Origin of the sequence: Arthrobacter sp. 2762 (assembly GCF_040548745.1) — a bacterium.
GTDB lineage: Bacteria > Actinomycetota > Actinomycetes > Actinomycetales > Micrococcaceae > Arthrobacter.
In genome coordinates this window covers 227,794-342,027 of the sequence record NZ_JBEPSI010000001.1, presented here as the reverse complement: position 1 = coordinate 342,027, position 114,234 = coordinate 227,794, and the positions used below count along the sequence as shown (strand labels likewise).

Annotated in this window: 107 protein-coding genes, 1 tRNA gene and 1 other RNA gene (1 of these 109 only partly in view); 40 read left to right on the top strand and 69 right to left on the bottom strand. The window is 62.5% G+C overall.

Translation table 11 applies throughout. The features are described 5' to 3' along the window. Together ABIE18_RS01665 and ABIE18_RS01660 are read left to right on the top strand one after the other, a co-directional pair. Positions 1-730: the 3' portion of a hypothetical protein gene (locus tag ABIE18_RS01665; protein WP_499720885.1), read on the top strand. 59 nt of this gene lie to the left of the window's left edge; 730 of the gene's 789 nt are visible here — the last part of the coding sequence; its start codon lies off the left edge, out of view; its stop codon occupies positions 728-730. Between the two features lie 186 nt (positions 731-916). After that, positions 917-4,084 carry a S8 family serine peptidase gene (locus tag ABIE18_RS01660; protein WP_499720884.1) on the top strand — a complete coding sequence of 1,056 codons (3,168 nt, stop codon included), beginning with the start codon at positions 917-919 and terminating at the stop codon, positions 4,082-4,084. Positions 4,085-4,146: 62 nt separating this feature from the next. Here the strand turns inward: ABIE18_RS01660 and ABIE18_RS01655 are convergent, their stop codons facing one another. From ABIE18_RS01655 to ABIE18_RS01640, 4 genes are all read right to left on the bottom strand, one after another. After that, positions 4,147-4,536 (bottom strand): serine protease inhibitor, encoded by a 390-nt coding sequence (locus tag ABIE18_RS01655; RefSeq protein ID WP_499720883.1) that lies wholly within the window; start codon positions 4,534-4,536, stop codon positions 4,147-4,149. 65 nt (positions 4,537-4,601) lie between these two features. Then, entirely contained in the window at positions 4,602-5,468 is an 867-nt protein-coding gene (locus ABIE18_RS01650) for a 3-methyladenine DNA glycosylase (protein ID WP_499721366.1), read from the bottom strand. A 34-nt stretch (positions 5,469-5,502) separates the two neighbouring features. Continuing rightward, on the bottom strand, positions 5,503-6,150 hold the full coding sequence (locus ABIE18_RS01645) for a serine protease inhibitor (RefSeq protein ID WP_499720882.1): 648 nt from the start codon (positions 6,148-6,150) through the stop codon (positions 5,503-5,505). A gap of 24 nt (positions 6,151-6,174) precedes the next feature. Next, complete coding sequence (locus ABIE18_RS01640) at positions 6,175-6,441, bottom strand: helix-turn-helix domain-containing protein (RefSeq protein WP_499720881.1); 267 nt, start codon at positions 6,439-6,441, stop codon at positions 6,175-6,177. 66 nt (positions 6,442-6,507) lie between these two features. On the opposite strand from ABIE18_RS01640, the gene map reads away from it, so the two are divergent. Then, complete coding sequence (gene map / locus ABIE18_RS01635) at positions 6,508-7,278, top strand: type I methionyl aminopeptidase (protein ID WP_499720880.1); 771 nt, start codon at positions 6,508-6,510, stop codon at positions 7,276-7,278. Between the two features lie 47 nt (positions 7,279-7,325). On the opposite strand, the gene ABIE18_RS01630 is transcribed toward map, so the two are convergent. Beyond that, on the bottom strand, positions 7,326-7,814 hold the full coding sequence (locus ABIE18_RS01630; RefSeq protein ID WP_499720879.1) for a MarR family winged helix-turn-helix transcriptional regulator: 489 nt from the start codon (positions 7,812-7,814) through the stop codon (positions 7,326-7,328). Between the two features lie 86 nt (positions 7,815-7,900). Here ABIE18_RS01630 and ABIE18_RS01625 point away from each other — a divergent pair, with 86 nt between their 5' ends. The 4 genes from ABIE18_RS01625 to ABIE18_RS01610 all read left to right on the top strand — a co-directional run bounded on the left by ABIE18_RS01625 (position 7,901) and on the right by ABIE18_RS01610 (position 9,217). Beyond that, positions 7,901-8,125: a hypothetical protein gene (locus ABIE18_RS01625; protein ID WP_224094137.1), complete on the top strand. Its 225-nt coding sequence runs from the start codon at positions 7,901-7,903 to the stop codon at positions 8,123-8,125. 120 nt (positions 8,126-8,245) lie between these two features. After that, on the top strand, positions 8,246-8,476 hold the full coding sequence (locus ABIE18_RS01620) for a hypothetical protein (protein WP_477514488.1): 231 nt from the start codon (positions 8,246-8,248) through the stop codon (positions 8,474-8,476). Positions 8,477-8,666: 190 nt separating this feature from the next. Then, positions 8,667-9,026 carry a LapA family protein gene (locus tag ABIE18_RS01615; RefSeq protein WP_499720878.1) on the top strand — a complete coding sequence of 120 codons (360 nt, stop codon included), beginning with the start codon at positions 8,667-8,669 and terminating at the stop codon, positions 9,024-9,026. After that, positions 9,023-9,217: a hypothetical protein gene (locus tag ABIE18_RS01610; RefSeq protein WP_499720877.1), complete on the top strand. Its 195-nt coding sequence runs from the start codon at positions 9,023-9,025 to the stop codon at positions 9,215-9,217. Before ABIE18_RS01615 ends, ABIE18_RS01610 begins: the two co-directional genes overlap by 4 nt. A gap of 102 nt (positions 9,218-9,319) precedes the next feature. Here the strand turns inward: ABIE18_RS01610 and ABIE18_RS01605 are convergent, their stop codons facing one another. The 3 genes from ABIE18_RS01605 to ABIE18_RS01595 form a co-directional block, all read right to left on the bottom strand. Then, positions 9,320-9,619 carry a DUF4193 domain-containing protein gene (locus tag ABIE18_RS01605; RefSeq protein WP_216921958.1) on the bottom strand — a complete coding sequence of 100 codons (300 nt, stop codon included), beginning with the start codon at positions 9,617-9,619 and terminating at the stop codon, positions 9,320-9,322. Between the two features lie 157 nt (positions 9,620-9,776). Further along, entirely contained in the window at positions 9,777-12,269 is a 2,493-nt protein-coding gene (locus ABIE18_RS01600) for a beta-glucosidase family protein (protein ID WP_499720876.1), read from the bottom strand. Continuing rightward, positions 12,270-13,553: an MFS transporter gene (locus ABIE18_RS01595; protein WP_499720875.1), complete on the bottom strand. Its 1,284-nt coding sequence runs from the start codon at positions 13,551-13,553 to the stop codon at positions 12,270-12,272. Positions 13,554-13,690: 137 nt separating this feature from the next. Here ABIE18_RS01595 and ABIE18_RS01590 point away from each other — a divergent pair, with 137 nt between their 5' ends. Further along, a complete protein-coding gene (locus tag ABIE18_RS01590; RefSeq protein ID WP_499720874.1) occupies positions 13,691-14,290 on the top strand; it encodes a TetR/AcrR family transcriptional regulator in 600 nt (199 codons plus the stop codon). Positions 14,291-14,360: 70 nt separating this feature from the next. Here ABIE18_RS01590 and ABIE18_RS01585 read toward each other — a convergent pair whose 3' ends face one another. Beyond that, positions 14,361-15,707: an aspartate kinase gene (locus ABIE18_RS01585; protein ID WP_442018668.1), complete on the bottom strand. Its 1,347-nt coding sequence runs from the start codon at positions 15,705-15,707 to the stop codon at positions 14,361-14,363. Positions 15,708-15,912: 205 nt separating this feature from the next. Here ABIE18_RS01585 and ABIE18_RS01580 point away from each other — a divergent pair, with 205 nt between their 5' ends. Beyond that, entirely contained in the window at positions 15,913-17,001 is a 1,089-nt protein-coding gene (locus ABIE18_RS01580) for a hypothetical protein (protein ID WP_499720873.1), read from the top strand. 43 nt (positions 17,002-17,044) lie between these two features. Here ABIE18_RS01580 and ABIE18_RS01575 read toward each other — a convergent pair whose 3' ends face one another. The 19 genes from ABIE18_RS01575 to ABIE18_RS01485 all read right to left on the bottom strand — a co-directional run bounded on the left by ABIE18_RS01575 (position 17,045) and on the right by ABIE18_RS01485 (position 34,804). Next, a complete protein-coding gene (locus tag ABIE18_RS01575; RefSeq protein WP_499720872.1) occupies positions 17,045-17,203 on the bottom strand; it encodes a hypothetical protein in 159 nt (52 codons plus the stop codon). A 40-nt stretch (positions 17,204-17,243) separates the two neighbouring features. Continuing rightward, entirely contained in the window at positions 17,244-18,728 is a 1,485-nt protein-coding gene (locus tag ABIE18_RS01570) for an aldehyde dehydrogenase (NADP(+)) (RefSeq protein WP_499720871.1), read from the bottom strand. Positions 18,729-18,767: 39 nt separating this feature from the next. Further along, positions 18,768-20,249 (bottom strand): FAD/NAD(P)-dependent oxidoreductase, encoded by a 1,482-nt coding sequence (locus ABIE18_RS01565; RefSeq protein WP_499720870.1) that lies wholly within the window; start codon positions 20,247-20,249, stop codon positions 18,768-18,770. Then, positions 20,246-20,596 (bottom strand): (2Fe-2S)-binding protein, encoded by a 351-nt coding sequence (locus ABIE18_RS01560; protein ID WP_499720869.1) that lies wholly within the window; start codon positions 20,594-20,596, stop codon positions 20,246-20,248. The genes ABIE18_RS01565 and ABIE18_RS01560 overlap by 4 nt, the downstream gene beginning before the upstream one ends. Further along, positions 20,593-21,774 (bottom strand): NAD(P)/FAD-dependent oxidoreductase, encoded by a 1,182-nt coding sequence (locus ABIE18_RS01555; RefSeq protein WP_499720868.1) that lies wholly within the window; start codon positions 21,772-21,774, stop codon positions 20,593-20,595. Before ABIE18_RS01555 ends, ABIE18_RS01560 begins: the two co-directional genes overlap by 4 nt. Then, a complete protein-coding gene (locus tag ABIE18_RS01550) occupies positions 21,771-22,469 on the bottom strand; it encodes a GntR family transcriptional regulator (protein WP_499720867.1) in 699 nt (232 codons plus the stop codon). Before ABIE18_RS01550 ends, ABIE18_RS01555 begins: the two co-directional genes overlap by 4 nt. Before the next feature lie 23 nt (positions 22,470-22,492). Further along, the gene (locus tag ABIE18_RS01545) at positions 22,493-23,446 is read right to left on the bottom strand and encodes an ornithine cyclodeaminase family protein (protein ID WP_499720866.1); all 954 of its coding nucleotides are present in this window, start codon (positions 23,444-23,446) and stop codon (positions 22,493-22,495) included. Continuing rightward, positions 23,443-24,444, bottom strand: a complete 1,002-nt coding sequence (locus ABIE18_RS01540; protein ID WP_499720865.1) for a proline racemase family protein — start codon at positions 24,442-24,444, stop codon at positions 23,443-23,445. The genes ABIE18_RS01545 and ABIE18_RS01540 overlap by 4 nt, the downstream gene beginning before the upstream one ends. Before the next feature lie 84 nt (positions 24,445-24,528). Further along, positions 24,529-25,434 carry a dihydrodipicolinate synthase family protein gene (locus tag ABIE18_RS01535; RefSeq protein WP_499720864.1) on the bottom strand — a complete coding sequence of 302 codons (906 nt, stop codon included), beginning with the start codon at positions 25,432-25,434 and terminating at the stop codon, positions 24,529-24,531. Positions 25,435-25,574: 140 nt separating this feature from the next. Continuing rightward, positions 25,575-26,447, bottom strand: coding sequence for a substrate-binding periplasmic protein (locus ABIE18_RS01530; RefSeq protein ID WP_499720863.1), 873 nt, complete (start codon positions 26,445-26,447; stop codon positions 25,575-25,577). 54 nt (positions 26,448-26,501) lie between these two features. After that, positions 26,502-27,155: an amino acid ABC transporter permease gene (locus ABIE18_RS01525; protein ID WP_499720862.1), complete on the bottom strand. Its 654-nt coding sequence runs from the start codon at positions 27,153-27,155 to the stop codon at positions 26,502-26,504. After that, positions 27,152-27,796 carry an amino acid ABC transporter permease gene (locus ABIE18_RS01520; RefSeq protein WP_499720861.1) on the bottom strand — a complete coding sequence of 215 codons (645 nt, stop codon included), beginning with the start codon at positions 27,794-27,796 and terminating at the stop codon, positions 27,152-27,154. The genes ABIE18_RS01525 and ABIE18_RS01520 overlap by 4 nt, the downstream gene beginning before the upstream one ends. Before the next feature lies 1 nt (position 27,797). Next, positions 27,798-28,583: an amino acid ABC transporter ATP-binding protein gene (locus ABIE18_RS01515; protein ID WP_499720860.1), complete on the bottom strand. Its 786-nt coding sequence runs from the start codon at positions 28,581-28,583 to the stop codon at positions 27,798-27,800. A gap of 208 nt (positions 28,584-28,791) precedes the next feature. Then, the gene (gene recR / locus ABIE18_RS01510) at positions 28,792-29,391 is read right to left on the bottom strand and encodes a recombination mediator RecR (protein WP_499720859.1); all 600 of its coding nucleotides are present in this window, start codon (positions 29,389-29,391) and stop codon (positions 28,792-28,794) included. A gap of 33 nt (positions 29,392-29,424) precedes the next feature. Further along, the gene (locus ABIE18_RS01505; protein ID WP_499720858.1) at positions 29,425-32,514 is read right to left on the bottom strand and encodes a DNA polymerase III subunit gamma and tau; all 3,090 of its coding nucleotides are present in this window, start codon (positions 32,512-32,514) and stop codon (positions 29,425-29,427) included. 33 nt (positions 32,515-32,547) lie between these two features. Further along, an RNA gene (gene ffs / locus ABIE18_RS01500) (signal recognition particle sRNA small type) lies at positions 32,548-32,644 on the bottom strand. Between the two features lie 97 nt (positions 32,645-32,741). Further along, on the bottom strand, positions 32,742-33,407 hold the full coding sequence (locus tag ABIE18_RS01495) for a M15 family metallopeptidase (RefSeq protein WP_499720857.1): 666 nt from the start codon (positions 33,405-33,407) through the stop codon (positions 32,742-32,744). Positions 33,408-33,532: 125 nt separating this feature from the next. Next, a complete protein-coding gene (locus tag ABIE18_RS01490; protein WP_499720856.1) occupies positions 33,533-34,447 on the bottom strand; it encodes a hypothetical protein in 915 nt (304 codons plus the stop codon). A gap of 9 nt (positions 34,448-34,456) precedes the next feature. Beyond that, the gene (locus ABIE18_RS01485) at positions 34,457-34,804 is read right to left on the bottom strand and encodes a hypothetical protein (protein ID WP_499720855.1); all 348 of its coding nucleotides are present in this window, start codon (positions 34,802-34,804) and stop codon (positions 34,457-34,459) included. Positions 34,805-35,110: 306 nt separating this feature from the next. On the opposite strand from ABIE18_RS01485, the gene ABIE18_RS01480 reads away from it, so the two are divergent. After that, positions 35,111-35,195 (top strand) — tRNA-Ser (locus tag ABIE18_RS01480). A gap of 71 nt (positions 35,196-35,266) precedes the next feature. Here ABIE18_RS01480 and ABIE18_RS01475 read toward each other — a convergent pair. Then, a complete protein-coding gene (locus ABIE18_RS01475) occupies positions 35,267-36,166 on the bottom strand; it encodes a LysR substrate-binding domain-containing protein (protein ID WP_499721364.1) in 900 nt (299 codons plus the stop codon). Between the two features lie 124 nt (positions 36,167-36,290). On the opposite strand from ABIE18_RS01475, the gene ABIE18_RS01470 reads away from it, so the two are divergent. Next, the gene (locus ABIE18_RS01470) at positions 36,291-39,749 is read left to right on the top strand and encodes a bifunctional proline dehydrogenase/L-glutamate gamma-semialdehyde dehydrogenase (protein WP_499720854.1); all 3,459 of its coding nucleotides are present in this window, start codon (positions 36,291-36,293) and stop codon (positions 39,747-39,749) included. Positions 39,750-39,832: 83 nt separating this feature from the next. On the opposite strand, the gene ABIE18_RS01465 is transcribed toward ABIE18_RS01470, so the two are convergent. From ABIE18_RS01465 to ABIE18_RS01440, 6 genes are all read right to left on the bottom strand, one after another. Then, a complete protein-coding gene (locus tag ABIE18_RS01465) occupies positions 39,833-40,951 on the bottom strand; it encodes an ABC transporter ATP-binding protein (RefSeq protein WP_499720853.1) in 1,119 nt (372 codons plus the stop codon). A gap of 12 nt (positions 40,952-40,963) precedes the next feature. Beyond that, on the bottom strand, positions 40,964-41,791 hold the full coding sequence (locus tag ABIE18_RS01460; protein WP_499720852.1) for an ABC transporter permease: 828 nt from the start codon (positions 41,789-41,791) through the stop codon (positions 40,964-40,966). Further along, complete coding sequence (locus ABIE18_RS01455) at positions 41,778-42,665, bottom strand: ABC transporter permease (protein WP_499720851.1); 888 nt, start codon at positions 42,663-42,665, stop codon at positions 41,778-41,780. The genes ABIE18_RS01460 and ABIE18_RS01455 overlap by 14 nt, the downstream gene beginning before the upstream one ends. A gap of 1 nt (position 42,666) precedes the next feature. Then, complete coding sequence (locus ABIE18_RS01450; RefSeq protein ID WP_499720850.1) at positions 42,667-43,761, bottom strand: extracellular solute-binding protein; 1,095 nt, start codon at positions 43,759-43,761, stop codon at positions 42,667-42,669. A gap of 316 nt (positions 43,762-44,077) precedes the next feature. Then, positions 44,078-44,998 carry an oxygenase MpaB family protein gene (locus tag ABIE18_RS01445; RefSeq protein ID WP_499720849.1) on the bottom strand — a complete coding sequence of 307 codons (921 nt, stop codon included), beginning with the start codon at positions 44,996-44,998 and terminating at the stop codon, positions 44,078-44,080. 90 nt (positions 44,999-45,088) lie between these two features. Further along, positions 45,089-46,528, bottom strand: a complete 1,440-nt coding sequence (locus ABIE18_RS01440) for an MFS transporter (protein ID WP_499720848.1) — start codon at positions 46,526-46,528, stop codon at positions 45,089-45,091. 96 nt (positions 46,529-46,624) lie between these two features. Here ABIE18_RS01440 and ABIE18_RS01435 point away from each other — a divergent pair, with 96 nt between their 5' ends. From ABIE18_RS01435 to ABIE18_RS01420, 4 genes are all read left to right on the top strand, one after another. After that, positions 46,625-47,002, top strand: coding sequence for a MarR family transcriptional regulator (locus ABIE18_RS01435; protein ID WP_216921859.1), 378 nt, complete (start codon positions 46,625-46,627; stop codon positions 47,000-47,002). A gap of 197 nt (positions 47,003-47,199) precedes the next feature. Then, positions 47,200-48,801 (top strand): M23 family metallopeptidase, encoded by a 1,602-nt coding sequence (locus tag ABIE18_RS01430; RefSeq protein ID WP_499720847.1) that lies wholly within the window; start codon positions 47,200-47,202, stop codon positions 48,799-48,801. Positions 48,802-48,899: 98 nt separating this feature from the next. Further along, the gene (locus ABIE18_RS01425) at positions 48,900-49,382 is read left to right on the top strand and encodes a glutathione peroxidase (RefSeq protein ID WP_499720846.1); all 483 of its coding nucleotides are present in this window, start codon (positions 48,900-48,902) and stop codon (positions 49,380-49,382) included. A gap of 140 nt (positions 49,383-49,522) precedes the next feature. Then, positions 49,523-50,506: a phosphodiesterase gene (locus ABIE18_RS01420; protein WP_499720845.1), complete on the top strand. Its 984-nt coding sequence runs from the start codon at positions 49,523-49,525 to the stop codon at positions 50,504-50,506. Here ABIE18_RS01420 and ABIE18_RS01415 read toward each other — a convergent pair. Together ABIE18_RS01415 and ABIE18_RS01410 are read right to left on the bottom strand one after the other, a co-directional pair. After that, entirely contained in the window at positions 50,484-52,073 is a 1,590-nt protein-coding gene (locus tag ABIE18_RS01415; protein WP_499721363.1) for a stealth family protein, read from the bottom strand. The genes ABIE18_RS01420 and ABIE18_RS01415 overlap by 23 nt on opposite strands. A gap of 47 nt (positions 52,074-52,120) precedes the next feature. Then, positions 52,121-53,041, bottom strand: coding sequence for a Cof-type HAD-IIB family hydrolase (locus ABIE18_RS01410; RefSeq protein ID WP_499720844.1), 921 nt, complete (start codon positions 53,039-53,041; stop codon positions 52,121-52,123). 136 nt (positions 53,042-53,177) lie between these two features. On the opposite strand from ABIE18_RS01410, the gene ABIE18_RS01405 reads away from it, so the two are divergent. Both ABIE18_RS01405 and ABIE18_RS01400 read left to right on the top strand, forming a co-directional pair. Further along, positions 53,178-53,477 (top strand): type II toxin-antitoxin system VapB family antitoxin, encoded by a 300-nt coding sequence (locus ABIE18_RS01405; RefSeq protein WP_062069994.1) that lies wholly within the window; start codon positions 53,178-53,180, stop codon positions 53,475-53,477. After that, a complete protein-coding gene (locus ABIE18_RS01400; protein WP_499720843.1) occupies positions 53,470-54,144 on the top strand; it encodes a LytR C-terminal domain-containing protein in 675 nt (224 codons plus the stop codon). Before ABIE18_RS01405 ends, ABIE18_RS01400 begins: the two co-directional genes overlap by 8 nt. A 103-nt stretch (positions 54,145-54,247) precedes the next feature. On the opposite strand, the gene ABIE18_RS01395 is transcribed toward ABIE18_RS01400, so the two are convergent. Beyond that, a complete protein-coding gene (locus tag ABIE18_RS01395; RefSeq protein WP_499720842.1) occupies positions 54,248-54,934 on the bottom strand; it encodes a TetR/AcrR family transcriptional regulator in 687 nt (228 codons plus the stop codon). Between the two features lie 176 nt (positions 54,935-55,110). Here ABIE18_RS01395 and ABIE18_RS01390 point away from each other — a divergent pair, with 176 nt between their 5' ends. The 5 genes from ABIE18_RS01390 (at position 55,111) to arfA (ending at position 61,096) form a co-directional block, all read left to right on the top strand. Then, positions 55,111-56,109 carry a LacI family DNA-binding transcriptional regulator gene (locus ABIE18_RS01390; protein ID WP_499720841.1) on the top strand — a complete coding sequence of 333 codons (999 nt, stop codon included), beginning with the start codon at positions 55,111-55,113 and terminating at the stop codon, positions 56,107-56,109. Positions 56,110-56,290: 181 nt separating this feature from the next. Further along, a complete protein-coding gene (locus tag ABIE18_RS01385; protein ID WP_499720840.1) occupies positions 56,291-57,625 on the top strand; it encodes an extracellular solute-binding protein in 1,335 nt (444 codons plus the stop codon). Positions 57,626-57,661: 36 nt separating this feature from the next. Next, on the top strand, positions 57,662-58,609 hold the full coding sequence (locus ABIE18_RS01380) for a carbohydrate ABC transporter permease (protein ID WP_499720839.1): 948 nt from the start codon (positions 57,662-57,664) through the stop codon (positions 58,607-58,609). Positions 58,610-58,611: 2 nt separating this feature from the next. Further along, on the top strand, positions 58,612-59,508 hold the full coding sequence (locus ABIE18_RS01375; protein ID WP_499720838.1) for a carbohydrate ABC transporter permease: 897 nt from the start codon (positions 58,612-58,614) through the stop codon (positions 59,506-59,508). Between the two features lie 49 nt (positions 59,509-59,557). Next, entirely contained in the window at positions 59,558-61,096 is a 1,539-nt protein-coding gene (gene arfA, locus ABIE18_RS01370) for an arabinosylfuranosidase ArfA (protein WP_499720837.1), read from the top strand. A gap of 80 nt (positions 61,097-61,176) precedes the next feature. Here arfA and ABIE18_RS01365 read toward each other — a convergent pair whose 3' ends face one another. Then, entirely contained in the window at positions 61,177-61,875 is a 699-nt protein-coding gene (locus ABIE18_RS01365; RefSeq protein ID WP_499720836.1) for a DsbA family oxidoreductase, read from the bottom strand. A 219-nt stretch (positions 61,876-62,094) separates the two neighbouring features. Between ABIE18_RS01365 and ABIE18_RS01360 the strand changes: the two genes are divergently transcribed. After that, a complete protein-coding gene (locus tag ABIE18_RS01360) occupies positions 62,095-63,177 on the top strand; it encodes a glycosyltransferase family 4 protein (RefSeq protein WP_499720835.1) in 1,083 nt (360 codons plus the stop codon). A gap of 40 nt (positions 63,178-63,217) precedes the next feature. Beyond that, positions 63,218-65,353, top strand: coding sequence for an amylo-alpha-1,6-glucosidase (locus ABIE18_RS01355; RefSeq protein ID WP_499720834.1), 2,136 nt, complete (start codon positions 63,218-63,220; stop codon positions 65,351-65,353). Between the two features lie 4 nt (positions 65,354-65,357). Here the strand turns inward: ABIE18_RS01355 and ABIE18_RS01350 are convergent, their stop codons facing one another. The 5 genes from ABIE18_RS01350 to ABIE18_RS01330 all read right to left on the bottom strand — a co-directional run bounded on the left by ABIE18_RS01350 (position 65,358) and on the right by ABIE18_RS01330 (position 69,486). Further along, positions 65,358-65,888, bottom strand: coding sequence for a GNAT family N-acetyltransferase (locus ABIE18_RS01350; RefSeq protein ID WP_499720833.1), 531 nt, complete (start codon positions 65,886-65,888; stop codon positions 65,358-65,360). Positions 65,889-65,976: 88 nt separating this feature from the next. Beyond that, positions 65,977-66,369: a universal stress protein gene (locus ABIE18_RS01345; protein WP_431118153.1), complete on the bottom strand. Its 393-nt coding sequence runs from the start codon at positions 66,367-66,369 to the stop codon at positions 65,977-65,979. Next, positions 66,366-67,976, bottom strand: coding sequence for a tripartite tricarboxylate transporter permease (locus tag ABIE18_RS01340; RefSeq protein WP_499720832.1), 1,611 nt, complete (start codon positions 67,974-67,976; stop codon positions 66,366-66,368). Before ABIE18_RS01340 ends, ABIE18_RS01345 begins: the two co-directional genes overlap by 4 nt. Next, complete coding sequence (locus ABIE18_RS01335) at positions 67,976-68,479, bottom strand: tripartite tricarboxylate transporter TctB family protein (protein WP_499720831.1); 504 nt, start codon at positions 68,477-68,479, stop codon at positions 67,976-67,978. Before ABIE18_RS01335 ends, ABIE18_RS01340 begins: the two co-directional genes overlap by 1 nt. Continuing rightward, positions 68,476-69,486, bottom strand: coding sequence for a Bug family tripartite tricarboxylate transporter substrate binding protein (locus ABIE18_RS01330; RefSeq protein WP_499720830.1), 1,011 nt, complete (start codon positions 69,484-69,486; stop codon positions 68,476-68,478). The genes ABIE18_RS01335 and ABIE18_RS01330 overlap by 4 nt, the downstream gene beginning before the upstream one ends. Before the next feature lie 284 nt (positions 69,487-69,770). Here ABIE18_RS01330 and ABIE18_RS01325 point away from each other — a divergent pair, with 284 nt between their 5' ends. The 3 genes from ABIE18_RS01325 to ABIE18_RS01315 all read left to right on the top strand — a co-directional run bounded on the left by ABIE18_RS01325 (position 69,771) and on the right by ABIE18_RS01315 (position 72,546). Beyond that, positions 69,771-71,342 (top strand): sensor histidine kinase, encoded by a 1,572-nt coding sequence (locus tag ABIE18_RS01325; protein WP_499721362.1) that lies wholly within the window; start codon positions 69,771-69,773, stop codon positions 71,340-71,342. Between the two features lie 2 nt (positions 71,343-71,344). Next, entirely contained in the window at positions 71,345-72,013 is a 669-nt protein-coding gene (locus ABIE18_RS01320) for a response regulator (protein ID WP_499720829.1), read from the top strand. A 107-nt stretch (positions 72,014-72,120) separates the two neighbouring features. Further along, on the top strand, positions 72,121-72,546 hold the full coding sequence (locus tag ABIE18_RS01315) for a ChaB family protein (RefSeq protein WP_499721361.1): 426 nt from the start codon (positions 72,121-72,123) through the stop codon (positions 72,544-72,546). Between the two features lie 80 nt (positions 72,547-72,626). Here the strand turns inward: ABIE18_RS01315 and ABIE18_RS01310 are convergent, their stop codons facing one another. After that, positions 72,627-73,658 carry an LLM class flavin-dependent oxidoreductase gene (locus ABIE18_RS01310; protein ID WP_499720828.1) on the bottom strand — a complete coding sequence of 344 codons (1,032 nt, stop codon included), beginning with the start codon at positions 73,656-73,658 and terminating at the stop codon, positions 72,627-72,629. 278 nt (positions 73,659-73,936) lie between these two features. Continuing rightward, entirely contained in the window at positions 73,937-75,127 is a 1,191-nt protein-coding gene (locus tag ABIE18_RS01305; RefSeq protein WP_431118164.1) for an ROK family protein, read from the bottom strand. A gap of 100 nt (positions 75,128-75,227) precedes the next feature. Between ABIE18_RS01305 and ABIE18_RS01300 the strand changes: the two genes are divergently transcribed. The 7 genes from ABIE18_RS01300 (at position 75,228) to ABIE18_RS01270 (ending at position 81,258) form a co-directional block, all read left to right on the top strand. Then, the gene (locus ABIE18_RS01300) at positions 75,228-76,004 is read left to right on the top strand and encodes an amino acid ABC transporter ATP-binding protein (protein ID WP_499720827.1); all 777 of its coding nucleotides are present in this window, start codon (positions 75,228-75,230) and stop codon (positions 76,002-76,004) included. Between the two features lie 73 nt (positions 76,005-76,077). Next, on the top strand, positions 76,078-77,028 hold the full coding sequence (locus ABIE18_RS01295; protein WP_499720826.1) for a glutamate ABC transporter substrate-binding protein: 951 nt from the start codon (positions 76,078-76,080) through the stop codon (positions 77,026-77,028). A 36-nt stretch (positions 77,029-77,064) separates the two neighbouring features. Then, a complete protein-coding gene (locus ABIE18_RS01290) occupies positions 77,065-77,709 on the top strand; it encodes an amino acid ABC transporter permease (RefSeq protein ID WP_499720825.1) in 645 nt (214 codons plus the stop codon). Then, complete coding sequence (locus ABIE18_RS01285; protein WP_499720824.1) at positions 77,706-78,569, top strand: amino acid ABC transporter permease; 864 nt, start codon at positions 77,706-77,708, stop codon at positions 78,567-78,569. Before ABIE18_RS01290 ends, ABIE18_RS01285 begins: the two co-directional genes overlap by 4 nt. A gap of 11 nt (positions 78,570-78,580) precedes the next feature. Further along, the gene (locus ABIE18_RS01280; RefSeq protein WP_499720823.1) at positions 78,581-79,573 is read left to right on the top strand and encodes an asparaginase; all 993 of its coding nucleotides are present in this window, start codon (positions 78,581-78,583) and stop codon (positions 79,571-79,573) included. Position 79,574: 1 nt separating this feature from the next. Further along, positions 79,575-80,330 (top strand): copper homeostasis protein CutC, encoded by a 756-nt coding sequence (locus tag ABIE18_RS01275; RefSeq protein WP_499720822.1) that lies wholly within the window; start codon positions 79,575-79,577, stop codon positions 80,328-80,330. Beyond that, positions 80,323-81,258: an ROK family protein gene (locus ABIE18_RS01270; RefSeq protein WP_499720821.1), complete on the top strand. Its 936-nt coding sequence runs from the start codon at positions 80,323-80,325 to the stop codon at positions 81,256-81,258. Before ABIE18_RS01275 ends, ABIE18_RS01270 begins: the two co-directional genes overlap by 8 nt. Positions 81,259-81,548: 290 nt before the next feature. Here the strand turns inward: ABIE18_RS01270 and ABIE18_RS01265 are convergent, their stop codons facing one another. The 3 genes from ABIE18_RS01265 to ABIE18_RS01255 are packed head-to-tail and all read right to left on the bottom strand — an operon-like array spanning position 81,549 to position 84,150. Next, entirely contained in the window at positions 81,549-81,974 is a 426-nt protein-coding gene (locus tag ABIE18_RS01265) for an RbsD/FucU domain-containing protein (RefSeq protein WP_431118176.1), read from the bottom strand. Continuing rightward, on the bottom strand, positions 81,971-82,732 hold the full coding sequence (locus tag ABIE18_RS01260; RefSeq protein WP_499720820.1) for an SDR family NAD(P)-dependent oxidoreductase: 762 nt from the start codon (positions 82,730-82,732) through the stop codon (positions 81,971-81,973). Before ABIE18_RS01260 ends, ABIE18_RS01265 begins: the two co-directional genes overlap by 4 nt. A 44-nt stretch (positions 82,733-82,776) precedes the next feature. After that, positions 82,777-84,150 carry an MFS transporter gene (locus ABIE18_RS01255; protein WP_499720819.1) on the bottom strand — a complete coding sequence of 458 codons (1,374 nt, stop codon included), beginning with the start codon at positions 84,148-84,150 and terminating at the stop codon, positions 82,777-82,779. 402 nt (positions 84,151-84,552) lie between these two features. On the opposite strand from ABIE18_RS01255, the gene ABIE18_RS01250 reads away from it, so the two are divergent. Then, positions 84,553-85,335: an IclR family transcriptional regulator gene (locus tag ABIE18_RS01250; protein ID WP_499720818.1), complete on the top strand. Its 783-nt coding sequence runs from the start codon at positions 84,553-84,555 to the stop codon at positions 85,333-85,335. 184 nt (positions 85,336-85,519) lie between these two features. Here the strand turns inward: ABIE18_RS01250 and ABIE18_RS01245 are convergent, their stop codons facing one another. The 12 genes from ABIE18_RS01245 to ABIE18_RS01190 all read right to left on the bottom strand — a co-directional run bounded on the left by ABIE18_RS01245 (position 85,520) and on the right by ABIE18_RS01190 (position 97,329). Continuing rightward, positions 85,520-85,996: a heme-degrading domain-containing protein gene (locus tag ABIE18_RS01245; RefSeq protein ID WP_499720817.1), complete on the bottom strand. Its 477-nt coding sequence runs from the start codon at positions 85,994-85,996 to the stop codon at positions 85,520-85,522. Beyond that, a complete protein-coding gene (locus ABIE18_RS01240; RefSeq protein ID WP_499720816.1) occupies positions 85,993-87,027 on the bottom strand; it encodes a Gfo/Idh/MocA family protein in 1,035 nt (344 codons plus the stop codon). Before ABIE18_RS01240 ends, ABIE18_RS01245 begins: the two co-directional genes overlap by 4 nt. A gap of 15 nt (positions 87,028-87,042) precedes the next feature. Further along, the gene (locus ABIE18_RS01235; RefSeq protein WP_499720815.1) at positions 87,043-87,930 is read right to left on the bottom strand and encodes a TolB family protein; all 888 of its coding nucleotides are present in this window, start codon (positions 87,928-87,930) and stop codon (positions 87,043-87,045) included. 12 nt (positions 87,931-87,942) lie between these two features. Next, positions 87,943-88,944 (bottom strand): sugar phosphate isomerase/epimerase family protein, encoded by a 1,002-nt coding sequence (locus tag ABIE18_RS01230; protein WP_499720814.1) that lies wholly within the window; start codon positions 88,942-88,944, stop codon positions 87,943-87,945. Position 88,945: 1 nt separating this feature from the next. Beyond that, on the bottom strand, positions 88,946-90,157 hold the full coding sequence (locus ABIE18_RS01225; protein WP_499720813.1) for a Gfo/Idh/MocA family protein: 1,212 nt from the start codon (positions 90,155-90,157) through the stop codon (positions 88,946-88,948). Positions 90,158-90,193: 36 nt separating this feature from the next. Then, entirely contained in the window at positions 90,194-91,315 is a 1,122-nt protein-coding gene (locus ABIE18_RS01220) for a Gfo/Idh/MocA family protein (protein WP_499720812.1), read from the bottom strand. Further along, entirely contained in the window at positions 91,312-92,088 is a 777-nt protein-coding gene (locus tag ABIE18_RS01215; RefSeq protein ID WP_499720811.1) for a sugar phosphate isomerase/epimerase family protein, read from the bottom strand. Before ABIE18_RS01215 ends, ABIE18_RS01220 begins: the two co-directional genes overlap by 4 nt. Before the next feature lie 66 nt (positions 92,089-92,154). After that, positions 92,155-92,994, bottom strand: coding sequence for a carbohydrate ABC transporter permease (locus tag ABIE18_RS01210; protein ID WP_431118191.1), 840 nt, complete (start codon positions 92,992-92,994; stop codon positions 92,155-92,157). After that, positions 92,987-94,000, bottom strand: a complete 1,014-nt coding sequence (locus tag ABIE18_RS01205) for a carbohydrate ABC transporter permease (RefSeq protein ID WP_499720810.1) — start codon at positions 93,998-94,000, stop codon at positions 92,987-92,989. Before ABIE18_RS01205 ends, ABIE18_RS01210 begins: the two co-directional genes overlap by 8 nt. Before the next feature lie 63 nt (positions 94,001-94,063). Beyond that, positions 94,064-95,392, bottom strand: coding sequence for an ABC transporter substrate-binding protein (locus tag ABIE18_RS01200; protein ID WP_499720809.1), 1,329 nt, complete (start codon positions 95,390-95,392; stop codon positions 94,064-94,066). A 42-nt stretch (positions 95,393-95,434) separates the two neighbouring features. Further along, the gene (locus ABIE18_RS01195; RefSeq protein ID WP_499720808.1) at positions 95,435-96,592 is read right to left on the bottom strand and encodes a Gfo/Idh/MocA family protein; all 1,158 of its coding nucleotides are present in this window, start codon (positions 96,590-96,592) and stop codon (positions 95,435-95,437) included. Further along, positions 96,589-97,329, bottom strand: coding sequence for a sugar phosphate isomerase/epimerase family protein (locus ABIE18_RS01190; RefSeq protein ID WP_499720807.1), 741 nt, complete (start codon positions 97,327-97,329; stop codon positions 96,589-96,591). The genes ABIE18_RS01195 and ABIE18_RS01190 overlap by 4 nt, the downstream gene beginning before the upstream one ends. A 182-nt stretch (positions 97,330-97,511) precedes the next feature. Between ABIE18_RS01190 and ABIE18_RS01185 the strand changes: the two genes are divergently transcribed. Then, the gene (locus ABIE18_RS01185; RefSeq protein WP_499720806.1) at positions 97,512-98,732 is read left to right on the top strand and encodes an ROK family protein; all 1,221 of its coding nucleotides are present in this window, start codon (positions 97,512-97,514) and stop codon (positions 98,730-98,732) included. Between the two features lie 85 nt (positions 98,733-98,817). Next, entirely contained in the window at positions 98,818-100,011 is a 1,194-nt protein-coding gene (locus ABIE18_RS01180) for an MFS transporter (RefSeq protein WP_499720805.1), read from the top strand. A gap of 195 nt (positions 100,012-100,206) precedes the next feature. On the opposite strand, the gene aceB is transcribed toward ABIE18_RS01180, so the two are convergent. Further along, positions 100,207-101,859, bottom strand: coding sequence for a malate synthase A (gene aceB / locus ABIE18_RS01175; RefSeq protein ID WP_499720804.1), 1,653 nt, complete (start codon positions 101,857-101,859; stop codon positions 100,207-100,209). Between the two features lie 236 nt (positions 101,860-102,095). After that, on the bottom strand, positions 102,096-103,418 hold the full coding sequence (gene aceA, locus ABIE18_RS01170) for an isocitrate lyase (protein ID WP_224094253.1): 1,323 nt from the start codon (positions 103,416-103,418) through the stop codon (positions 102,096-102,098). A gap of 155 nt (positions 103,419-103,573) precedes the next feature. On the opposite strand from aceA, the gene ABIE18_RS01165 reads away from it, so the two are divergent. Continuing rightward, a complete protein-coding gene (locus ABIE18_RS01165) occupies positions 103,574-105,088 on the top strand; it encodes a helix-turn-helix domain-containing protein (RefSeq protein ID WP_499720803.1) in 1,515 nt (504 codons plus the stop codon). Positions 105,089-105,236: 148 nt separating this feature from the next. Beyond that, entirely contained in the window at positions 105,237-106,538 is a 1,302-nt protein-coding gene (locus ABIE18_RS01160; RefSeq protein ID WP_499720802.1) for a serpin family protein, read from the top strand. A gap of 87 nt (positions 106,539-106,625) precedes the next feature. Here ABIE18_RS01160 and ABIE18_RS01155 read toward each other — a convergent pair whose 3' ends face one another. Further along, positions 106,626-107,240, bottom strand: a complete 615-nt coding sequence (locus tag ABIE18_RS01155; protein WP_499720801.1) for a TetR/AcrR family transcriptional regulator — start codon at positions 107,238-107,240, stop codon at positions 106,626-106,628. Positions 107,241-107,547: 307 nt separating this feature from the next. Here ABIE18_RS01155 and ABIE18_RS01150 point away from each other — a divergent pair, with 307 nt between their 5' ends. Beyond that, a complete protein-coding gene (locus ABIE18_RS01150; RefSeq protein WP_499720800.1) occupies positions 107,548-108,477 on the top strand; it encodes a cytochrome b/b6 domain-containing protein in 930 nt (309 codons plus the stop codon). Here the strand turns inward: ABIE18_RS01150 and ABIE18_RS01145 are convergent. The 5 genes from ABIE18_RS01145 to ABIE18_RS01125 form a co-directional block, all read right to left on the bottom strand. Continuing rightward, positions 108,474-109,307, bottom strand: a complete 834-nt coding sequence (locus tag ABIE18_RS01145) for a hydroxymethylpyrimidine/phosphomethylpyrimidine kinase (protein WP_499720799.1) — start codon at positions 109,305-109,307, stop codon at positions 108,474-108,476. The two genes, ABIE18_RS01150 and ABIE18_RS01145, sit on opposite strands and share 4 nt — an antisense overlap. Before the next feature lie 93 nt (positions 109,308-109,400). Next, positions 109,401-110,366, bottom strand: a complete 966-nt coding sequence (locus ABIE18_RS01140; RefSeq protein WP_499720798.1) for a TAXI family TRAP transporter solute-binding subunit — start codon at positions 110,364-110,366, stop codon at positions 109,401-109,403. Next, on the bottom strand, positions 110,359-111,774 hold the full coding sequence (locus ABIE18_RS01135; protein WP_499720797.1) for a sensor histidine kinase: 1,416 nt from the start codon (positions 111,772-111,774) through the stop codon (positions 110,359-110,361). The genes ABIE18_RS01140 and ABIE18_RS01135 overlap by 8 nt, the downstream gene beginning before the upstream one ends. Next, a complete protein-coding gene (locus tag ABIE18_RS01130) occupies positions 111,771-112,433 on the bottom strand; it encodes a response regulator transcription factor (RefSeq protein WP_499720796.1) in 663 nt (220 codons plus the stop codon). Before ABIE18_RS01130 ends, ABIE18_RS01135 begins: the two co-directional genes overlap by 4 nt. 344 nt (positions 112,434-112,777) lie before the next feature. Beyond that, the gene (locus tag ABIE18_RS01125; RefSeq protein WP_499720795.1) at positions 112,778-114,181 is read right to left on the bottom strand and encodes an MFS transporter; all 1,404 of its coding nucleotides are present in this window, start codon (positions 114,179-114,181) and stop codon (positions 112,778-112,780) included. Positions 114,182-114,234 lie beyond the last annotated feature (53 nt).

The following is a 114,234-nucleotide window of genomic DNA, read 5'->3' as shown; positions in this document are numbered from 1 at the left end:
CTCATGTGCCCCGGAACCAACCAAACCTCTTGCTTCAGAATCAAGTCAGCAAGTGGAACAGTCGGCACCTCCGAATTCGAACGATGCCTATGCCAACATCCCGATAGACCAAATACAGCAGGCTGGTACCGACGTTGAGTTTCTTTGGGAAGCAAATGATCCATTCTATGGATTCAATAAGTACCCTCTCGTTGCCCGCGTGCACATCGACTCAATCGATGGAGGACGATCGTTCAGCCCGATTTCCAATCAATATGTCTTACCGCAGACCTTCGGGAAGATGTCGGTCCGCGAGGCCTGCAAGGGGGACATTGAAGCTGGTACCCAGCTGAATTATTCGCGTGTTGGCGGGATCGTAAGCTACGACGACTACTGGAACACTCTTAATCCCGCTCAGCAGCAGAAGATTCTGAATCTGAATGGGGGTCAGAAGCCTAACGACGCTATGTACATCCAGGCAAAGATCACCGACGACGTCGACGTCGAGGTTGGCAAGGACTACATTGTCTTCCTCCAACCGCAAGCGGCCAAAGACGGAAACCTCCACGAATACTCCATCGCTGGGTACCAGTACGGACTGAGGGAGGCGAAGGGCGATGGCGCCGAAACGACCGTTCTCAACAATGAGACCCAAGCGTGGGAGAGTCTTGGAAGCTTGGTAACACTTCCCTGGGGCAGGACTGGCAGCGGACCGCGGGGGTGTCATGCGGGTCGTCGTCATGTGACGTGAATTTGGCGCGGAGACAAGACAAATTTCCTGAAGTGTGCTGTATGTCATATTTTGCTCTCAGTCTGTACTCTGTGACTCGACTGGTTGCGCATTTTTGACAAGAACTGTCACGAACGCAGCCATTCGCATGTTGACAGGCCTTGGCGATGGAGCCCGGGCCTCACTCAGTGAAAGGTGCTATCACTCGTGAAATCACAAGGAAAGAGCTTCGTCAGAAGCGGGGGGCTTCGAAAGGCAGCGGCTCTCGCCGTGGGCTTGCCGTTGCTGCTCTCTTCCGTGGCGTTGCCGGCCCAGGCGGCTCCCTCGCCGGAGGCTGTGGCTGGACATCTGGCAGGCGTGGCCAAGAAGAACCTTGACCCCAGCGCCTACAAGGACGGCCGATACATGGTTGTCCTGACAGAAAAGCCTGCGGCTACATACGACGGCGGTACGCCGGGTCTTGCGCCCACCAAGCCGGAAGAGGGCAAGAAGCTCGAATCCGGCAGCGTGGAGGTGAAGGAATACCAGGAACACCTGCAACAGGCGCAGCAGGAAGTCGCGCAGCAGGAAAACGTCACCATTGAACGTGACTTCACCACTGCCGTTAACGGCTTCAGTGCCAACCTGACGGCAGAGCAGGCCATCAACCTGGCCAAGGACCCCAAGGTCCTGATGGTCGCACCGGACACACAGTACGCACCTGACTACTCCACCACTGATTTCCTGAAACTTAGCGGCCCCAACGGCACCTGGGCAACGCAATACGGAGGCCAGGAGAACGCCGGCAAGGGCACCGTTGTTGGTGTCATCGACACCGGATACACACCCTCCAATCCCTTTTTCGCAGGCGAGCCCGTCGGCCCGCTGGTCGGAGACCCGCAGGTAGGCGTCCCTTACCGGACCGCTGACGGCAAGATCGCCATGCTGAAGGCAGACGGCGACACCTTCGTTGGCGAATGCCAGCCCGGGACGGACACAGGCGCCAGCTATGACGGCAGTGCCTGCAACTCCAAGGTTCTCAGCACCCATTACTTCGCGGATGGCTTCCTGGGAAGTGTCCCCCCGGAAAACCGTGCCCCCGAGGAAGTCATCTCGCCCGTAGACGTGGACAGCCACGGCACCCACACCGCAAGCACTGCCGCGGGCAACGGCAACGTCGACGCCGTAGTGGACGGCCGCAGCTTCGGCATCACCAGCGGCATCGCTCCTGCCGCCAAGCTCTCCATCTACAAGGTCTGCTGGGAAGACACAGATCCCACGACGGGCGGCTGCTACGGCTCCGCTTCGGTGGATGCCATTGAACAGGCCATCCTGGACGGCGTGGATGTGCTGAACTACTCCATCTCCGGTTCCACCACATCCACCACCGATCCCGTATCACTGGCTTTCCTTTCCGCTGCATCGGCGGGGATCTTCGTGGCAACCTCCGCCGGAAACTCCGGACCAACCGCCAGCACCGTGAACCACGGAGCACCCTGGTTGACCACTGTGGCTGCCACCTCCTTCTCGCAGGAACTGCAGGGCACCATCGAATTCTCCGATGGCAGCAAATTCCGCGGAGCGAGCATCATGAACCACGAGGTGAGCGGGGCCGGCGTCGTGCTTTCCACCAACGCGGCAAGCGGTGAAGGCAACGCAGCGCTGTGTGCTCCCGGTTCGCTGGATCCGGCCAAGGTTTCCGGCAAGGTTGTTGTCTGTGACCGTGGCGTGGTTGACCGCACCGCGAAGAGCGCGGAGGTCCTTCGAGCCGGTGGGGTCGGAATGATTCTGGTGAACCTGACGGAATCGTCGCTGGACACGGACAAGCATGCTGTTCCCACCGTTCATGTGAACCCTCCTGCCACGCAGGCCATCAAGGACAAGGTGACGGCCAACCCGGCGATCACCGTATCCCTGCTGGACCACGACACCACGGGCCTGCCCGCCGAGCCGCAGCCGCAGATCGCCGGATTCTCATCCCGCGGCCCCTTGCTGGCAACGGATTCGGACCTCCTGAAGCCTGACGTATCAGCACCCGGCGTCGCTATCCTGGCTGGTGTTTCGCCCATCGGAACCGGTGGAGACAACTTTGGCTTCCTGTCCGGAACGTCCATGGCTTCCCCGCACGTGGCCGGTTTCGGCGCCCTGATCCTGTCCAAAAACCCACAGTGGTCACCGGCAACCGTGAAATCGGCCATGATGACCACGGCCGGTCTAGTGAAACTGGCCAACGGGGCCCTCAACAAGGATGTCTTCGCCACCGGCGCAGGACAGGTGGATCCCGCAAAGGTCCTCAGCCCCGGTTTGGTTTACGACGCCACCACCGAGGACTACCTCAAATTCGTCCAGGGCACGGGCATGGACCTCGGTATTGAGGGACTGGGCACCACGCAGCCGCGGGACATGAACGTCCCCTCGTTTGCGCTCGGCAACCTGGCGGGCAAGATCGAGGTCACGCGGACCGTTACCGCGCTGACGCCGGGCCTCTACCGCGCCTCCGTCAACGTTCCCGGTGTCAACGTCAAGGTCACCCCGTCCGTGCTGAACTTTGGTGCTGCGGGTGAAAAGAAGACGTTCAAGGTGCAGTTCGAGAACAACAATGCAGCCTTGGGTAAGTTCGCCATGGGTTCACTTAGCTGGCAGGGCGCAAACAAGACCGTCACCTCGCCCATTGCCGTCCGTCCGCAGTCTGTCATCGCGGATAAGGCCATGGCGTTCACGGGAACTGGCCCCAACGGCTCAGCGGCCATCAACATCGTCTCGGGTACCAACGCACCTGTGAAAGTCACGGTTGATGGTCTGTCCAAGGCTGATTCCTCAGCAGTTGAACTGGTTCCGGGCCCCTTTGCCGGCGAGACCAACGCCTCGAACTTCGTCAAGAAGGTGACGGTGGGGGAGAACAGCGCTTTGGCTAAGTTCTCGGTCATATCCTCCGACGAAGCGGCCGACTTCGACATGCTGGTCCTGACTCCAGCGGGGCAGCAGCTCCCGTCCGCAACGGCGTCGGCCAGCGAATCCGTGACGGTGCCCAACCCGGCGCCGGGCGACTACTACGTTTTCGCCAACCTCTATGCAAGCCCCAACAACCAGCCCACCAAGGCAACAGTTGATGCCGCGGTCCTGGGGGCCAACGAGGGCAACGCCACGGTGACGCCCAACCCGATCCGCCTCGCCAACGGCAAGGCGGGCACCATCTCGCTGAATTGGACCAACCTGACGCCAGGCTCCTACATTGGACGCCTGACGTTCGAGGGCACCAGCGAACCAAGCTTCGTCACGGTAGTGGTGAGTCCTGGCGGTGCCGCGGTTGTTCCGGATGACGAAAACCCGACGAAGGAAAAGAAGAGCAACAAGATCCGCGGAGACGAGCCAACGCAAAGCAATAACGCAAGCTAGCTCATTCGTGGAATGTGTGGACAGCTGTCGCTCTCTTAAGGGCGTCAGCTGTCCACACAGACTCAGATGGCGCCGGTGGATCCTCCCGCGCCGCCCAGGAGTGGTGCCATGGCGCGCCAGCGTGCGATCTCGCAACCATCGGTCCGGCTGAGCTTGCTGTGGACCTTCCGCCCACGGAACCAACCTGTCACAAGGGCCACCTGCGGGCCCCCGTACTGTTGCGTGCAGATCCGGTCCGGACGCGGAACCGGGAAGAACACTTCCTCACCAAACTGCTCGACGGCGGCAAGGGCCGCGGTCGCGTCCGGAAGGTTCGAGTCTATCGAGTCCGGCTCCGGAGACAGAATGCCTTTTGCGGACCGCAGGTAGAACTCAGTGGGCGCGGCGCCAGGTGCCTCTGTCAGCGCAACGGTGAGATCGACGTCGTACTCGCTGTTGTCGGGAGAAACCATGGTTACCTTTCGCTGGTGGCGGCGGGTGCTTGCGGCAAGAGTCCCGGGGGGGCCACCCCGCTCCTCTAAAGAAGCGGTTCGATTGCCTGAAGCACGCGGGCCCGCAGCGTCTGGGATTCGGCCGCAAAAGCCCGCTGGTACTCAACGTACTCGGCCTTGCCCTGCGGTGTCTCGATCCTGATGGGCGGGTAGCCCCATTCTTCGAGGTCGTAAGGGGAGGCCTGCATGTCCATGGTCCGGATCCGCCAGGACAGTTCGAAGCAGTCCATCACCAACTCGCTGGGCAGCGCAGGAGTCAGTTTGTAGGCCCACTTGTACAGGTCCATGTTGGCGTGCAGGCAGCCAGGTTGTTCCATGGTGCGCTGGTTCTCACGGGTGGGCGTGAGCTCATTGAGCGGAACGGCGTCCGGCGTGTAGAAGCGGAAGGCATCGAAGTGGGAACAGCGGATACGGTTCTGCTCCACCACCGTGTCAGTGCCGTCCCCGCCAAGCCGCAGTTTCAAGTACTCGTGCCGCAACTCGAATTTCTCCTGCCGGTACACCATGGCCCACTCATGGAGGCCGAAGCAGCCGAACTGACCCGGGCGCTTCGCGGTGCCTTTGAGGATAATGCCGGCGAAACTGACGGCTTCGGCGCGTTGGGACATGAAATTGTCGCGATCGAAGGTGACGGCGGGCGTTCCTGGCGGCAGTCCGACGGCGGCGAGGTCGCCGTCGTCGAGCATGCGGTAGAACTTCCAGTTGGCGCGCTCAAGGGCACGCTCGCCACTTAGCACCACGCCATCGCCGGGATGCCAGCGCAGCAATTGGCCCGGCTTCTGGGTGTAGTACGTGAAGAGGAAATCCTCCACGGGATGTTTCTTTCCTGCCGAGCGGCGGGCCAAATAGGGGTCGGCGTAGCGGGCGACGCGTGCACGATGGGCGGCCTCCATCCCGAGCCAGTGCTCTTGGGGGAGGCGCTTCGGCCTAAGCTGCTCCACCACTGGAACCGATGATGGCGCTGGCCGCGTCCCACAAGGCGATTTGGCAACCGTCCGTGCGGCTGAAGGAAGCGGAGACTTCCATGCCGTCAACGGCGCCGGTCACCTTGGCTGTTTGCGGACCGCCAAACTGTTGGATGCACTCTTGGTCACTCCTAATGGGTGCGTGGCTTAGCAGCGAAGGATTGTTCTTCAGCGCCGTGCAGGCCGCGTTCGCGGTGGGGTGTTTGCTTTCGGCTGCCGGGGCACCGTTTACGCAAACGAGCGTGTAATTCTGCGGTGCTGCGCTGGCGGACTCCAGAACCGTGATGGAGAGTTCAGCGTTTCCTTGTCCCGGCGTGGGCTTTGCTCCCGGGAGGCTGGGGTCCGGTGCTGTGTCTTCGGGGCCGAGGGTTGTGGGCACCTGGGTTGGCGTTGGGCTGGATTGCGTGGGACTGGGGGAGCTGTCGCTGGGACTGACGGACGACGACGGCGCGGAGGCAGCGCTGCTCGACCCACCCGGGGCGGGGATGCCCGAGCAGCCGGCCAGGCCAGTGAGGGCCAGGACGGCTATGAGGGGCCGAACTCCTATGAGGGGCCGAACTCCTATGAGGGGCCGGACTCCTGTGAGGGGCCGGACGAGGCGCGAGCGCATGGAATCTCCTTGGTTGCTGCCATTTTATGCCGGTGCGGCAATGCTTTCGGGCTGCCTGATCCCCGCCCACACCTCATCGAGGGACAGCCCGAGGACATCGGCGATCGCTGCGATGGTCTGGAATGCCGGGGTTGCCACGCGTCCGGACTCAATCTTCCGGAGTGTCTCGGGTGAAACCTGGGCCTCAAGCGCAATTTCCAGCATGGAGCGCCCTCCCCGGGCGCGACGCAACATGGCGCCGAGACGCTGTCCGCGCTCGACCTCTTCAGCTGTGAGTGGCAATCTGACCATGGCTCCAATTCTAATACCGGGATAATATGGCCGGGATAGTTATTGGTTGAATGGGAAAGGCGCCGCATGATCGAGATTCTGAACCGCACCGAACTGCATCGGGCAAGGGAGGCCGGTGCCCTGGTTGCCGACATCCTTCAGGCAATGAAGAGCCGCAGCGCCGTGGGCGTCAACCTCCTGGAGATCGATCAGTGGGCTCAAGCCATGATCACCGATGCCGGGGCCCAATCCTGCTACGTCGACTATTCGCCCTCCTTTGGGCGGGGTCCCTTTGGGCACTACATCTGCACGTCCGTCAACGACGCCGTACTCCACGGACTGCCTCACGACTACTCGCTTGCTGACGGCGACCTGGTGTCCCTGGACCTCGCTGTTTCCAAGAACGGGGTCGCTGCAGACTCTGCCATCAGCTTCACGGTGGGCGATTCAAAGCCCTTGGACAGCCTGGCAATGATCGACGCAACGGAGCGGGCCTTGAGTGCAGGGATAGCCGTCGCCGGACCCGGCGCCCGCATCGGCGATATCTCCCACGCAATAGGCTCGGTCCTCACCGAAGCGGGATACCCGATCAATACCCAGTTCGGCGGTCACGGCATCGGATCGACGATGCACCAGGATCCGCACATCGCCAATACCGGACGGCCGGGCCGTGGATACAAATTGCGCCCGGGACTACTGCTGGCGCTGGAGCCTTGGGTTATGGCGGACACCGCCGAACTCGTTACCGATGACGACGGGTGGACGCTGAGAAGCGCCACAGGCTGCCGTACAGCCCACAGTGAGCACACGATAGCCATCACCGACGACGGGGCTGAGATTCTCACCTTGGCGCACTGAGTGCTGGTGCTCAATGGCCGTCGCGCTGGGTTGCCGTCCGCAGGGCCTCAGGTGGCGCTGCGCTGGGTGGCCGCAATGAGGCCGGTCATGGCCTGGTGGAGTTCGGCCACCTCCTCGCGACTGAGGTGCAGGCGCTCCCGGATTGCACCAGGAACCGCCGTTGCCTGATCCCGAAGCGCTGCTCCCTTTTCCGTCAGCTTGACGGCAAGCGCGCGCTCGTTGCCGGGCACGCGCTCGCGGGTAATGAGCTGCGCTTCCTCAAGCCGGCGCAGGAGTGGGGACAAGGTGGCGGGCTCGTGGAGGAGGCTTTCGCTAATGTCCTTAAGTGTCCTGGGGCTCCGCTCCCAGAGTGCAAGCATCACAAGGTACTGCGGATGGGTCAGCCCGAGCTGTTCGAGGACTGGCTTGTAGATACCCACCACGCTCCGCGAGGCAACGGTCAGCGCGAAGCACAGCTGGCGTTCCAAGAGGAGGTCGTCAGTTTCGCTGACCTGGCTTGTTTCATTGGTCTGGGTTGTCCCGCTGGTCTGGGTCATGGCCGCCTTCCCACCCGATTAGTTAGTGCACTAATAGTTAGCGTACTATGAAGTTGTTGAGCCGTCTAAAAGAGGAGTCGATCCGCGTGGCAAAGGAATCCTTTACCCAGAAGTTCATGCGCGCTACGGGAAAGCTGAGGGTCATCTTTGGCCCGGCACACAGCAGCTCCATCGATCATGAAATGACCGAGGCCAACCGCAGGCTCCTGGCCCAACGCGAAGCGGAGACGCAGCAATGGGAAACCCTTCGCCGCCCGGATGGCAGCACGTACGTGGTTCCCCGTAATCCGGACGATAAGTCCCTGCGCTAAGCCTTTTCGCCGGTTGGGATCCCGCGCCTTTTCCGGCCCGCGGGCGTAAAATATGCGTACTGGTACGGCATGCGCCGTCCTGCCGCTTTTCTCTCTCCCGTTGAAAGGAGGTGGAAGAACATGGGACGCAAGTTGGAAAACTTTCAGCACGTGACCGAGCGGCTGCAGTCCGTCTTCGGACCAGCAACCCATGGGGACACGGATACCCCTGTTGTGCACAAACACGACGACTTCGAAACGGCTTCCGAGGAAGACTTGAAGAATTTCGACGTTGAGACCGATTCGGAAGGTCATCACTACGCTGTCCGGAACAACGATCCCGGGCCAACTTCAACTGACTACAGCGTGTGACCACCAGTAACTGTGACCGTCAGTAACAACGGCATCCATAGACCGAAGGACCGGACCGCGAACTCCGGTCCTTCCTTATTCCGGTCTTTCCTGCCCGCCCACTGTTGAGCCACTTATAAGCATGCTTATTATATGAGTGCACGGACATGTGATGGGCACACATACGTTCTGGGAAATGAGGGGACAGTCAATGAGCGCTCAAGATGATGCCGCAATTGCCCGGGGAGGTTCTGGACGGGCGGATCACACACAGCGGCGGGCAGCACCGGGCAGTTCCCGGCCCACACGAACTGCTGCGATCTGGGTGGCCGTAGCTGTGGGCCTGGTGGTGTTGGTCCTGTTGATCGTGTTCTTCGTTCAGAACCAGGACATGGTCACCGTCCGGTTCTTCGGCTTGGAGGGGGTCCTGGCCCTCGGCACCACGCTGTTCATCGCTGCCGTTGGAGGAGGCGTGCTGGTGGCGCTTGCCGGCGGTGCGCGGATCCTTCAACTCAGAGTGAGCAACCATCGGCGCCAGAAGATGATCGGGGGACAAGGAGGCGGGCTATGACGGACACTCCGCTGGAGGACGACAAGTCGCCGGACCGGCCTGCTCCAGAGGATGGCAGGGAGGCCGCCGGCCTCCTCGGCGACGCTCTTTCCCCGGTGGTTGCACCTGAATACACCGACGAGGAGCGACTGTCCGAGCCCGATAAGTCCGAGCCCGATAAGGAGGGCAGGGAGGAAGCGGGCGACAAGTAGTTAATTGCGGAAGGACCGGAGCGTGCGCTCCGGTCCTTCCGCAATTAATCCCGACGGCGGCACTCCCTGACGATTCATGTTCCGCCGGGGTGGTGGTCGTCTTTAGCCTTCGCAGTCAGTGCAGTAGGCGACGCCATCCTTTTCGCGGGCAATCTGCGAACGGTGGCGGACCAGGAAGCACGAGTTACAAGTGAACTCGTCATTTGCCTGGGGGATGACCTGGATGATGAGTTCTTCAGCGACGATTTCGCCGCCGGGACCGTTGGCGTCCAGGCCGTCAGTTTCGTCGAGTTCAAGAACCACGCTCTTGGCCGTGGGGGCGCTGGCGGACTGGAGCGCCTGGAGGGACTGCTCCTGGTTCTCTTTTACATCGGTACGGAGTTCGTCGTAGTCGGCTGCCACTTTTTGATGCCTCTTCGTGTTAGGGGGTTACCGGGTATGCAACGTACAGCATGCCATGAAAATTCCATACCATACCCCAGATACGGCGCTTGTGGCGAAAACCACGTGCGTGGCGGCCCAAAAAAGGCCGCCACGCCGCGCCAATTGCCCTCTATTATTACCGCACCTCGATGTCCAGAGTCTGGAAGCTGTCCGAAACATGGCGACCCACCAGCAGCCGGAAGGTTCCACGCTCAAACTGCCAGCCGCCGTCGTAGTGCGCAAAAGCCTTTGCCGGGATGCGGACTTCAACGCTGTCAGTCCCCGCGGGAGCAAGGTGGGTTCCGGCGTAGCCTGCCAGCCAACGGACCGGACGTTCCACGGCGGAATCGGTGCGCTCGAGGTAGACCTGAACAACTTCACGTCCCGTACGCGTGCCGGTGTTCTTCACCGGGATGTGCACAACCACATCGTTGCCGGCCGTGACCGACTGTGGCGCGTGGGCAGTGCCGAACTCGAAAGTCGTATACCCGAGTCCGAAGCCGAAAGGCAGCGCCGGAGCAGGGCCGCCGGAGCGTTGCTGCTTGAGCCAAGCGCGGTAGCCCACGTGAATTCCCTCGGAGTAGACCACTTTGCCGTCCACGGGGGTGGTGTTCAGGACCGGGACATCTTCAAGGGCTGCCGGCCACGTTGTAGGGAGCCGGCCGCCGGGTTCCTCGGCGCCAAGCAGGATGTCTGCAATCGCACTGCCGAACTCCTGTCCACCGAACCACCCCAGGAGCACCGCGTTTACCTTCTCGAGCCACGGCATCACCACCGGTGAACCCGAGTTCACAACCACTACCGTGCGTGGGTTGACCGCGGCGACAGCCTCCACGAGTTGGTTCTGGAACCCCGGGAGGTCCAGGTCCTTACGGTCAAAGCCCTCGGATTCGATGGCGGCATTGGTTCCGACCACCACCACAGCTACATCGGAAGCACGGGCGACTTCCACCGCGGCGTCGATCTCCGCCTGAGGATCCGCCACCACAGTTTCTTCGCCCAAAAGGATGGCCGTGAACGGGATGATCTGTTCCTTGGGCAGACGGTATTCGGCCTCGATGCGAACGCTCTGTCCCGCCGCGGTCTCGATTGCGTGAACAGTCTTGGGCGGATCGAACAGCGCGGCACCCAGGACGTCGGTGTCGTCCTGGATCTCGTCGTTGAAGACTTCGGCTCCATCCAATGAGAGACGGATGTGCCCCACTGTGCCCACTCCGAGGTGGTGGACACCTGCCGAATCGGCCGTCCAGTCGGTTTTCATCCGGATGATGGCGGCGCCTTCCGGGATGCCGATGCCGAACCAGATCAAGTGTGACGCCAGGCGGTCTTCGCCCGAGATCTCCGTGCCGTCTTCTGCGAGGAACGTCACGCGGATCCCCGGGACGTTGGAGACAGGATTGTGCAGTGAAGTCCGGGGGAACGCCTGAAGCCCCTCGGCCACTTTGGCGCCACGCGCGTAGGTGACACGGACGCCGTCGGGCAGTGCATTCCGCAGCCCCTCCAGTGGCGAGACGGTGTACCTGGGCATCACCGTAGCGCTTCCGCCGCCCTGCGTTCTGGCCTCTTCAGCATTGTGACCGATCACCGCAACGCTGTTCAGCGTGGCGGCGTCCAGCGGCAGGATGCCGCCTTCGTTGCGAACCAGCACGGCGCCGCGGACGGCAACTTCACGTGCGACGGCGGCCCCGTCCAGTTTGGCGGGGAGCTCAGTGGCCGCGGGCTCGAAGCCTTCGAGGGAGCCCACGCGGGCAGCGAGGCGCAGGATACGGGTGACCTTTTCCAGGATGGCCTCCCGGCTGACGCGGCCATCATTGACGGCGGCCAGAAGCTTGGGTCCCCAATGGCCTACAGGCCCCGGCATTTCCAAGTCCTGGTGGGCGTTTGCAGCATCAACGGAACGCACTCCCGTCCAGTCGGAAACCACCACGCCGTCGAAGCCCCATTCCGTGGAGAGCGGGGTTTCCAGCAGCTTGTTTTCGCTCGCCGTGGTGCCGTTGATGGAGTTGTAGGAGCTCATGACCAGCCAGGCCCGGGCCTCCGTGATGGCGTCTTCGAACGCTGCCAGGTAGAGCTCACGCAGCGGGCGTTCGTCCACTACTGAGTCGGAAGTGAAGCGCTCCGTTTCGGCCTCGTTGGCCAGGTAATGCTTGGGAGTCGCTCCTACGCCCATGGACTGCACTCCGGCAACGTACCCGGCGGCCATGGTTGCTGTGAGCCGCGGATCCTCGCTCATGCATTCGAAATGACGGCCACCCAACGGTGAACGATGGAGGTTGATGGTGGGGCCGAGTACGGCGTGGACGCCCTTGCGGCGGGCCTCCTGGCCGAGAACCTGCCCGTAGCGGCGAGCGGTTTCCACGCTCCACGTTGCAGACAGGGCGGACGACGACGGGAGGGAGATTGAGTCGTGGCGCTCGTCGAAGTCTTCGCCGCGGACGCCTGCAGGCCCGTCGGACAGGACGACGCGACTGAGGCCAATTTCAGGGATGGCGTGGGTGGACCAGACATCCGCTCCCGTCAGTAGTTGGACCTGCTGCTCCAGGGAGAGGCTCTGTGCGAGTTCCCGGATGCGCTCTTCGGCGTCGGGGAGGCCTGTCGCCAGGACTGCTTGCGAGAGTGTGGGGTTCATTTACTTGACTCCTTTGATACGGGTGACCAGTAGGGCGCCGATGATGCCGACGGCAGCGCCACCGAGGAACAATGCGGGATAGCCGCCGAGCGCGATTACGGGGAAGGCGACGGCGGGTACGAGGGACTGCGGGAGGGCCTGGGCGATGTTGAAGACTCCGAAGGTCTTTGCATTCTCGGTTTGGCTCCCTGGCAGGAGGTCGGCGATAAGTGCCACGTCCACTGCCCCAAAGCAGCCCAGGCCGAGCCCTGCTATGGCCTGGCCGAGAAGCACCTGGTCAGTGGTGCTGCTGGTAGCGATGACGATGAGGCCCACCATCATGATGACGGCGGAGATGATCACCAGGCCCTTGCGTTTGCCGATCCGATCACTGATCCAGCCGCCGATGAGGCTGGTAACCACTGTGCCTACAGAGCTGACCAGTGTTGCCTGGAACACCAGGCTGGTGATTTTGTCTTCTCCCACGTGAAGGTGGTCGGCAAAGAAGTACGGAAGGTAGAGCAACCCGGCGCAGTAGCCGATGTACACCATGAACTTGGTGAGCCAGGCCCAGCCCAGCCCCGGGTATGTGCGGGGATTGAAGTAGAAAGAGCCGAGGACTTCCTTCAGGTTCAAGGGTGCGGGCTTCTCGGTCAGCACGCGATCCTTGAACGTGAAAGCGAACGCGATGGCCACCGCCGTACCCACGATGCCGGGGACTACCGCCATTTGCAGGGCGTTATCGAACATTTGGGCGAAGAAGGCGGCCGCTACGAGGCCCACCGGCAAGGTCATACCGATAAGGCCCGACAGGCGTCCGCGTTCCGCCGGAGCTGCCTGGTCAGGCAGGGTTGCTACCAAGGCGGCCAGGGCGGCGTTGAAGCCGAGCTGAGCCACCACCCAGGCAACCAGCACCGCGGAAACGTCCGTAGCGGAGCCCAGGAAGAACAGGGAAACCAGGCCCGCCAGGGATCCTCCAACGATCCAGGGCTTGCGCATGCCGAAACGGGATGTAGTGCGGTCGCTGAGGCGGCCAAAGAGCGGGTTGGCGAGCAGTGCCACCATGGCTCCAACGCCGGCAACCAGGCTCAGGGCGCCCGCCCGCGTCTCAGGGGTGGTGATCTCGGAAATCTTGATGGCGAGGACCACCAAGGCCGGAGCCAGGACAGCCATCCAGAGGCCTGCGCTGGCGATCGGCATGCCGATGACGTAGGCGCGGGGAGCCGGAGCCTGAGCCGGAGTGACGGGAGCAGTGCCGGGCTGGGTGCCGGCAACTGCGGTCTGTTGGGAAGTTTCGAGGGCCACATTGCCTCCTGATGAACTCAATGACCCATCGTTGGGTCTTATCAGGAGACTTTAGCGACAAAAACCGAGTGTGACTAGATTTTTAGACAATAAATCTAGGATGACTCGATTTTTGACCGGTGAAATAGACTGACTCAATGTCTACTTCCAAGGCCCGCGGGCAATACGCGAAGGGTGCGGAACGCCGGGAACAGATCATCCAGACGGCAACGGACGTCTTCGCGACCGAAGGTTTCGAGGGGACCGCACTCAAGCGGGTTGCCGAACTGGTGGGCGTCAAGGAAGCCACTCTCTTCCACTACTTCAAGGGCAAGCAGGAACTCCTCACCGCAGTCCTGGCAGAACGGGATCGGCGTTCGCTCGCTGTTGGCGGTGATGCCGCGGTGGGCCTGAGCCTGATGCCGCCCATCGCGGAACGGAACGTCAGGGAGCCCGGATTGACCACGCTCTACGCGGTGGCCTCAGCTACCGCGAATGACCCCGAGCACGCCTCACACAGCTACTTCAAGGAGCGGTACGAGGCAGTCATCCGGGACATCGCGGACGACATCGCAAAGCGACAGAACGCCGGTGAGGTGCGTACCGACGTCGACGCCGTAACGCTGGCACGGCTGACCGTTGCCGCCTTTGATGGACTCCAGTTGCAGTGGCTGTATGACAAGAACGTAGATATGGCGGACGGGCTCCGGCAGCTTATCGATGTTCTGCTGGCGCCCAGGACCGGGCATAGCGCCTGAACGATAACGACTTAACAGCGGAAGGACCGGAGCGTTGGCTCCGGTCCTTCCCTTCTCGGACGTGGTGACCCTAGCGGCCGGTGCCGCCGTAAACGGTAGCTTCAGCATCGCCGTCGAGCTCGAATGCAGCATGGATGGCGCGGACGGCATCATCCAAGGCATCCGCGCTGGTGACCACCGAGATGCGGATTTCCGAGGTGGAGATCATGTCGATATTGATGCCGGCGTCGGACAGTGCCTTGAAGAACGTTGCCGAAACGCCGGGGTGTGAACGCATTCCAGCGCCGATCAGGGACAGCTTGCCAACGTGCTCGTTGTATTCGATGCTCTCGAAGCCGATCTGGCCTTCAGCTGCACGCAGGGCGGCCAAAGCATCGGCGCCTTCGACGATTGGGAGGGTGAACGAGATGTCAGTGCGGCCTGTGCCGTGGGTGGACACGTTCTGCACGATCATGTCGATGTTCGAGTGGGCGTCGGCGATCACCTGGAAGATCGCAGCGGCCTTGCCCGGAATGTCCGGCACGCCTACAACGGTGACCTTGGCTTCGGACCGGTCGTGTGCAACGCCGGAGATGATTGGCTGCTCCAAGGCAACTCCCTCTTGAATCGTGAACTTTTCATCGGCGCCCGGGATGACCCACGTGCCTTCGTGCTGGCTGAATGACGAACGGACGTGCAGCGGCACGCCGAAACGGCGGGCATACTCCACGCACCTGAGGTGCAGAATCTTGGCGCCGGAAGCAGCGAGTTCCAGCATTTCCTCGCTGGAGATGCGGTCGATCTTCTGGGCCGAAGACACAACACGGGGATCGGCCGTGTAGATACCATCCACGTCGGTGTAAATCTCGCACACATCGGCTTCGAGCGCTGCAGCCAAGGCAACAGCCGTAGTGTCCGAGCCGCCACGGCCCAGCGTGGTGATCTCGTTGGTGCTGCGGCTCATGCCCTGGAAGCCCGCCACGATCGCAATGTGTCCCTTGTCCAGGGCGGTGCGGATGCGGTGGGGGTCGACGTCAATAATCCGGGCCTTGCCATGGATGCCGTCGGTAATCATGCCTGCCTGGGAGCCCGTGAAGGACTGGGCGGAGGCGCCAAACTTGTTGATGGCCATGGCAAGCAGTGCCATGGAAATTCGCTCTCCGGCGGAAAGGAGCATGTCCATTTCGCGGGCAGGAGCGGAGTCCGTGACCTGGCCTGCGAGGTCCAGGAGTTCGTCTGTGGTGTCTCCCATGGCGGAAACAACAACCACAACCTCGTTGCCGGCCTTCTGCGCATCCACAACACGCTGAGCGACCCGCTTGATGCCATCAGCATCGGCAACCGAGGAACCGCCGAACTTCTGGACGATCAGCTGCTTGGTAATGGCAGCTCCGTCGGAGAGCTCTTCGGTCTTCACTTCGGTAGTGGGCATAGTCATGCGTGCACCCTCACTGCATCAATAGGGTTCGAACGCGGCATGCCAAACTCCAAATTCCAAATTTGAGCACGCCTGCGTAGCTTATTCGGCCAGTTTATCGCCGTGTTGTGTCCCCACAGGAATTGTGACCACATGGCGGCCCCACAGGCGTTTCGGCAGCAGGTCCCCGGGCGTACGATCCCTTCTATGAGCATTGCGTGGTGCCATGGCCTGGGTTCCTAAGGACCCGGACGATCCAGGGCCAGCGCGCAGCGATTCGGAATACGAAGTGATCGGCGGCGGCGTGATCGACGACCGGTTTCCGCGGCGTGACGGGACCGCGGGGAGTGAACGCAGGCTGAATCATCAACCTGGGATCGCCGACATTCTTGGAGCCGCTGTGCGGGAGGCTTGGGATGACTGCCGCACGTCCTTGCGATCGTGGTGGTTCTGGTTGACCTGCGCGTCCGCATTGATTCTCGCTTGGGCGATGGCCGCAGCTGTGGTGGCCTTCGGCGAAGCCAATGGATGGTTTGAATCGAGCCTGCCAAGCGCCACGTACATACTGATGGCCGGATTGATGGCAGTCGTTTCTGCTCTTCTCGGGGCAGTGTGGGGCTTCCGTCAATTAGCTCGAACTTTCTTTGGCGTGCTGTTCGCCGGAGTCTTCCGCGGGGCGGTCTTCGCTGTGCCGTCCGGCATCTTGCTGCTCGTGATGGGCGTGGCTGTCGGCGGGCCGATCGCGTTGGCCGGTGCCGGCGTCGTGGTTGTAGTCCTTGAAATTGTGTTATTTGGACTCATAGGCGCCGGTGCCCGCGAATGCTCTGGCCGAAGGGCGGCAGGTGTTGCCCTGGCTGCGGCGCTGGTGGCGTTTCTGTGCTTGGGCAATGTAGCGGCTACCATCGCGCTGCTCCCGGGGACGGCGGTGATGGACCAAGCGTCAGTGCCCATCAACGTGGAACGGGACGACACCGGGCGGATCACAGCATACGAGTGCGTTGGGCGTCTTCGCCCCGTGGAAGTGGCGCATACAGAGCGGGTGGCTTGGCTGGCAGCGTCCAACCCCATCCTGCTCTTCGGCAGCATCGCCGCGGAGGCGCTCCCCAGGGAGCATGAACTGGCATGGGTGTTGTCTGGTTTGCAGTGGGCTGCCGATGGACCCAGCCGGGATGTTCCCTGTATCGGCGGGGAACCAAGTGATCAGCTTGCGCCTTCGGTACCCATCGCCCTCACCGGCCTCGTGATCCAGGCGCTGGTGGCCGCACTGGTGGTTGTTCCCGGGCGTTGGTTGTCCTCCCGGAGAGTCCGCCCCTGACGCTTCTTTCGCCGTCACCGTCGCCGCAGTCGTCGGCTACGGCCTAGGTTTCATCCCTTGGTTCAACGTAGTCTCCGAATCCCGGCACGTGGATCCCGCCGGCGAGGATCCACCAGTAGGAGTCGCTGGCATCCAAACCTTGGCCAAAGCTCAGCCTGCCGGTATCCCGCTGGGGAACAACCAGGCCAACAGCACCGTCCACACGTCGTCTGAGAATCCGCCACACCGAGACCACAGCCAGGCTACTTCTCCCGCTGGCCGTCCACCAGGCGGGGCACCCCACCGGGATTATCCTCACGGAGTGCTTCAGGAAGGAGGTGTTGCGGGAAGCCCTGGTAAGCCACCGGCCGCAGGAAGCGCTCGATCGCGGCGGTGCCAACGGAGGTGCTTCCGATGGCGGTGGTGGCGGGGTACGGTCCGCCATGCTGTTGGGCATAGGTGACCGAGACGCCCGTTGGCCACTGGTTCCAGACCACCCGTCCCGCCTTGCGAGCCAGTACCTCCACCAACGCCGCCACCTGGCAGGAGTCGGTTCCGTGGACGGTGGCCGTAAGTTGCCCCTCGAACGTCTCGGCGAGCCCGGCGAGTTGGGACTCGTCGTCGTAGGTGACAACTACGGCGGTGGGTCCGAAGCATTCGGTCTGGAGGGAGTGCGGATCGGCGAGCATGTCCGCGGCGGTGGTGAGGAGGAGCGTCGGAGCCGGTGGGTTGTCCAGTGGACCTGCACCCTGCGCCAGCGTGGTGAGGCGCGGGTTTGACTGGAGATCCTGCAGGACATCGGTGTAGCCGGACTGGATGCGGTCGTTGAGCAGGGGAACGGCAGGCGGCAGGACCGCGTCGCGGAGGGCTTCCACCAATCCGGACCCGGAAGGGACGAAGAGCGTCCCGGGCTTGGTGCAGAACTGCCCGGCGCCCATGGTGAAGGAGCTCACGAATCCTTGGGCGATCTCCGCGCCCCGTTCGTTGGCTGCAGCTTCGGTGACGAATGCGGGGTTGTTGCTGCCCAATTCTCCGTAGAACGGGATGGGTTCCGGCCGGGAACCCGCGATGTCGAACAATGCGCGCCCACCAGGGATGGATCCTGTGAAGGCGCCGGCTTTGATTCGTGGGTCCCGCAGGGCTGCGGCTCCGGCTGCAGTCCCGACGATGAGCGCAAACGTGCCGTCAGGCGCACCAGCGTTGCGCAGTGCCGAGCTCACCACCTCAGCCGTGAGACTGGACAGCCCCGGGTGGCCGGAGTGGGCTTTGAGCAGAACGGGGTTGCCTGCGGCCAGCGCCGAGGCGGTATCTCCCCCCGCAACGGAGAACGCGAAGGGAAAGTTGCTGGCGGCGAACACCACTACCGGGCCCAGGGGCACCCGCAGGCGCCGGAGATCGGGTCGCGGCGCTCCCATGGGCCACTCGGAATCTGCATGGTCGATCCGGACGTCGAGGTAGCCACCGTCCCGCAATAGTTCGCCGAAAAGGCGCAGCTGGAAGGTGGTGCGTTTGAGTTCGCCACGAAGACGGGCCTCGGGCAAGTTGGTCTCACGCTGAGCCTCGGGAACGAGCCTGTCCGCTGCTGCGTCCATTGCGTCAGCAACGGCGTCGAGCAGTGCGGCACGCTCGCCGGGACGGAGCGCAGCGAGCGGCGCCGCCGCAGTCCGGGCCGCGGTCAGCAATTGTTCCAGTTCGGCGTCTGTGGTGGGTGGGAGTACGACGGCGGAAGCCGAGGCAATCGAGGTCATGCGCAGTCTCCTTCGGGAGGCAATTCAGAGGGGAAAAGGTCAGTGGCCTGTGATGTTGAGGTCGGCCAGTTCGCCGATCCCCACGGGTGCTGCCAGCGGGCGCTTCGCGGCGGCCGAAAGGCTCTCAACGGTTGGAGCGGCGCCCGGCCCGGCGCCCAAGCACGCTGCCGCGAAACCGCAGACCCGGCCCTGGCACCAGCCCATTCCGGCGCGCGTGAAGGACTTGAGCGTCCGGGCGTCGCGGGCCCACAGCTTCTCACGGGCCTCGATGATCTCGCCGGCAGTGACTTCTTCGCAGCGGCACACAGTGGTCTCGGGAGCGAGCCAGTTTTGCCAAGCGGCCGGTACGGGATGGGCACGATGCATAGCCTCGGCGAAACGCCGGTGCCGCGCCATGGCGCGTGATGCACCCTGTTCACCGATCGCCGATGTATCGGCTGCCGCTGCACCTGCCGCGAGGCCCTCGAGCACCGCAAGCGAAGCGCCGCCGACGCCGGTTACCTCACCTGCCAGGAACAGGCCGGGGACGCTGGATTCCTGGCGCTCGCTGACCAGGCCCACAAGGGAGCCATCCGCATCCAGCCGGGTTTCGACTCCGAGGGACAGCGGCAACTCCATCTGCGGGGTGAATCCCCAGCCGAAGCCCACCACGTCCACATCCTCGTAAACGCGCTCAGTACCGGACCGGACCCGGCCGTCGGCATCCACTTTGGCTGTGCGCACTCCGGAGGCGACATCGCGTCCCAGCACCTCGGTGACGATGGTCCGAACGCGGTAGGGGATCCGGTGCCGGGCGAACACCGCTGCGTACTCCACACCCTCGACGGCCTTCTCCGGCACACTCGCGGCTGCCTTGAGGTGCGGCAACCAAGCCATCGGCGACGACGACTCCAGCACCGCGAGCACCTCGCCGCCTGCTTCGGCGATGCCCGCCGCCACCGGCAAGAGGAACGGGCCCGTGCCGGCGATGACGAAACGCTTCCCCGGCAGGACCCCATTGCCCTTGATGAAGGCTTGGATTCCGCCAGCGGCCATCACGCCGGGCAAGTCCCAGCCCGGTACCGGCAACTGCCGGTCGTAGCCTCCTGGGCAGAGAACCAAGCGGGTCGCGACGACGGTGCTGCCGCCGTCGTCGGTCCCGGAAGCCGTGGGGCCGGCCCCCATAGCCTGGCCGCCAGCCACAGTCGGCGTCGTTCGGACAAGGAAGCCCTCGTAGATCTTCTCCGTCATCCAGACCTGTCGTCCGTGCAGGTAATCGATGCTGCCGCTCTGCCGGGCGGCGTCGAAACGGGCGCGGAGGTCACTGTAGGTCTGCCAACCGTGGTGGCCTTTGCCATCAGGATGTGGCTCGACGGTTTCGGGCCGGTGCCGCCAGAACTGGCCGCCGGGCTGCGAACCAGCATCCACAACGGCCACCATAGCTCCGGCCTCGGCGGCACTAACAGCCGCAGCGAGCCCCGCCGGCCCTGCACCAACCACGGCAACGTCGGCTTTTACCGTGCCCGGAATTGTGGCGTTCATTCCCGGCCCCCTTCGGGCTCTGCAGGGACATTGGCAGGCACCGCGGCGGCGCTGGTGCCCTCCCGGTAACCTTCGATTTTCATGCCCTCGCACACTTCTACCAGGCATGCGCGCTGATTCGGTATGCCATCCACACTCACAAGGCAGTCGAAGCAAACCCCGATCCCGCAGAACAGCCCGCGGGGCCGCGCTTGCTTGCGGGTATCGCGCCAGGCGGTGATCCCGTTGGTGACCAACGCGGATCCAACGCTTTGGCCCGCGGACGTTGTGATCGGACGGCCGTCAAAGCTGACAGTGACCTCGCCGGGCGCGCCAGCCGGCTTGTTTCCTGGTGAGTATTTGCTCATGCTTTGACGTCCTCTCGGTGAGAGCTGTTGGGGGCTTGTGTGCCGAACCGGGCCGGGGCGAAAGGGGCCAGGTCCATGTCAGGTGTCTTGCCGGCAAGGGCTTGCGCCAAGAGCTTGCCTGTTCCCGCGGAAAGACCGATGCCGGCACCCTCGTGGCCAGCCGCATGCCATAGGCCAGGTGCGCGTTCGTCGTGCCCTATCACTGGGAGATGGTCCGGGCAGTAGGGCCGGAACCCGTGGTAGTGGCGGATGGCCTTGACGTGCTCAAGGAAGGGAAAGAGTGCCACGGCGTTACGCGCCAGGGTCCGGAGAGCGTCTGTGCTCACCGTGGGGTCGAAGCCAACGCGTTCGCGCGTTGAACCGATCAGGATTGTGCCGCTGGGGGTGCCTTCCACCACCGGGGAGGCTTGGAGTCCGGCGTCGGAACTGCCCACGTTGTCGATGTACTCGGCGGCGTAGACCTTGTGGTGGACCATGGGCGGCAGCGGTTCGGTGACCATGACGAAACCGCGGCGGGGAAGAACCGGGACGTTGACACCGGCGAGGGCGGCGAGTTGGCCGGCCCACGTTCCGGTGCAATTCACCACAGCTCCGGCGGAGAACTCGCCTCGCGGCGTCCGAACGCCGGTAACGCGGTGGCCGCTGCGGAGAAATCCACTGACGGGCGTATCTGCCATGAAACGGGCACCAGCTTGGGTCGCCAACCGGACCAGGTGCGCCGCAACCAGCATTGGCTGGACCTGGCAGTCTTCGGGGTAGCTCGCCGCGCCCAGAGCGTCCGGTGCGATCTGTGGCTCCGCTTTCCGCAGGTCGTCCGGATCAAGTTTGTCCACGCGAACGCCGTAGTCAGCTTGGGCGGCCATCACCCGGTTGAGCGAGGCCAGGCTGCTTTCATGCGAGGCCACGATGATCCCGCCCTTGGTTTCGAATTCCCAGAGGCGCTTGTGCTCAGCCAGATCGCCGTGCCAAACGTCCAGGGAGTAACGGGTCAATTCCAGCTCAGGACCGAGTTCCTTATCTGAGACAAGGATGTTTCCTTCGCAGGCGGACGAGGTGCCGCTGGCGGGAAGGCCCTTATCAAGGACAGTTACGGTGAGGCCTCGTTGGGTTGCGAAGTACGCAGTGGCGGCCCCGACGACCCCTGCGCCGATGACGAGCACATCGCTCGTAGTGTTCATGTCTGCTGCTCCTGCGGGGTCTCAGTCTCGCCGGTAGCCCAAAGGCCACGGGCGTGGCTGATGTGTTGGCGCATCAATTCAGTGGCGGCGGCTCCATCCCCGGCCTCGACGAGCTCCAGCAGGACGTGGTGTTCCTGGGCGGAATCGGCCAACCGGTTGCTTTCGCTCAAGGCCTTCAGACCATACAGGCGCGTACGGGACCGAAGACTGGTAGCCAGTTCAACCAGTTGGCCGTTGCCGGCATATCGCAAAAGCTCTGCGTGGAATGTGCGGTCCGCGGCCAAGTAGGCAGTGAGGTCGCCCTCCCGTGCCGCGTCTACAATGTCGTCGGCCATGGACCTCAGGATCTTGATTCCGGAGGGCGGGACAGTGCCTGCCACATCGCCAACTACCGGCGGCTCGATCAGCAGGCGGATCTCTGTCAGCTCGTCCAGTTCCCGATCGCTCATGGTGGTGATGCGGAAGCCCTTGTTCTTGACAGTTTCCACCAAGCCTTCGCGCGTCAGGTCCATCATGGCCTCGCGGACCGGCGTGGCCGAGACGCCAAAAGCAGCGGCGAGTGCCGGTGCGGAGTACAGGGTCCCCTCTTCCAGCGTCCCGGCGATGATCGCTGCGCGCAGAGACTCAGTCACTGACTCGCGAAGGCTATGCTGGCGGCCGAGCGGTGCGATAGGAAGCTGGTTACTGGTTGGCACTGTAAGTACTCCTTGTACGGAATTCATGGTCGAGTGCCTCCTTCATACACCAAGCTGGCGATCACAAGGTCTTCCCATGCCATCCCCACGCCTGCGAACAGGCAGGGTTTGCCCGCCGAGCGCTCGAATTCTCTTTTGACAAGATCGCGGAGGTTGGCCGGATGGATCGCATCCCATTCTTCAGCTGACCGTGCGGGTATAAGATCCCCGGCCTCGCGCAATGCCGAGGCCCGTCCTTCCACCACGACGTCACTGCGCAGCACAAGTTTGGCGTCCACTTCCCGGGCGTCCAATCCGTGCTGGCCTACCGCCGCAACCACAGCGCCCGGGGCAACCAGACCGCCGTCGAACAGCGGCGTACGGGAGGAGGTTGCGCAGATAACCACATCGGCCCCGCCCACGTCAGCCGAATTGCCCTGCCGGATGTGGATGCCCTCTTCGGCCAGCTGCTCGATGAGCGCGGCTACCCGCTCCGGACGGCGACCGACGACGGCGAGGCTCGCCTCCGGGAGCACGGCGTCCGCCGCGCGGAGGTGGTTGAGCGCCTGCACGCCGGTGCCGAACACAAGGACCTGGGCCTTTTCGGGGCGTGGGGGAACGGCGCGGGTGTCAGCTGCAAGGATGTGCTTGATGGCCAGCAGTGTGGTGGCCGGTGTGCGGATAGCGGTCAGTTCGTTGCCGTCCATCGTGGCCAGGGGTGCCGAAGTGTCCGAATCGAAGAGGACGTAAACCCCTTGGATCTTTTCCAGCCCCCTCGCAGGGTTGGCGGGGGCGACCGTGAGCGCCTTGATCCCGCTGTACGCGCGGTTCGATGCCGGCATGAGCAGGAACTCGCCGTTTGGCGCGGGGCTGAACAGCCGTGCACTGTCGTCCTCGGGGTCGACCACGTTCAGGAGCGCCTGCTCAAGGGCCGCGATGGCGGTCGTCCAGGGAGCGGCTGCCCGCACCGCCGTCGAGTCAAAGTACGGAAGGTTCACAGCAGGAACCCCGCGGGGAAGGGATCGGTGGGATCGAGGAAGTATTGTGCGGTTCCGGTGAGCCAGGCCCGACCGGTAACGGTGGGAACCACCGCTGGGCGGCCAGCCACTGTGGTCTCGTCCACCAGCCGGCCGACGAAGCGCGAGCCTATATAGGACTCGTTGATGAAGTCCGTATTCATTGGCAGCTCGCCGCGGCTGTGCAACTGTGCCATCCGGGCGCTGGTACCTGTGCCGCAGGGGGAGCGGTCGAACCAGCCGGGGTGGATGGCCATTGCATGCCGCGAATGTTCCGCCGTGGAGCCGGGCGCTTTGAGGTACACGTGATGGCAGCCGCGGATGTCCTCACGCTCTGGATGGATAGGTTCGTCTGAGGCGTTGATGGCATCCATGATCTTTAGCCCAGCCTTGAGCAGGTCATCCTTACGGCCGCGCTCGAACGGCAAATTCAGGCTTTCCAAGTCCACGATTGCGTAGAAGTTTCCGCCGAACGCCAGGTCATAGGGCACCAGGCCGAACCCAGGTACTTCCACTGTGGCGTCCAGACGGTCCACGAACGAGGGGACGTTGCGGATGGTCACAGACTCGGCGTGCCCGTCCTTGACTGCTACCTCGGCCACCACAAGGCCGGCAGGTGTATCAAGCCGAACAGTGGTGACCGGTTCCACCACCTCCACCATGCCGGTCTCCACTAAGACGGTTGCGACGCCGATGGTGCCGTGGCCGCACATCGGCAGCAGGCCGGAGACCTCGATATAGAGCACGCCGAAGTCCGCGTCCGGCCGCGTGGATGGCTGGAGGATCGCCCCGCTCATCGATGCGTGTCCACGCGGTTCGGTCATCAGGAGGGTGCGGATCCAGTCGCTGTTTTCCATGAACCACAGACGGCGCTGGGCCATGGTGGCACCGGGGATCGTCCCGATTCCGCCAGTGATGACGCGCGTGGGCATGCCTTCGGTATGCGAGTCCACGGCGTGGAAAATGCGGCTGGTTCTCATGGAGGACCTTTCCTTCTGTTGCTCCGCAGCTGCCCTCTTAGGAGTCCTCAAGGGCGGCCGCGGAGCGGTGGATGACCTGGCTGGTTACTTGTAGCCCTTACCCAGGGCTGCTTCGGTATCGCGGACGACGGCGTCACGCACCGCCGGGCTCAGCGGCCCGCGCGGCGGGCGGCATGCACCGCCACGGAGGCCAACAATGTCCATGGACAGCTTGATGGCCTGCACGAATTCGGTCTTGCTGTCCCAGCGGAGCAGCGAGTGCAGGTCGCGATAGATCCCGCGGGCCCGCTCGAGGTCGGCTACATCGCCGGAGGTGGAGAGACGGTACAGCTCCAGTGTGGACTCGGGGATGGCGTTCGGGTAGCCGGCCACCCAGCCCACGGCACCGGCCAGGCCCATTTCGACCACAGTATCGTCGGTCCCGATCAGGAGGTCCACCTCCGGTGCGAGTTCCTTGATCTCGTAGGCCCGGCGAACATCACCGCTGAACTCCTTGACGCCGACGATCAGGCCTTCCCCGTGCAGCCGGGCGATCAGCTGCGGCGTCAGGTCAACCTTGGTGTCGATCGGGTTGTTGTAAGCCACCACGGGCAGTCCTGCATCGGCTGCGAGGCGGTAGTGTTCCACTACCTCTTCTTCATTGGCGCGGTAGGAGTTGGGCGGGAGGAGCATAAGGGCTCCGGCGCCGGCCTCTGCGGCCTGTTCCGCCCACTTCCGGGTTTGGAGGCCACCATAGGCGCCTACGCCAGCCATGACGGTGAACCCTTCCGGAGAAGCTTCCACCGCCGTACTGATGACACGGGCGCGTTCTTCTTCACTCAGGGTCTGGTATTCACCCAGGGAACCGTTGGGGGCCACACCCTGACAGCCTGCATTTGCCAGGAAGCGAACGTGCTCGGCGTAGGCGTCGTAGTCCACGCTCAGGTCATCGTTGAACGGCAGGGCGGTGGCGACGAGCACTCCGTGCCACGGCTTGCGGGATTCGGTCATGATGGTTGGTCCTCTCGTTTGGCACGCTTGGCGCGTGTGCTGCGGCCGTGACGTACCTCACGGCCAAATATATCATGTGACATTGCACAGGACATTGGTTTTTTGCTGGTCGAGTTGGTTGACGTGGGGTCCGACCAGTATTAGCTGGCGGGAACTACGTACTGCTTGGCTGCAACCTTGCCAAGGGCTTCAGAGAGTCCGGCGTCGGTGAGCAGCTTCGCGATGGTGCCGTCCTCGCGCTGGGCGACAATTCCGGCGTCGAGGGCTTCCTTGAGGCTTGTATTGCCCTTGGTGATGGGGAACGCGGCCTCCGGTGCGTTCTTGATGGCACCGACGCGCGGATCCGGCTTCTCGTTTGCCAGTGCAACCGTCACGCCCTGGACATCTTTGAACTGGAGCACCTGAACGCCATAGGCGTCAACGTCCGCGTCCAGGCGACCAGCGTCGAAGTCTGCCTTCAACTCCACGCTGCTCGGGTAGGTCACCAGTTTGTCGCCCAGGATCTTCTTGAGGTCCTCCACCCAGAGGTAGCCGTCGATCGTGCCTACCTTGTTCATCTTCTCCAGGTCAGTCACTGTGGTGGCGCCGGATTTGGAGACGAGCCCCATGCCATCAAGGTACGTAGAGGCAGAGAAATCAACAGCCTTCAGACGCTTCTCGGTGGCGTCGATCGTGCCCAAGGCGAGGTCGATGTTTCCGCCGGAGATGGACTGGACGGCATCGGCATACGTGGCCTGCTGGTAGGCCGGAGTGAGGCATTCATCCTTGGCGATCTTGTTGACGATCTGGATGTCGATGCCCGTCGGGTTGCCGGAGCCATAACTGCTGAACGGCGGGATATCAATGACTCCGATAGTGAGCTTGCCTGGAGCGACGGTTTGTATGTCCGCGTGTTTGGGCGTACACCCGGAGCTGCTGGCGTCCGAGGTCCCTCCGCAGGCAGAGAGGCTTAAGCCCAGAGTGAGCGCGCTCGCCGTAAGGAGTCCGGCTGTCTTGATGCGGTTGCTGATCATGATTTCTCCTATGGTGTTGGGTTGGTGGGTTTGTGGTGGTTGGAAGTGTTGTGCTCAGGCATGTCGGGCCATTCGCTTCTCGAAATAGACAGTGATCCATGTGGCCGGCATCGAAATGGCGGCGTAGCAGAGGCCGGCCAGTGTGAAGACTTGAAGGTAGTTGAAGTCCTGGCTGCCGATGTTGTAAGCGGTCTTCATCAGCTCCGGCACGGCGATGACGTAGGCCAGCGACGTACCTTGGAACATTTGGATGGCCACGCCCATGAGCCCGGGGGTGGCCGAACGCATGCCTTGGGGCAGGATGACCCTGAAGAACGTGTCACGCTGTGCGAGTCCAAGCGCGCTTGACGCTTCGAGTTGTCCCCGGGACACGGACTGGATGCCGGCGCGCATGATCTCGCTGGAGTAGGCAGCTGCGTTCCACGTGAGCGCCAGGCATGCTGCAGTGATGCTTTCGAAAGCGATTCCAAACTTTGGCAGGCCGTAGTAGAAGAGGTAGAGGATGACCAGCGCCGGGGCGCCTCGTCCCACCTCAACCACTACCAGGCCGAGGGTGCGGACCGCGAGGTTCCTGGCACTCACCATCAGGCTGAGCCCAAGTCCCAGCGGATAGCCCACCAGGATCGAAGCAGCGGCGATCATAATGCTGACGCTGAGGCCGGACATCATCTGCGGGACGTAGCCCGCCCATTCCGTAAGCCATGTCATGCGAAGACCGCCTTCCTCATGCGGGAGTCGAGGCTGCGGGACAGGTAAGCGACCGGCAGGCTCAGTGCGATGTACAGGATTCCCACAAGGATGTAAGGCAGGATCCCTTCAATCGTGGGGTGCTGGCGGGCAAAGGCCTGGGACTGGAAGACCATCTCCGAGACGATGATGGTGGAAGCGATCGACGAATCCTTGAGTAAGCCCGTCAGGTACGTGGCGATGGATGGCGACACGATTCTGAAAGCCTGCGGAACCATGACGCCGTAGAAGGCGGCGCCGCGGTTCAAGCCCAGCGCGTTGGCCGCTTCGCCCTGTCCGCGTGGAACGGCCTGCAATCCGCCTCGGTAGATCTCAGCGAGATAGGCAATTGAGACGACGCCCAAGCCAACGATGGCTGCGCCAACGGGGTTGAATTTGAAGGTTCCGATCTGGATACCGAACTTGAGCAGGAACAACCAGACGATGATGGGCACTCCGCGGACCAGATCCACGAAGAGCCGCGAAGCCAGACGGACAATGATGTGCGACGACGACAATCCGACGGCCAGCGGAATGGCACCTGCTAATCCGATTGCGAATGCTGAAAGCGTCAGGATGATCGTCATGGGCAGGCCTTGGAGTACAGCGGAAAAGGCGTCCATGTCAGCGCTCCAGGACTGCACGCAGGAAGCGCCGGGTCCGGGCCTCCTGGGGATCGCTCATGATGGCACGAGGATCGCCCTGTTCGATGATCTTGCAGTCGGCCATGACCACCAGGGTGTCCGAAACGTCCCGGGCGAACTGCATCTCGTGTGTCACCACGATCATCGTCATGCCATCGGCCGCCAGTTCGCGCATGACGGCCAGGACCTCAAGCCCCACCTCAGGGTCCAGTGCCGACGTCGGCTCATCGAACAGCATGATGCTCGGATCAAGCGCCAGGGCCCGGGCGATGGCAATGCGTTGTTGCTGACCGCCGGAGCACCTGCCGGGGTGTTGGGCGGCTTTCTCCTCAAGGCCAACGCGCTTGAGCAATTCCATGGAGCGGGCGTCTGCTTCGTCTTTGCTTCGCCCGAGCACCTTCTGCTGCGGGAAGCTGATGTTCTTCAATGCGGACATATGGGGGAAGAGGTTGAAGGACTGGAACACCATTCCCACCGTTTGCCTTAGTGCAGCGAGGTCGCGGCTGTTAACGTCCTTGCCGGGTTCGATGATGTGTCCAGCTACCTGGATACTGCCGGAATCCGGGCGTTCCAGGAGGTTGATACACCTTAGGAACGTGCTCTTTCCTGCGCCGGAGGGGCCAATGAGGGCGGTGACCGTCCCTGGCTCAACGTGCAGGGATACGTCGTCGAGGACGATGTGGTCACCGTAGCGCTTTGAGATGTTGTCGAGCTTGATGCCCAGGCGTGGTGCGAGTTTGCCGTCTGCAATTTCTGAAAGGGTCATAGCGATCTTCCATGTGGGGACCAGGGGCCGTCGATAGATGTGGGCCATGTCACGTGATATGTGAAATGGTACATGGCACTGGCGGGAAAAGGGAAGGGTTTTTTCGAAGACCCAATCGCTTTAAATTTGACCGAACACCAAAAGCTTTGCTTCCAGCTCCAAGCGGGCACCCGCATGGTGCTTCTGCCGAGGTTGTCCTCCCGGCGACTTACATCAAGGCGTTCCGGCGGCCCTCAAACGCCCGGCCCAGCGTAACTTCGTCGGCGTACTCAAGGTCCCCACCCACTGGCAGGCCGGAAGCCAACCGCGTGACGGTGATCCCGATCGATTTGAGCATGCGGGCCAAATAGGTAGCAGTGGCCTCGCCCTCAAGGTTGGGATCTGTAGCGATGATGATTTCCTGGATCGCGCCGTCGTTGAGGCGTGTGAGGAGTTCGCGGATCCGCAACTGCTCCGGGCCGATGCCCGCAATGGGGTTGATGGCTCCACCCAGCACGTGATAGCGCCCGCGGAAAGAACGGGTGCGCTCTACAGCGAGAACGTCCTTGGACTCCTCGACCACGCAAATGACCGACGGATCCCGCCTCGGATCGCGACAAATGTTGCACATTTCCTGCTCGGTGACGTTGCCACACACCGTGCAGAACTTAACCCGTTCCTTCACCGTGGTGATGGCCGTAACGAGCCGTTTCATGTCCTCGGGATCGGCCTCAAGGATGTGGAACGCCAGGCGCTGCGCCGATTTCGGGCCTACACCGGGAAGCCGGCCGAGCTCGTCAATCAGCTCTTGAACTGCACCTTCGTACAAAATGTCCTCGTTTGTTTGGTATCGATGCTGTCATCAGCGGGGTTGCAGGGGAGAACCGTCCAAGGCGCGCTCTTCAATCAGCTTTCCGCCCAGAATACGCTCCACGGCAGCCCGCCCAAAGACCCTCGATTCCTCGATCGTCTCGTCCTCCGGGCTGGGGATATCCTCCGGCGCCGGCTCCGGCCTGGCTTGGGTCCGCACGGGCGCCTGCACCCGTCCGGCTTGCGCTTCGGGACTGTTGGTCAAGCGCTGGTACAGGCTCTGTCGAGCTGAGGGACCGCTCGACGGCGTGCCCTCCTCAAGGGTCGCGACGGAGCCACCTGTGTGCTGGGTTTCCGTGGCTGTGGTGGGCCACGCCGCAGGCGCCGGGGCACCTGCCTGGGCTGGCATGGTGCCGGGCCAACCCGACGCCGGAGCGACGTCCCAGTTCGAAGAGCCGTTTTGCCCGCCGCTGGTCGGGTGGCCGTAGCTCGGCGCTGCCGTGGCTGCTGCCTCCGCCGGTGTTTCAAGGGCGGGACTGCTGGCCGCCGGGACCTGCGCCATCGCCGGTTCGTAGTCTCGGACCTTCGACACGCCAGTATCAGCCTCGATGGGAGTCTGTTGCTTGGCGCCCACGTTCGATTCAGTGCCGACCACCCACGTACCAGGCGCTTGTTCCACTGCCCTGGACCAAGGGTCGAGGGAACCCGCCGGCTCTGAGGATTTACCAGCTGTGTTGGTGGCCGATACAGGGGCGTCCTGCCCTGGGGTTGGCTGCGACGGCGCTGATGGAATCCCCCCTGCTGGGGAAGTTGGTGCCGGGGACGCCGGTGCCGGAGGGGTGTCCGGGCCGGAAAATGCGGGGGACGGTTCCCAATCCATCGGAGGTTCTTCGTCCAACGGCGGCGCATCTTCGTCGAGCGGAGGACCCCAATCATCGTCGGCGTAGGAGTAGTCCCCAGCGGGCGCCGTGGGTTCTGCGGGAGCCGCCGGTGTCGTGGGTTCGGCTGGAGCTGCCGGCGCCGTCGGTGCTGCGGAACCCGGGGCGCCCGCAATTGGCGCTGCTGCGTCCGGCTTGGCCGGGGCGGGCGTCTCGGCTGCGGGGGCAGCAGGTGCCAAGCCCCAGGCGGAGTCGACCGATGAAACAGCGCTCGGCACCTGCGCTGGCACCCGTTCCTGGGCTGCTACTGGATCCGGGGCTGCCGACGGCGATGCGGTGCCAGGCGACGCCGCAACCTCCCGGCTAGTAGGTGCTTTTGGGTTTGGCTCAGAGCTCGCTGAGCTGTTGCCGCCAGCCACTGCGACGATCTGGCAGTCGATGCCGATCGTCTTGTGGATTGCCTGGCGAAGGTTCTCGGAGTGATCCGCGCGCCCAAAGGCCCCAGCGAGGCCGGCGGTGGTGAAGGCGAGTGTCAGTACCTGGCCATCGAACTGGGCCACTTGGGCATTCGGTTCCACCAAGGCCCACGTGCTGCGCTTGATCTTGGTCAGCGTCTGCAGGACCTCAGGCCAAGCGCGACGGAGGGCTTCGACGTCTCCGGCGGCGGTTGGTGGAGACGCGGGGGCAGGCTGATGTGGAGCGGTGGGCCGGGATACGGGCGGTTGCGATACGGGGGCTGGCTGCGGTGCCGGCGGTGCTGTTGGCTCCGCAGCGGGACCGTTCTGGGCAGGACGTTGGGCAGTCGGACGGTCGTCCACCGGCCAGTCGTTCGTTGAGACGCGCGGAGCGGAGAGCGGCTCACGCGACACAGGCGTTGACGACGACGTGTCGGGCACAGGTACAGGCGCTTGAACTGGTGCTGCCGCAGGTGCCTGAGCTGGACCTGCTGCCGGCGCCTGAACTGATGCGGGTGCCTGAGCTGGTGCTGCAACGGGAGCCTGTGGAGGGGCAGCCTGGGCAACTGACGCAGCCGCCGGTGAAGAATCCGCGGCGGAAGGCGTGCCGGAAGCAACAGCCGGAATCCCGGCGTCGCCCGCGTAATTCAGCCGACGCTCCACGCGGTCGATCCGGGCTGCAATGCCCCGTTCTGTTTCCTCGGAGCTGGGCAGCAGGATCCGCGCGCAGAGAAGTTCCAAGTGCAGCCGCGGGGAGGTGGCTCCGGTCATTTCCGTGAGCGCCGTGTTGGTGACGTCCGCAGCGCGGGAAAGCTCCGCAGCGCCCAGGTTCGTGGCCTGGTTCCGCATCCGCGCAATCTGGTCCTCGGGCATGCCGCGGAGAATGGCCTGTGCGCTCTCAGGCATTGCCTGGACGATGATGAGATCCCGGAAGCGCTCCAGGAGGTCTTCCACGAAGCGCCGGGGATCGTGCCCGGTCTGGATGACGCGGTCAACGGCACGGAAGACAGTTGCGGCATCGGCGGCCGCGACGGCGTCCACGACGTCGTCCAGCAGGGAAGCGTGCGTGTAGCCGAGAAGCGCGACGGCGAGCTCGTAGTCGAGGCCGCTGGGTCCGGCGCCTGCCATGAGCTGGTCCAGCACGGACAAGGTATCGCGGACGGAACCGCCGCCTGCACGGATAACGAGCGAAAGCACGCCCGGAGCCACGGGAACGTTCTCCTGATGGCACAGCAGCTCAAGGTACTTCATGAGCGGCTCGGGCGGCACCAGCCGGAAGGGGTAGTGGTGGGTGCGCGAGCGGATGGTGCCTATGACTTTGTCCGGCTCCGTGGTGGCAAAGATGAACTTGATGTGTTCCGGCGGCTCTTCGACGATCTTCAGGAGCGCATTGAAGCCAGCCGACGTGACCATGTGGGCTTCGTCGATGATGAAGATCTTGTAGCGATCCCGCACTGGGGCGAAGGTCGCTCGCTCGCGGAGATCGCGGGCGTCGTCCACACCACCATGGCTGGCTGCGTCAATCTCGATGACATCCAGGGAGCCGGAGCCGCCGCGCGCGAGTTCGATGCAGCTGGGGCATTTGCCGCAGGGGGTGTCGGTGGGTCCCTCGGCGCAGTTAAGGCAACGGGCCAGGATACGCGCGGAGGTGGTCTTGCCGCAGCCGCGGGGGCCGGAGAAGAGGTAGGCGTGGTTCACGCGGTTCTTCCGCAGGGCCGTCATCAGGGGCTCTGTGACATGTTCCTGCCCGATAACGTCCGCAAAAGAGTCCGGGCGATACCTTCGATACAGGGCAGTTGTAACAGTCACAAGTGAAACCTACCTATAGGGACTGACATTTAAATAAGAGACCCCTCATGCACCCGCCAGAGCCCATCTACCCTTGCTACCTTCCGGTCCTGGGGGAGTTCAACAGGATGACGCCACATGAGGGGCCGTCGACAAGCTTACCTGAACTTGGTTATTGGTTCGAATCGGCACAGAGGGCTGTGGAAAACGCTCGACGGCGGGTGCTCGGGGGCGGATTCCGGCGGGAGTTAAGGCAGGTAGTCAGGCGCGTCCTCCAGCCCGAAATATCGCTCGAGCGTTGTGATTCCCCTGGATTTCATATCTGTGGCGATCGCCACGCCGACGTACCGGAGATGCCACGGCTCATATTCGTAGCCTGTGATGCCCTGCGCCCCCGCCGGGTACCTGATGATGAACCCGTATTTCCAACCGTCCGTGGCCGCGAAACGCCCAACGGGAGTGTCGGCGAAGCAAGCTTGCAGGGCACAAACGCCGCTCGCGTTGCCGACGTCCATGGCCAGGCCGGTCTGGTGTTCGCTGTAACCGGCGCGTGCAGCCAAGGTATCGGCGGTCTCCTGGCCGTATTGGGCGACATAGTCGTCATAAAGATTCTGCTGCTGGGAGTAGGAGCGGTATCCGCTGGTGGCCCGGACGTTGACCCCTGACGCCTTGGCTGCCTTCACGAACGAGTTGTACGCCGTCGCAGCCTCCGAGCGCAGCCGTTCAGTTGAAACCCGCGTAAGTGACGCCGGGACATAGCTCGGCGGATTCAGCATCCGGTGTTTGTTGACCACAACCTGGAGACTGCTGGCCGAGTCGATGTCGTATTGGACGGCGACGGCAGCCTGCGGGGACAGGAGCCCCATGGACAGCAGTGCCGCAGCGATCCCCAACCAGAATTGGCGCAGCTTCATCGGGTCCTCCCGGTCACGTGGGTCCAGTCAAGTGTGTCCAGCGATGGGGTGACTGTACTCCTGGTCCGGAGTGCCGACAATCTTGACTTTCTAGGCCTTTCACCTCTCAGGCCAAGGGTCGTTCTTTACTCCAAGGGTGGTTCCCCGGAGTTGAAGAACGTCCCGCTGCGGCGCCGGACATCGAAAACTTCCCACGCCTGGGGTATCAGATCGAACGCTACGTCGCACATGCGCCGCAGTTGTTCCATTCCTTCGGCTTGGAACGCATCGTCTTCGGCGAGGCTGCTTGCGACGTCGTAACCGCTTCTTTCAGCGGTAGTCCACTCCAGCCCGTGGGAGTAGCCGCTACAGAACTGCCAGGCGTAGATCAGTCCGGGAGGCAGGCTGCTGCTCGAACGCAACTCCTTGAGGATCGCTGTCTCCGTCCGATTCTTGGTGGCATACCCCCAGGTTCCATCGCCTTTACGCCGAAACATTGGAGGCAACCGCAAGGCTTCCGCCGACGAATTCAGCGCCCGGCGAAGGCCGTCAAAGTAATCCGCTGCGGCATCATGCCGTTCCGGATGGAACTCACCAAGGTAGGCGTCCCAGAACGCTGCGGCGTTGAACACCTCCCGGGACACGAGTATCAGGCCTCGCCGCGCCCGTTCGTCGGAGCTTTCCGGCAAAAGTGCCCACAGCACCGTTGCAGTGCACTCCATGATGGTGCGTACCAGCGCATACGGTGCATGGGTCTGCGTGCGGAAGTAGATGTTTCCGTCGGGTGCCTCGATGAACAAGAGGCGGCGGAGCGCCTGCAGATTATCCACGGCGGCCACGAGGGACTGCGTCAGCAGATGGCTGACGCTGCGGGAGGAACTGAAGAGGTCATCCAACTGGCGAAGGGGCGAACCGTTCTCGACCCCGCCAACGTCCATTCTTCGATCGCAGAGCGGCTCCAAGGCCCGGAGACGTTCAAAGATTCCTTCCGCGGCCCGGCTTTCTTCGTCTGCCCCGTCCAGCGGACCTGCAGAGTCAGGAGGTATTTGCCTATCGTCCACGCAGTGATCCTAGCTCTCCAGATGCGGTGGGAAAGGTCGCCACCCGTTCACTGGCCACGTCATGAAAGCCGGCTCCTCATAGGGGTGGGCCGCGCGCAGAGCACGCACGACGTCGTCGAGCACGTCCTCCTCAACCACGCACTCAACCCGGGTTTCCGGCACTTGCTCGCTGGTTCCGACGTCGCCGATGAACGGCTGCGCGCCCGGCAGGGGAGTGAAGTGGCCAGTGCCGGGCGAGGTGAACGAGCAATGCGAGTAGTCGCCGATCCGTCCTGCGCCAGCGTCCCCGATTGCCTTCAGGACGGCCGGAGTGTGTGTGCCGGGAACGTAAACAACCAGGGCATGGAGCTGCGTCATGGGAACATCCTGTCAGTAACGTCGGCTACAAAGCGGCCTACACCATTGCATATCTGCGGGTCACAGCGGACCATGGGTATGTACACCGATTGGGGCAATCTCAAGATTGTGAGCTGCGGGGCCTGGGGGCGAGGGGCCGGACCCGGCAGCTCAACGGTGATACCGCAAGAATGGGCGCGTTGGGGGCGTCCATTTTTCCGTTAAGGCGAACAACGCTTTTTGGACGTGCGGCGAGGGCGAAATGGTCCGATTACACGATGCCGAAATTCTCAGGTACAGTAGTATCTGCTTTCGATTCGGAAGCAAGGAGAATTCGCCTAGCGGCCTATGGCGCACGCCTGGAACGCGTGTTGGGTTAACGCCCTCGGGGGTTCAAATCCCCCATTCTCCGCGGTTGGCCCCGGTCTTCGGACCGGGGCCTTTTGCGTTCCCGTAATCCGGCCCTCCCGGCAGTGCGCAGGGCTACTGTTGCGCCGCGGCCACGCGCTCCAGGACTTCGCGGCAGGCCAGGATCGCGGGGTGGATCCGGCCGGCCGTGCGCGTGGAGGTGAAGACGGTTCGCTTGGGCAGGCCGGGAAGGTCGAGCAACTGCACTGGCCTTGACATCCCTGTCCAGACAAGGTCCGGCATGAGGGCAACGGCGTTTCCGGATTCGATGAGCCTGATCTGGGCTTGAAGGTCGGCGGTTTCGTAGCGAACGTCCGGCTCGAAGCCGGCAGATCGGCAGGCTTGCTCAGCCCAGTGCCGGGAGGCGGCGCCGCGGGGTTCCATGACCCAGGGCATGTCAGCGGTGTCGGCCAGCGATGAAACGAGCTCCCCGCCTAGTCCTGCGGGGGGAGTGGCCAAGCGGATGGCGTCACTGGTCAAAGTGGCTCGGTCCAGGCCGGGGTGGTGCGGGGCCGCGTGCCCGGGGTATTGCTCTGCCACCACGATGTCGAAGTCACGCGCCCACGTTTCGTACAGGGCGGTCTCAGGTTCCCGCTGGGTCATTTCCACCCTGACCTCCGGATACTCCCGGCGCATGATGGTGAGGAAATCGGGCAGCAGGGCCAGGGCTGCGGACTGGAAAACCGCCAATCGCACCGTTCCGGTGACCATGGAGAGCGACGCCGCAAGGTCCGTCTCAGCGCGTTCGAGTGTTTCCAACAGGTCCGCCGTGTGTGCAACGAGGATCTCGGCCTGTGGCGTCAGTTGGACGCGGCGGCCGGCCTTGCGGAGCAGTTCGACGCCCGCTTCCTTCTCCAGAAGCGTCAATTGTTGGGACACCGATGAGGGGCTGTACTGCATCGCGTCCGCCACCTCGGCGAGGGTTCCGCGGATCTTCAATTCGTGCAGCAAACGCAGTCTGCGGACATCCAGCACGGTGACCTCCAAAGGTTCGGAATGGGTAATCAATATTCGTCAGAAAACATCGCTTTTCCTAACGTGATTGTAGATCCATACTGATGGAAACAAACAAACTTCTCCGCCTCAGAAGGAGCCCCTCATGACCAGCACCCTCCCGGCCGCCGCCCCGCGCACCGAGGATTCCGGGCAGTTCGACGCACTGGCCCAGGAGGCCATTGCATTGGTCCGCCACTGGCTTACCGAAGCCAGCAAGATTCCCGTCGACGTTTCCGCCCAGCGCCTCGCCGGAGTCCTGAAGGACCCGAACGGCCTTGACTTCACGGTTGGATTCGTCGACGGCGTCATCCGCCCTGAGGACTTGTCCGTCGCCGGCCGCAAGCTCGCGGAGCTCGCCCCGAAGGTGCCCAAATTCCTGCCCTGGTACATGCGCAGCGCTGTCCGCATGGGCGGGGTCATGGCTCCGATCCTTCCTCAGGTAGTCATCCCTATCGCCCGCCGCGTGCTCCGCGAGATGGTGGGCCACCTGATCGTGGACGCCACGGACGCGAAGCTGGGTCCGGCCATCGCGAAGATCCGCCAGGACGGCGTCCACCTCAACGTCAACCTCCTCGGCGAGGCTGTCCTCGGTGAGCACGAAGCCCAGCGCCGCCTGGATGGCACGCTCAAGCTCCTGGCCCGCGAAGACGTTGACTACGTCTCCATCAAGGAATCCTCCACCGTGGCGCCGCACTCCCCGTGGGCCTTCGACGAAGCCGTCGATCACGTGGTGGAGAAGCTCACTCCGCTGTACCGCCTGGCCGCGTCCTTCCCCAAGCCCAAGTTCATCAACCTGGACATGGAGGAGTACAAGGACCTCAGCATGACCATTGCCGTGTTCAAGCGGATCCTGGACATGCCGGAATTCAAGAACCTCGAGGCCGGCATCGTCCTCCAGGCCTACCTTCCTGACGCACTGGGCGCCATGCAGGAACTGCAGGAGTGGGCCACTGCCCGCCGCGCGCAGGGTGGCGCACCCATCAAGGTCCGCGTCGTCAAGGGCGCCAACCTGCCCATGGAACAAGTAGAAGCTTCACTGCACGATTGGCCGCTGGCTACCTGGGGCAGCAAGCAGGACTCGGACACCAGCTACAAGAACGTCATCAACTACGCCCTTACCCCGGAGCACATTGACGCCGTCCGCATTGGCATAGCAGGACACAACCTCTTCGATGTCGCCTTCGCCTGGTTGCTCGCCAAGCAGCGGGGGGTCACCGAGGGGATTGAGTTCGAAATGCTCCTGGGCATGGCAACCGGCCAGGCCACGGCTGTCCGCAAGGACGTCGGCAGCCTGCTGCTCTACACACCGGTGGTCCACCCGGGCGAGTTCGACGTCGCCATTGCGTACCTGATCCGCCGCCTCGAAGAAGGCGCGAGCCAGGAAAACTTCATGTCCGCAGTGTTCGAGCTCAGTGAAAACGAAGCCCTGTTCAAGCGCGAGCAGCAGCGCTTCCTTAACTCCTTGGCCGGCATGACCGACGAGGTTCCGGGACCCAACCGCAAGCAGGACCGTCGCCTGCCTGCCGAGCCGGCCCCGCTCGAAGGCTTCCGCAACACACCGGACACGGATCCGGCACTCCCGGCGAACCGCGCCTGGGGCCGTGACATCCTCAAGCGCATTCCCGGTTCAACTGCAGGCAACAAGATCGTGGAATCCACCAAGGTCTCCGACGCCGCCCAGCTGGACCAAATCATCGCCACCGCCGTGGACCATGGCAAGGCCTGGGGCGCCCGCCCGGCAGCCGAACGCGCCGCAATCCTGCACCGCGCCGGCGACGTCCTCGAAGCCCGCCGTGCCGAGCTCCTGGAGGTCATGGCCTCCGAGACCGGCAAGACCATCGACCAAGGCGACCCCGAGGTCAGCGAAGCAATCGACTTCGCGCACTACTACGCCGAGCGCGCCAAGGACCTGGAAAAGGTCGACGGCGCCACGTTCGTCCCAGCGAACCTCACCGTGGTGACCCCGCCGTGGAACTTCCCGGTGGCGATCCCCGCAGGCTCGACGCTCGCAGCGCTCGCCTCAGGTTCCGCCGTCGTGATCAAGCCTGCAAAGCAGGCCCGCCGCTCCGGTTCCGTCATGGTGGATGCGCTCTGGGAAGCCGGTGTGCCGCGCGAAGTACTGGCGCTCGTTCAGCTCGAAGAGCGTGAACTCGGCACCCAGTTGGTCTCGCACCCGAGCGTTGACCGCGTCATCCTCACCGGTGGCTACGAAACCGCTGAGCTGTTCCGCTCGTTCCGCCAGGACCTCCCGCTGCTCGCGGAAACGTCCGGCAAGAACGCCATCATCGTGACCCCGAGCGCTGACCTGGACCTGGCCGCGAAGGACGTCGTGTACTCGGCTTTCGGCCACGCGGGCCAGAAGTGCTCGGCCGCATCGCTGGTGATCCTGGTGGGCTCGGTGGCGAAGAGCGCACGTTTCCACAACCAGCTGATCGACGCCGCCCGCTCGCTGACGGTCGGCTACCCCGAGAACGCCACCACGCAGATGGGCCCGATCATCGAGCCGGCCAACGGCAAACTGCTGAATGCCCTCACCACGCTGGGCGACGGCGAAACCTGGGCCATCAAGCCTGAGCGCCTGGACGAGACAGGCCGTTTGTGGTCCCCGGGCATCCGTTCGGGCGTCAAGCGTGGCTCGTACTTCCACCTCACCGAGTTCTTCGGACCGGTCCTTGGCGTGATGACCGCTGAGACCCTCGAGGAAGCCATCGCCATCCAGAACGAGATCGAGTACGGCCTCACCGCTGGCCTGCACTCCCTGGACTCCGCTGAAATGGGCGTCTGGCTGGACACCATCCAAGCTGGAAACCTGTACGTCAACCGCGGTATCACAGGTGCGATCGTCCAGCGCCAGCCTTTCGGTGGCTGGAAGAAGTCGGCCGTCGGCGCCGGAACCAAGGCCGGTGGACCGAACTACCTCATTGGCCTGGGCAGCTGGCTCCCCGCCGAAGCCAAGGCCAAGCGTGGCACTGTACTTCAGGGTGCTGCCGCCCGGATTCTGTCGGCTGCAAAGTCCGCGGACGTGTCCGCTGAGGAACTCCAGACCCTGCAGCAGTCACTCTTCAGCGACGCAGCGGCATGGGAATCCGAGTTCGGCACCCGCAAGGACGTCTCCGCACTGTCCGCAGAGCGCAACGTCTTCCGCTACCGCTCCCTCCCCGTGACCATCCGCCTCTCCGAAGGCGAGCGGCTCGCTGAGCTGCTGCGTGTCGTAGCAGCCGGTGCAGTGGCCGGTTCGGCGCTCAAGGTGAGCTCCGCCGTCGCGCTTGAAGATGCTGTGGTGAATGTGTTCGCGAACCTGGGCGTCAGCGTCCGGATCGAGGACGACGCCGCGTGGCTGGCTCGTGCAGCAAAGTTCGACGCCGGCCGGATCCGCTTGATTGGTGGCGACTTTGCCGCGCTGAGCGCAGCCATGGGTGGGCGCCCGGATGTTGCCGTCTACCACGGTGCAGTGACGCAGGCCGGCCGCATCGAGCTGCTCCCGTTCCTGCGTGAGCAGGCCGTGTCCATCACCGCCCACCGCTTCGGCACTCCGAACCACCTCTCGGACCACCTGATCTAATCCGACCAAGACACGCCGAGTTGCATAAACAGTCAGGCAGGACGTCCATAACGACGTCCTGCCTGACTGTCTTCGTTGGCTCCTTAGGATTCCAAGACCAGCAACTGGGCCTTGTCCGGCTCCCAGCCAACCCAGAGGTCGCCTGCCGCGGAACGGGTTCCGGACTCCGAGCTCATTTCCCGCAGCATCAATTCGTGGCCTCCCGCGGTGAGCCGGTGGCGGACTGTGGCGCCAAGGTTGGTGGATGACGTAATGACCGCCACGGAGCCGCCACCGACAGGCGGCGTTGAACTGAGCTTGAGGTGTTCCGGGCGGATCGATACTGCGTAGTCTGCACCTGTAGCGCCCTGGTCCCTTACGCGGGCCACTCCCAAGCCACCCAAATCCACGGTGGCCTCCTTGCCGTTGCGCTCCAGTACCGTGCACGGGATCAGGTTGGTGTCGCCAAGGAAACCGGCAACCCAGTCGGTCAGGGGGTGGTTGTAGACCTCTTCCGGCGGTCCGGATTGGACAATCTGCCCGTCTTTCATCACCACGATCCTGTCCGACATCGCCATTGCCTCTTCCTGGTCGTGGGTAACGAACAGTACGGAGATGCCGAGGCTCTTCTGAAGGGTCTTGATCTCCTCCTGCATCTGTTCGCGGAGCCGCTTGTCCAGCGCTGCCATGGGCTCATCCAGGAGCAGGGCCGCAGGGTTGAACACCAAGGCCCGGGCGAGCGCAACGCGCTGCTGTTGACCTCCGGAGAGCTGGCGCGGCTTGCGGTCACCCAAGGCGCCCAGCCCCACACGCTTCAGTGCTTCGTTGGCCCGCCGGCGCCGTTCCGCGGCCGGCACTTTTCTCATGCGGAGCGCGAATTCCACGTTTTCGAGGGCGGTCATGTGTGGAAAGAGGGCGTAATTCTGGAAGACGACGCCCAGATTCCGTTCCCGCGGCGGCAGCGTGTCTACGGGCTGCCCGTCAATGAGGACGGAGCCGGACGTGTGTTCTTCGAACCCGGCCACCATCATCATGGTGGTGGTTTTGCCCGAGCCGCTGGGTCCCAGGAGGGTGACAAATTCCCCGGGCTGGACTGTCAGGTCCAATTGGTCGACGGCGACGAAACCACCGTAGCTTTTGCGGACTTGCCGGAGCTCAAGAAGTCCTTTCGCTTGCGTGGGTGCCTCGGGAGAGGTGGCGGTGGAAGTCATTGATGCGGTCATCATTGTTCCTTTTTACGTTTGGGCGGATACGGCCAGGGGCACCATCCGGGAGATCGATCGGCGCTTGAGGACGAACATGACCTGCAGGAGTAGCCCGATGGTGGCCACTGTTACCAACAGGGCAGATGAGACGGCGATCTTGGGAGTCAGGTTGAACTGGATGTCGGTGAACATCTTCACTGGCAAGGTGGTGGCGCTGGGGGACTGCATGAACAGCGACATCACGGTTTCATCGATGGATACCGAGAAGGCGAACAACGCGCCGGAGACCAAGCCCGGGAGGATGACGGGGAGATACACGTGCCGGAACACGGACAGCGTCCCCGCGCCGAGGCTTTGGGCCGATCGCACCAGGGCAGGATTGAGCCCTGCAAGGCTGGCACGTGTTGTGAGGTACACGTAGGGCGTAGCGATGACGGCGTGCGCCAAGCCGATGGGAATGATGCTGCCCACCATGCCAACCGAGATAAAGAACTGACAGAAGGCAAGGGCCAGCACCACGGTGGGCACGATCATCGGGGCGAGTATCAGCCCCATCACAGCGGACTTCCCTGGGAAGCTGCGGCCATGAAGTGCGATGGCCGCCGTCGAACCAATAGCTACGCCGATCACCACGGCTATACCCGCTGACTGGAGGCTGGCGGCCAATGCCGAGGTCCAAGCGGTGTCGGCGAAGAAGCCGGCCACTGCAGCGAAGGACAAACCTTCGGGCGGGAAGGTGATGTAGCGGCTGTCATTGAGCGCGACGGGAACCACGATGAGGGTCGGAATTACCAGGAACAGGAAGACCGGCAACGAAAGCAGGGGTATCAAACGGTGTTGTGGATTAGTTGTCTTCATGGTGGCCTCCGGCCTTGAGGACCCGCTGGTAGACCGCCACGAGGATACTGACCAGGGCTGTAAGGATCACGGCAAGGGCTGCGGCACCTGGAAAGTCGGTCAACTGCCGGGCGTAATAGTCGATCTGGTTTGCGATCATCATGTCGCCAGGCCCACCCATGACCACCGGGGTGATGAAGAAGCCTGTGCTCATGATGAAGACCAGCAGCCCGGCTGCGGAGACGCCCGGAGCGCTAAGCGGGAGGGTGATGTGACGGAAGACGGATCCTTCCCTGGCGCCGAGCGACCGTGCCGCCAAGCCGAGGCGGTCGTCGATGGACATCAGTGAAGAAAAGATCGGGAAGACCGCGTAGGGCAGCAGGCAGTGAACCATGCCAACGATCACCGCGAAGCGGTTGTGGAGCAACTCGACGGGTGCGTCCGTCAGGCCAATGCCCTGCAGGAACGCATTGATGATGCCGTTGTCCTGCAACAGAACTGCCCAAGCAAAGTTCTTCACCAGGATGCCGGTCCAGAACGGCAACAAGACGACGGCGAAGAGGACTACCCGCAGGATGTTCCCGGAACGCCAGAGGACAAGGGCAATGACATAGCCAAGTCCAACGGTTACCAGGGTGGATGCCAGGCTGATGGTAAGCGTGTTCGCCAGCGAGCGCAGTACCAGGGGATCCTCAAGTACCCGCTGATAGGCGTTGCCGGAAAAGCTTGAGCCAACGAGCTTCCCTAGCGGGGTGAGGAACAATACGACGTCGAATGCAAGAACAGGCGCCAGCAGCAGCCACCATCCGCTCCTCCTCCGGCGCGGCTTCGCTTCATCCGCCGTCGGGGTACCGCGGCCTTTCGCCTGGATTCTTTGAGAAGTTATGGCGCTCATATCAGCTGGCCTGCCACAGCTTGAATTGCTGCTCAGTCTTCTTCAGGTTCTGGGACCACCATTTGTCATCCCGAATGAGGATCTTGTCCGCCAGCAGCGGGCTGGTCGGAAGGGTGTCCGCCACCTCCTTGGGCAGTTTGGACAGCGCAGGCGTGTTCGCCAGGGTCAGGTTGGTGACGGTGTCGAAGGCAGCTCCGGCCTCGGCGTCGTTGGACATGAAGTTCATCAGCTTGAAAGCGGCTTCCTTGTTCTTTGCCCCCTTGGGGACCACAAAGTAGTCGCCGGCCAGGACCGCGTTCTCGGCGGAGAAGTTCAGTTTCGCTCCGTCCTTGCGGGCAGCGTTCACCCGGTTGTTGAAGCTCGTTGACAGCGCAACTTCTCCTGACGTGAGCTGCTGGATGGGCTCCTGATTGGCCGAGTGATAAAGGAGGCGATCTTTTCCGGGATGGTGGCCAAGGACGCGCAGCGCCCGGTCAACGTCAAGCGGGTAGATCTTGTCGAACGGAACACCGTCAGCCAGCAGGGCTGCTTCAAGGACGGAGCTATCGGATAACTGGTTGTATACGGAGCGCTTTCCGCTGAACTTGTCCTGATCGAAGAATTGCGCCCAATCCTTGGGTGCCTGAGCATCCGGAATAGTGTTCTGGTCCCATGCCATGACGAAAAGGAAGCTTAGGTACTTGATGCCGTACTCGGCCTTGGCATAGCCGGGCAGGCCCTTGTCGCTGATGATGTCGTAGTCGAACTTTTCCAGCAGTCCTTCGGCAACGGCCGTTTCGTACTCCGGTGCTGTGATTTCCACCAGGTCCCACTGCACATCGCCGGATTGCACCTGCGCTTTGAGGGAAGCCAAGCTCGTATTGGCGAGCAGAGTCGGCTGGATACCTGTCTGCTTCGCAAAGGGATCCAGGATGGTCTGAGTGAACTGATCGTTGTAGGAACCACCGTACGAAGTGACCGTGACGGTCTTGTTGGCGGCCGCACTCTCGGCTGGCTTGGAGCTGCAGCCGGATAGCGCCAATCCGGCAAACGGCGTCAGTGCCGCTGCTTTGAGGATCTGCCTGCGGTCAAAAACGGGAGAACGGAAATCTGTCATGGCTCGCATTGCCTCTCATGAACGCCAACGTCCAGGCTCGCTTCAAGGAGACGAGCATGGGGGAGACGGGCGTGTGCTGGGGGTTACATCGTGAAGAAGGCTCCCGAAGCTTGAGGGCGGCGGGTTGCGCGCGCCCTTCATCAAAGCATTCGAAAGTTGGGTAGTCCGGCCGTCATTCGGCCTTTTGGGGTGCCGTAACTGTAACTGTGAGGTTGCTCACTAGTCAACGCTTGTATTGCATTAAGAAACAATTGCAGCAAAAAAGAAGCCCGCACCTATGTGCGGGCTTCTTTCGGGCTTCTTCGGAGGGGTGGCATCACACGGCGTATCCCAGTCTTTGCAGCCGGCGTCGCGCGGCGAGTTCGCTCGGCCCGTGTGAGCCCAGGGCCAGCCGGACCATGCCCAGAACAACACGGGCGGTGGTGATGGCAGGCAGGGGGATCGGACCCAGTCGGGCAGGTTTCAGCCCCAGCATGTCCCGGTACTTCGGTTCAAGGCTTGCGACGGCGGCAGCGAACAGGATCCGGTAGCCCGGCTGAAGAAGTGGACTCAGGGGCGGGCGGCGTATGAAGGCGATCGTTTCTGCCAGCCGCTCGTCCGAGCGCAAGACCCCGGAGGCGTACCAAGCTTCCAGTTCCTGGCGCACCTGGGCTTCGGTGAGCGGCGGATCCTCCACGCCCATGAGCCGACCGGCCTGCGCCCACTCGCGGACGTAGGCATCCGCACCGCCAGGTATCGGGCGGCCCCAGATGCGGTTGGCCCTAAGGAAGGAATCCGCGTAGGTGACATGGACCCAGCGGAGGAGTTCGGGATCATTGGCGGCATAGTGGCGGTGGGTGCCAGTTCCGTCCACATAGCTTCCCCGAACATGTTCGTGGATTTTCCGGACACGGTAGGTTGCTGCCTCAGCGGCCTCTTTGGAGCCATACGTGACGGTGAAGATCCAGCGCACGGTACTGGCCAGCCGCCCCAGCGGATCTTCCTTGAACCCCGAGTGCTCGTACACACCCGCAAGCGCGCCGGGGTGCAAGGACTGCATCAGCAAGACCCTGATTCCGGCCACGATGGTGGCCATGGAGCCATGCACCGCCCAGACAGCCGAGCCTGGAAGGTGATATCCGGCGTCGTTCCCTTCTGCCAGGCGCGGCACCCACTCAGGTGGCGTCCCGGACGTTCCGGTGAACGTACGCTGCAGGTCGTATCTGTACTCGGTGAGGTAATTCCTCATGCATCCCATGAGACCGCTCTTCGCGGAACCTGTACAGAGCAATTTGTGCACAGCTCCTGCCCTGTGAAGGGTGTCCAAAGGACAGGAGCCGTGCACAAACTAGGAGCGGATGCGGCGCCTTGACGGTGCTGCTGCCACCAGCAGGGCCGCGATGGCGACGGCGGCACTCAGGATGAGGCCCGGACGGTACTGCTCCAGCATGGCCTGGGCGCTGAGGGTTCCAGCCGCCTGCCCGTGGCCGCTCACCAACGCGGTGGTGACTGCCAGGACCAGTGCTGCTCCCACCTGGGTGCTGGTCTGGATCAAACCGGCAGCCAGGCCTTGCTCAGAGTCCTTGATACCGGTGGTGGCTTGGACGTTGATGGACGGGAAGGCCAGGGCGAAACCGATGCCCAGCAGGATCACCGAGGGCAGGATGTCCAAAGCGTAGTTGGGCGTGGTGCCCACCCGGAGGAACAGGACGTAGCCCAATCCAAGCGCCGTGAGGCCTGTGAGGATCAGCTGGGTGGCACCGAACTTCTCGATCAGCCGGTCAGCAAAAGGTGCACTCGTGGCCACCAGCAGTCCGGCGGGCAGCAGGGCCAATGCCATGCCCAAAGGCGTCCAGCCGAGCACCGACTGCAGGAACATGGTGACGATGAACTGGAAGCTCAGGTAGGAACCGAAAAGCCCCACTGCGCTGAGGTTGGCCCTGGCTACCCAGCCTTCTTTGAGGATGCCGAAGCGGATCAGAGGGTGCTTCACCTTGTTCTCGATCACCGCGAACGCTGCAAGGATGGCTGCAGATACTGCGAATCCGGCGATAGTTGCCACAGATCCCCAGCCCTGCTCGGGCGCTGAAACCAAGGTGTAGACGAGGCCGAGCATGCCCAGCGCGAGCGTCACGGCACCCCAGATGTCGTGCCCGCTGTTTTCAGCGGACGGCTTGTCTTTCGGAATGAACTTCATGCCCAGCAGGACTACGGCGACGGCGATCGGCACGGACACCAGGAACGTCCACCGCCAGCTCAGGCTCGTCATCAGCCCACCGACCACAAGGCCCAAGGAGAAGCCGCTGGCGCCGAACGTGGTGAAGATGGAGAGGGCCTTGTTGCGCTCGCGGCCCTCGGCAAAGTTGGTAGTGATGATGGAGAAACCTGTTGGCGCGGTGAACGCTGCGGCGAGGCCCTTGACGAACCGGGTAGCGATCAGGATGGCGGGATCGTCCACCAGGCCGCCCAGGAGTGAGGCTGCGGCGAACACCGCCAAGGCGATGAGGAATATGCGACGGCGGCCCAACAGGTCCGCGAGCCGGCCGCCCAGGAGCAGGAGGCTTCCGTACCCCAGGACGTAGGCGGACACGATCCACTGGAGGGAATCGGTTCCGAGGTTGAGTTCCTGTCCGATCGAAGGCAGGGCCACGCCAACCATGGAAACATCCAGCCCGTCCAGGGCCAGGACGGTGCACACAACCATCAGCAGGAGCCACTGGGCGCGCGTCCAACGGACGGCCGAAACCACGGGTTCGGCGGATCTTTGAAGGGTGGTGGGTGATGTCATGCATCCAAGCTATATGACGCGTCATTGAATGACAAGGAATATGACACAGAATATTATGACGTGGATTCTAAAGGCGGAATGGACTAGAATCAGGGCATGGCAACGACGCGTGACCGCCAGCTCGTTGAGCAGTGGCGCAGCATTCAGGACTCCTACTTCCGCACCGCAGGAGCCATTGACCGCGCCCTGGAAGCCAAGTTCGACATCGGCCTGAACGAGTTCGAAATCCTGGACCTCGTCGCCGAAAGCACGGACGCCGCTTGCCGCATGAAGTCTTTGGGGGAGCGCACGCCCATGACCCAAAGCGCTGTGTCCAAGGTGGTGGACAGGCTGGAAAAAGCAGGTCTGGTCTCCCGCCAAACGTGCGCCGATGATCGTCGCTCCCTGTTCCTGGAACTCACAGACGCCGGCCGCGCCCTGCACGAATCCGCTGCCGTGGAACACCGTGCACTGCTCAAGGAAAACCTCGGCTAGGGCGCCCTGCCCGAATCTCAAGATCCCTTGAGCAAAAACTGAGGAAACCCTGCGCTTCGCTGGGGCCGGAAAGCCTTTATTTTCGAATTGATTCCCGCAACAATGGTGCTTGCACGCCAGGCTGGGGTTTGGTGCCGCCGGCTTTGGGGAGTGTTCTTGTGGGCAAGCATAGTGAATCTGACCGATATGTAGACTTGGTGCGCACCGACGGTTTTCGTCGGATGCTCATCGCCGGAATCCTGGCAGCCGTAGCCTTTTTCGCTTTTGGTTTCCAACCCCTGAATTCCGTCTCTACCGGCTCCGTGGATGGTTCTGTGGCGCAAGGCGTCGTTGGACCTTTCTCGCTTGGCAGCCTTGTGCCGCCGGAAGCCGAAACCACAGTGATCGACACCATGCCCGAGCCACCGGCCCAAGAGGCTGGCACGCCCATGGTCTACTTCGACCGCGCACTTGTCCGGACCGTGGCCAAGGACGGATCGTCCGGCCTGACTGTCGCTTCGTCCGGCTTGTCGCGTCCACCAGCCGGCAGCCTTTACGCGCCGCTTGAAGTCCTCAATCCGAGCTCTCCATACGGCTACCGCTACAGTCCGTTGACCGGACTTCCCGGCGAATTCCACTGGGGCCAGGATTACGCCGCCGCATGCGGCACGCGTGTCTACGCCGCCGACGCCGGGGTGGTCAGGGCCGTCGGTTGGCACCTTTGGGGTGGCGGCAACCGTGTTGAGATTGAACATGGCAACGGCCTGGTCACCACCTACAACCACCTTCAAGCGATTGGTGTAACGCAGGGCCAGTCCGTGCGCGTCGGAGAAGTCATCGCCGAGGTAGGAACCACCGGATGGTCTACGGGATGCCACCTGCACTTTGAGACGATCGTGAACGGCCTGCACACCAACCCCAACGGCTGGACATATCTGCCCCTCCGGCAGATCGATCCGCTGCAGAACATCACCATGGTGAACTACCAGCCTGGAGTTGGAACGGGCGTCTCCGCGTCGCCGCAGTGGGCCGTGCCGGTGTCAGACAGCACTAACCGCGCCGTCATCGGTGGCGACGACGAAGAGACCATTGCTCCGCCAGCGACCACACAGCCGAGCACTTCGGGCACTACGCCGCCTACCACTTCGGGCACTACGCCGCCGTCCACGCAGACTCCACCGTCCACGCAAACGCCACCGGCTACCTCGACTCCTACGCAGACCGTCACACCGACTCCGACGGCCACGGCAACGCCAAGCCCGACAGCGACGGCAACTCCAAGCCCGACGGCGACTTCAACACCGACGCCCACGGCGACGACGCCCACCACAACGACGCCTGGCACAGTGACGCCCGGCACGACGACTACTGCGCCCAGCACGTCGCCGGCGGTCCCCACCACCGCCACCGCGCCCGCCGTCGTCGAGCCCGTAGCGCCCGTCGCTCCAGCGGAGCCCGCTGATCCGGTTCCTGCTCCGGTAGCCCCTGCGCCCGTGGCTGTTGCACCGGCGCCCGTGGCTGTTGCACCGGCGCCCGTGGTGGTTGAGCCAGCGCCTGTGGTGGTTGAGCCAGCGCCCGTGGCTGTAGCACCAGCACCCGTGGTGGTTGCTCCAGCCCCGGTTGCGGTCACTCAAACCGTGGAGCCCGTGGCTCCGGTGCCAGCGGCCCCTGTTCCGGCGCCCAGCCCCGCAGCTGTGCTTCCATCAACGCCTCCGGCAGTGGTCCTTCCGCCTGGATATATCCTCGTTGGCCCGGACATGGTCCAGCGGCCGGACGGCGTGATCGTGCCGTTGTCTACGCTCATCCTTCCCACGTCATAAGCCAGCGAGCAGGTACCCCTACGTTTCATGGCTTGGGCAGCTCCCCGTAAGCTCGATGGCGGCAATCCCGCCAGACGACGTCGTCAGGAAGCGATCACATGAGAACCCTCTACAGCATTCCCCTTACCTTCAACGATGGCTCTGAAGCAGACTTCGGACGCTTTGAAGGGAAAGCGGTCCTGGTGGTCAACGTCGCTTCCAAATGCGGCTACACACGCCAGTACGCGGGCCTCGAGGAGCTCTACGGAAAGTACCGCGAGGAGGGCCTTGAAGTCCTTGGCGTCCCCTGCAATCAGTTTGGTGGCCAGGAGCCCGGCGCCGACGAGGAAATCGCGGAGTTCTGCGAACGCAACTTTGGCGTCTCTTTCCCGCTCACCAGCAAGGCCAACGTGCTGGGTAAAGAGCAGCATCCGTTGTTTGCCGAGCTGACCCAGGACGCGTCCGGGCAGCCGATCAAGGTCAAGTGGAACTTTGAGAAGTTCGTCATAAACCGTGACGGCGAGCTGGTGGCAAGGTTCCCCTCCACGGTTGAACCTGACGCGCAGGAATTGGTTGACGCCGTTGAAAAGGCTTTGTCATAAGAGTCCGCGAATTCGAAAGGAGAAAGTAATTTTCCAACATTCCGCCGGCAGTTAGCCTGTTGTTGGCTTGTTGTCTGGTTGGATTGGAAGTACTGGAATGACACGGGGGACACCGTCCCCCACCAAACGCTAAGGCAGCTATGGAGCTCATCGAGGCCGAGTACCCCAAACCAGGTCATGTGCTTTTGCATTTGAGCGATCTTCACTTGGTGGCCGGTCCAGACACACTCCACGGTTCGGTGGACAGCGCAGCCAGGCTCCAGGAGATCTGCGATCAGATCATTGCCTCCAGGATCAAGCCAGCGGCCATCATTTTCACTGGAGACCTTGCGGACAGGGGCGAGTTCCAAGCCTACAAACGTCTCCGGGAAATGATTGAGCCGGTGTGCGATGCGCTCGGAGCGAAGGCCATTTGGGCGATGGGCAACCACGACAACCGCGCAAACTTCCGTTCGGCCTTCCTGGACGCTTCCGTAGCGAGCCGGCCGCAGGACCCTGTGGACCGCAGTTATTTCGTCAACGGGCTCCGGATCATTACTTTGGACACCACGGTCCCCGGATACCACTATGGCGAACTGTCAGAATCCCAACTGGAGTGGCTGGCCTCAGAACTGGCCACGCCGGCGCCGGACGGCACCATCCTCGCCCTGCATCACCCGCCCGTCCCATGCGTGCAGGACCTCGCCGTGTTGGTGGAGCTGCGCGGCCAAGCCGCACTTGCCGCCGTCATCCGTAACACAGACGTTCGCACCATCCTGGGTGGCCACCTGCATTACTCGACGACGGCGAGCTTCGCCGGCATCCCGGTATCGGTCGCCTCAGCTACCTGCTATACCCAGGACCTGGCGGTGCGCGCTGGCGGACAGCGGGGACGTGACGGAGCGCAGTCGTACAACATGATCCACGTCTACGAGCACACGATCGTGCACTCCGTGGTTCCGATGTCCGGTGGCGTCACAGTTGGTGAGCCCTTGGATGCAGCCGAAGTCCAGCGGCGGCTGGCGGCAGCCGGCATCCGTATTCCCCACGAGTCACGGGTGGGGGCCCACACGTCGCCGGGCACGCACACCTCTTCGATCCCGCTCGTTTCTCCCGGCGGCCCTACTTCTCCCAGGGTGCCTTAACCGGGAAGTACTTCTCCAGGAAGTCGGTCACCAGGTCGGCTCGTTCGTTTGCCTCGACTTCGGGGAAACTGCCGTCATTCAGGCAGAAGAAGTCCATGTGGCGCTTTGCGAGCAGCTTGGGCAGATAGTGCAGTCCGGCCCACATGGTGGAGTCCACATACCTGACCTTGGCGCTGGTCTGCGTGACGGCGCGGCCGGTGAGAAGCGCGTAGTAGTGGTAGAACGAGTTGGTCACTGAAATGTTGTCGGCGGCCCGGAACCGGCTGCCGGCGGTCTTCGCGAACTCAGCGGGAAATTCCTTCTCCATTTGGGCCACCACGCTCCGGCGCAGGGGAGCGGCTGTGTGTTCCAGGTGCCTGGTGGTGATCCGTCCGAAGCGTTCCCACAGCAGCTTGCGGTTGACGCGCGCAGCGTTCTCGAAGCCACTGCGTTCGGCATCGTTTTCTCCGAGCCCTATGCGGGTGTCGGCCTCGATGAACTTGGTGATTCCGCCGGGCGTGAAGAACATGTCCGGGCCCACGGGCCTGCCAAAGAACATGTCGTCGTTGGAGTAGAGGAAGTGTTCGGACAATCCCTCGATATGGTGCAGCTGGCACTCCACTGCTTGCGAGTTGTGGGTGGGCAATACAGACGGATCGGCGAAGAACTCCTCGCTGCGCACGATCGTGACCGAGGGGTGGTCGGCCAGCCATTCCGGTGCGGGGGAGTCCGTGGCGATGAAGATCCGCCGGATCCACGGTGCGAACATGTGCACCGAGCGCAGTGCGTACTTGAGCTCGTTGATCTGCCGGAAGCGTGCCTCATGGTCGTCGCCTTCGCCGAGGACAGCACCAGCCTGCTGGGCTCGCCTCCTGGCGATGTATTCGGGGTCGCTGCCATCTACCCACGAGAAGACGATGTCGATGTCGAAGTCGATGTCGCTGGCGTGGTCCGCAAACATGTTCTCGATGGTCGGCCAAGTGAGGCCGTGGCGCTGCACGGTGCCGCGAACGGCGTCCTGGCGCAGCATGGTGCGCCGGGTCAGGGAATTCTCCACGGGGAGTTCAAGGTGGTCGCCTTCGAACCTCCACAGTTCCAACTGGACACCAAGGGCAGGGCCGTACCAAAGCCCGCCGCCGAGCTCCACCCTGGGCCGGTAGAGACGGAAGATCCGTGCCTTCCGGTTGGCCGAGAGTTCGCCATCTGCCACCAGGACCGAGGTTTTCTTCTTGGCATCGACGGTCATGGAGTAGAACGGTTCATTCCGGAAGGCAGCAACCAGTGCTTCGCGAACGTCCTTGCGCGATTCCCAGTCGACGGCGATGACCGGCCTTTCGTCGTTGCCACGCACCAGGATGAAGTCCACGCCGGCGGCGTCCAAAGCGGCGCGGATGGCCAGCAGGTCCGCAACCATTGCCTGTTGAGGCGTGAGGTCGCCGTTAAGGAGGGCGTACCGCCCGCGGTGACGGACGACGTCGGACCTGTGCTTCAGGTGGGCAACGACGGCAGGTGAGACCGCCTCGGCGATCGCATCTTCCTCTACGGTGGGGCTGCCGTGGTAAATCGGATCGACCTGTGCTTGCGTGATGGCTTTTCTCCGTACTGTTGTGAGTCGTTTCTGGGGAATGCGGGAGTCTAGATGTCGAGGGCCTCGCGCCAGCTGCGCAGGAAGGCTCCGCCGGCGTCGTCGTGAATGACGTCGTCCGCCAGCTCGAGGTCAGCGGCGGTAAGAATGGTGTAGGGCTTCACCGGAACGCCGTCTGCGGGCCGGACGTCCACGTGCTTCACATCGTGGTCGTTGTGGTGAAGCCAGTCTGCCATGGCGTAGTCCGTACGGGAATCACCCACGGTGCGCCAGGAGAGTGGGGTGATGCCCTGGGCGGCCAACATTTCCACTGCCCGGCTGGCGCCAAGGTCCTTCCCCAAGCGGACGGATTCGATGTCCGTGGAGATGATGGTGGGGTCCAGGCGGTAGTCCACGGTGTCATCGGACTCAGGGGCGTGGTGGTCCAGGATGGCTGCGTTCAGGCCATGGCGGCCCATGATGTTCAGGGCATCGGCGTCGAAGAGTTTTTGCTCGGCCAGGTAATCTTCGCTGGCCACCTCAACGTGCTGCTCCACGGAGACCATGGCGCGCTTGGTCTCATCGAAGAACATATGCGCCGAGTAGTCCTCGGCAACGAGCCTGCGGATGTCATCCCCGTATGCCTTGGGCACGGCGAGTTCGTGGTCCACGTGGATGGGGCCAGGGCCGGCAGCGGTGTAGCTGAACCAGACGGCGCCCTTTTCGCAGATGGCGTGAATGACGGTATCAGCCGGCATTCCGGCCTCGATCATCGGCCCCATGACCTGTTCGCTGATGAAGGCATCCGAGCGGCCCGTGTTGAAGATGACGGGGATGCCGGCCGAAGCCAGTGCCACGAGGTCCGCGATGATATCCGGCTTGACGTCGCGCGTCACAGGGCTGGCGATGGGGCCGTCGACGTCCAGCAGCAGCGCGAGGGCTGGGGCCGTGTGGGCAGCGGTCCGGTCGGTACCTTGGAGCGATTGAGTCATGCCCCTATTCTGTCAGTCCCCGAGGTGTGCATCACAGCTATGACGCCTGACGTCGGATAGTCACCGTTTGGCCACAACCTGCGTGTGCCGGGGGTCACAAGTTCCGTTAGCGCAGCAACTTCCATAGGCTTGCAGGGTGATCTTCAAAGCTGTGGGCGAGGGACGCCCGTACCCTGACCATGGATATTCCGCGCCGCGTGACTGGGCTGCCCTTCCACCGCGGCCCGTTCGCCTCGATGAACTTGTTACCACCAAGCGCACCCTGGATCTGGAGGCATTGCTGGCAGAAGATTCAACGTTTTTTGGGGATTTGTTCCCGCACGTGGTCCAGTACCAGGGCGTGCTGTACCTCGAAGATGGGCTCCATCGGGCAGTCCGCACCGCGCTGCACCAGAGGACGGCCATCCACGCACGCGTGCTGGTGATCGATGGCTAGGCAGCGCAAGCGTCCCAAAGATGTGACGCAGTTGCACGGGCACCATGTGGTGACCGGACCTGAGCTTCGTGCGACGTTCGCCGAGGATGCCCGTGCCCAACGCAGCCGCTTCCGGCGCCGCGTCTTCCACGCCATTGTCCTTGTCCTGCTGGTAGGTGTCATAGCTGCCGGAGCAGTTGGCGCCTGGGCCATCATGAACGGTGTCATCAAGATTCCCACGGCGATCGCGAGCAAAGCGCCCATCAGCCTCTGCCCCACCACGACGTTCGACTACGTACCGAACGAAACCGTGAACATCAACGTCTTCAATGCCACCTCGCGGGCAGGGCTGGCTACTACTGTTGCCGACGAGTTCAAAGCACGGGGGTACAAAGTCCTATCCGTGGACAACAGCGACACTGCCTACTCGGGGATCGGTGTGGTGGTCTCGGGAGTCAAAGGCCAGGCACCTGCATTCAACGTCCAGCGGAACTTGGCGGGAACGGATTACTTCCAGGACAACCGCGAAGACGAATCAGTGGACGTAGTCCTCACCAGGGGCTATCAGGGCTTGGTGGAACCGCAACTTGTGGACCAGACTCCCGGCAAACTCAGCTGTCCACGCGAGGACCTGAGGATTGCGGATACTTCCCGATGGCCGATCATCCCCACCCGCCCGGCTCAGTAGGGCGGGACGCAGTAGGGGGGGTGAGGACGCGCAGCTCGATTTCAGCCACGCAAGGTGGTGTGCGATGCCCGGATTGGGGTGTCGCCGCCCTGTTGCTGTGGCGTCAGCCGGCCAGGGTGTCCGGGATTGCAGCATCCACGCGGACGGGCTTACCAGCCTCGTCGAACTGTGCTCCCGCACCCAGCTGGATGAATCGCACCGTTTGCGCTGTCTGGAGCTCGACGTCGGAGGCTGGGGCAGGCGCCGGAGTCTCGCCGTCGGGCGTTCGGTTGCGTCGTGCGGCACTGGCGGACAGTGTGCCGTGAATGAGCCGCGCCAACTGGGCGACATCAGTGTCCGGGAGGTAGCCCTGCTGGACGCCGTCAGTCAGGATGTCCTGGAGGAGGACGTTGAGGTCGCCCACGTGATCCGCGAGCTTCGCGAACGAGGCCGGGGAAAGGACGGCGGCCATCGCTGGCCCTGGCGGAAGGTGGCGGCGGCTGAGGTCCTCCACCTGGGCGCGAACGTAGAGTGCCAGCCTGTCTACAGGATTTTCAAGAGCTGCCAGCGAATCGCGAAGGTCCACGATGAAGCGCTCGGTTTCATCCAGCGCGTACGCAATGAGCAACTGCTCCATGTCTGCGTAGTAGTTGTAAACGGCGGTGCGGCCAACACCTGCATGGCGCGCGACGTCCGTCATGGTGAGGCCGGGCAGGCCATGGGTAAAGAGGAGCTCACCGAAGGCGGTCAGAATACGGCGTTGGGTCTCGGCGCGTTGGGCAGCATTCGTGGCGGCCGTGATCCTGGGCATATAGACACTTTACAGTGATGTGTCACCAAGTCCTGCAGTTTGCGTACACGTGATGCCCGTTGGAGGTCTTCCGAAGGGGACTGGGTGTACACAAACTCGCGTAACATCGTGGGAACCGGACGCGAACTTCACCCGGACACGAATTCACCCGGACACTAAATTCACAAGGGGGACTGTTGCGGGCAACGGTCAAGGATGTGGCGCGCCGTGCGGGAGTGTCGCCGAAAACCGTCTCGAATGTCATGAACGGAATCGTGCCGGTCAGCGCTCCAACGCGGCTCAGGGTTGAGCAGGCAATGCAGGAGCTGGACTACGTTCCCAACCTTTCCGCGCGCGGGCTCCGCAACGGCCGCTCGGGTGTGATCGCGTTGGCGTTGCCGGATCTGGCCACCCCGTTCTCAGCTGAGATAGCCCAGAACATCGTGGAAGTAGCCCACGAGCAGGGCTGGAGCGTCCAGATCGAGGAAACCGGTTCGGATCCTCAGCGCGAGCAGGAGCTGATGACCCGCGCGCGCTCCAACCTCATCGATGGGCTCATTCTCAATCCGGTGGTGCTGGATGAAAGTGCCGTCAAGGTTGGGGTGGCCTTGCCTCCCGTGGTGCTGCTTGGCGAAGTGAGCCAGGAGCTTGCGGACCGGGTTTACGTGGACAGTTTCGCGGCGGCGCGGGATATGACGCTGGCCCTGGCCAAATCCGGGCGCCGGCGTATCGCCGTGCTGGGCATAAACAAGACCAGGCAGTCTGCCACCTCGATTCAACGAAGACAGGGTTACGAGGCTGCGCTCCAGATCCTCGGGATCCCCCGCGATGAATCCCTGCTGATTTCCTGCTCACCATGGACGCCTGGATCTGCAGCCGACTCACTGACCCGCTATCTGGATTCCAACCCGCTGCCGGAGGCGTTGTTCTGCTTCACGGATTCGCTGGCCATTGGCGCCCTCAATGCGCTGTGGAAGAGGGGCGTTCGCGTCCCTGATGACATCGCGGTGGCCGGTTTCGACGACGTCATGGATGGGCGCTACGCCGTTCCCTCGCTGACTACCGTATCTTTCGACAAGCGGACCATCGCCGCCGAAGCGCTGCGCCTCCTTACTGAGCGCATGGCGGACAGGGGCCACGGACAGCGTGTTGTCACGGTGGACTACGCCATTGTGGAGCGGGACAGTACGGGCTAACCGGCCTTTGAAATTTAAGTGTGCGCGCTAACAATTTCTCTTGCTTCGGATATTACAACGATGTAATGTGAGAGCCGCGTCACCCCCGGGCCACCCCTTTACCCGGCAGCGGGGATGCACCGAAGCCGGATTTGCGCAGCAGTTGTGTCCTTTTCAGCGGACCCTTCCAAAGGAGTGACGGGTGAAGCAGTTTGAATCTTTGACCGGGAAACAGTTGTCCCGGAGACAGTTATTGACGGGATCGGCCCTTCTCGGAGGCGGGCTCCTGGCCTCCAGCCTCACGGGCTGTGGAGGTGCGGCCCAAGCCACCGGCGTCAGGGAGATCGGCTTCTGGCATCTCTTGTCCGGCGGCGACGGTGCCAAGATGCAAGCGATGATCGCCAATGCCAACCAAGCCAATCCCGGCTTTAAGGTGCACCCCACCGTGTTGGCATGGGGCCCGCCGTACTACACCAAGCTGGCCATGGCATCTGCCGGGGGCCGACCTCCAGAGGTAGCCATTATGCACGCCAGCCGGGTCCCGGGATATGCCCCAGGCGGCCTCATAGAGCCTTGGGATCTGGGGCTGCTCGCGGAGAATGGCATCACACCGGAGAACTTCGCGCCGCGCATCTGGGAAAAGGGCCAGCAAGATGGGAAAGTTTTCTCCATCGCGCTGGACTCCCACCCGTTCATCATGTTCTACAACACGGACGTCGCCGCCAAAGCCGGGCTCCTGGAAAGTAATGGCCAGTTGCAGGAGGTCAGTTCACCCGATGAGTTCAAGGCCATGGCACTGGAGATGCAAAAGGTCACCAAGGCCCACGGATTGTCCTTCGGCTACCTGAATTTGGGCTCGCAGATGTGGCGGCTGTTCTACACGCTCTACAAGCAGCACGGAGCGGAAATTGTCCTCACGCCCGGCCGGCAGATGGAGGCGGACAGGGACGCTGCGATCGAATCGCTGGAGTTCATGGCCTCGCTGTTCGACGACACCATCGCGGCCAAGAGCGGCGACATCAATACCGGTATCGCAGAGTTTGTCCGGGGCGACTCGGGAATGCTCTTCAGCGGCGGCTGGGAACTACCCACCATGAAGAAAGCGAAACTGCCTGTCGACGCTGCCACCATACCCACCCTTTACGGGACACCGGCTTCCTACGCCGACTCCCACTCCTTTGTCCTTCCGCGGCAACTCGTGGTGGATGAAGAGAAGCGTAAAGACGCATATAAGTTCGTCAGCGACATCCTCAAGGGTTCGCTGTCATGGGCCGAGGCAGGCCACATCCCGGCGTACCAGCCTGTCGTCCAGTCACAGGCTTACCGGGACCTCACCCCTCAAGTCCACTACGCCAACGCGGCAGACATCATCGCTTACGACCCCGAATCCTGGTTCAGCGGATCCGGATCGGACTGGCAGAACTATTTTGCCGAGTACATCCAGAACGTACTTCTGGGGCGCAGCAAGGCCCAGGACGGGTGGGACGGCTTCGTGGCCCGCACCAACGACCTTCTGTCCCGTCCCAATCCGGTCTGACCGGCACCAGCGCACCGAGCGACAAAGGAGTCCTTCATGAGTTCCTCTACACTGTCCCGGCAGACCAGCCAACCACGGACAACACCCAGCCCAGGCACCAAGGCCGGGCTATCTCTCCGAAGAAGCAGGGACACCCTGAACGGGTGGGCATTTGCAGCACCCTTCCTGGTGTTCTTCCTCGTCTTCCTCGTTTGGCCCATTCTGTACGGCTTCTACATGAGTCTCACGGGCAAATCCCTGACAGGCGCCAACGACAGTCTGATCGGTTTTTCCAACTACGCCGAAGCCTTTGCCGATGCCGGCATGTGGCGTTCGCTGGGCAACACGTTGTACTTCACAGTCATCAGCACTGTCCCACTGGTGCTGGTTGCGTTGGTGATGGCAGCCCTGTTGAACATCGGCCTTCCAGCCCAGTGGCTGTGGCGGCTCTCCTACTTTGCCCCGTTCCTGCTGGCTTCCACGGTTGTGTCGTTGTTCTTCGTCTGGATGTACAACCCGCAGCTCGGCCTGATCAACGATTTCCTGTCAAAGTTCGGAATACCAAAAGTGGGGTGGCTTAACGATCCCAATGTGGCCATGTGGTCAATCGTGATCGCGACACTCTGGTGGACTGTGGGTTTCAACTTCCTGCTCTACCTGGCGGCAATGCAGAACATCCCCGTCCAGCACTATGAAGCATCGTCCCTGGACGGTGCCGGCCCTTGGCGGCAATTCTTCTCCATTACGTTGCCGCAGCTCACGCCCACCACCGTGATGATTGTGTTGCTCCAGATCCTGGCTTCCCTGAAGGTCTTTGACCAGATTTACCAGATGACAGCCGGGGGTCCGGGCGGATCTACCCGTCCCGTGGTCCAGTACATCTTCGAAACCGGGTTCACCGGATACCGGCTGGGGTATTCCGCAGCTATCTCCTACATCTTCTTCGGACTGATTGTGCTGGTTTCCGCGCTGCAGTTCGTCATCACCCGCCGCAGGAGCGCATAGCCATGGCAACCACTACCCTCACCCGTTCGACCCCAGCCACCGGTAACCGCGAAGTCATGCGCCAGCCGCGCAAGAAGCTGACAGTGGGCAAGATCGCGGCAGTCACGGCGGCCGCCTTCATTGCCGTCCTCTGGCTGATCCCGTTCGCCTGGGCCACGGTTACTGCGTTCAAGTCCGAAGCGGATGCGTCAGCGTCCAAGGTCAGCTGGTTTCCGCCGTCGGGCTTTACCTTTGACGCTTTCGTCAATGTGTTCCAGGCCGGGAACATTCCGCTCTGGACGTGGAACTCGCTCTACACCTCCGCGGCCATCACGGCAATCACACTGGTGATCTCGGCTCTCATGGCTTACGCACTCTCCAGGATCGAGTTCAAAGGCAAGAAGGTGCTGATGGTCGTGATCATCGCTGCCATCATTGTCCCGCCACCCGTGCTGATGATTCCGCTCTTTTACCAAATGCTCGCGTTCAAAATGATCGATACCTCATGGGCCATCATCCTGCCGCAGGTCATCCACCCCGCCATGGTGTTTGTCCTTAAAAAGTTCTTCGACCAAATCCCTCATGAGCTGGAAGAAGCGGCTGTGATGGACGGTGCCAGCCGTCTCCGGATCTTCCTGCAGATCATCCTGCCGTTGTCCCGGCCCATCCTGGCCGCCGTCGCGATCTTCGTGTTCATCGGTGCGTGGAACAACTTTCTGTGGCCGTTCATCTCCACCAACGACGACTCCCTTCTGACCCTCCCCGTAGGCCTGCAAACCATCAAGAGCGCCTACGGCGTCCAGTACGCGCAGAACATGGCCTCTGCCTTGCTGGCAGCTTTGCCGCTCATCGTCGTCTTCCTGTTCTTCCAACGCCAGATCATCAAGGGCGTCGCGACGACGGGACTCGCCGGAACCTGATCCGGCACCTTCGCTTAGCAACTGTTTGAGAACACAACCAAGGAGATAAATGTCCCGCGCACGCATCACCCTCGATCGAGATTTCACCATCGGCGAGGTACCCCGGCGCCTCTTCGGCTCTTTCGTGGAACACATGGGCCGCTGTGTGTACAGCGGCATCTACGAACCCGGACACCCTGAGGCCGACCAGAACGGCTTCCGTCAGGACGTCCTGAAGCTGGTCAAGGAACTAGGTGCCACCGTCATCCGGTACCCCGGCGGCAACTTCGTCTCCGGCTATAACTGGGAGGACGGCATCGGCCCGCGCGAAACCCGGCCCCGCCGCCTGGACGGTGCCTGGCACACAGTGGAAACGAATGCCTTCGGCCTGCACGAGTTCGTGGACTGGTCCAAGCAGGCCGGCACGGAAATCATGGAAGCCATCAACCTGGGCACCAGGGGAGTGGATGCTGCCCGCGAGATCGTGGAGTACGCCAACCACCCCGGCGGCAGCTACTGGTCCGATCTCCGTGCCAAGAATGGCCACAAGGACCCGTTCGATATCAAGCTGTGGTGCCTGGGCAACGAAATGGACGGTCCTTGGCAGATCGGCCACAAGACCGCCGAGGAGTATGGGCGCCTTGCCCAGGAAGCGGCCAAGGCCATGCGCTTCGTGGACCCGGACATTGAATTGGTGGCCTGTGGCAGTTCCAACTCCCGGATGCCTACGTTCGGTGCCTGGGAGCAGACGGTCCTCACCCACACCTACGACGAAGTGGATTACGTTTCCCTCCACGCCTACTACTACGAGCACGAAGGCGACGTCGGCAGCTTCCTGGCATCCGCCGTCGATACCGACTACTTCATCGAGTCAGTGATCGCCACCGCGGATGCCGTTCGGGCCAAGGGCAAGCACAAGAAGCACATCAACCTGTCCTTCGACGAATGGAACGTCTGGTACCAGCGCGGCCTGGACACTGAGGACCAGCCTCACAACGTGATCAAGGCTGGCTGGCGTGAGCACCCCCGCGTCATTGAGGACAAGTACAACGTGACGGATGCAGTGGTGGTGGGAACCCTGCTCAACTCGCTGCTCCGCCACGGCGACCGCGTCAAGATCGCCAACCAGGCGCAGCTGGTCAACGTCATCGCGCCCATCCTGTCGGAAGAGAACGGGCCGGCCTGGAAGCAGACCATTTTCCACCCGTTCGCCCGGATGGCTGAGCTCGCCAAGGGCCAGATCCTGCGGCTCTCCGTGGACTCGGACAAGTACGAGAACGAGCGGTTCGGCGGCACGGATCTTGTGGACGTCAGCGCCACGTGGAACGAGGAAACGGGGCGCGTTGCGCTGTTCTTCGCGAACCGCGGGCTGGAAGAAGCGGCCGACGTCGAGGCAGCCCTGCGTGGCTTCGACGCCCGCCAGGTGCTCCGCGCCGAAGTCCTGGAGATCCCCGAAGGCGGCGACAGGTTCACCACCAACACCCAGGACCAACAGGACCGGGTCGGTCTGAAGCCGCTGGAAGGCGTCAAGGCGACGGGTTCGGAGCTTCGGCTGACGCTGCCCGCATTGTCCTGGGCCGTCGTCGAGCTTGAGGTTGTGAAGGGCTAACCGCCGATTAAAAAGCAACGCGGGGTCACCTACGGCCCAATCCACAGGGATTGATGGGCCGTAAGTGACCCCGCGTTGTGTTAAATGCTGCAGCCGTCAGGGCCGCAGGCTTCGGCGTCGGATGCGCCAACGGGGATCAGGGGATTGGCTTCCTGCCACGCCTGGTTCAGCGCCTCGCTGAAGAGTTCCGCCGGCTGGGCTCCGGAGATGCCGTACTTGCGGTCGATCACGAAGAACGGAACACCGGTGACGCCGATGGCGCGGGCTTCATTGATGTCCTCGTTAACGGCGTCTGAATATTTGTCAGTAGTGAACAGCTCTGCCACTTCGGCGCCCGGGAGCTCCAAAGCGGCACCAAGTTCCGTCAGGTACTCCTGGTTGCCGATGTCCTTACCGTGCTCAAAATGATCGCTGAGCAACCGCTCCTTGGCGGCATCCTGGCGGCCATGGGCTGCGGCGAGATGGATGAGGCGGTGCGCTGTAAAGCTGTTGGCAACCACTACCTTGCTGAACTGGTAGTCCAGGCCCTCCCCCTTGGCGGTCTCCGTGACGTGGGCGAACATCTGCTTGACCTGCTCCGGAGCCAGGCCCTTGCGCTTGCTCAAGTAGTCCAATTCCGTGCCGTCATAGTGCTCGGGGATTGAAGGATCCAGTTGGTAGCTCTTCCACTCGATGTCCACGGAATCACGGTGGGGGAACTGTGCCAGGGCAGTCTCAAAGCGGCGCTTGCCGATGTAGCACCAGGGACACGCGACGTCGGACCAGATCTCAATCTTCATGTTGTGGTCAACTTCGAGGGCCCCGCGCGCATTCCGGAAAAGTCTGTTATTTTCGTCACCCATTGCCGGGGCTGGCGTGCCCAGCCTAATGTGTGAAGCAGGTTATGCAGTCAGCCGGTGGGGCGCTCTTCGTCCCGAAGAATCGCGTGTGTCTGGGGCCGCGATGAACACGAGGTTGAACCCCGTGCGCGGGTTCGCATATTTGTGGAGGCCTACAGCATGCGCGTTGGACTCATCGTTGGACCATGGTTCCCAGTTCCCCCGGAACGGTATGGCGGCACGGAACGGGTTGTGGATGCCTTGGCCCGTGCCTTATCCGATGCAGGGCATGACGTCCTCCTGGCGGCGGCGTCTGACAGCACCTGCCCCGTTCCGCTGCTGCGGGGCTTCGGGCCAAGCGAGCCTGAAGAGCTGGGGCTGACGCTCAGCGAGTTACACCACGTCATCAAGGCTTATGCCGGCATGAAGGACGTGGACATTATCCACGACCACACCCTTGCAGGACCTCTCTATGCCCACCGGCCGCCGGGTGTTCCCGTGGTGACCACCGTCCATGGCCCGCTGACACCGAGGTACGCAGGGCTCTACCGGGATATGGCCCAGGACACCGCGATCATCGGCATTTCGCATGACCAATGCAGCCGCATTTCCGACCTTCAAATATCGGCAGTCATCCACCATGGCCTGGACTTGTCCACGGTTTCTGTTGGCGACGGTGCCGGCGGCTACGCATGCTTTGTCGGGCGCATGTGCCCGGACAAGGGCTTGCTGGAGGCGGTGGCCGTTGCCCGCGAGGCCGGGGTGCCGCTGCGCATCGCTGCCAAGATGCATGCCAAGGATGAGCAGGACTACTTCCACGACGTCGTGGAGCCGGTCCTTGGCTCAGAGGAAGAATTCCTGGGAGAACTCTCAGATCCGGAGAAGTACGAACTGATGGGCGGAGCGATGGCCCTGATCAACCCCATCCAATGGCATGAACCGTTCGGGCTGGTCATGATCGAGTCGTTGGCCACCGGAACACCAGTACTGTCCACTCCAATGGGTGCGGCACCGGAAATAGTCCGGCATGGCGTCACAGGATATCTCGCGCAGACCAATGAACTCGCAGGGTTTGTACAGGACGTGCAAGGGCTTAGCCGTGCGGAGTGCCGGCGTACCGTGGATGAGTACTTCAACGCAGCACGGATGGCGGCGGACCATCTGGAGCTTTATGCCACGGTCATCGAAGAATTCAAGGCCGGAGGCCTTCCCGGCAACGGCAAGTTGCAAGACAATCAGAGGCAAGCCCCCATCAACCTGTGATCGATAAGCAGGACATTTCCCGAGGAAGGCTTCGTGGGCCATGACTGCTTGGAACGCCGATACGGAGGCAGGCGCTTCCGAGCTGGGTGCCGTGACCATCGTCGAAGGTTCATCTTTCTGCATTTCCGCACATTCCGGTGACATCCACGGCGGCGGCTCCCAAGGCACCTACTACCAGGACACCCGGATCGTGTCGCGTTGGATCCTGAGGATCAACGGGGCCCTCCGGGAACCATTGGTCACCACCAACCGCACCGCGTTCCAGGCCGAATATGTTGGCAGGGCCTGCTCCAGCGATGGGCGCTTCGACAGTCCGCTGGTTGTGCAGCATCAGCGGCATGTGGGCGCAGGGCTGCGGGACGACCTCACCATCAGGAACTACTCGGGCCAGCCGGCGCCTTGCGAGATCGAGTTGCTCATCGACGCCGACCTCGCCGACCTCTTCGACGTCAAGGGCGGCAGGACAAGCAGGGCAGGAGCCACCGAGAAAACGGCGCGCAAGAAGGAGCTCCATATTGAGTCCGTTCACACGAACGGCGAACGCCGCGGAGTGGCGTTCCGGGCTTCGGGAGCCAAGGCGAATCCGGAAGGACTGACATTCCACGTCACTATCCCGGCCCGCAGCCAGTGGAGCACCAGCGTCATTGCCATTCCCCTGATCAATGGAAAGGGGCCGGACGAACCGTTTACGGAAACCACGGCGCTGCACCACACCATTGGTGTACGCCGGCATATGGCCTGGGCGGAGCACGTTCCCCGGATCGCTGTCACGGACAGGAACGTCGAGGAAGTCCTGGAACGAAGCCAGAGCGATCTTGGTTCGTTGCGGATCTTCGACCACGAACATCCTGGGCGTGCTGCCGTCGCAGCCGGGGCGCCGTGGTTCATGGCACTGTTTGGACGCGACTCGATCCTGGCGTCCTACATGTCACTCATGGTGGACCCTGGACTTGCGGCTGGCTCGCTGCAAACACTGGCCGGACTTCAGGGCAGCAAAGTGGACGCCGACTCCGAGGAGGAACCCGGCCGCATGCCCCACGAGGTGAGGCTGGGAGTCACGGCCGGACTCTCCTTGGGCGGGACCGCCTACTACGGAACGGTGGATGCAACGCCACTCTTCGTCATGCTGCTGGGCGAACTCAGCCGGTGGGGTCTGGGAACGGACATCATCGATTCCCTCCTTCCCCACGCAGACCGTGCTATCTCCTGGATGGAGAAATACGGCGACCGGGACGGCGACGGGTTCATCGAATACCAACGCCCCAACAGTCACGGCCTGATCAATCAAGGGTGGAAGGACTCCTGGGACGGCATCAACTTCGCCGACGGCAGGATCGCTGAAACACCCATCGCCTTATGTGAGGTCCAGGCTTACGCCTACGGAGCCTATGTTGGGCGTTCGCTCCTGGCGCGCGCCGCGGGCGATGCCGCCGTCGAACGCCGTTGCGCGGATCGGGCGGAAGCGCTCAAGGAGGCGTTCAACGAAGCTTTCTGGCTGCCGGACAGGGGCTATTACGCCCTTGCCCTGGACAAGGACAAGAAACCTGTGGATTCCTGTACGTCCAATATGGGCCACTGTTTGTGGACGGGCATTGTGGACGAGGACAAGGCTGCACTTGTGGCGGAGCGGCTGATGGCACCTGAGATGTTCACGGGCTGGGGGATCCGCACCCTGGGTTCAGATATGGGTGCATACAACCCCGTCAGCTACCACAACGGCTCGGTCTGGCCGCACGATACAGCGGTAGTGGCGACTGGACTCATGCGCTACGGCTTCGTGAAGGAAGCCAGCCGTGTGGCGAGCGGATTGTTCGACGCCGCTGAGCACTTTGGCGGTCAGCTTCCGGAACTGTTCTGCGGCTTTGACCGCTCAGACTTCCCGGAGCCGGTGCCATATCCGACGGCGTGTTCCCCCCAGGCGTGGGCAGCCGCGGCGCCGATTCAGTTGGCTCGCATCCTCTTGCGGTTCGACCCCGATTTCACCAGGAAGGTGCTCCACCTGGCGCCCATCCTCCCGGACTCGTTCGGGGAGTTCAAGGCCGAAAACGTGCTGCTGGGGCGCTCGCGGGTCACCATCCAGGCGTCCGCGGGCAATGGCACCGTGACGGGATTGCCGGCTGACCTGGAGTTGCGCTCCGATCCCCGGCCGCCGTTGGCGGGGGACCTGTTCGGCTAGCTCTTTAGAGCTCGCGCTCCATGACGAAGTCATGCTCCACGGTGTCGCCCAGTTTGAAGGACTTGGTGCCCACCCTCTGGAAACCACTCTTTTCATAGAAACGGATCGCCTTGGCGTTTTCACTGTTCACGCCAAGCCAGACTCCTGCCGCGCCCTTTTCCGCGGCGTCCGCGACGGACGCCTTCATGAGGCGGGAAGCGGCTCCTTGGCCGTGGTGGTCCGGGTGGACGTAGCACTTGCTGAGTTCCGTGGAGGGGAGTGCCGAGAGCACGGAGGCTACATCCGGGTCGCCTGCCGGCTTGGCAATCAGCATGGTGTACCCGTTGAGCTGTCCGTCGTCGTCGAGCACCAAAATGGTGATGTGCGGATCGGCGAGGTAATCCACGAAGTTCGCCTCGGCGAGCGTCTTCTCGAGATGGGCCTGGATGTCCGCCGATGAGGCGCCAGGTGGGCACGCCAGCGGAAAGGTGACGGACGCCAGCTCGGCCAGCTTCCCGGCGTCGTCTGCTGTTGCTGTTCGAATGGTCTCGGCCACGTGGTCCCCCTTGGAGTTTTGTGAACGGCTAATGCCCCTAAGAACGAATCTTAGGGGCATTAGCTGGACACGATCTCCTGATTTGCCTTTAGTCTGCTTTCACCGCGAGCACCGGGCAGTCCGCCTCCAGCAGGATCCGTTGCGAGACGCTGCCCATGATGAGTTTGCCAACCGGGCTGCGGCGGCGGAGGCCAATCACAATCAGCTCGGCGTTGTGCTCGTCGGCCGCATCCAGCACCTCAGCAGCGGCATCATGGCCGCGGACGGGCTGCTTGATGATGTGCTCGACGCCTTGCAGGGCAAGGCGCTCCTCGATGGTCTGGATCTCCGGTTCCTGCGCGTACCTGTTATCCACCAAGGCGTCGCCTTTGGAAGAGTTGATCACCAACAGGGTGTCGTTGTTTTTCTTCGCTTCGGCAATGGCTTGGGTCAATGCGGCTTCGCCCTCGGGCGTGGGGACGTATCCCACCACGATGGTCATGGCTTCTCCTTGTTGTGGTGGCTGTTGTGCTGGAGCGGGGTGGTGTTTTCGTCAGCTTGGATGGCGGCGTCCTCCGTCAGGAGCACTTCACTGGGGTGCGCCGGGACCACGCTGGCTGGCACCGGACGGTTGCGGCGGACCAGCTTGAAGAGCAGTGGCCAGAGGATGACGATAGCCACGATGATGTAGACGACGACGGCGATTGGCTCACTCAACAGCCCGGCGGGGTCACCAGCGAACAGCTGGAGAGTCCTGCGCAGCTGGCCTTCGATGCGCGGGCCGAGGATGACGCCCAGAATCAGGGGCAATACAGGCAGCCCGAAGCGCCGCATCATGAATCCCAAAGCTCCGAGCACCAGCAGGATCACCAGATCGAACGCCTGCAGGTTCACCGAGTAGGCGCCCAACGTAGCGAAGAAGAGAATGCCGGCGTAGAGGTAGGGCCGGGGAAGCTGCAGCAGTTTCGCCCACAGGGGTGCCAAGGGCAGGTTGATGAGCAAGAGCAACAGGTTGCCGATGAAGAGGCTCGCGATGAGCGCCCACACCAAGGGACCTTGGCTGGAGAACAGCTGCGGGCCGGGCTGGATGCCGTACGAGGTGAACGCCGCGAGCATGACGGCGGCTGTGGCGTTGGTTGGCAAGCCGAGGGCAAGCATTGGGGTCAGGGTTCCGGCGGCGGCAGCGTTATTGGCTGCTTCCGGGCCTGCGACGCCTTCGATGGCTCCCTTGCCAAATTCCTCCGGATGTTTTGTCAGCCGTTTCTCGGTGACATAGGAGAGGAACGTGGGGATCTCGGCACCACCGGCGGGAAGTGCGCCAAACGGGAAGCCGAAGGCCGTGCCACGCAACCAGGGTTTCCAGGAGCGGGCCCAGTCTTTCTTGCCCATCCAAGGACGTCCGACGGGAATGATGTGAAGCGGTGAACGCCGCAAGTGCGCGGCAACCCACAGTGCTTCACCCACGGCGAAGATGGCCACTGCCACCACCACGATGTCCAGGCCGTCGGCCAGCATCGGCTGGCCGAACGTCAGGCGGCGCTGGCCGGTAACGGAGTCAATGCCCACCAGACCTATTGCCAGGCCCAGTCCCAAGGAGGCAAAGCCCCTGAGCCGGGATGAACCCAGGACTGCGGTGACGGCCAACAGGGCGAGGATCATGATGGCGAAGTAACTCGGTGCGCCCAAGCTCACGGCGAACTGAACCACCAGCGGTGCAAGTCCTGCCAGCAGGGCCGTACCGATGGTGCCGGCAATAAAGGAACCAATCGCCGCAGTCGCGAGCGCTTGGGCTGCCCGCCCGGCTTTCGCCATCTTGTTGCCCTCGATGGCAGTCACTACAGACGACGATTCGCCGGGTGTGTTCAGCAGGATGGAAGTTGTTGAGCCGCCATACATGCCGCCGTAGTAGATGCCGGCGAACATAATAAAGGCGCTGGTGGGCTCAAGGGCGGCCGTGACCGGAAGCAGCAGCGCCACAGTCATGGCCGGGCCGAGCCCTGGCAGAACGCCAACGGCCGTTCCCAGGAGCACGCCGATCATGGCATACAGAAGGTTCATGGGGGTGAGGGCGGTGGCGAAGCCGTCCATCAAAGAGGACCAGACGTCCATCAGAGGATTCCTTCCAGGAGTCCGGCCGGCAGCGCAATGCCAAGGCCGAGGTAGAAGCCGTAGAAGGTGGCCAGGGATAGCGCAACGGAGATGATCCCGTCACGAACGTAGTGCCGGCTGCCAAGTGCCAGCACGCTGCCCCAGAACAGGACAGTCCCGGAGATGACCCAGCCGGCCCAGTCGATGAGCAGGATGTTGAGGATGAATGCTCCTGCAAGGGGGAGCACGGTCTTCCAATCGGCGGGGTGTGCGAGGTCAATGTCCTCGCCGCCTTCCACTTCGCCCTTGCCACCGCGGAGAACGTTGATAGCCAGCAAGATTGCGCAGACCACCAGAAGCCCGGCAACGACGAAGGGAACTGCCTTGGGCCCTACGGGGTCCGACTTCGAATACGGGGTTACCAGGCCGTTGGCGTCGAGGAAGACAACGACGCCTACCGCGCCGAGCAGGAGGGCTACCCCCAGCTCGGCGCGGCCTTTGAGGCCTGTTGCTAAAGTGCTCACGCCAAGCCAAGCTTGGTGAGCACGTCCGCCACCCGCTTGTCCTGGTCCGTCAGGAACTTCTGGAACTCGTCACCGGTGATGAAGGCGTCGGTCCAGCTGTGGGTCTTGAGGGCTTCTTTCCAGCCAGCGGATTCGTGCATCTTCTCCAGCGCGGCAATCAGGGACTTCTTGTCGTCCTCGCTGATGCCCGGAGGGGCCACCATTCCGCGCCAGTTGGTGAAGACCAGATCGATGTTGGACTCCTTCAGCGTGGGGGCGTCAACACCTTCCAGACGCTTCTCGCCACTGGTGGCTAGGACGCGAACTTCACCGGACTTGATCTGCTGCAGGTACTCGCCTGCACCGGAAGCCGCGAAGCCAAGCTTGTTGCCCAGGATAGCCGGAAGAAGATCTCCACCACCGTCGTATGCCACATAGTTGACCTTCGTGGCGTCAATGCCAACGGCACCTGCCAACTGCATGGGCAGGAGGTGGTCAGGGCCACCAGGCGAGGAACCGCCACCCACGGAGATGGATCCGGGATCTGCCTTCCAAGCCTTCACGAGGTCATCGATCGTTTTGTACGGGGAGTCCTTGCTGACCATGATGGCGCCGGGCTCTTCAATGAGCCGTGCCAGTGGGGTGGTCTCGGTCAGCTTCGACTCGGACTTGTTGGTGTAACTGGCACCCACAACGCCCAGACCCATGAGCATGGTGAGGTCCCCGTTGCCCTTTTCGTTGACGACGCGGGCCAGACCCACCGTGCCGCCTGCACCTGCGAGGTTGAAGACCTCCGTGTTGTTGGCGATCTTCTCGTCGTCGAGGACCTTGGCAGCCGCCCGTGCGGTGGTGTCGTAGCCGCCGCCGGGAGTATTGGGAACCATGATCTGGAGTCCGGTGACCGGTCCGGCTGCAGCGCCGGAGCTGGACGAACCAGTGGAGCTCTTACCTGTGGCGCCGCAACCGGTGGCCATCAGGGCGATGCCGGCAGCAACGGCGGCGATTCGCAATGCGCGGATCTGGCGCATGGTGTTCCTCTTCTCAGTATGGAAATTCTGTGCAGGGCGATCAGCGTTGTGCCCCCGTGAATTGATGCTAGGTCCGGGCGTGACGGTCATCACTCTTGTGTTCGCAGTGATCTTTAAGTTCATTGCGTTCACGCCTCTGCCGTCTCATAGGGTGCAGCCCCGCTGGTGCTCAGCGTGCTTAGGGTATAGTTCCGATACGCCAAGGCGGACTACTTTTGAAACTGTTAGCGGCCCTTGCATATTGGAATCACCAAAGGATCCAAACAGTGACTCGACGAAGAGGAATGTCCTTGGCAGGGCAGTACCTTGTGCTGCAGTTGTTGATCGTCCTGGCGGTTCTGGTCGCTGTTGTTGCCATCTCCCTTGCCCAATCTGCTGCTGCTTTTGAACGCACTGAAGGGCGCCGCGCCTTGTCCGCGGCAGAGGCCTTGGGCAACAACCCCACAGTGCGTGCCCTGTTGCCCACTGCCGAACCCCGCAACGGGTCAGCGCTCCCGGCCGTGGCCGAATCCATTCGGACTGTTTCGGGCTCCTCCCACGTGGCACTCGCAAAGTTGGACGGCACCGTGGTGACCTCCTCGGATCCCAGCCAGCTGGGCAAGCAACTTCTGCTCGGCGACAGCAGGGTCAAGGAAGGCCGGGCATGGACCGGAGTCCTTGCCGGCAACGAAGGGAAGGTTCTCTCAGCACACGTGCCGGTACTGGACGATTCCGGGACCATGATCGGCATCGCAGCCATCAGCAGGAACTATCCGTCTGCCCTTGAACGGCTGGAAGACGTGGTGCCCAACCTCCTCACCTACCTTGGCGTTGCGAGTGTCCTGGGCGTGGCCGGTTCCCTTCTGCTGTCCCGTCGCGTCAAACGGCAAACCTTGGGAATGGAGCCCCGGGAGATCACCGGGCTGGTGGAAAACCGTGAAGCGATGCTGCAAGGCCTCAAGGAAGGGGTAGTGGCGCTGGACCCGCACGAGCGGATTACCGTGGCAAATGAGAGCGCCCGCCAACTCCTCGGATTGCCCGCAGACTGCGTAGGCCGGAAACTTGGATCACTTCACGTGGACCGCGCGCTGAAGGTGGTACTCACCCGGGAACAATCAGACCCCGACCAATTGGTGCTGGTGGGGGACCGATTGGTGGTCATGAACAGGGTGGCCCTCAGGTCCCGCGGGCGCGACATCGGCTCCGTGACAACACTGAGGGACCGGACCGAGTTGTCATCCCTGGAGCGCGAACTCGGTGCCACCAAAACCGTGACGGACACTTTGCGTGCGCAGGCCCATGAGTTCGCCAACCAGCTCCACGTCATTTCCGGCCTGATCCAGATCGGCGAATACGATTCCGTGGTGCAGTTCGTCAACGGTGCCACAGTGGACCGGACCCGGCTCAACGACGAAGTAACCAGCCGTATCGAGGACCCCGCGCTCGCAGCCCTCTTGATAGCCAAAGCCAGTTTGGCCACAGAACGCGGCGTGGAACTACAGATCGACCCGCAATCCGGGCTCCCGCGCGTCAACGAGGAACTGTCCCGGGACCTCACCACTGTGGTGGGCAACTTGGTGGATAACGCGTTCGACGCCGTCACTGGGCTTGTTGGGGCGTCGGTGAGTGTGTTGGTGGTCAACTCGGCGGACGGTGTTTCAGTCACCGTCCGGGACAACGGACCAGGCGTGCCCTCCGACTCCGCAGAGGACATTTTCCGGCAGGGCTTTTCCACGAAGGAGCCGGGACCCGGCGACGCCCGCGGCTTCGGCCTGGCGCTCTCGCGGGTGATCTGCCGCCGGTCCGGTGGCGACCTGACAGTAGCCAACGACCATGGGGCAGTTTTCACCGCACGATTCAATAAAGGGGCAGTGTAATCATGATCAAAGTCTTGATTGTGGATGACGACTTCATGGTGGCCAAGGTCCACGCCGGTTTCATCCAGCGGACGCCGGGGTTCGGCGTCGTGGGTGTAGCGCACACTGGCGCGCAGGCCATCCTTGAGACGCAACGGCTGCAGCCGGATCTGGTGCTGTTGGATATCCATCTCCCGGACATTAACGGGCTGGACCTGATGCATCAGCTCCGCGATGTTGCCCCGGACCTTGACGTGTTGGTGATCAGCGCGGCCCGTGAAACCGAAACGGTGCGTAAAGCACTGCGCGGCGGCATTGTGCATTACCTTATTAAGCCGTTTTCGCAGTCCGATCTTCAGGAGCGTTTACAGCACTATCTGAATGCTTACCAAGGGCTGGACGCTTCCAAGGACGTGGCCGAGCAATCGGACGTCAACCGGGTATTCGGGCTGGATTCCGCTCAACGTACGCTGCCCAAGGGCTGCAGCGTGGAGACACTGGAACTCGTGGAAGCCGCGTTGAAATCGGCCCACGGCGACGTCTCCGCCGCCGAAGTTGCCGAGCAATTGGGGACCTCCAGGGTGAGCGCCCGTCGTTACCTTGAGTACCTCCATGACGAAGGTGCGCTGGAAGTCAGGCTGAAGTACGGCGTCGGGCGTCCTGAAAGAAGGTATGTGCTGAAGGGGCGGTGACGCCGAGCGTCAGTACCTTGCACCGCAGCCAGCCTGGCCCCAAGGGTCGATTGATAAACTGGATGCACGTCCGCGATCAGCATTCCTGACTAAGGAGCGTGAGTACTATGCCCAAGACCGGCAAGAACGATCATGCCCGTAAAGACGAACTCCCATCCACTCTTCAGCGCTCTGAGCAGAAGGCCCAGGACACCTTCGCCAAGACCTACGATTCCGCCATGGAGACCTACGACAACGATGAGAGCCGGGCGGCCCGCACCGCCTTTGCCGCGGTGAAGCACAGCTACGAGAAGGTCGGCGACCACTGGGAGGCGAAGGAGGAAAGAGGTCCTTCTGATCAGCATGCCGAGGAAGGCATTGGGTCAACGCAACCCACCGCCGGGGGAGTGGACGCCAACGCCTCCAAGGAACATCTTTATCAGCGCGCTCAGGAGCTGGACGTCAAGGGCCGCTCGAAAATGAGCAAGGACGAACTCGTTAAGGCTCTACAGAAAGCCAACGACGCCGCAACGCGGAAGGCAAGAGGCGGCTAGTCTCTGCCGCAGGCTTGCTGGTTAACCACCAGTTCATGGCCCTCATCAGAGTTCGGCCGGGAAACGGTCACCGCACCTCGTCATCCGGCAGCTTTCCACCCTAGGGCGGGCCCCAATTTTCCTGCGATGTCGGTGAGGATCTGCACGTAGTCCCCATGTTCAAAGCTGAACGGCAGTGCGAAAGCTACCTCGTCGACCTCCTGGAATCCAGCATGGGCGTACAGTTGCTCGGCGATTTCAGCGCTGGTCCCGATCACATCCGGGGCGAACAGCATGCCCTTCGGGCCTTGGGGCGCCCGCGTGCGGGGAGTGCGTTCATCAACGTAGCGTTGGTACTTCTCCCTCTGGGCGCTCGAAGCAGAATCGGTTGGGATCACCACCAAGCCCTGTGAGACCCGGGCAGTGTTTCCGCCCGCTGCGGCGGCTTCTCGGTACGCACGAATCTGCGCTTGCTGGACCCTGGCAAAGTCCGGTTCCTGCGCCTTGTCCGGGAAGATCACACTGCTGGACAGCAGATTGAAGCCGTTTTCCCCGGCCCAAACGGCCGACTTCATGCTGCCCGCCCCGTACCAAAGGCGGCTGCGCAGCCCGGGGGAGTGCGGCTCCACCCGGTTGGAGAATTCCTCCACAACGCCTTGCTTGCCGGAGAAGTCCCGCACTTTTTCACCGGCGATCAGGCGGGCAAAGCGTTCCAGGCGACCATAAGAGAAGTCCTCGGTTTCTGAAGATTCCGGGTACAGCTGATGCTTCACGGTGTCGTAGTGCATCGGTTCGCCCACGCTCAGCCCTGGATTGATCCGTCCCCCGGCGAGCAGGTCCACGGTGGCCAGGTCCTCCGCCAGACGCAGGGGGTTTTCCCAACCCAGCGGGGTGACTGCGGTGCCGAGCTCAATCCTGGACGTGCGCTGGCTGGCGGCGGCCATCACCGCGACCGGTGAGGAAATCCCGAACTGCAAATGACGGTGCCGCAACCAGGCGCTGTCGAATCCCAACTGCTCACCGAGTTCGATGATCTCCAGCGTTGACTGGTGGCCGGCGGCCGGATTCGCGGGGTCGAACAGGCCGATGGTGAGAAATCCAAGCTTGCGGAGGGGGAGTTCGGGGCTGGGCATGGACTTCCTTCGCGATCGATCGGCAGTTACTGCCCAGAATAGGTGCGGGTACCGGGGACGACGGTGGGAGGTTACCTTTTGTTATGGGGCTGGCGGAGGGTGCGGAAAGGGCCATTCTGTAAAAGCTGGTAGGACGTGGCAGTCGAGCTGCTGTTTGTGGGCCTTCCAGCGGCGGAGTAACGCCGCATTCGCCGGTTTCATGGGTTGTCAATTCAGGTCCGGTTCTGTGGGCGGAAGTGTTCGCGCATGCCGGGGATGGCCGCAGAGTTCAGTGGCCACTATTTCCGGGTGGATGCGTTTACCGCTGCGGTAATCCTGGCCGGGTCGAGGATTCTATCCAGGGCGAGACGGGCGCTCCCGGTTATGCCGCCGGTTTTTTTGGCTTTCGTCGCTTCGATCTCGAGGCTGTCGGTGGCGAAGGGCTGGCATTCGGTGTAGATCGCTGACTGGACACCGCTGATGAAAGATTCAGCCTCGCTAAGGGTCCCGCCGAGGATCACGCGTCGAGGGTTGAAGAAGTTAACAATTGAGGACAGAACGACCCCCGTGCGATTGCCCGCTTCACGCAACAGGTGGGTTGCGACGGGATGGCCATTGGCGGCTAAACGGATGAGGTCGGGGGTATCTGTCACGGCCTCGCCCGCTGCGTGCAGGACTTTGACGATCGCTGCGCCGCCGGCGACGGCATCCAAACATCCAGTTCGTCCGCAGGAGCACAACGTCGCAGGCGCGTCCGGGACGCTGACATGGCTGATGTCTCCAGCCATGCCACGGTAGCCGTGATGAATACGGCCACCCGCTATGACCCCGCCACCAATGCTGGAGCCGGCCTTGACGAAAATGAAATCGTCGGCGTCCTCTCCACGGATCAGATGCTCGCCCAGAGCCATGAGGTTGGCGTCGTTGTCCACGAAGACTGGCACGCCAAGAATTTCCCTGAGCAGGGCGCCTGCCTCTACGCCATTCCATCCAGGCATCCGGGCAGGAGAGACCATTTTTCCTTCAGGGAAACTGACCGGGCCGGGCAAGCCCATCCCAACGCCAAGCAACCTTAACCGCTCGGAGCTCGTCTCGACCAGGTTCCGGATCTGACCTGCTACCTCATTGAGCACGGGTTCGGGGCCTTGGGTGATGTCCAAGGCAGTATGGCGCTCCGAGATCAGCTGGCCTTGGAGATCAAACAGTCCAAATGAAGCGTGTTTGCCACCCAGATCCACTCCGGCGACCATCCCGTACGAGGCGTTGATTCCCACCCCACGTGGTCGGCGCCCGACCTGGGACTGTCCTGGGCCGGTTTCAACCACGTAGCCCAGCTGGATCAGCTCATTGACCCTGAGGGCCGCCGTGGTTGGTGAGAGACCGGTTTCCTTGGCGACGTCGGCCCGGGAGGCTGCCGTGCCCCGGCGGATGAGATCGAAGATTCCCCCGGGGGAGGTTGGGTACCGCAGCACGCGCAAATTCGAGGACATCGATAGCTCATTTCTGCATATTTGGATTAACTGCATAAATTATTGCACAAACTAGGCCTCGTTAGTACGCTTCTTACAATTCGATCTAGGACAGGTATTTATGGCAACGCAGGCATATCTCCCGGAGCAGGACACTTCTCTCCGAACACTGGTGTCCATGCAGGGAGTGAACAAGCACTACGGCTCCTTGCACGTTCTCAAAGACATCAACCTGAACGTCTCGGCCAAGGAAGTGGTAGCCGTCATCGGACCGTCCGGCTCCGGTAAATCCACGCTGTGCCGGACCATCAACAGGCTGGAAACAATAGGGTCGGGAACGATTACCGTCGATGGTTCTCCATTGCCATCGGAGGGAGCCGACCTCGCCCGGCTACGCTCCGAGGTGGGAATGGTCTTCCAATCCTTCAACCTCTTCGCCCACCGCACAATCCTGGACAACATCACGCTTGCCCCCGTCAATGTGCTCAAAAAGAAAAGAGTCGCCGCAGAGGCCGAAGCGATGGTTCTGCTTGAACGGGTGGGGATAGCCCACCAGGCGAGGAAGATGCCGGCGCAACTCTCCGGAGGGCAACAGCAAAGGGCCGCCATCGCCCGGGCCCTGGCTATGCAACCGAAGGTGATGCTCTTCGATGAGCCAACATCGGCACTCGACCCCGAAATGGTCAATGAAGTACTTGAAGTAATGGTCTCGCTGGCAGCAGAAGGTATGACGATGATTGTCGTCACCCACGAAATGGGTTTCGCCCGGCGGGCAGCGGATCGCATCGTCTTCATGGACGCGGGGCAAATCGTCGAAGAAAACACCCCGGAGGCCTTCTTTGATGCTCCGCAGACCGACCGTGCGCGGTCATTTCTGTCCTCCGTGCTGAACCACTGAAAATTCCAGGCCCTCCACCATCACCCTGCGGTCCAGCACGCACTGGACTGCACCCTAAATGAAGGAACCGCTCGTGAAAATTGGACTGAAGAAACGACTGCCCGGATACGCCACGGTTGCGGTGGCTGCTTCGCTGGCCCTCAGCGCCTGCTCCGCAGGATCCGCCAACGTCCCCGGTACAGCTGGGACCCCACCGACCGGGCCGGCAGGCACCGAGTCGATCGTAAAAAGCGCCCCCGTAGCCACCGCCGAGCTTTTGATCCCCGGCTCAACTATGGAGGCGATCAAGAAACGCGGAGTTCTCCGGGTCGCTGCAGCCTTGGATGCACCCCTGCTCTCCCAACAGGACCCCACTAACCCGGAAAACGTCGCGGGCTTCGACGCGACACTTGCGAAAATGCTTGCCACCTACATTCTGGGCGAACCCAAGATAGAGATTGTGCCTCCGGCCTCGGAAACCCGGGAAGCGCTGCTTTCCAACGGCACCGTAGATGTCGTTTTCAACACTTACACCATCACCGAAAAGCGGGCCGAACAGATTTCCTTCGCCGGACCCTACTTCAACTCGGGATTGGCAGTAGCCGTGAAATCTGACAACAACACCATCAAAGGGATCGAGGACCTGAGCGGCAAAACGGTCATCGTTGGTGCCAACACACCCGCTGTGACCGCGGTTCCAGCCAAGCAACCCACCGCAAAGCTGGTCGACTTCGCGACCGATCCCCAAGCCGTCCAAGCCCTGCTACAGGGCAGGGGAGACGCCTACGTCCAGGACTACACTCTTCTGGCCAGCGACGCGGCAACCGAGAAACGCATGAAAGTCGTTGGGCAGCCCTTCACTGTTGAGTCTTACGGCATCGGCCTGAAGCACAACGACACGGCTTTCAAGTCCTTCATTAACACCTGGCTCCAGACCATCCAGAAAAACGGCCAATGGGGCCAAGTGTGGGAAGCAACGCTCGGAACGGTAGTGGAGTCGGATAAACCCCAGCCACCGGTCATCGGTTCGGTACCCGGCTCCTGAACCCGGGCAAAGCAGCGCCAGGAAAGTAGAACAATCATGGACATACTCGCCGACAATCTGGGTCCAATCCTTGAAGCAATCGGAATCACACTGCTGATGACGGTGATCGCAGGTATCGGATCCATCATTCTGGGCATCCTAGTCACCGTCGCCAGGGTCAGCCCGATACCCTTCCTGCGGACCACCGCATTCCTGTATGTGCAGTTCTTCATCAATGTTCCCCTCCTGGCGCTGCTGCTGCTGGCAGTGTTCGCGCTGCCCGATGCAGGCATCATTCTGCCGCTGACACCCACCGCCATCGCGGTGCTCACTATCTACGAAGCCGCCTATGTGGCCGAAGCCGTCCGTAGCGGAGTCAACACTGTGGCGTCGGGCCAGATTGAAGCATCACGAGCCCTGGGCATGAACCTCGGGCAAAGCCTCAGACTGGTCGTCGTTCCCCAAGCACTCCGATCGGTCGTCCAGCCTATTGGGAACGTCATGATTGCCCTGGCCATGAACACCGCACTGGCGGCCGTAGTCGGCGTCGTAGAACTGACCTCCCGTGCCAACAAAGTAAACCTTGAGTACGCCCAACCCATCGAAATCTTCACGGGCGCCGGCCTGGTCTACATGACGATCGCCCTGATCATTGGGCTGAGCGCCGGACGCATCGAACGTAAGGTGGCCATTCTCCGATGATAAAAACCGAAACCAGCAGCGCAGTCAGCTACCTCTATGAAGAACCCGGGCCACGTGGGCGTCGGAACATCGCTATCGGAACCTTTATCAGCGTCGCCGCGATCGGCCTTGTCCTGGCTGCCGTGCTCTGGCAATTCGGATCGAACGGCCAACTCGATCCGGCAAAATGGGCGCCGTTCCTGGATCCTGCGATCTGGTCATACCTACTCGTCGGGCTGCTTGGCACGGTGCAGGCCGCGGCGGTCGTGGCGGTCCTCAGCGGATTGCTCGGCGTCCTGCTGGCCCTTGCCCGGGCTGGATCCAACAAACCGCTGCGTCTGGCCGCCGCTGCCTACATTGAAATCGCCCGCACCCTACCGGTGCTGCTGCTCATCTACCTGATGCTGTTCGGCCTGCCGCAGCTCGGGCTAAACTTCCCCACTCTGTGGAAGCTGGTCATCCCTCTGACCGTGGCCAACTCCGCGGTATTCGCGGAAATCATGCGCGCCGGGATCCTTAGCCTTCCCCGCGGACAGGCAGAGGCCGCCCTGAGTCTGGGAATGAAACCCCGCCAAGTCAGCCGCCTCGTGGTGCTGCCCCAGGCACTGCGCAGCGTCACACCGTCGCTGATCAGCCAGCTCGTAAGCCTCATGAAAGACACATCCTTGGGGTACATCGTCGCGTTCACCGAACTGCTCTACAGGGCCCAGGTGCTCTCCTCGTACAACCACCTGCTGATTCAAACGTTCCTGGTCGTCACGCTCATCTACCTGGTGTTCAACGGTTCGCTCTCTGCCGTCGCTGCCCGGTTCCGACGACAGAAACAGACAGCCGATCCGGAACTTCCCCTGCCCGTTCCCGCCCTCCAGGGCACCCGCTAGAAGGATCCTCAGTGACCCAAACCCAGCCCCTCCATGCCTACTCACCGCTCGCCTCCGTCATCCGGTCCGGCTTTACGGAGAGTGTCCACTACGGATCCATCATCGCCCTGGACCGGAAGGGGCACACCGTTCTGTCCCTGGGACCGGTGGAAGACGCTGTGCTTCCGCGCTCGACCGTCAAACCCGTCCAAGCCCTGAGCTGCCTGGAAGCCGGCGCCGACCTGGACGCGGAGGAACTCGCAATTGCCGCCGGCAGCCACACAGGCGAAGACGCCCACCTTCGAGTGGTTGGGAACATTCTCCGCCGCGCCGGTCTGGATGAATCGGCACTGCAGTGCCCGGCCGACCGTCCCGAAGACGAGGCAACCTACGAGAACATGATCCGGCGGGGCGAACCGCGCCGGCCTCTGCGCATGAACTGCTCCGGCAAACATGCGGCGATGCTGCTGGCCTGCTCCGCCAACGGCTGGTCGACGGAAAACTATCTGGACCCTGAACATCCCCTGCAGCGCAGGATCCGCACAACGATGGAAACCACGACCGGGGTACAGGCCAGCAACGAAGCCACCGACGGGTGCGGCGCACCACTGTTCAGCACCACCATCCGAGGACTCGCAACAGCCTTCCGCACCCTTGTACTGGCGGACCCCGCGACCCCTCAGGGCCGGATCAGCGCCGCAATGCGGCAGAACCCCTTCTACGTCGGAGGAACCGGACACCAGAACAGCACCCTCATGGAGAACATGCCCGGCGTGCTGGCCAAAGGCGGGGCGGAGGGAGTGATCGCCGTCGCAGCTCCGGACGGGTCAGCGGTATCCATGAAGGTCATCGATGGCAGCCCCCGGGCCACCACGCTGCTGGCAATCCACGTCCTGGAAATGCTGGGCCATGACACCCACGGCGCACGGTCCCTCAGTGAAGTGGCCGTCCTAGGCGGAGGCCACAGTGTGGGAAGCATCAAACCCTCACCAGCCATCGGCAAGGCAATCAGGCTGGCCCTCTGAGATGACATTAGTGGAAGTGTGCGTCGAGGACCTCGCCGGAGCGGCCCTGGCCGACCAAGGCGGCGCCGGAAGAATCGAACTCTGTGCCGGCCTTTCCACCGGAGGCATCACACCGAGTATCGGCACAATAGAACAAATCTTTCAGACCGTGCATCGCACCGCGGTCCGGGTCTTGATCCGCCAGCGCGACGGGGACTTCGTGTACACCCGAAAAGAGATCGATGCCATGACTGCTGACATATTGCACATCAAGGAAGCCGCCAGGGACGCCTGGGTCGAAACCGGGTTCGTGCTCGGCGCACTCACCCCGGAAGGAACCATCGACAAGGACACCACCTCCGAGCTCATGGCGGCCTGTGACGGCCACCCCGTGACCTTCCACAAGGCCTTCGATCTCACCCCGGACCTTGGTAGGGCATTGAAAACCCTGACCATGTTGGGAGTAACCTCCGTACTGACCTCCGGCGGGGCCCGGACGGCAGCTGAGGGAGCCGGACGTCTGCGGGAACTGGTCCAGGAAGCCGGCGCCAGGATCGAAATCGTTGCCGGCGGAGGAATACGCCCTGCCAACGCCCGTGCACTGCTACAGCAGACCGGCGTGCCGGCCCTCCATTTCCGGGCCGCCCACAACGTACCGAGCAGCGGACACCAGAACAAACTAACCAGCCTCTACGACACCGGACTACGTACCGTCACATCCAAGAACCAGATCATCGGCATGCAGCACGCCGTCCGCCAAAGTGGCGACCATGGCTGAACCGGCCGTCATAGCCATCGACGTAGGCGGGACCAGCATTAAAGGCGCCGTCATTCCCGAGCAGGGAGGCTTGCACTTCCAGCAAACAGTCCCAACTCCCGAAACGAATGCGCTCGATGCCATTGGGAGGCTCGTTGCAACACTTCAACGGGCAGCCACAAACCACGAGTGGTCCGTCGAGGCAGCAGGAATCGTCACGCCCGGGATGGTCGACGAAAACGCCGGGCACGTCGCCTACGCTTCCAACCTCGGCTGGCGGGACCTTCCGTTGGCAGAAAACCTCAGAGACCGAATTGCGCTACCCACTTTCGTGGGCCATGACGTCAGAGCAGCCGGACTGGCCGAACGACTGCTCGGCACGGCGCAAGCTTCCCAGGATTTCTTCTTCATCCCCATCGGCACGGGCGTGGCAGCGGCCATCATCTCTGCCGGTCAAGCGATCCGTGGGGCTCTCAGCGCCGCAGGCGAGATCGGACACATCCCCATCGTCCCGGATGGGGAAAAGTGCATGTGCGGCCAACGCGGCTGCCTTGAAGTCTACGTATCAGGCGCCGGCATCGCCCGGCGGTATCGAGCCCAAGGAGGAGAGAACCTCACCGCGCGCCAAATAATGCAACAGCTCCCAACTGACCCACTGGCACGCAGAATCTGGGACGAGGGCATGCGCGCCCTCGCACAAGGCCTGACCATCGTCACCCTACTCATAGACCCGGCCCACATCGTGATCGGCGGCGGGTTCGCTGATGCCGGAGCGGCCATGCTCAAACCCGTCCAAACCCACCTGGCAGACAACCTGGCGTGGCGGGAACCACCACTGGTTACCCTGTCATCCATCGGCCGACAAGCCGGCGTAATCGGCGCCGGAATAGCCGCCTTCCATGGGCTCGGACACGCAAACATCACCGACCAATGGATCATCGCTTCCTGACGGTAAACGATCAACCGCCGATGCGGACTAGGCCTAGGGCGTCGGGACCCCGGCCTGTTCACCGCCCGTATCCAACAGTAATTCTCGCGCTGTTGTGACAGCAGTTGAGTGCTCGAGGAAGAACGTTCTACCGTTTACGGAGGGTCCGCACACTACGCAAACCAGCGGACGACCTGTGACCGGCACGGTCACAGGTCGCTCATGGCTGCCAAACGACGGGGAGCCTGGAAGGTGTTGGTGCATGCCCGAACGGAGAAACCATTCTGGCGTCCGACGTGCACTCAGCGTTTTTAGACCGTTTGGAGTACGCCCACGGTCACCAGTGCGTTCGCGAAGCGCCGTGAATCGCCCGTCACGATGCACAAGGCAAGATTCTGTGACCTGGCGAGGTCATAGAATTCGTGACGGTTAACGAATTCTGTTTCGGTGCCTTCGGGCGTTAGGTCATCGATTTCTGTATGAACGAGGCATGGAGTTGCGTCTTCGGAGGGCATGATCCGCGTTAGTTTTTCGATTCGGATGGTGCCTAGGACGGCGCGTAGGACTTGGGGCACCGTTGGAAAGTCTGCCTGCAGGTTCAGATAGACAGTTTCCGCGTTTGGTCCGACTGCAGTCGCGGCTGAGTAGTGTCCGTCTGTGATGAGTACGGTAGCACCGTGGCCGGCTGCCGCCAGGGCGGAGAGGATGCGAGGATGCGTCAGTTGCCCGGTGATCATGCGAAGTACTGTCCGCCGTTGATGTCGACAACTGTACCCGTGACGAAGCGTGCATGCTCGGACGCCAGCCACAACGCCGCACCCGCGACGTCTTCGGGAACTCCGGCCCTTCCGAGCGGGATTGTCTCGACCGTGGCGGCTTTGGATTCCGCGGTGGTGAAGGTGTCATGGAAGGGTGTCGCTTCGATGAATCCAGGGGCCAGGGCATTGACGGTGACACCAGATGCTGCCAGTTCCTTTGAAAGCCCACGGGTGAAGCCAAAGATCGCAGCTTTGGCCGTGGCGTACGCCGTCGCCCCGGCGTGTCCGCCATTACGGCCTGCCAACGAGGCGACGTTGATGATGCGGCCGCCACCGTTGATCAGTGGCAGGGCGAAGTGTGTCATCAGGAAGGTGCTGTCCAGGTTAACGGCCAGAACCTGCTTCCAGAGTTTGAAATCCATGTCGCCGATGGCAGAGCGCTGGATGAGCCCGCCGACATTGTTGACGAGAATGTCCAGCCGTCCGAGGTCGCGGCCGAGGGCCTCGACTGTCCTTTGGACTTCCGTTTCGATGGTCGCGTCCAGCTGCAGGGAGGTCAGCGGGTGCCCGGTGTGGCGTTCCACGTCATCGGCGAAATCCTGGTCGGGTTTGTGGTTGTTGTAGGTGATGGCGATTCTGGCTCCGGCCTTGGCTAAGGCCAGTGCGATGCCTTGACCGATGCCGGTGCCTCCGCCTGTAATCAGAGCTGTCTTTCCGCGTAGTGACTGTTCGAACATGATGAATTGTTCCTTTCATGCGAGCCGGTTCTCCGGCTGCGGGACTAATTGGTTTTTGCGAGTTCGGCCGCGGCGGCGGCGCTGGGAGCGGCAGTGCCTTCGGGCCGGTTCCGTGCGTAGAGGAACGTGGCGATGGCCGCGATGACCAGGCAGCCAGCCAGGAAGAGCAGCCCGGCAAGGTTGCTGTGTGTTGCGTCGTTGAGCAGCCCGACGGCGTAGGGGGCTACGAATCCTCCGACGTTCCCGATGGAGTTGACCAGTGCCAGTCCCGCTGCGGCGGCTGCGCCGCCCAATGCGGCGGATGGCATGGAGAGTAGGGGTGCGGTTGCGGAGAAGACGCCCATGGCCGCGATCGTGAGGAATACCAGCGCGGCGACAGGGTTGACCGGGAGAAGGAATGCGGCCCCGGTCAGCCCGAATGCTGCGATGAGCATGCTGATGCTGGCGTGGGCTGCGCGTTTGCCGGTCCGGTCCGAGCGGCGGCTCCAGTAGAAGACGAACAACGCTGCGGCCGCGTAGGGAATGACGACGATGAAGCCCACTTGGGCTGGATCGAGCTTGCCCAGCCCGGCAACTACGGTTGGCAGCCACAGGCCAAAGCCGTAGATGCCGCAGACCATGCCGAAGTTCAGGAACGCGTACACAAGGGCCCGGCGGTCTTTCAGCCCGTCCAGGAAACTGTGCGATCCGGTGCGCTGTTTCTCCGCCAGTTCGTTGGCCATGGTCATGCTCAACCAGTTGCGTTCGTCTGCTTTGAGCCAGCGGGCATCTTCCGGGCGGTCGGTCAGCAGCCGCGGCGCCATGAACCCCAGAATGATGGCGGGGATGCCTTCAATGATGTAAAGCCACTGCCATCCGTGAAGGCCCAGCATCCCGTCCAGATTCAGGAGCAACCCCGACAGTGGGGCACCGATGGCATTGGAGATGGGTTGGGCCAGGATGAACAGACCGAGGACGGTGACGCGCTGTGCCGCGGGGAACCACAGGGTGAGGTAGAAGACGACAGCGGGAAAGAAGCCGGCTTCGGCGGCGCCGAGCAGGAAACGGATGACGTAAAACGTCGTCTCACCGTTGACCAGCGCCATGGCGGTGGCGCAGATGCCCCAGCTGATGAGGATCCGGGCGATCCACTTCCTCGCCCCGAACCTGTACATGCCCCCATTGCTGGGGATCTCGAACAGGGCATACCCAATAAAGAATATGCCGGCACCAAGACCATACGCGGATGCAGTCAGGCCGATGTCTTCGCTCATTGTCAGTTTCGCAAAACCAACGTTGTTCCGGTCCAAGAATGCGACGAAGTAGAGAAGGCAGATCACGGGAATGATCCGGCGACGTACCTTTGCCAGGGTCCGGTCCCCGAGCTCCCCGAAGGTGAGCGGGGCCGAGCGCTGCCTGGCTGAAATCAATGTCTTCATCAAGACTCCTTTGGCTTAATTCAAAGCCGCAACGGATCATCACGCGATCCTACGACTGGTCCTATACGCAAATAGTGTGCATCATATGCACGTGCCGTGCAAGGAATGCACAGATAGCGTTCTTGTTCTGGTAGGCCGTGGCGATTCGGCTTGACTGGCTCTCGAGCGGAATCGTACATTTGTACACATCATGTGCACATGTTGCACCCAGGCTTGTGGAGGAGGCGCGGCGGGATTCTTTGGGGAACAAATCTGTCATCGCCCGCGGCATGGCGGCGAAAAGGGGCAAACCGGGCTGGAGGCACGGTTCAGGCGTTGGCCCGCTGTCTAAACTGGGAAGCCTGATCAGCTGATGAGCCGTAAACCCGACCGACCACCAAAACACAGGATCGAGCAGAAACCATGTCGCAGACGGTAGCCCGGGCAATCCAAATTCTGGAGTATTGCAGTGAACACCCGCGGACGCTGAAGGATATTGCCGCAGACCTGGGGGTTCACAGAACAACGGCATCCAGGATCCTGCAGACCATGATCGAAGCGGGGTTTGTGCGAACCGACGAGCGCGGCTATTTCGGCGTCGGGTTCAGACTCGCCGGCCTGGCACAGTCAGCCTTGGAACAGTTCGATCTCAGGTCAGTCGTTCACCCCCACATTGTCCGACTCAGTGAACACCTTGGCCACACCGTTCAGTTCGCCGTGCCGGAAGCCAACCGCATTGTCTATGTCGATAAAGTCGAACCCGAACAATCCATCAGCTTGAACACAAGAATCGGCGGATTCGTAGTCATACACACAGCCGGGGTCAGTAAGGCCATTCTCGCGTTCATTGATGGTGCCCGTCGTGAGTCCATCCTGGATAACGCCACCTTTGAACAACGGACGCCCAACTCCATCACTTCCAGGTCCGAATTTGTGAAGCGTCTTGAAAAGGTACGCGCTCGAGGATGGGCTGAGGACGACGGCGAGTTCGACATCGTCTCGAACTGCATAGCGGCACCGGTATGGGATCACGCAGATCGTGTTGCCGGCGCTATATCAATTACAACGTTCCGGGAGAAGACCGGTCTGGAAGAGCTCCGCCGCAGCGTTCCTGACCTTCTGGCGACAACCATGTCCATTTCGCTCGAGCTCGGCTGGAAGCCTAAAGGCGAGACCGCACCCTCATGGGCAAAGGCAACCGGATGACCGAGCAGCATCCACTGTCGACGGATAGACTCCGCGTCATCACCATGGGATTCTCCGGGAGCGGCAAAAGCCTGATCGGCCACGCTAAAACGCTCGTACCGCGACATCATCCGGCAAGCAGCACCAGAGACTGTTTTCATACACCTACCGGGAAGCGCCGCCCTGGCACACGCCCGGTCCTGCCCTAAACCGCCACCGTCTTCAGGTAACTCCGGATGCCGTCAACCACCAGTTGGTGGTCCTCATCTGAGCTTAGCCCGGACACCGTGACAGCCCCGATCACGCCAGCGCCCCGCACCCGGATGGGGAACGAGCCACCAGCGAGGGTGTAATCCTCATGGGCAAGCCAGCCGCCTCCCAGAGGGCTGTGGGTGCGGGCGGAGAACTGCTCAGTTAACAAGGCTGTGCTGTGTTCAAAACGCAGCACCGAGGCGGACTTGCGGCGGATCCACTCTTCCTGGTCGGCCGTCGCTCCAGGCAGGACGCAGCGGAAGAGCACAAGGTTGTGCCGCCGGATATCGATGGCAACGCCATGACCGGAAGCGATCGCGTGGTTGGCGATGAGCGAACCCAGGCGCCAGGCGTCGTGGTGGTCAAAGCTTGCGAAGACGAGTTCTTCCTCCTGCTGGCGGAGCTCGACAAGGCGGGCAGATTCAGTCATTTCGTTGCACCTTCTTCTGAAACAACAGTGTCGGCTTCGTAGCTGAGCCCGATCTGGCGGCGGATTTCATCCATGGCGGCCATGATGGCCACGCTTTCGCTCGGGGGCAGGATGGTGCCGGCGCTCTCACCAGCGCGGATCAGGCGCTCGAGCTCGGCTGCCTGGTACTGCATTCCGCGGCTCTTTACGGGCTGCTCGAAACGCTCCACCACTTCACCGTTGACCCCGAAAACGGTGAAGGGCACTTGGTTGTACCAAGTGTGTTCGATGTCGATGTAGCCCTCTGTACCGATCACCATGGCGCGGTTGGCGCTGGCGGCGTCGAGTTCGCAGTCCACAATGGCCTGTTGCCCCTTGGAGTACTCGAAGATTGCTGCTGTTTGCCTGTCCACGCCGGTGGCCGACATGGCTGCGCTTGCCCTGATTGCGGCAGGCGTACCCAGGACGTCGAAGGCAAAGGAGATGGGATAGATGCCCAGGTCCAGCAGCGCCCCACCGCCCAGGGCGGGATCGTTCAGCCGGTGGGCAGGGTCCTTGGGAAGGCTCTGATTGTGGCTGGCAACCACCTTCCGGACCTCGCCGATGGTGCCTTCCTGGATGACTTCGCGAATGCGGACCATGTGCGGAAGGAAGCGCGTCCACATGGCTTCCAGGGCCACAAGGCCTTTGGATTCGGCCAGGTCCACGATCTCCCGGGCTTCGCGGGCGTTCATCGTGAAGGCCTTCTCCACCAGCACATGCTTTCCGGCCTTGAGGGCCAAGAGCGCGTTGGCATGATGGAACGGGTGCGGCGTCGCGATGTAGACCACGTCAACCAGCGGGTCCGCCACCAAGTCCTCATAGCTGCCGTGGGCGGTCATCACACCATGCAGTTCAGCGAATGCTCGGCTGGACTCCAATGAGCGCGAGCCCACCGCCTGCACTGTAAAGCCGTTCTCGTTCAGGTCCTGCGTCTGGAGTCCGGCAATAAATCCTGTGCCGAGGATGCCCCAGCGGATTGTTCCGTCGGAGGTGCCATTGCTGAGGGTCACGTGCTTAGTCCTTCTTCAGTCAGAAAGCGGGTACGCCACATACGCAAAACGCCGGGAATCCGACGACCAGCTGTTGACGTTGAGGCTACCTTGGCCACCGAAAAGTGGCCATGTATGCAGCGGCGTGGCCCAGTCCTCTGTAGAAACAAGCACGACGGCGACCGGCAGGTCCGCGGGGTGTCCTACCGTTCCGCTGGGGAACCGAAGGTAGCTGGCGTACCGGCCATCGGGGGAGAGATGCGGAAACCAGTCGACTGTTTCAGATTCGAGGAGCCGCTCGAAGCCAGTGCCGTCCACGCGAACCCGGGCGAGCTGGGCGCGACCCTGTGTGGACGAAAAGGATTCCGTGTTCAGGTAAAGCCATTTCCCATCGGGCGAGTATTCCGGCCCGTCGCAGTGGCCTGAGCCGACATCAAAGCGGCCGACATCTGCGCGTGCGGCAGCACCGCCGTCGGAGGCTATGGTCAGCAGGCGACCTGGCTGCGTGAAGTCTCCCGCTTCGATCCCCACATACGCCAACTCCTTGCCGTCCGGGCTGACGCCGTGGAGGAAATGGAAGGAGCCATCGTCCTCGGTGATGCGCATTGCCGGTCCGCCGCCCAGTAAAGCACGGTAGATGTGGCCGTCGTTCGCGGATACGAAGATGCCCTGGCCGTCAGGTGCCAGGACGTGGTCGTTGTTCAGGTCAGGGACTCCGACGAGGGAAACAGGCTCCAAAGAGCCAGCGTCGAGATCGAAACGCCATAGCTTCCCACCCCCGTTGAGGATGAGTGAGCTTCCGTCCAGGGTCCAGTTGGGCGCTTCGAGAAGGAGCTCGTCGGTGCTGTAGAGCAGCGCGGATTCCCCGCTGACCGACGCGATCCGCACCTCGCAGCGCTGGCCGGATTGAAGGGTGCGGATCACGTCGGTCCTTTTCTAGTCTTTGCTGCTGAAGGCGGCGTCGAAGCTGGTTTGGGAGGCGGGGAAGTCGTACTTTTTCAGGGCGGCGAGGGCTTCGGGGGCGCCGTGCAGACGGTCCATGCCGGCGTCTTCCCATTCCACACTGATGGGGCCGTTGTAGCCGATCGCGGCCAGGGCGCGGAAGGACGATTCCCAGGGCACGTCCCCGCGTCCGGCGGAGACGAAGTCCCAGCCACGGCGCGGATCTCCCCAGGGCAGGTGCGAACCCATCACGGTGTTCCGGCCCGTCGGACGGAGCTTGGTGTCCTTGCAATCCACGTGGTAGATCCGGTCCTTGAAGTCCCAGATGAAGGACACGGGATCGATTCCCTGCCACATGAAGTGGGAGGGGTCCCAGTTCAGGCCGAACGCGGGCCGGTGGCCGATCGCTTCGAGGGTCCTCACGGTGGTCCAGTAGTCGTAGGCGATCTCACTGGGGTGGACTTCGTGGGCGAAACGGACCCCGCATTCGTCGAACACGTCCAGGATGGGGTTCCACCGGTCCGCGAAGTCCTGGTAGCCGGCGTCGATGACCTTTTCCGGGACGGGCGGAAACATGGCCACGTATTGCCAGATGGAGGACCCGGTGAACCCGACCACGGTGTCCACGCCGAGTGCTTTGGCGAGGCGGGCGGTGTGTTTCATTTCTTCGGCGGCGCGTTGGCGGACTCCTTCCGGCTCCCCGTCACCCCACACGCGCGACCCGACGATTGCTTCGTGGCGGAAGTCGATGGGGTCATCGCACACGGCCTGGCCTTTGAGGTGGTTGGAGATGGCCCAGACCTTGAGGTTGTACTTTTCCAGGACGGCGAGTTTGGACTCGACGTAGCCGGGTTCGTCCCAGCGCCAGGCGTCCAGGTGGTCTCCGGAGACGGCGATTTCCAGGCCGTCATAGCCCCAGCCCGAGGCGAGCTTGGCGACTTCCTCGAAGGGGAGGTCGGCCCACTGGCCAGTGAACAAGGTGTACGGGCGGGGCATGTCAGGCTCCTTCAGTAGGGGTGCTGTTGAGGGAAGTGGTGTGAAGCTGGATCAGTGAGCTTTTTGCCGCCGCGGATTCTTCGATGGCAGCGAGGACGTGCTGGACGTTCAGGCCTTCTTCGAACGACGGCGAGGGCTGGCTGCCGTCCCGAATGGCCAGCAGGAAGTCCCGGATCTGGTGCGTGAAGGTGTGTTCCCAGCCGATGATGTGACCTTGCGGCCACCACGCTTGGAGGTAGGGGTGTTCGGGTTCGTTGACGAGGATCCGACGGAAGCCCTGCTCGCGGACAGGCGCGGTGGCATCCAGGAAGCCGAGCTCGTTCAACGCTTCGAGGTCGAACAGGATGGTGCCCTTGTCGCCGTAGATCTCAAGCTTGAGGGAGTTCTTCTGGCCGGTCGCTACCCGGCTGACTTCCACTGAGGCGATTGCTCCGGAGGCGAGGGTCAGCGTGGCCCAGGCGGCGTCGTCGACCGTGACATCTTCGGGGCCATTCGGCCCCGGGCGGCGGTCCACGAAAGTGTGGAGGCGGCCTGTGACCTCGGTGACTGCATCACCCAGGAGGAACAGGACTTGGTCGATGGCGTGCGAGGCGATGTCGCCTAGCGCGCCGGAGCCGGCGGTTTCCTTGCGGAGCCGCCAGGTCATGGGGGATTCGGCGTCGGTGAGCCAGTCCTGAAGGTACGCGGCTCGGACGTGCCGGACGGTGCCGAGCCGTCCTTCGGCGATCAGTTCACGGGCCAGTGCAAGGGCGGGGACGCGGCGGTAGTTGAAGCCGATCATGGATTGAATGCCGTTCGCGCGGGCGGCTGCGGCGGCTGCGGTCATGGCTTCTGCCTCGGCGATCGTGTTCGCCAGCGGCTTTTCCACGAGGACGTGCTTGCCGGCCTGGAGGGCGGCGATGGCGATTTCGGCGTGCATCCAGCCCGGGGCGCAGATATCGACGATGTGGATGTCGTCCCGCTCAATGACGGACCGCCAGTCGGTGGCGGACTCGGTCCAACCGTACTTTTCCGCGGCTTCCGCGACTGCATCGGCGTCCCGGCCGACGAGGACTTTTTGCTCGAAGGCCGGAACGTCAAAGAAGCTGGCCACATTCCGCCACGCATTCGAGTGGGCTTTACCCATGAAGGCATAGCCAATCGCGGCGACCCCCAATGTGCGGGTAGGTTGCTGGGTGCCCTGGCTCTGGTCAGTGTGGGCGGGGGTGCTCATGGTGTGGTTCCTCGTTACGTACGGAGTTGCGGTTGCCTAGAGTGTTGCGGTTTCCGGCGCCCAGTCCTCCGGGACTGGTTTGGAGGCGGGCGCGTTGCTGGTGACGTCCACGAACGAGCCCGATTCCACGGATTCGGAGATTGAGACCATGGTGTCCAGCACGTGGTAGGCCAGTTCGCCGGTGGCGCGGTGCGGGGCGCCGGAGCGCAGGGCACGGGCCATGTCCAGCACGCCCAGGCCACGGCCGTTGGCTGGTCCGGTGGACGGAATGATCTCGGGTTCTTCCGCCCCGGGGCGCCATAGCTTGAGGTCGCCGCCGAAGTAGTTCGGGTCCGGCAGCGAGAGCGTGGCCTCGGAGCCGGTGATTTCCACGAACCCCATCCGCTGGCGCGGGGACTCGAAGGAGAAGACGCTGTGCGAGGATGCGCCGCTTTCGAACTGCGCCATCGCGGAGACGTGCGTGGGGACCTCGACGGCGAATTCCTCCCCGGCCTTCGGACCGGAACCAATGATCCGGGTCGCTTTCGCGGAGGAGCCGACGGCGGCAACCCTGCGGACCGAGCCGAAGGTCTGGATCAGTGCGGTGAGGTAATAAGGGCCCATGTCGAACAGCGGGCCGGCGCCGAGCTGGAACAAGAAGGCCGGGTTCGGGTGCCAGGATTCAGGGCCCGGCGTCTGGAAGGTGGTCATCCCGGTCAACGGCGTGCCGATATCACCGCGCTCGATGATCCTCCGAGCGGTCTGCAGGCCCGCACCGAGGAATGTGTCCGGGGCGGTGCCCAGACGGATCCCGGCTGCGTCGGCCGCCTTGAGCAGGCCCAAACCGGACTCGCGGTCCAGGGAGAAAGGCTTCTCGGTCCAGACATGCTTGCCCGCGTTGACCGCGGCCGTGGCAACCTCCACGTGCGCCGCCGGGATGGTCAGGTTCACGATGACTTCGACGTCGGGATGGTTCAGTGCCAGTTCCGGCGTACCGAACTCGGCGATCCCGTACTCCTTCGCCCGCGCTTCGGCAGCCTCGACGAACAGGTCCGCGATCACCAGGACCTTCACGTCCGGGAAGACCGTCAGGTTATCCAGATACTGTTTGCTGATGTTGCCCGCACCGATCACGGCGACGCCCACTGGGCCTTTGCGGGTTGAAGGTGTGAAGCTCATGCCCCTGCCTCCTCGGAAATAGTTCCCTCGGCTGCCTGAACGCTTGCCGCAGCCGTCAAATACCTCAGGCTCTCGGTGATGCCCTCAAAAATGTCGCCGGAGTAGTCATCGAACTCCACCACGCCAACTTCCAGGGACTTGGCTGCGGCGATGATATACAGGACAGGGATCGTTCCCTTGCCGGCGGGCTGCTGGGCCTTGGTGTCCGTGGTGGCCGGACCGTCCTTAATGTGGATGAGCTTCACCCGGTCGCCCAGGCGCTCCAGCAGCGAGACAGGGTCCTGGCCCCCGACAGCTGCCCAATACGTGTCCACCTCAAGGACGAGTTCCGGATCCAGCAGTCCCTCGAAATACTCCAGTGCGGTCTGGCCTTCGATGGTGGACTCCAGCTCCCACGCATGGTTGTGATAACCAACGCGGATTCCGTACTCAGCGCCCTTCTTGGCAGCTGCATTCAGCGCAGCGGCCGTTGCCCGGATGGTCTCGGCGTCCTGCCAGTGCTCGGCAGGAAGGAAAGGATCAATCACGGTGGTGATGCCCAGTTCCTTGGCCGCGGCGAAGATCTCGTCCTGGTCCTGGCTCAAAAGCGGCGCATGCCCGGACGGAGCGCTGAGGCCGTTCTCCTTCAGAGCGGCGCCGAGTTCCTTGGCGGTAGCCACGAAGTTGTAGGGTTCCACCTGCGTGAAGCCGATCTCGGCGACCTTCCTGATGGTCCCAGGCAGATCCTCCTGGATGGCGTTGCGAACGGTGTAGAGCTGGAGTGAATACGACATGGATTCCTTCCCGGTGATCGTCCGGTGTTGCTCGTAATTAGCTGTCTCTTCCACTTAACAGTGAACCTACTTAACTGCTCCTGACGACAGCCCTGCCACCAAGTGTTTTTGCACCAGGATGAATCCGATCAAGACGGGCAGGCTGACCACCACGGAAGCAGCCATGAGTTGGTTCCAAAACACATCCGATTCGCTGGCGTAGGCCTTGAGCCCCAAGGACAGTGTTTTTGTGGACTCGTTGGTCAGCACGGATGCGAACAAAACCTCGCCCCATGCGGAGATGAAGGAATACACGGCAACTGCGATGATGCCTGGTTTGGCAACAGGGAGGATCACCCGGAACAGTGCTCCCATCCTGCCCGTGCCGTCGATCATCGAGGCCTCTTCCAATTCCTTCGGAATCGAGGCGAAGTAGCCGCTCAGCATCCAGATGGCGAAAGGCAAAGTGAACGTCATGTAGGTGATGATCAGCCCGAGGTAGGAGCCCTGCAGCTGCAAGCCGGTCATGTTGCGGATCTGGGTGAAGATCAGGTACAGCGGCAGGAGGAACAGGATGCCAGGGAACATCTGGGTGGAGAGGACGGTCAGGCTGAAAGCGCGCTTTCCCTTGAACTGCAGCCGGGCAATGGCGTAAGCGGCAAGCACGGCCACCGTCACTGAGCAGGCTGTTGCGCAGACGGTGATGATGAGGCTGTTCTGAAAGTACTTGGCCAGCGGAACCGTGGTCCAGATGTCCAGGTATGGTGACGCCGTGATTTCACGGGGAATCCACTGGAAGAGTCCCGAGACATCCTTGAGGGGTTTCAGCGACGTGGAAACCACGACGAAGAGCGGAACCGCCACCCAGAGGGACAGGATGGTCAGGACCACGTTCCTGAGGATCCGGAAGTTGCGTGTCTCAATCATTGTCGGCTCCCTTGGGCAGCACCATGCGGATGTAGAAAACGGAGGCAATGAACAGTGCGATCAGCAGCAGCACGCTCATTGCGCCGCCCAGGCCGAAGTTCCAACTGCCGAAGGAGTTTTGGTAGATCAAAGGGGAAATAAGGGTAGCTTCCTTGGGAGAGGTGGCTCCGAACAGGACAAAGGGAACGTTGAACTGGTTGAAGGTCCACAGCGACATCACCATGAGCAGCACACCGTTGGCCGGGCGGACCATGGGCAATGTGATGCGACGGAACTGCTGCCAGAGCGTAGCGCCGTCAATGGCCGCTGCCTCATACACGTCAGTGGGAACGTTTTGCAGGGCCGCCATCAGCATGAGGAACGCGAAGGGCCAGAGCTGCCACACGTTCACAATCACCATGGCTCCGAAGGAGTTCTGGCCCAGCAGCCAGAAGGGGCGTTCGTCGCCGAAGAGGTGGAGGGTGTCCACCAGGATTTGGTTCACGGCGCCGTCGCGCTGGTTGAACATGAAGGCCCAGGCAATGGTTCCGACGTAGGCCGGGAGTGCGTAGGGGACCAGGAAGAACGTGCGAAGAAGAGCGCGTCCCTTGAAGTTGGAGGAGAGGAAAACCGCGCCTGCCATGCCGAGGACCCAGGAGAAGCCGACCACCAGGATGGTGTAGCCCAGCGTGCGGCCAACCGTGCTGAAGAAGGCCTGACCGATGGTGCTGTCCGGGTTGAGGCCGTTGATGAAGTTCTGCAGCCCCACGAACGGTGCGTTGAGCCAGTTGGTGAGGTTGAGCTGCGTCAGGGAGATGAACGCGATCCAGATGCCAAGGAGCATCGGTCCAATGTGGATCAGGAGCTCAAGGATGGCGGCCGGAAGGATCAAGCCGTAGGGGAGGAATGAGCGACGCCTTTTACGTACAGGCGGTGTGCTTGCGGCCCGTTTTTGGCCGGGCTCGGGATCAACGGCAGCGGGGCTGCCTGCAGCGGCCGGGCCGCTGTCCAATGCTGAATGGGACATGGAAACTCCTTTGCCGGAGCGGGGACACCACTTTTTGGTGGCGTCCCCGCTCACTGGGCCTGGTTACTGGGCCGCGGCCATCTGGTTGTTGGCGTCCTTGAGGGCCGCCCGGATGTCGTCTTCGGAAACAGTTCCCGTTGCCGCCTTGGCAAAGAGGTTCTTAATTGCCGTGCCGGTGAGGGTCTCCATCTGACCCTCTTTGGCGATCAGCGGCATGGGCAGGGAGTGGTTGGCCAGGGCGTCATTCTTGGCCTTGACCTCTTCGGTCTGGAAGGCTGCATCGCTCGACGCCGCGGTGACTACAGGAAGGGAGGAGTAGGCCTTGTTGAGGGCAATCTGCTCTTCGTCGCTGGTCAGGAACGCGGCCAGTTTGATGGCATTTGCCTTGTTGTCGCTGTTCTTGAAGACACTGAGGTTGATACCGGCCACGTGGCTCTGGGTGCCACGGTCACCGGTAGCTCCGGCGGTCATCATGGGGATCGGGGCTACACCCCAGTCCTTGAAGTCGCGCGCAGCGAAGTTCTTCAGCGGGCTCTGGTCGAACATCATGGCGGCCTTGCCGTTGATGAGGTTGTCCACCTTTTGGCTGCCCTGGCTCAGTTCAGCGTCCGACGGCGACATCACCTTGTGCGTGGCCATCAGGTCCACGAACTGCTTGACGCCCTCTACCTGCGGATCGCTGTCGAAGGTGGGCTTTCCGTCGGCGTCGAACAAGGTACCGCCGTTTTGCAGGCCTCGAACGAACGCTTGGTGCGAGTTGGCGGAAACGGATGCTCCGGCTGCGGTGAAGCCCCACTGATCAGGCTTGCCGTCTCCGTTGGTGTCCTTGGTGAGCTTCTTGGCATCGGCCACAAACTCGTCCCAGGTTGTGGGGGCCTTCTCGATGCCGGCTTCCTTGAACAGCTTGGTGTTGTAATACATGTTGTAGGCCAAGCCGTAGAGCGGCACAGACGTGGGGGTCTTGCCTTCCGCGCCACCGGTCGACCAGCTGGTCTTCAGGAAGCGGTCCTTGCCGCCAACGGCCTCCAGCAGTTCACCTTCCACGGGCTCGAAAGCGCCCGTCTCCTGGAGGGTCACGGCCCATGTGTTGCCGATGTTGAGGACGTCGGGACCGTCGCCACTGGTAACTGCGGTAAGAATGCGGTTGTAGAGGTCAGTCCAGCTGATGACTTCCAGCTGTACCTTTACTCCGGTCTTTTCGGTAAAACGATCCAGCGTGGGCTTCAGCTTGGCTGCGGTGTCGTCCAGGCTGTTGCCTTGGTCCGATGCCCAGTAGGTGATGGTGTCGCTGCTTGCTTGTGGGCTGCTACCGCCGCCACCGCAGGCGCTGAGACCCAGTGCCAAGGCTGCCGTCGCGGCAACCGCCGATAGGACTTTCAGGGGATTCTTCATGATGCTCCGGTTTTCTCGTCGTCGAGCTGGTGCTGGCTGAAACTAGGCTGAAAGCGTTGCTGCCGTGGGATCCCAATCCTCGGGCAGCGCAGGGACCTGTGTTGCAGAACTTTCCACATCCACAAAGGCCCGGTTGTCGATTGACTCTGCGATGGAGGCCATGGTGTCCAGGATGTGGAACGCAAGTTCACCCTGGGCACGGTGTGGCCGGCCCTCACGGATGGCGCGGGCCATTTCCAGGACACCCGCTCCACGGCTGGCAGTTGAGCCAACTGAAGGGACTGTTGTCCAGTCGTCGGAACCGAGCGCACAAATCCTGATGTCGCCGTCGAAGTTGTTAGGGTCCGGCAAAGCGATGGTGGCCTCGGAACCGGTGATCTCCACGAATCCTGCGCGTTTGAGCGGGGAATCGAAGCTGAAGATGCTCTGCGCAGATTCACCGTTCTCGAACTCCAGGATGGAGCTGACGTGGGTAGGGACTGTGACGTCGAACGTCTCGCCGGCCTTGGGACCCGAGCCGATGACGCGTGTTTCGCGGGACTTGGAACCGAAAGCGCCTACCTTGCGGATGCTGCCGAAGGTCTGCACGAGCGTGGTCAGGTAGTAGGGGCCGATGTCGAACAGGGGACCGGCGCCATCCTGGAAGAGGAAAGCAGGATTCGGGTGCCAGGACTCCGGACCCGGGGACTGCATCAAGGTCAGCGCAGTCAGGGGAGTGCCAATGTCACCGCGTTCGATCATGCGGCGGGCAGTCTGGAGGCCGGCGCCGAGGAACGTGTCCGGTGCGCAACCCAGCCTTACGCCGGCTGCGTCGGCTGCCTTGAGCAGACCCAAGCCACTTTCCCGGTCAAGGGAGAACGGCTTTTCACTCCAGACGTGCTTGCCTGCGTTGACAGCCTGTGTGGCAACTTCCACGTGGGCAGCGGGGATGGTCAGGTTGATGACAATCTCCACCTCCGGGTGGCCGAGGACAGCGTCAATGCCACCGTGCACAGGGATGCCGTACTCGTTGGCTCGGGTGGCTGCAGCCTCTTCGAACAAGTCACCGATCGCCACAACGCGAACATCAGGGAAGCTTGTGAGGTTGTCGAGGTACTGCTTGCTGATGACACCTGCGCCGATGATGCCGACGCCCACCGGGCCTGAACCCACCGGTTCTGAAGTCAGGGAACCAAAGGCCGTTCCTGCTGCGTGGCTCATGCGGACACCTTTCCGGCGCTGAGGTAGTTGTAGCTGTCTTCCACGGCGTCGAACATGTCGCCCTGGAAGTCGTCCAGTTCCACGACTGCTGCTTCAAGAGAGCCAGCGGCGCTCAATACGTCCCAAATGGGCATCTGGCCGGCACCAACGGCGAGCTGGCTGGACGGATCCGAGGTCACGGGACCGTCCTTGATGTGAATGAACTTGACGCGGTCACCAAGCCGGGCCAATAGCTCCGCGGGGTTCTGGCCACCTACCGCTGCCCAGTACGTGTCCAATTCCAGGACGACCTCGGGGTTGAGGTGGTCAGCCAGGTGTTCGATGGCTGTTTTGCCGTCGATGACGGACTCAACTTCCCACCAGTGGTTGTGATAACCGACTCGGACACCGTATTCGGATCCCTTGGCGGCGGCCGCGTTGAGCTGTTCCGCCGTTGCTTTGATGTCTTCGATCGTGTTCCAGCGCTCGATCGGGACATGCGGGTCAATAACAGTACCGATGCCCAGCTGCTGCGCAGCGGTAAAGATTGCGTCCTGGTCATCGCTGAGCAAGGGAGCGTGGCCGGAGGGGGCGGTGAGGTTGTTCTCCGTCAACGCCCGCTTGAGTTCTTCCGCCTTGGCAACGAAACGGTAGGGCTCAACCATGGTGAAACCGATTTTGGCCAAGCGCTGGATGGTTCCCGCCAGATCCTCTTCAAGGGCCTTTCGGACCGTGTAGAGCTGGATCGAATATGACACTGTCTCTCCTCGTCGTTGTGGGTGGAGGCAAATTGATGCCGTTGATTTCCGGCATCCAAGGGGTTGATGTGCTGCTCCTCACAACCTAGGGGGACTTTTGCCGAGCGTCAAGCAAAAGTTGAAATATGGCCGACAAACTTCTGCTGCATGACACGCATAAGCAATCGTGCTTCACTAATGGCATGACCTCAGCACCCGGACACCAAGGCGGAAAAGACGCCCCCGCACAGGACACCGGTAACCTTTCACGTGCCGGGGACCTCTTCCAGCTCCTCCGGGACGGCCAAGCCCGGACGCGTGCTGAACTTGCCCTCACCACAGGCCTAGCCCGCTCCACCGTCGCTTCACGCATCGACGCCCTGATCGGATCCGGCCTCGTGGGGCCTGCCGGGGAGGCCACATCCAGTGGCGGCAGGCCGCCGTCGCGCTTTGCCTTCAACCCCGCCGCCCGCGTTGTCCTGGCCGTCGACGTCGGAGCGACCCACGTGATTGTCGCCGTCACCGACCTCGGTGGAAGCGTCCTCGCCGAACGCAGGCTCACGCAGGAAGTCGCCGAGGGCCCCGACGTCGTGCTTGGCCAGGTCATCAAAGCCGGACGCGAACTGCTCACCGAAGCCGGGCGCGAACCCGGCGATCTCGCGGGCATTGGCATCGGACTGCCCGGGCCCGTGGAACACGCCACCGGACGGCCGGTCAAGCCGCCCATCATGCCTGGCTGGGACGGATTCGACGTCGTTCCTTACGTCCAGCGCTCGCTACCCGTTCCAGTTCTGGTGGACAACGACGTCAACATCATGGCGCTCGGCGAACGCACCGCATACTGGCCCGACCACGAGAATTTCCTGTTCATCAAGGTCGCTACCGGCATCGGCGCCGGCATCATCAGCAGCGGTCAGCTGCAGCGAGGCGCCAACGGCACTGCCGGGGACCTCGGCCACGTGCGGGTGCCCCGCGGCGACGACGTCCTCTGCCGTTGCGGCAACTACGGATGCCTGGAAGCGCTCGCCTCAGGTCCCGCCGTCGCCCGCCAACTCAAGGCGCAGGGTCTCGAAGCCGCCACGGGGGCTGATGTCCTCCGGCTGGTAGCCGAGGGAAATTTGCAGGCCATCCAGGCCCTCCGGCAGGCGGGACGGGACGTCGGCGATGTGCTGGCCACCGTGGTCAACCTGCTCAATCCGTCCATGATCATCATCGGAGGCAGCGTGGGAGAGGCCGGCGAACACCTCGTTGCCGGCATTCGCGAGGTTGTGTACCGGCGTTCGCTGCCGTTGGCCACCACTCACCTGCGGATCGGTATTTCCATGGCCGGTGATCGCGCTGCAATCCTCGGCGCCAGCCAGATGGTGACGCAGTATGTGCTCTCACCGGCAGTGATTGAAGCCACGCTCCAAGCAGCGGGATAGACGCCGTCTGTGACCGGATGGCCCGTGGCGGCGTGATAGCAATGAAGGTGATGAAAACGTTTCCCGCCACCCTGCAGCGCACCCCATGAGCCAGTTCCTCGCCAAAGTTCCCCGGGGATGGTTGATCCTCGCCTGCATAGGCCTGATCGCGCTCAACATGCGTGGGCCTTTCGTAGCAGTGGCCCCCGTGGTGGATTCCCTGCAGGCCGACCTGGGATTCTCGCCTGTTGAACTGGGTCTGTTGACCGGTATCCCTGTGCTCTGTTTTTCGCTTGCCTCGCCGTTGGCGTCCCTGGCTGGCCGGCGGCTCGGTGCCGAATTTGCCGTCATGCTCACGCTGCTCGGCGTACTGGCCGGCGTCGTGATCCGGTCCAGCGGAGGCGGCGTGCCGGTCATGGTGGGGACGGTCATCATCGGCGTGGCTATTACGATCGGCAATATCGCCGTGCCGCTCATCATCCGCAGGGACTTCGCTCCACGGCGCCAAGCTACCGCGATGGGCGTATATACGGCCGCCCTGAATATCGGATCGTTCCTCACGTCCGTGGCTACCGCGCCGCTCGCTGAACTGGTGGGCTGGCGGCTTTCCTTGGCAGCGAGTGCCCTTCTGGCGCTGGCAGCCATCCTGTTCTGGATACCGACTGTCGGAATCCGGCGCGCGTTGGTTCCCGCCGCGGTTCCTGCGCCCGATCGCTCTGCGTCCAGTGTGGTTGCGGGAGTGGGATGGCTGACGGCCGGCCTGACACTTGGCTTCGCCGGACAGGCGTTCTCCTACTACGGCGTCACAGCGTGGCTGCCAAGCTTCCTGTCCGACGAGCTCGGCATGGGCGCCGCCGAGGCCGGCGCCGGATCATCACTGTTCCAGATCTTCGCGATCGTGGGCGGACTGGGCGTACCGCTCTTGGCCCGCTTTGCCAGTACGACGACGGTGGCCGTCACCTTGAGTGCTTTATGGCTGACGGTTCCCGTGGGCTTGTTGCTTGCACCCGGTTTGTGGTGGATGTGGTCTTCCATGGGCGGCGTTGCGCAGGGTGGCGGCATCACGGTGGTATTCATCGCCATCATCAAGTTCGCCAGGGACCAGGCCTCGGCAGGGAAGATGTCCGCCGTCGTCCAAGGTGTGGGCTACTTGGTTGCAGCCTTGGCGCCAACCGTTATCGGCTACGTGCATGGTGTGTCCGAAGGCTGGACGGTGCCGCTGCTGGTGATCCTGGGTTCGGTGCTCGCGTTCTGTGTGTGCATTACGTTGTCCGTGCGCTGGGTGGCCCGGCAGCGGTAGGTGAGTGCCGCCGTCGGGTTTACCCAACTGAGTCGCAGTTAAGCGCGTTTTGAGCCGTCAAAACGCGCTTAACTGCGACCTACTTGGGTGGATACCCCGCTGCTGGGCTGCCTCCCCGACCATCGGGGTCACTTGTTGCGAAGAGTGTAGGCAGCCCAGCGTTGGGGCTTGGTTTTCCTGGGGCGGCGCCCCGGGCTAAGCGGCGACGAGTTCCTCTTCCGTGGCCTCTTCACGGGCTTCGGTGAGGAAGCGGGCGTAGGCCGGGATGGTCAAGAAGGTGGGGAATTCCTCGGCAAGGGTGACTTCTTCGAAGATGGCGCGGGCGTCAGCGAAGCGGTCTCCGTCGAAGCGTTCCAGCCGGGCGAATTCCTCGTCGAGCATGTCCTGGACCCATTCGCGGCTGATGATGTCGCCGTGATCGGTGATGGCGTGTGAGTGGATCCACTGCCAGAGCTGGGACCGGGAGATCTCGGCGGTGGCCGCGTCTTCCATGAGGTTGTGGATGGCGACGGCTCCGTTGCCCCGCAGCCAGGACTCGATGTAGCGGATGCCTACCTCGATGTTCAGGCGAACGCCGCCCTCGGTGATGGTGCCCTCAGTGCTGGCGATGTCGATCAGGGCGCGGTCATCGGGGGTGACGTCCTCGCGGGAGCGGTCCAGCTGGTTGGGGCGGTCTCCGAGAACGGTGTCGAAGACTTCGCGGCAGACCGGCACGAGGTCCGGGTGGGCAACCCACGAACCGTCGAAGCCGTCGTTGGCTTCGCGGGTCTTGTCCGCACGGACCTTCTCGAACGATGCCTGGTTGGCGGCTTCGTCCTTGCGGTTCGGAACAGCTGCAGCCATGCCGCCGATCGCCATGGCACCGCGGCGGTGGCAGGCCCTCACGAGTTGTTCGGTGTAGGCACGCATGAACGGCTGCGTCATGGTCACCTGGCCGCGGTCCGGAAGTACGAAGCGCGGGCCCCGGGTGCGGAAGTTCTTGATCAGGGAGAAGATGTAGTCCCAGCGACCGGCGTTCAGGCCCGAGGCATGATCCCGCAGTTCGTACAGGATCTCCTCCATCTCAAAGGCGGCCGTGATCGTTTCGATCAGCACGGTAGCGCGGATGGTGCCCTGAGGGATGCCGAGCAGGTCCTGTGCCAGGACGAAGATGTCGTTCCACAGGCGTGCTTCGAGGTGGTTCTCGATCTTGGGCAGGTAGAAGTACGGGCCCTTGCCCTGGGCCAGGAGGCGGCGGGCGTTGTGGAAGAAGAACAGCCCGAAGTCCACGATGCCACCGGCGATCGGCTTTCCATCGATCAGCATGTGCTTCTCGGGAAGGTGCCAGCCGCGGGGACGGACCACGATGGTGGGCAGGTCCTCGGCAGCCTTGAGCTTGTACTCTTTGCCCTCCGGGGACGTGAAATCAATGCGACGCTCCAGCGCATCGGTCAGGTTCAACTGGCCCTGGATGACGTTGCGCCACGTCGGCGTCGAAGAATCCTCCATGTCAGCCAGCCAGACCTTCGCACCGGAGTTCAGTGCGTTGATGGTCATCTTTTTATCCACCGGACCTGTGATCTCCACGCGGCGGTCCTCCAAACCCGGAGCCGGGGGAGCAACACGCCACGACGGGTCATTGCGGATGCCCTCGGTCTGCGGCAAGAACCGCGGATCCTGGCCACTGGAAATCTGGTTGCGGCGGGCATGCCGTGCCTGCATCAGCTCCTGACGACGATCAGCCGTAGCCCGGTGCAACTTGCCGATGAACTCAAGGGCGTCCGGTGTGAGGACCTCGTTCTGCCGGCATATGGGCTGCGCGGTCAAGGTGATGCCATTGATAGTGAAGTTGTCAGTGAAGCTGTTCATTTCAAAACTCCTAAGAAGATGTTCGACGGCGGCGCCTCGGTGAGGTGGGGCCGGGAAGAGAAATCCTCCGCGTGCTATTCCCCGTCCCGGCCGCATGGCCTCGCTGGGCTCGGCCGACGTCCAGGACAGGGCCCCTTTTACGCACGCTTCGGGATTCCCCTCCCCGGCCGATGGCGGTGAGTGCCGTCGTCGCGCCCTGTGGTGAGCGAAGCGAACAGCTCACCTGGGCGTGTTGGTTAGTGGAACTGGCCCTCTTCGGTGGATCCCACGAGGGCGAGGGTGGATGCGTTCGGGTTGAGCGCAGTAGCAATATCGTCGAAGTAGCCGGTGCCGACTTCGCGCTGGTGCTTGGTGGCGGTGTAGCCGCGGGACTCGGAGGCGAATTCCTTTTCCTGGAGTTCGACGTAAGCGCTCATGCCTTCACGGGCGTAGCCGTGGGCGAGGTCGAACATCGAGTAGTTCAGGGCGTGGAAGCCGGCCAGGGTGATGAACTGGAACGTGAAGCCCATGGCGCCGAGTTCGCGCTGGAACTTGGCGATGGTGGTGTCGTCGAGGTGCTTGCGCCAGTTGAAGGACGGGGAGCAGTTGTAGGAAAGCATCTGGTCGGGGAACTCGGCCTTGACCGATTCGGCGAACTTGCGGGCAAGTTCCAGGTCCGGGGTGCCGGTCTCCATCCAGATGAGGTCCGAGTAAGGGGCGTAGGCCTTGGCGCGGGCGATGCAGGGTTCGATGCCGTTGCGGACCTTGTAGAAGCCCTCGGCCGTACGCTCGCCGGTGATGAATTCCTGGTCGCGCTCGTCAACGTCTGAGGTGATCAGCGTTGCCGCTTCGGCGTCGGTACGGGCGATGACGACGGTCGGGGTACCGGCGACGTCGGCTGCCAGGCGGGCGGCGTTGAGGGTCCGGATGTGCTGCTGGGTGGGAATCAGGACCTTGCCGCCGAGGTGGCCACACTTCTTTTCAGAGGCCAGCTGGTCTTCCCAGTGAACACCCGAGGCGCCTGCGGTGATCATGGACTTCATGAGTTCGTAGGCGTTCAGCGGCCCACCGAAGCCGGCTTCGGCGTCGGCGACGATGGGGACCAACCAGTCCTCAACAGTCTTGACGCCTTCGGCGTATTCGATCTGGTCTGCGCGGAGCAGGGCGTTGTTGATGCGGCGGACAACCTGGGGTACCGAGTTGGCCGGGTACAGGGACTGGTCCGGGTAGGTCTGGCCCGAGAGGTTCGCGTCTGCGGCGACCTGCCAGCCGGAAAGGTAGATAGCGCGGAGGCCGGCCTTGACCTGCTGAACGGCCTGGTTGCCGGTCAGGGCTCCGAGGGCGTTGGTGTATCCGCCGGTGGGGGCTTCCTCGGTCAGCTGCTTCCAGAGCTTCTCCGAACCGCGACGGGCCAGGGTGTGCTCTTCGGAGACGCGACCGCGGAGGCGGACGACGTCGGTGGCCGAGTAATCACGGGTGACGCCTTCCCAACGCGGGTTGGCAGACCATTCAAGTTCCAGCGCTGCTGCCTGCTGCTCTGCAGTCTGTGCGGATTCTGCTGGTTCAAACGATGCGGTCATTGCATGTCTCCTAATATCCAAGCGGGGCTCCCCGGGCCGGCCTCCGCTGCGCCTTTGCTGCATCGGCCGGCTTACCCGGGGTCTGTATTTCTTTTTCGTAAGTCCTACTTTTCTGCACTTACAACAGGCTTTCTAGAGGAAAACTATGGAAAGAAATGCACTTCTTCGCGTATTCTCAAGAAATGTCGCCTGTGAGCTGGAATCGCGAAGTCGCGCCGCCGTCGTCGTCCGTCACGTCCCCTGAACTGGACGTCATCAGCCTTGGCCGCCGCGTGCGCCACTTGCGCAAGCAGGCCGGCCTGACGTTGGACGACTTGAGTGCCGCCGTCGGGACCGCGCCGAGTCAATTGAGCCTGATCGAAAACGGTAAGCGCGAGCCCAAGTTGGGGCTCCTTCAGCAACTCGCCGCGGCCCTCAACGTGAGCATTGATCAGCTGTTGGGGGCCGAGCCGCCCAGCCGCCGCGCGGCGTTGGAAATCGAGTTGGAACGGTACCAGCGCGGACCCCTGTACGAGTCCCTGAACCTGCCGAAAATCCGTATCAGCTCGCGGCTTCCGCTGGATGTGCTGGAGTCGCAGGTGGGGCTGCTTCAGGAGCTCGAACGCAAACTTAACGAGCAGGTCGCGACGCCGGAAGAAGCCCGCCGTGCGAACGGCGAGTTGCGTGCCATGATGCGCGAGCGCGGTAACTATTTCCCCGAGTATGAGGCGGAGGCGCAGAAGGTCCTCAAAGGGGTTGGCTACACCACTGGACCGCTCAGCCAGCACGTCATTGCGGACATCGCAGAGAACCTCGGATTTTCGTTGCACCATGTGGGCGATTTGCCCCATTCCACCCGGTCCGTGACGGATTTGAAGAACCGCAGAATTTATCTAACGCAGAACCAGCGGCAGGATCACGACCCCCGCTCGGTACTCCTGCAGGCGCTTGGCCACTATGTCCTGGGGCACGAAACGCCGCGGAACTACGGCGATTTCCTGGCACAGCGAGTGGCCACCAACTATTTCGCTGCGGCGCTGCTGCTGCCGGAGCATGCCACGGTTGAGTTCCTCCAAAAGGCAAAGGCCGCGAAGGAAATCGCCGTGGAGGACATCCGCGATGCCTTCGCTGTGTCCTACGAGACCGCCGCGCACCGCTTCACCAACCTGGCCACCAAGCACCTGGGCATCACCACGCACTTCCAGAAGACCCACCAGTCCGGCATCATCTACAAGGCCTACGAGAACGACGGCGTGACCTTCCCGCAGGATCACACCGGCGCCATCGAGGGGCAGCCGTCGTGCAAGGCCTGGACGTCGCGGGCAGTGTTCGACGTGCCGGACAAGTTCAGCGCCTACAGCCAGTACACGGACACCCCTTCCGGGACGTACTGGTGCACGGCCCGAACCGAGCGCTCGGCCGCTGGTGAATTTTCTTTGAGTATTGGCGTGCCGTACCAGCACGTGAAATGGTTCCGTGGGCGCGAGACGACTGCCCGTGCTACCTCGACCTGCCCGGATCCGAACTGCTGCAAGCGGCCACCTGCCTCACTTGCAAACGAATGGGCCGGCAACGCCTGGCCGTCGGCACGGGCTCATTCGCACCTGCTCGCAGCCATGCCTCCTGGCGCGTTCCCGGGCGTGGACGAAACCGAGGTGTACAGCTTCCTGGCGGCACACTCCGAGCGCTGACCCCCACGCTCTATCACTTCCTGACCGTTTTCCCCCGATGTTCGCTCACATTTCGGCTACTTTCGGCCGTCCCTCTCTCAGATCGCGTGAATTCTGAGTGGGACCGGAGCAGGATGTGAAGACGAGACGCGGGCAAAGGGGATGAGCCATGATTCGAATCCGGAAAGCGGCAACGATAGGCGCGGCCGCCGCGTTGGTGATGGGTTCGGCGACGATCAGCGCCTGCGCGCCCCAGCCACCCGACGTCGGACTTCTAAAGGCCGACGGCGTCACCCGCGTTTCGGTCCAAACTGCTGACTATCCCACCCAACTTGAGGCTTTCCGTGCGTCCGCGCGGAAGCTCGGCGCCACGCTGCTCGCCGATGGCGGTGACGGCGCCAACGGCAATGTGGTCTCGTCGCCCACGAGTCTGTTGATCGCGCTCGGCATGCTCCGCGCCGGAGCGTCCGGGGCCACGGCGGCGGAGATGGACGCGGTGCTGGGACTGCCCGCCGAAGGGCGCGACGAAGCGATGAACGCGATGCTCGCCTCGCTCGAGAAGTACGACGGCGATCCCGGCTCAGTTGACGAAGAGAACCCACCGCGCAAACCCGTGATGCACGCCGCCAACGGCTTGTTCATCGACAAGGACGAACCCACGGGACCCGATTACCTGGCCACCCTCGCCAAGCATTACGGCACGGGCGTCTACCCGGTCTCCTTCCAGGACGAGGCCGTGACCAAACCCGCCATCGATCAATGGGTCAGCAAGAACACCGGTGGCCGGATCAAGGAAGCTCCCGCAAAGTACGACCCCGACAACACGCTGAGCCTGCTCAACTCCCTCTACTTCGCGGCGGCCTGGCAGGCACCATTCGATGCCAACGACACTTCGGATGGGCCCTTCACCACAGCCGGCGGGGAAGAGATTTCCGTGCCCACCATGCACAGTGCCGCCAGCATGGCCTACGCCGAAGGGGCGGGCTGGAAGGCAGTTGACATTCCCTACGCCGAAGGTTTCGTGATGCGATTAGTACTGCCCGACGGCGGTCCCTCGGGTTCAGCGGGTCCGGCGGCGGTTCCGGCTGAGGTGCTGAGTCAGGCAGACCTCCAGCTGACCGGTGGGGACCACGAAATGGTCCAGATAACCTTGCCGAAGTGGGACCACAAGACCGCCTTCGATCTTCGGAAGGTCTTCGAGACGCTGGGCTTGAAGGAGATGCTCGCTACCGACTCCGACTTCGATGCGATCCAACGTGGGATGTTCCTGACCCAGGCCGCGCAGGCAGCCAACATCACGGTTGCCGAGAAGGGCACTATCGCTGCCGCGGTGACCCAGATGAATGCCGACGCCTCAAGCGCGTTGGTCCCCGAACGTGAGATAACCCTCGACCACCCGTTCCACTACGAAATAGTGCACGTTGAAACCGGCCTGCCATTGTTCACCGGTTGGGTTGCTGATCCGCGCTGAGGAATGATGTGAGAGAGCGTCGGCCGGAACGCGCCCGGATGTGAGAGAGCGTCGGGGAAAAGGCATCGGGATGTGAGAGAGCGATGGCTATGGAACCAGCCGCGCCACCAGCACTGCCGCAGCCTCAACGACGTCGTCGGCCTGCCGCTTGGACGAACTCAAGGCGACCTCGTGCCCGGCCAGCGTGACGATGTCCGTGATGACCGCGACCGTGAGCTTTCCCAGAGTGTCATCGCTGGCTCCCAGCAGCACGGAGTTTTGCCGGACCCACTCGCGTCCACGTTCACGTCGCAGTACTTCGAACCCCGGGGGAGTGTCGCCCTCGATGAACACCCGCTCCAGTGCGCGGTGTGTCCAGGTGTAATCGAAATAGCTGCGGCTGCCCACGTTGAACAGTGCCAACGGATCGTTCTCGCCTGCCTTGCGGGCCTTTGCTACAGCCGCGGCGACAAGCCTCTCATGTTCGTTTTGGTAATCATCCCAGAGCGCCAGGAAGAGTTCGGTCTTGCCGCCGAAGTGGTGATAGAGGCTGCCAACACTTGACCCGGAACGGGCCACGATGTCCGAAATGCTGGCATTGGTGAAGCCGTGCTCACAGAAAACGTCCCCGGCGGCATCCAGGAGTTTTCGCCGGGTGGCGGCTGTTCGAGTCCATTGCCACGCGCCGGCATGGACCGCCGCGTCAGACGCTTTTCGAACCAAAGGTGCTCCTTTCGCTGACACGGACTTTGCCGGAGTGTCGGACGGGCTGTTTTCTGGAATCGTACCTTCACCAGATCTGGAACCTCCAGCAATCAACCCCTTGACCACCAATCATCTACAGGAAATAATCCTGGAAGCTTGTTCTAGAAATATGTATTGCGGTATGTATCCGAATGCTGCGATTTTTGACGTCAAACGCCCCGAAACCCGGGTGCCGTTTTTACCGTCGCGCTGCAACTGGTTGAATCGCTATGAGAGAGCGCCAACTGGTCGCACGCCAAACAAAGCCAGAGAGGAACGCGGCCTGATGTCCGTTTCAAGCAAGTCGTCCGGGATCACGTCGAACAGGTGGTTCAAACCCGTCGTCGTTACCGCCATAGCTTTGGTGGTGGCGCTGATCCTGGTGCTCATCGCGCAGTGGCTCAGGTCCTTGCAGCCTGTGCAGCAGTTCCTTGTGGACTACCCCGGACATGCCGCCATTCCTGAAGGAACCCCCACGGGTTTCCCTGCCTGGCTCGGCTGGCAACACTTCCTCAACATGTTCTTCCTGGTCCTGATCATCCGATCCGGCTGGCAGGTCCGCACCACCACGCGACCCGCCGCGAACTGGACCCGGAACAACAAAGGCTTTATCAAGACCAAGAACCCGCCAACAAAGATCAGCCTTGATCTTTGGTTCCACCTCACCTTGGATGCCCTTTGGGTCCTGAACGGCATCATTTTCATCGTCCTGCTGTTCGCAACCGGCCAATGGCTGCGGATCGTCCCCACCAGTTGGGATGTTATCCCCAACGCCCTCTCCGCCGCTTTGCAGTACGCCTCGCTGAACTGGCCCGTTGAGAATGGCTGGAACAACTACAACAGCCTGCAGCTGCTGACCTACTTCGCCACGGTATTCATCGCCGCCCCGCTGGCTATCATCTCGGGGCTGCGCACATCCAACGCATGGCCCAAGAAAGCTGCGATCAACAAGTTCTACCCGATCGAGCTCGCACGCAAGATCCACTTCCCGGTGATGATCTACTTCGTGGCGTTCGTGATCGTCCACGTCACTCTGGTACTGGCTACCGGTGCGCTGAACAACCTGAACCACATGTACGCCTCCAACAACGATTACAGCTGGTGGGGCTTCGGGATCTTCGCCGCCTCAATCGTCCTTACTGCGGCCGCTTGGTTCCTGGCCCGCCCGCTGTTCCTGCGCCCGATAGCCTCGCTCATGGGCAAGGTCTCGCGCTAGCGGGATCCGCCCTGCCACAGGGCATCAAACGGAGCACCCGACGCCACACGGTTCGCGATACCGGCCGTCACGAACGCCTTCGCGGTTCGCGCCGCTTCCAACGGCGTGGCACCCTTGGCCAGTTCGGCGGTCACAGCTGCGGCCAGTGAGCAGCCGGCGCCGGACACAGGAACTTCGCCCACCTTCGGAGCGCGCAGGACTTCCAGCGTTTCGCCGTCGTAGTAAACGTCGACGGCGTCCGGGCCTTCCAGCCGCACTCCACCTTTGGCGAGGACTACTGCGCCGCTGATTTCGTGGATGCGGATCGCAGCGGCCTTGAGGCTTTCCTCATCCGTGATCTGAAGGCCGGAGAGCGATTCGGCCTCGAAATGGTTGGGTGTCACGAACGTCGCCAGAGGCAGGATCTGCGCTTTCAAGGCCTGGTCAGTGTCCAAGGCGTGGCCAGGCTCCTGTCCTTTGCAGATCAGGACCGGGTCCAGGACCACGTTCGCGAAAAGGCCGCCAGCCAACGCCTGCTCAACAGTGCTGATCGTTGCAGGGCTTCCGAGCATGCCGATCTTTACCGTATCCAGAACCGAAGGTGCGCCGGAAGCGGCACCGTAGGCCGCCGTCGTCGCTTCCAATTGGTCCGCGATCACTTGCTGGTCAACAGGGACAAAGCGGTGGTTCCAGTTGTCTTGGGGATCGAAGGACACAATGCACGTGAGGTTCGCGATGCCGAAAACCCCCAGTTCCTGGAAGGTCTTGAGGTCGGCCTGCGCGCCGGCGCCGCCGGTCGCTTCGGAGCCGGCGATGGTCAGTGCAATGGCAGGGGCTACGGCTGAAGTCATGTCTTACATCCTGCCAGCTGCCCGTCGGGGAGCCGATTTCGGCCCGGCTAGCCGATTTCGCCCGCGCCGTTAGGGCGGCGGCGCACGTAGCCCTTAGCCGTGCAAGCGGCGGTAGGATGCCTCAGCGGCTGGGTGAAGGGGCACACCGGCGGTGTTGATGAGCGTCTCAGGACTGAGGAACTGGACTCCGGTACTCGTCTTCGGGACCAGGTCCTGAGCCCGTTCCACCAGGAGTTTCACGGACTCCGAAACCAGGTGGTCAGCGAGGTCGCTGCGGCAAAGGAGCAGGTTGGCCACGCCCACGGTCCATGTTGCATCGGCGTCCCCGTAGCTTTTCGCGGGGATCAGGACGCGATCATAGAAAACGCCGAATTGTTCGCGCATGGCCTTGATGTGCTCGGAGAGGTCGATCAGCCGAAGGCCAATATCATTGGCGGTTGATGCGATGGCAGCGGTTGGCACGCCGCCGGACCAGAACAGGGCATCAATGGACCCGTCCCGCAAGGCGGCCAACCCTTGGTTCAGGCCGAGATTCACCTGCCTGAGGCCCATGCCTGCAGGGGCTGCGGAGATGATGCGCGGAACGGTCAGCGATGTCCCCGAGCCTACTTCGCCAACACCGGCAGTCTTCCCAGCCAGGTCGGCGAAGGACCGGAGAGTGCTGTCCTCGCGCACGATGCAGTGGACATAGTTTTGGTACACCTTTCCGAGCGCCACAAGATTCCCGCCGGGCAGCCGGGTGGCCGCAGCCTGGGCGGCTGCGTCCGCGAGGGCGACGGCGAACGTCGCCTCGCCGGACAACACCCGCCGGATGTTCTCCAGGCTACCGCCAGTAGTCAGGGGCACAGCGGTTTCGGCCACACCCTCGCGTTGAAGCAATTCCGCGAACAAGGTTGCGAACTCCAGGTAAAAGCCCCCTGGTTCACCGCCGGCGACCGTTAGCTTTTGCGGCTTCTCCTCGCCGGAACAGGAGGTGAATACCGGCAGCAGAAGTCCAGCCAAACCAGCTGACAGTCCGGCTCTGAGTACAGCGCGCCTTGCCACGTTCCTGCTATCCATCCCGGCCTCCGGGCGCTGCCTGGAATTCAAGCCGGGCCGTCAATCCGTGCGGTTCTCTTCCCTCAAGCACAAGCTCGGCGTCGTTCGCATGCGCCAGACGGTCCACGATCGTCATGCCCAGGCCGTTGCCTGCGATCTTGCTGTGCTGCGGCGCGCGCCAGAACCGCGTTGTGGACGCAGCGCGCTGCTCGGCGGACAGCCCGGGACCGTCATCGGAAATCTCGACGGCGACCCCTCCTCGCGTCCGCTTCATTGCCACAGTGATCCGGGCGGCGGGAGCGTACTTGATCGCGTTGGCCAAAAGCTCACCCACCATATGCGCCAACTCATCCGGATTGCAGGCGAGGTGGAGCGGTTGTTCCGGCTGGGCCAGCGTGATCGTCGAATTGGCGCGTTCGGCAGCTGGCATCGCCCGCTCCACCTCTCCTTGCAGGATTGGGAAGGGATCGATGACGGTGTGGTGTTTGTGCTCGGCTTCCTGCTGCACGCGCGCCGAGCCCTCGAAAGCGCGGTGTTCCGCCGTCGCCAGCTTCAGCACGCCGTCGAGAATTGCCTCCACGCGCTCAAGCTCAGTAACCACGCCGGCTGCGGCGGCTTTTTCAGGCTCTGACTTCAGTGCCAGTTGCAGCAGATCGATCCGGAGCCGCAAGGCACCCACTGGATTCCGTAATTCGTGCGACGTGTCAGCGATCAATTGGCGCTGCGAATCGATGCTCGCGGTGACAGTGTTGGCCATAGCGGTGAACGAACGGCTCAGCTCCCGCAGCTCGGGCGGACCGGCGTCGGGAAGATGGCTTGTCTTGCCCGTCGTCTCAAGTTCGTGGACGGCGTTGCTCAGGCGATGGACCGGCCGCAGAACCCAGGCGGTGATGCGGGCAGCTCCGAACAGGAGGAGCGCTCCGAGTGCCACTGCGGCAAGCCCGACGACGAGCCACCGCTCCCGTAGTTTCTGCCGGGCCGCTTCGGGATTGACTTCAAGGACGGCCTCGCCAAGCACCTGGCTGGCTGTGCCGAAGGACCTCGAGATAACCTCCGTCCCGGATCCGAAGGGCCTTAGAGGGCTGAGCGTGGTGTCGCTGAGGTTGAGGCTGGCCCGGTTCAGTGCGTCACTGACTTCGGCCCGGTCCTCGCTGAGATTGCCCGAGCGGACTGTCTGCTGCTGCAGGCGGATCAGGATCCCCTCGCCGTAGAGCTCGGAATAGCGGTCCATTTCGCGTTGCAGCTGGGTGGTGTCATTGTCCAGCGAAGCGTCATTGGCGAGCTGGGCGAATCGGTTCAATGACGTCACGCGGTTGATCTGGAGTTCCTGCGTGAGCTCCCTGCTGGCCGACGTCAGGATCACGCTGGACACGGTGACCACTATGAGCACTGCGATCACGCTCAGGATGGCCAGGACACGGATTTTCACGGCTGCTCGACGCGGTAACCGACCCCGCGGACGTTGATGATGAAGCCAGGTAGTTGGAGCTTGGACCGGAGACCGGTGAGGTGCACGTCGAGGGACCGGGAATTTGCGAGGAAAGCGTCACCCCAGAGGGCATCGAGGATCTGTTCCCTGGTCACCACTGATCCCGCATTCCTTGCCAGGAGGCTGAGGAGTTCGAACTCTGTTGCGGTCAGTGAGAGTTCCCTTTCGCCAACAGATGCCGTCCTGCGGTCGAGGTCCACGCTGACCTCTCCCACCACGATGCTGTGGGGTGCCGCTTGCCCGGCACGATTGGTACGACGCGTCACTGCTTCGATCCTTGCCAGCAATTCCACGAGCTTCACGGGCTTCACAAGGTAGTCATCTGCTCCGGAACGAAGACCCAGGACCACGCTTCGTTCGTCGTCGCGCGCCGTGAGGATCAGGATGGGGACTTGCGTGACCTGTCGCAGTTTCCGTAGGACGTCAAGGCCGTCCAAGTCCGGCAAACCGAGATCGAGCAGGATCACTTCGTGGTGCCGATGCCCCAGGAGTGCGTCCTCGCCGCGGGACACCCTGGTGGTTTTGTGGCCGGCGGATGCAACGGCAGCGCTCAAAGCGGACGCCATGGCGTCGTCATCTTCGACGATGAGCACGTGCACTGTGTGATCCTTTGCCGCTTGGTTTGTTGATGGTTTTGGGCCCGATGGCTGGACGGGGTTGATTGGTTGATTGCTTGATTGGACGGTCGGAGGCCCGATGGTCCGTCTTGGAGATTACTCCCTTCCTGCCGGATCCGCCTTCCAGCGCCCCCGCGCCCTCGGTTCCCCATCCGCCGTCGGACGTTCTCTCACATCCCGACCCCTTTGGCAGGACGTTCTCTCACATCCCGCGCCCTTTGGCAGGATGTTCTCTCACATCCCGCGCCTGCTTAACGTTGTGAGGCCCGCTCTACGCCCCTCGGAGTGACCAAAGAGCGCAGAACGGGCCTCACAAGCCAGCTGGTTCAGGCGTTGGCGAGGTCCTTCTTGTCCTCGTCGGCGCCGCGCGAATCAGAGCCCTTCGCGGCGAACGCGCTTCCCTGCTCGGCGTCCAAGTGCGTGGCCTTCTTGTTCTTCAGCGCGAAGATGTACACCAGCAACGAGATGAAGACCGCGGCAGTCACGTAGGTGAAGAACATGTCCACCTGCCCGGCCTTCTGCAGAGCGGCGCCAATCAGCGGAACCGTGCCACCGAACAGCGAGTTCGCGATTGCGTATCCCAGCCCAACACCCAGGGCACGGATCGATGCCGGGAACAGCTCAGCCTTCACCAGCGCATTGATCGAGGTGTAGCCGCCCACCATGAGCAGGCCGCCGAGCATGAGCAGGAACGCCATGAACGGATCCTTGGTTCCGGACAGCGTGGAGAGCAGCGGCCACGTGAACAGTACGCCCGTAACGCCGAACCAAATCAGCAGCGGTTTGCGGCCGATCTTGTCCGAAATCAGGCCATAGACCGGCTGAAGCAACATGAAGATGAACAAGGCCCAGAAGTTGATAACAGAGGTATCGGTCTTGGCGATGCCGGACGTATCGTTCATGAACTTCAGGATGAAGTTGGTGTACGTGTAGAACGCCACGGTGCCACCCAGCGTGATGCCAATGCAGATGAGCAGCGGCTTCCAGTGCTTGGTGAACAGCAGCTTCATTGTCCCCGGCTGTGCCTCGCCTTCAACCTTCACGTGGGCGGCGCGGAGCTGATCGGCGGAAAGCGTTTCTTCCATGGAACGGCGAAGCCAGAGGACAACCAACGCAGCTACGCCACCAATCGCGAAAGGAATTCGCCAGCCCCAGGCCGTCAGGTCTTCCTTGCTCATGGTGTTCTGCAGGATCACGAGTACCAAGAGGGCCAGCATCTGCCCACCAATGAGTGTTACGTACTGGAAGCTGGAGAAGAAGCCGCGGCGCTTGGCAGTCGCAGCCTCGGACATGTAGGTGGCGCTGGTGCCGTATTCGCCGCCGACCGAGAAGCCCTGCACCACCCGGATGAAGACCAGCAGGATCAGTGCCCAGAGCCCAATCACGTCCTGGGTTGGCAGGATCGCGATGGCAAACGAACCGGCCGACATCATGGTCACGCTGAGGGTCAGCGCGGCCTTGCGCCCCTTGCGGTCAGCGTAACGGCCGAAGAACCAGCTGCCGATCGGACGCATGAGGAACGACGTCGAGAAGACAGCCATCGCCTCAAGGCCAGCCTGCAGATCGTCCGAGGAGTTGAAGAAGTGCGACTGGAAATATGCCGCGAAAACCGTATAGACGTAGAGATCGAACCACTCCACGAGGTTGCCCGCGGAGCCTTTGAGGATGTTGCTCACGGCCTTGCGTGTCTGTGCGGCCTCGCTGAGGGGCGCAACTTGTTGGGTGCTCATCAATGAACCTTCCTGGACGGCGCCTGCGATGGCAGCCGTGTCTTGCATGAGTT

Bases quoted from the DNA above. Each gene is read 5' to 3' on its own strand.
- ABIE18_RS01570 (WP_499720871.1), bottom strand. From the start codon at position 18,728: ATGACCTCGATTGCCTCGGCTTCCGCCGTCGTACTCCCACCCACCACA.
- ABIE18_RS01650 (WP_499721366.1), bottom strand. From the start codon at position 5,468: ATGGAGGCCGCCCATCGTGCACGCGTCGCCCGCTACGCCGACCCCTAT.
- ABIE18_RS01150 (WP_499720800.1), top strand. From the start codon at position 107,548: ATGTCCGTTTCAAGCAAGTCGTCCGGGATCACGTCGAACAGGTGGTTC.
- ABIE18_RS01205 (WP_499720810.1), bottom strand. From the start codon at position 94,000: ATGTCCCATTCAGCATTGGACAGCGGCCCGGCCGCTGCAGGCAGCCCC.
- ABIE18_RS01560 (WP_499720869.1), bottom strand. From the start codon at position 20,596: ATGAGCAAATACTCACCAGGAAACAAGCCGGCTGGCGCGCCCGGCGAG.
- ABIE18_RS01555 (WP_499720868.1), bottom strand. From the start codon at position 21,774: ATGAACACTACGAGCGATGTGCTCGTCATCGGCGCAGGGGTCGTCGGG.
- ABIE18_RS01470 (WP_499720854.1), top strand. From the start codon at position 36,291: ATGACCAGCACCCTCCCGGCCGCCGCCCCGCGCACCGAGGATTCCGGG.
- ABIE18_RS01535 (WP_499720864.1), bottom strand. From the start codon at position 25,434: ATGACCGAATCCCGCAAGCCGTGGCACGGAGTGCTCGTCGCCACCGCC.
- ABIE18_RS01310 (WP_499720828.1), bottom strand. From the start codon at position 73,658: ATGCCCAGCCCCGAACTCCCCCTCCGCAAGCTTGGATTTCTCACCATC.
- ABIE18_RS01530 (WP_499720863.1), bottom strand. From the start codon at position 26,447: ATGATCAGCAACCGCATCAAGACAGCCGGACTCCTTACGGCGAGCGCG.
- ABIE18_RS01400 (WP_499720843.1), top strand. From the start codon at position 53,470: ATGGCTAGGCAGCGCAAGCGTCCCAAAGATGTGACGCAGTTGCACGGG.
- ABIE18_RS01395 (WP_499720842.1), bottom strand. From the start codon at position 54,934: ATGCCCAGGATCACGGCCGCCACGAATGCTGCCCAACGCGCCGAGACC.
- ABIE18_RS01145 (WP_499720799.1), bottom strand. From the start codon at position 109,307: ATGACTTCAGCCGTAGCCCCTGCCATTGCACTGACCATCGCCGGCTCC.
- ABIE18_RS01275 (WP_499720822.1), top strand. From the start codon at position 79,575: ATGACATTAGTGGAAGTGTGCGTCGAGGACCTCGCCGGAGCGGCCCTG.
- ABIE18_RS01540 (WP_499720865.1), bottom strand. From the start codon at position 24,444: ATGAGAACCAGCCGCATTTTCCACGCCGTGGACTCGCATACCGAAGGC.
- ABIE18_RS01290 (WP_499720825.1), top strand. From the start codon at position 77,065: ATGGACATACTCGCCGACAATCTGGGTCCAATCCTTGAAGCAATCGGA.
- ABIE18_RS01645 (WP_499720882.1), bottom strand. From the start codon at position 6,150: ATGCGCTCGCGCCTCGTCCGGCCCCTCACAGGAGTCCGGCCCCTCATA.
- ABIE18_RS01330 (WP_499720830.1), bottom strand. From the start codon at position 69,486: ATGCGCCAGATCCGCGCATTGCGAATCGCCGCCGTTGCTGCCGGCATC.
- ABIE18_RS01565 (WP_499720870.1), bottom strand. From the start codon at position 20,249: ATGAACGCCACAATTCCGGGCACGGTAAAAGCCGACGTTGCCGTGGTT.
- ABIE18_RS01380 (WP_499720839.1), top strand. From the start codon at position 57,662: ATGAGTTCCTCTACACTGTCCCGGCAGACCAGCCAACCACGGACAACA.
- ABIE18_RS01410 (WP_499720844.1), bottom strand. From the start codon at position 53,041: ATGACTCAATCGCTCCAAGGTACCGACCGGACCGCTGCCCACACGGCC.
- ABIE18_RS01230 (WP_499720814.1), bottom strand. From the start codon at position 88,944: ATGCCCCGCCCGTACACCTTGTTCACTGGCCAGTGGGCCGACCTCCCC.
- ABIE18_RS01615 (WP_499720878.1), top strand. From the start codon at position 8,667: ATGAGCGCTCAAGATGATGCCGCAATTGCCCGGGGAGGTTCTGGACGG.
- ABIE18_RS01185 (WP_499720806.1), top strand. From the start codon at position 97,512: ATGACCTCAGCACCCGGACACCAAGGCGGAAAAGACGCCCCCGCACAG.
- ABIE18_RS01220 (WP_499720812.1), bottom strand. From the start codon at position 91,315: ATGAGCTTCACACCTTCAACCCGCAAAGGCCCAGTGGGCGTCGCCGTG.
- ABIE18_RS01620 (WP_477514488.1), top strand. From the start codon at position 8,246: ATGGGACGCAAGTTGGAAAACTTTCAGCACGTGACCGAGCGGCTGCAG.
- ABIE18_RS01445 (WP_499720849.1), bottom strand. From the start codon at position 44,998: ATGGGATGCATGAGGAATTACCTCACCGAGTACAGATACGACCTGCAG.
- ABIE18_RS01245 (WP_499720817.1), bottom strand. From the start codon at position 85,996: ATGACTGAATCTGCCCGCCTTGTCGAGCTCCGCCAGCAGGAGGAAGAA.
- arfA (WP_499720837.1), top strand. From the start codon at position 59,558: ATGTCCCGCGCACGCATCACCCTCGATCGAGATTTCACCATCGGCGAG.
- ABIE18_RS01485 (WP_499720855.1), bottom strand. From the start codon at position 34,804: ATGACGCAGCTCCATGCCCTGGTTGTTTACGTTCCCGGCACACACACT.
- ABIE18_RS01125 (WP_499720795.1), bottom strand. From the start codon at position 114,181: ATGAGCACCCAACAAGTTGCGCCCCTCAGCGAGGCCGCACAGACACGC.
- aceB (WP_499720804.1), bottom strand. From the start codon at position 101,859: ATGAACAGCTTCACTGACAACTTCACTATCAATGGCATCACCTTGACC.
- ABIE18_RS01425 (WP_499720846.1), top strand. From the start codon at position 48,900: ATGAGAACCCTCTACAGCATTCCCCTTACCTTCAACGATGGCTCTGAA.
- ABIE18_RS01525 (WP_499720862.1), bottom strand. From the start codon at position 27,155: ATGACATGGCTTACGGAATGGGCGGGCTACGTCCCGCAGATGATGTCC.
- map (WP_499720880.1), top strand. From the start codon at position 6,508: ATGATCGAGATTCTGAACCGCACCGAACTGCATCGGGCAAGGGAGGCC.
- ABIE18_RS01300 (WP_499720827.1), top strand. From the start codon at position 75,228: ATGGCAACGCAGGCATATCTCCCGGAGCAGGACACTTCTCTCCGAACA.
- ABIE18_RS01590 (WP_499720874.1), top strand. From the start codon at position 13,691: ATGTCTACTTCCAAGGCCCGCGGGCAATACGCGAAGGGTGCGGAACGC.
- ABIE18_RS01495 (WP_499720857.1), bottom strand. From the start codon at position 33,407: ATGAAGCTGCGCCAATTCTGGTTGGGGATCGCTGCGGCACTGCTGTCC.
- ABIE18_RS01515 (WP_499720860.1), bottom strand. From the start codon at position 28,583: ATGACCCTTTCAGAAATTGCAGACGGCAAACTCGCACCACGCCTGGGC.
- ABIE18_RS01225 (WP_499720813.1), bottom strand. From the start codon at position 90,157: ATGAGCACCCCCGCCCACACTGACCAGAGCCAGGGCACCCAGCAACCT.
- ABIE18_RS01455 (WP_499720851.1), bottom strand. From the start codon at position 42,665: ATGAGCGCCATAACTTCTCAAAGAATCCAGGCGAAAGGCCGCGGTACC.
- ABIE18_RS01200 (WP_499720809.1), bottom strand. From the start codon at position 95,392: ATGAAGAATCCCCTGAAAGTCCTATCGGCGGTTGCCGCGACGGCAGCC.
- ABIE18_RS01270 (WP_499720821.1), top strand. From the start codon at position 80,323: ATGGCTGAACCGGCCGTCATAGCCATCGACGTAGGCGGGACCAGCATT.
- ABIE18_RS01315 (WP_499721361.1), top strand. From the start codon at position 72,121: ATGCCCAAGACCGGCAAGAACGATCATGCCCGTAAAGACGAACTCCCA.
- ABIE18_RS01600 (WP_499720876.1), bottom strand. From the start codon at position 12,269: ATGAACCCCACACTCTCGCAAGCAGTCCTGGCGACAGGCCTCCCCGAC.
- ABIE18_RS01435 (WP_216921859.1), top strand. From the start codon at position 46,625: ATGGCAACGACGCGTGACCGCCAGCTCGTTGAGCAGTGGCGCAGCATT.
- ABIE18_RS01180 (WP_499720805.1), top strand. From the start codon at position 98,818: ATGAGCCAGTTCCTCGCCAAAGTTCCCCGGGGATGGTTGATCCTCGCC.
- ABIE18_RS01285 (WP_499720824.1), top strand. From the start codon at position 77,706: ATGATAAAAACCGAAACCAGCAGCGCAGTCAGCTACCTCTATGAAGAA.
- ABIE18_RS01585 (WP_442018668.1), bottom strand. From the start codon at position 15,707: ATGACTATGCCCACTACCGAAGTGAAGACCGAAGAGCTCTCCGACGGA.
- ABIE18_RS01265 (WP_431118176.1), bottom strand. From the start codon at position 81,974: ATGATCACCGGGCAACTGACGCATCCTCGCATCCTCTCCGCCCTGGCG.
- ABIE18_RS01440 (WP_499720848.1), bottom strand. From the start codon at position 46,528: ATGACATCACCCACCACCCTTCAAAGATCCGCCGAACCCGTGGTTTCG.
- ABIE18_RS01320 (WP_499720829.1), top strand. From the start codon at position 71,345: ATGATCAAAGTCTTGATTGTGGATGACGACTTCATGGTGGCCAAGGTC.
- ABIE18_RS01355 (WP_499720834.1), top strand. From the start codon at position 63,218: ATGACTGCTTGGAACGCCGATACGGAGGCAGGCGCTTCCGAGCTGGGT.
- ABIE18_RS01610 (WP_499720877.1), top strand. From the start codon at position 9,023: ATGACGGACACTCCGCTGGAGGACGACAAGTCGCCGGACCGGCCTGCT.
- ABIE18_RS01210 (WP_431118191.1), bottom strand. From the start codon at position 92,994: ATGATTGAGACACGCAACTTCCGGATCCTCAGGAACGTGGTCCTGACC.
- ABIE18_RS01450 (WP_499720850.1), bottom strand. From the start codon at position 43,761: ATGACAGATTTCCGTTCTCCCGTTTTTGACCGCAGGCAGATCCTCAAA.
- ABIE18_RS01375 (WP_499720838.1), top strand. From the start codon at position 58,612: ATGGCAACCACTACCCTCACCCGTTCGACCCCAGCCACCGGTAACCGC.
- ABIE18_RS01420 (WP_499720845.1), top strand. From the start codon at position 49,523: ATGGAGCTCATCGAGGCCGAGTACCCCAAACCAGGTCATGTGCTTTTG.
- ABIE18_RS01215 (WP_499720811.1), bottom strand. From the start codon at position 92,088: ATGTCGTATTCACTCCAGCTCTACACCGTTCGCAACGCCATCCAGGAG.
- ABIE18_RS01520 (WP_499720861.1), bottom strand. From the start codon at position 27,796: ATGGACGCCTTTTCCGCTGTACTCCAAGGCCTGCCCATGACGATCATC.
- aceA (WP_224094253.1), bottom strand. From the start codon at position 103,418: ATGACCGCATCGTTTGAACCAGCAGAATCCGCACAGACTGCAGAGCAG.
- ABIE18_RS01195 (WP_499720808.1), bottom strand. From the start codon at position 96,592: ATGAGCCACGCAGCAGGAACGGCCTTTGGTTCCCTGACTTCAGAACCG.
- ABIE18_RS01305 (WP_431118164.1), bottom strand. From the start codon at position 75,127: ATGTCCTCGAATTTGCGCGTGCTGCGGTACCCAACCTCCCCCGGGGGA.
- ABIE18_RS01465 (WP_499720853.1), bottom strand. From the start codon at position 40,951: ATGACCGCATCAATGACTTCCACCGCCACCTCTCCCGAGGCACCCACG.
- ABIE18_RS01655 (WP_499720883.1), bottom strand. From the start codon at position 4,536: ATGGTTTCTCCCGACAACAGCGAGTACGACGTCGATCTCACCGTTGCG.
- ABIE18_RS01345 (WP_431118153.1), bottom strand. From the start codon at position 66,369: ATGACCATCGTGGTGGGATACGTCCCCACGCCCGAGGGCGAAGCCGCA.
- ABIE18_RS01460 (WP_499720852.1), bottom strand. From the start codon at position 41,791: ATGAAGACAACTAATCCACAACACCGTTTGATACCCCTGCTTTCGTTG.
- ABIE18_RS01250 (WP_499720818.1), top strand. From the start codon at position 84,553: ATGTCGCAGACGGTAGCCCGGGCAATCCAAATTCTGGAGTATTGCAGT.
- ABIE18_RS01165 (WP_499720803.1), top strand. From the start codon at position 103,574: ATGCACTTCTTCGCGTATTCTCAAGAAATGTCGCCTGTGAGCTGGAAT.
- ABIE18_RS01365 (WP_499720836.1), bottom strand. From the start codon at position 61,875: ATGAAGATTGAGATCTGGTCCGACGTCGCGTGTCCCTGGTGCTACATC.
- ABIE18_RS01360 (WP_499720835.1), top strand. From the start codon at position 62,095: ATGCGCGTTGGACTCATCGTTGGACCATGGTTCCCAGTTCCCCCGGAA.
- ABIE18_RS01255 (WP_499720819.1), bottom strand. From the start codon at position 84,150: ATGAAGACATTGATTTCAGCCAGGCAGCGCTCGGCCCCGCTCACCTTC.
- ABIE18_RS01630 (WP_499720879.1), bottom strand. From the start codon at position 7,814: ATGACCCAGACCAGCGGGACAACCCAGACCAATGAAACAAGCCAGGTC.
- ABIE18_RS01160 (WP_499720802.1), top strand. From the start codon at position 105,237: ATGATTCGAATCCGGAAAGCGGCAACGATAGGCGCGGCCGCCGCGTTG.
- ABIE18_RS01340 (WP_499720832.1), bottom strand. From the start codon at position 67,976: ATGGACGTCTGGTCCTCTTTGATGGACGGCTTCGCCACCGCCCTCACC.
- ABIE18_RS01260 (WP_499720820.1), bottom strand. From the start codon at position 82,732: ATGTTCGAACAGTCACTACGCGGAAAGACAGCTCTGATTACAGGCGGA.
- ABIE18_RS01640 (WP_499720881.1), bottom strand. From the start codon at position 6,441: ATGGTCAGATTGCCACTCACAGCTGAAGAGGTCGAGCGCGGACAGCGT.
- ABIE18_RS01140 (WP_499720798.1), bottom strand. From the start codon at position 110,366: ATGGATAGCAGGAACGTGGCAAGGCGCGCTGTACTCAGAGCCGGACTG.
- ABIE18_RS01325 (WP_499721362.1), top strand. From the start codon at position 69,771: ATGTCCTTGGCAGGGCAGTACCTTGTGCTGCAGTTGTTGATCGTCCTG.
- ABIE18_RS01580 (WP_499720873.1), top strand. From the start codon at position 15,913: ATGGCCTGGGTTCCTAAGGACCCGGACGATCCAGGGCCAGCGCGCAGC.